Annotated in this window: 95 protein-coding genes and 20 pseudogenes (1 of these 115 running past the window's edge); 70 read left to right on the forward strand and 45 right to left on the reverse strand. The window is 69.6% G+C overall.

The features are described from left to right. Positions 1-461: the 5' portion of an alpha/beta fold hydrolase gene (locus QQY66_RS01825; RefSeq protein WP_301977248.1), read on the reverse strand. 271 nt of this gene lie to the left of the window's left edge; 461 of the gene's 732 nt are visible here — the first part of the coding sequence; it begins with the start codon at positions 459-461; the stop codon falls past the left edge of the window. Between the two features lie 287 nt (positions 462-748). Between QQY66_RS01825 and QQY66_RS01830 the strand changes: the two genes are divergently transcribed. The 7 genes and pseudogenes from QQY66_RS01830 (at position 749) to QQY66_RS01860 (ending at position 8,328) form a co-directional block, all read left to right on the forward strand. Then, on the forward strand, positions 749-1,678 hold the full coding sequence (locus QQY66_RS01830; protein WP_301977249.1) for an SDR family oxidoreductase: 930 nt from the start codon (positions 749-751) through the stop codon (positions 1,676-1,678). A gap of 53 nt (positions 1,679-1,731) precedes the next feature. After that, on the forward strand, positions 1,732-2,589 hold the full coding sequence (locus tag QQY66_RS01835; RefSeq protein ID WP_301977250.1) for a helix-turn-helix transcriptional regulator: 858 nt from the start codon (positions 1,732-1,734) through the stop codon (positions 2,587-2,589). Between the two features lie 286 nt (positions 2,590-2,875). Continuing rightward, positions 2,876-3,349 carry a carboxymuconolactone decarboxylase family protein gene (locus QQY66_RS01840; RefSeq protein ID WP_301977251.1) on the forward strand — a complete coding sequence of 158 codons (474 nt, stop codon included), beginning with the start codon at positions 2,876-2,878 and terminating at the stop codon, positions 3,347-3,349. A gap of 924 nt (positions 3,350-4,273) precedes the next feature. Then, positions 4,274-5,173, forward strand: a complete 900-nt coding sequence (locus tag QQY66_RS01845; RefSeq protein ID WP_301977252.1) for an alpha/beta fold hydrolase — start codon at positions 4,274-4,276, stop codon at positions 5,171-5,173. A gap of 28 nt (positions 5,174-5,201) precedes the next feature. Further along, entirely contained in the window at positions 5,202-6,722 is a 1,521-nt protein-coding gene (locus QQY66_RS01850) for an MFS transporter (RefSeq protein ID WP_301977253.1), read from the forward strand. Further along, positions 6,719-7,475 (forward strand): annotated as a pseudogene (locus QQY66_RS01855) (PIG-L deacetylase family protein). Before QQY66_RS01850 ends, QQY66_RS01855 begins: the two are co-directional and overlap by 4 nt. A 169-nt stretch (positions 7,476-7,644) precedes the next feature. Further along, a complete protein-coding gene (locus QQY66_RS01860; protein ID WP_301977255.1) occupies positions 7,645-8,328 on the forward strand; it encodes an HAD family hydrolase in 684 nt (227 codons plus the stop codon). Here the strand turns inward: QQY66_RS01860 and istB are convergent. The 3 genes and pseudogenes from istB to QQY66_RS01875 form a co-directional block, all read right to left on the reverse strand. Beyond that, positions 8,264-9,069: pseudogene (gene istB, locus QQY66_RS01865) on the reverse strand (IS21-like element helper ATPase IstB). The gene QQY66_RS01860 and the pseudogene istB sit on opposite strands and share 65 nt — an antisense overlap. Before the next feature lie 255 nt (positions 9,070-9,324). Further along, positions 9,325-9,687 (reverse strand): annotated as a pseudogene (locus QQY66_RS01870) (DUF5134 domain-containing protein); the annotation flags it as partial. 56 nt (positions 9,688-9,743) lie between these two features. Further along, positions 9,744-10,115 carry a cupin domain-containing protein gene (locus QQY66_RS01875; protein WP_301987111.1) on the reverse strand — a complete coding sequence of 124 codons (372 nt, stop codon included), beginning with the start codon at positions 10,113-10,115 and terminating at the stop codon, positions 9,744-9,746. A gap of 333 nt (positions 10,116-10,448) precedes the next feature. On the opposite strand from QQY66_RS01875, the gene QQY66_RS01880 reads away from it, so the two are divergent. The 3 genes and pseudogenes from QQY66_RS01880 (at position 10,449) to QQY66_RS01895 (ending at position 13,731) form a co-directional block, all read left to right on the forward strand. After that, positions 10,449-11,189, forward strand: a complete 741-nt coding sequence (locus QQY66_RS01880) for an SDR family oxidoreductase (protein WP_301977256.1) — start codon at positions 10,449-10,451, stop codon at positions 11,187-11,189. Between the two features lie 112 nt (positions 11,190-11,301). After that, a pseudogene (locus QQY66_RS01885) lies at positions 11,302-12,711 on the forward strand (pyruvate dehydrogenase (acetyl-transferring), homodimeric type); the annotation flags it as partial. 522 nt (positions 12,712-13,233) lie between these two features. Further along, positions 13,234-13,731 carry an Ohr family peroxiredoxin gene (locus QQY66_RS01895; protein WP_301977257.1) on the forward strand — a complete coding sequence of 166 codons (498 nt, stop codon included), beginning with the start codon at positions 13,234-13,236 and terminating at the stop codon, positions 13,729-13,731. 356 nt (positions 13,732-14,087) lie between these two features. Here the strand turns inward: QQY66_RS01895 and fdxA are convergent, their stop codons facing one another. Further along, positions 14,088-14,477, reverse strand: a complete 390-nt coding sequence (gene fdxA / locus QQY66_RS01900; protein ID WP_301977258.1) for a ferredoxin — start codon at positions 14,475-14,477, stop codon at positions 14,088-14,090. A gap of 144 nt (positions 14,478-14,621) precedes the next feature. Between fdxA and QQY66_RS01905 the strand changes: the two are divergent. From QQY66_RS01905 to QQY66_RS01945, 9 genes and pseudogenes are all read left to right on the forward strand, one after another. After that, positions 14,622-15,282 (forward strand): annotated as a pseudogene (locus QQY66_RS01905) (FAD-dependent oxidoreductase); the annotation flags it as partial. 215 nt (positions 15,283-15,497) lie between these two features. Continuing rightward, positions 15,498-17,198 (forward strand): L-aspartate oxidase, encoded by a 1,701-nt coding sequence (locus QQY66_RS01910; protein ID WP_301987113.1) that lies wholly within the window; start codon positions 15,498-15,500, stop codon positions 17,196-17,198. Positions 17,199-17,370: 172 nt separating this feature from the next. Further along, entirely contained in the window at positions 17,371-18,117 is a 747-nt protein-coding gene (locus tag QQY66_RS01915; protein WP_301977259.1) for an SDR family oxidoreductase, read from the forward strand. Between the two features lie 155 nt (positions 18,118-18,272). Then, positions 18,273-18,872, forward strand: a complete 600-nt coding sequence (locus QQY66_RS01920; protein ID WP_301977260.1) for a YceI family protein — start codon at positions 18,273-18,275, stop codon at positions 18,870-18,872. A 107-nt stretch (positions 18,873-18,979) separates the two neighbouring features. Further along, complete coding sequence (locus tag QQY66_RS01925) at positions 18,980-19,282, forward strand: hypothetical protein (RefSeq protein WP_301977261.1); 303 nt, start codon at positions 18,980-18,982, stop codon at positions 19,280-19,282. 139 nt (positions 19,283-19,421) lie between these two features. After that, positions 19,422-19,772 carry a hypothetical protein gene (locus tag QQY66_RS01930; protein ID WP_301977263.1) on the forward strand — a complete coding sequence of 117 codons (351 nt, stop codon included), beginning with the start codon at positions 19,422-19,424 and terminating at the stop codon, positions 19,770-19,772. 379 nt (positions 19,773-20,151) lie between these two features. Continuing rightward, positions 20,152-20,836 (forward strand): annotated as a pseudogene (locus QQY66_RS01935) (hydrolase). A 142-nt stretch (positions 20,837-20,978) separates the two neighbouring features. After that, positions 20,979-21,316 (forward strand): annotated as a pseudogene (locus QQY66_RS01940) (amidohydrolase family protein); the annotation flags it as partial. 37 nt (positions 21,317-21,353) lie between these two features. Further along, entirely contained in the window at positions 21,354-21,893 is a 540-nt protein-coding gene (locus QQY66_RS01945; protein WP_301977264.1) for an aquaporin, read from the forward strand. Between the two features lie 67 nt (positions 21,894-21,960). Here the strand turns inward: QQY66_RS01945 and QQY66_RS01950 are convergent. Beyond that, positions 21,961-22,708: pseudogene (locus tag QQY66_RS01950) on the reverse strand (helix-turn-helix domain-containing protein); the annotation flags it as partial. A gap of 231 nt (positions 22,709-22,939) precedes the next feature. On the opposite strand from QQY66_RS01950, the pseudogene QQY66_RS01955 reads away from it, so the two are divergent. Further along, positions 22,940-23,112 (forward strand): annotated as a pseudogene (locus QQY66_RS01955) (transposase family protein); the annotation flags it as partial. Between the two features lie 85 nt (positions 23,113-23,197). Here the strand turns inward: QQY66_RS01955 and QQY66_RS01960 are convergent. The 3 genes from QQY66_RS01960 to QQY66_RS01970 all read right to left on the reverse strand — a co-directional run bounded on the left by QQY66_RS01960 (position 23,198) and on the right by QQY66_RS01970 (position 25,541). Next, a complete protein-coding gene (locus tag QQY66_RS01960; protein ID WP_301977266.1) occupies positions 23,198-23,992 on the reverse strand; it encodes an alpha/beta fold hydrolase in 795 nt (264 codons plus the stop codon). A gap of 212 nt (positions 23,993-24,204) precedes the next feature. Further along, a complete protein-coding gene (locus QQY66_RS01965; protein ID WP_301977267.1) occupies positions 24,205-25,155 on the reverse strand; it encodes an alpha/beta hydrolase in 951 nt (316 codons plus the stop codon). Positions 25,156-25,274: 119 nt separating this feature from the next. Continuing rightward, the gene (locus tag QQY66_RS01970) at positions 25,275-25,541 is read right to left on the reverse strand and encodes a hypothetical protein (RefSeq protein WP_301977268.1); all 267 of its coding nucleotides are present in this window, start codon (positions 25,539-25,541) and stop codon (positions 25,275-25,277) included. Between the two features lie 406 nt (positions 25,542-25,947). On the opposite strand from QQY66_RS01970, the gene QQY66_RS01975 reads away from it, so the two are divergent. Together QQY66_RS01975 and QQY66_RS01980 are read left to right on the forward strand one after the other, a co-directional pair. Then, the gene (locus QQY66_RS01975) at positions 25,948-26,871 is read left to right on the forward strand and encodes an RNA polymerase subunit sigma (RefSeq protein WP_301977269.1); all 924 of its coding nucleotides are present in this window, start codon (positions 25,948-25,950) and stop codon (positions 26,869-26,871) included. A 564-nt stretch (positions 26,872-27,435) separates the two neighbouring features. Then, positions 27,436-28,353 carry a sigma-70 family RNA polymerase sigma factor gene (locus QQY66_RS01980; RefSeq protein WP_301977270.1) on the forward strand — a complete coding sequence of 306 codons (918 nt, stop codon included), beginning with the start codon at positions 27,436-27,438 and terminating at the stop codon, positions 28,351-28,353. 274 nt (positions 28,354-28,627) lie between these two features. Here the strand turns inward: QQY66_RS01980 and QQY66_RS01985 are convergent, their stop codons facing one another. Next, entirely contained in the window at positions 28,628-28,759 is a 132-nt protein-coding gene (locus QQY66_RS01985; RefSeq protein WP_367666957.1) for a hypothetical protein, read from the reverse strand. Positions 28,760-29,565: 806 nt separating this feature from the next. Next, positions 29,566-29,868: pseudogene (locus tag QQY66_RS01990) on the reverse strand (IS701 family transposase); the annotation flags it as partial. Positions 29,869-29,913: 45 nt separating this feature from the next. Between QQY66_RS01990 and QQY66_RS50200 the strand changes: the two are divergent. Both QQY66_RS50200 and QQY66_RS02000 read left to right on the forward strand, forming a co-directional pair. Continuing rightward, entirely contained in the window at positions 29,914-30,108 is a 195-nt protein-coding gene (locus QQY66_RS50200; RefSeq protein ID WP_367667072.1) for a hypothetical protein, read from the forward strand. Positions 30,109-30,369: 261 nt separating this feature from the next. Continuing rightward, complete coding sequence (locus QQY66_RS02000) at positions 30,370-30,951, forward strand: hypothetical protein (protein ID WP_301977271.1); 582 nt, start codon at positions 30,370-30,372, stop codon at positions 30,949-30,951. A 1,303-nt stretch (positions 30,952-32,254) separates the two neighbouring features. Here QQY66_RS02000 and QQY66_RS02005 read toward each other — a convergent pair. Beyond that, positions 32,255-33,610, reverse strand: coding sequence for an NAD(P)/FAD-dependent oxidoreductase (locus QQY66_RS02005; protein WP_301977272.1), 1,356 nt, complete (start codon positions 33,608-33,610; stop codon positions 32,255-32,257). A gap of 97 nt (positions 33,611-33,707) precedes the next feature. On the opposite strand from QQY66_RS02005, the pseudogene QQY66_RS02010 reads away from it, so the two are divergent. Next, a pseudogene (locus tag QQY66_RS02010) lies at positions 33,708-33,938 on the forward strand (helix-turn-helix transcriptional regulator); the annotation flags it as partial. A gap of 22 nt (positions 33,939-33,960) precedes the next feature. Then, positions 33,961-34,446, forward strand: coding sequence for a MarR family winged helix-turn-helix transcriptional regulator (locus QQY66_RS02015; protein ID WP_301977273.1), 486 nt, complete (start codon positions 33,961-33,963; stop codon positions 34,444-34,446). Between the two features lie 105 nt (positions 34,447-34,551). On the opposite strand, the gene QQY66_RS02020 is transcribed toward QQY66_RS02015, so the two are convergent. Beyond that, on the reverse strand, positions 34,552-35,202 hold the full coding sequence (locus QQY66_RS02020; RefSeq protein ID WP_301977274.1) for an FMN-dependent NADH-azoreductase: 651 nt from the start codon (positions 35,200-35,202) through the stop codon (positions 34,552-34,554). A gap of 149 nt (positions 35,203-35,351) precedes the next feature. Here QQY66_RS02020 and QQY66_RS02025 point away from each other — a divergent pair. Both QQY66_RS02025 and QQY66_RS02030 read left to right on the forward strand, forming a co-directional pair. Further along, positions 35,352-35,826: pseudogene (locus QQY66_RS02025) on the forward strand (nitroreductase); the annotation flags it as partial. Positions 35,827-36,588: 762 nt separating this feature from the next. Beyond that, a complete protein-coding gene (locus tag QQY66_RS02030) occupies positions 36,589-37,545 on the forward strand; it encodes a sigma-70 family RNA polymerase sigma factor (RefSeq protein ID WP_301977275.1) in 957 nt (318 codons plus the stop codon). Here the strand turns inward: QQY66_RS02030 and QQY66_RS02035 are convergent. Next, positions 37,511-38,191 carry an NAD(P)H-dependent oxidoreductase gene (locus QQY66_RS02035; protein WP_301977276.1) on the reverse strand — a complete coding sequence of 227 codons (681 nt, stop codon included), beginning with the start codon at positions 38,189-38,191 and terminating at the stop codon, positions 37,511-37,513. The genes QQY66_RS02030 and QQY66_RS02035 overlap by 35 nt on opposite strands. A gap of 34 nt (positions 38,192-38,225) precedes the next feature. Further along, a complete protein-coding gene (locus tag QQY66_RS02040) occupies positions 38,226-38,558 on the reverse strand; it encodes a helix-turn-helix transcriptional regulator (protein ID WP_301977277.1) in 333 nt (110 codons plus the stop codon). Positions 38,559-38,774: 216 nt separating this feature from the next. Between QQY66_RS02040 and QQY66_RS02045 the strand changes: the two genes are divergently transcribed. Next, positions 38,775-39,275: a molybdopterin cofactor-binding domain-containing protein gene (locus QQY66_RS02045; protein WP_301977278.1), complete on the forward strand. Its 501-nt coding sequence runs from the start codon at positions 38,775-38,777 to the stop codon at positions 39,273-39,275. 46 nt (positions 39,276-39,321) lie between these two features. Next, the gene (locus tag QQY66_RS02050) at positions 39,322-39,807 is read left to right on the forward strand and encodes a (2Fe-2S)-binding protein (RefSeq protein WP_301977279.1); all 486 of its coding nucleotides are present in this window, start codon (positions 39,322-39,324) and stop codon (positions 39,805-39,807) included. Between the two features lie 29 nt (positions 39,808-39,836). Here QQY66_RS02050 and cpt read toward each other — a convergent pair whose 3' ends face one another. The 3 genes from cpt to QQY66_RS02065 form a co-directional block, all read right to left on the reverse strand. After that, positions 39,837-40,370 (reverse strand): chloramphenicol phosphotransferase CPT, encoded by a 534-nt coding sequence (gene cpt / locus QQY66_RS02055; RefSeq protein ID WP_301977280.1) that lies wholly within the window; start codon positions 40,368-40,370, stop codon positions 39,837-39,839. Between the two features lie 62 nt (positions 40,371-40,432). Then, on the reverse strand, positions 40,433-41,437 hold the full coding sequence (locus tag QQY66_RS02060) for an MASE1 domain-containing protein (RefSeq protein WP_301987114.1): 1,005 nt from the start codon (positions 41,435-41,437) through the stop codon (positions 40,433-40,435). Positions 41,438-41,498: 61 nt separating this feature from the next. Continuing rightward, entirely contained in the window at positions 41,499-42,329 is an 831-nt protein-coding gene (locus QQY66_RS02065; protein WP_301977281.1) for a PP2C family protein-serine/threonine phosphatase, read from the reverse strand. A gap of 344 nt (positions 42,330-42,673) precedes the next feature. Between QQY66_RS02065 and QQY66_RS02070 the strand changes: the two genes are divergently transcribed. Then, positions 42,674-43,570, forward strand: coding sequence for a S1 family peptidase (locus QQY66_RS02070; protein ID WP_301977282.1), 897 nt, complete (start codon positions 42,674-42,676; stop codon positions 43,568-43,570). A 113-nt stretch (positions 43,571-43,683) separates the two neighbouring features. On the opposite strand, the gene QQY66_RS02075 is transcribed toward QQY66_RS02070, so the two are convergent. Beyond that, on the reverse strand, positions 43,684-46,149 hold the full coding sequence (locus QQY66_RS02075; RefSeq protein WP_301977283.1) for a SpoIIE family protein phosphatase: 2,466 nt from the start codon (positions 46,147-46,149) through the stop codon (positions 43,684-43,686). A gap of 180 nt (positions 46,150-46,329) precedes the next feature. On the opposite strand from QQY66_RS02075, the gene QQY66_RS02080 reads away from it, so the two are divergent. Both QQY66_RS02080 and QQY66_RS02085 read left to right on the forward strand, forming a co-directional pair. After that, positions 46,330-48,396 carry a SpoIIE family protein phosphatase gene (locus tag QQY66_RS02080; protein WP_301977284.1) on the forward strand — a complete coding sequence of 689 codons (2,067 nt, stop codon included), beginning with the start codon at positions 46,330-46,332 and terminating at the stop codon, positions 48,394-48,396. Positions 48,397-48,553: 157 nt separating this feature from the next. Then, the gene (locus QQY66_RS02085) at positions 48,554-50,737 is read left to right on the forward strand and encodes an MMPL family transporter (RefSeq protein WP_301977285.1); all 2,184 of its coding nucleotides are present in this window, start codon (positions 48,554-48,556) and stop codon (positions 50,735-50,737) included. Positions 50,738-50,861: 124 nt separating this feature from the next. Here QQY66_RS02085 and purU read toward each other — a convergent pair whose 3' ends face one another. The 6 genes from purU to glyA are packed head-to-tail and all read right to left on the reverse strand — an operon-like array spanning position 50,862 to position 57,991. After that, entirely contained in the window at positions 50,862-51,725 is an 864-nt protein-coding gene (gene purU / locus QQY66_RS02090) for a formyltetrahydrofolate deformylase (RefSeq protein ID WP_301977286.1), read from the reverse strand. Further along, entirely contained in the window at positions 51,725-52,345 is a 621-nt protein-coding gene (locus QQY66_RS02095; protein WP_301977287.1) for a sarcosine oxidase subunit gamma, read from the reverse strand. The genes purU and QQY66_RS02095 overlap by 1 nt, the downstream gene beginning before the upstream one ends. Continuing rightward, the gene (locus QQY66_RS02100; protein WP_301977288.1) at positions 52,338-55,154 is read right to left on the reverse strand and encodes a sarcosine oxidase subunit alpha family protein; all 2,817 of its coding nucleotides are present in this window, start codon (positions 55,152-55,154) and stop codon (positions 52,338-52,340) included. Before QQY66_RS02100 ends, QQY66_RS02095 begins: the two co-directional genes overlap by 8 nt. After that, positions 55,151-55,447 carry a sarcosine oxidase subunit delta gene (locus QQY66_RS02105; RefSeq protein ID WP_301977289.1) on the reverse strand — a complete coding sequence of 99 codons (297 nt, stop codon included), beginning with the start codon at positions 55,445-55,447 and terminating at the stop codon, positions 55,151-55,153. The genes QQY66_RS02100 and QQY66_RS02105 overlap by 4 nt, the downstream gene beginning before the upstream one ends. Positions 55,448-55,457: 10 nt before the next feature. Beyond that, complete coding sequence (locus QQY66_RS02110) at positions 55,458-56,678, reverse strand: sarcosine oxidase subunit beta family protein (protein WP_301977290.1); 1,221 nt, start codon at positions 56,676-56,678, stop codon at positions 55,458-55,460. Further along, on the reverse strand, positions 56,675-57,991 hold the full coding sequence (gene glyA, locus QQY66_RS02115) for a serine hydroxymethyltransferase (protein WP_301977291.1): 1,317 nt from the start codon (positions 57,989-57,991) through the stop codon (positions 56,675-56,677). Before glyA ends, QQY66_RS02110 begins: the two co-directional genes overlap by 4 nt. 95 nt (positions 57,992-58,086) lie before the next feature. Between glyA and QQY66_RS02120 the strand changes: the two genes are divergently transcribed. From QQY66_RS02120 to QQY66_RS02155, 8 genes and pseudogenes are all read left to right on the forward strand, one after another. After that, the gene (locus tag QQY66_RS02120; protein ID WP_301977292.1) at positions 58,087-58,752 is read left to right on the forward strand and encodes a GntR family transcriptional regulator; all 666 of its coding nucleotides are present in this window, start codon (positions 58,087-58,089) and stop codon (positions 58,750-58,752) included. Positions 58,753-59,011: 259 nt separating this feature from the next. After that, a complete protein-coding gene (locus tag QQY66_RS02125; protein WP_301977293.1) occupies positions 59,012-59,488 on the forward strand; it encodes a hypothetical protein in 477 nt (158 codons plus the stop codon). 613 nt (positions 59,489-60,101) lie between these two features. After that, a pseudogene (locus QQY66_RS50205) lies at positions 60,102-60,509 on the forward strand (hypothetical protein); the annotation flags it as partial. A 595-nt stretch (positions 60,510-61,104) separates the two neighbouring features. Then, positions 61,105-61,527: a roadblock/LC7 domain-containing protein gene (locus QQY66_RS02135; RefSeq protein WP_301987115.1), complete on the forward strand. Its 423-nt coding sequence runs from the start codon at positions 61,105-61,107 to the stop codon at positions 61,525-61,527. 80 nt (positions 61,528-61,607) lie between these two features. Then, positions 61,608-61,886: pseudogene (locus QQY66_RS02140) on the forward strand (DUF742 domain-containing protein); the annotation flags it as partial. After that, on the forward strand, positions 61,858-62,466 hold the full coding sequence (locus tag QQY66_RS02145) for an ATP/GTP-binding protein (RefSeq protein ID WP_301977294.1): 609 nt from the start codon (positions 61,858-61,860) through the stop codon (positions 62,464-62,466). The pseudogene QQY66_RS02140 and the gene QQY66_RS02145, both read left to right, overlap by 29 nt. Then, a complete protein-coding gene (locus tag QQY66_RS02150) occupies positions 62,463-63,701 on the forward strand; it encodes a cytochrome P450 (protein ID WP_301977295.1) in 1,239 nt (412 codons plus the stop codon). Before QQY66_RS02145 ends, QQY66_RS02150 begins: the two co-directional genes overlap by 4 nt. After that, the gene (locus QQY66_RS02155; protein ID WP_301977296.1) at positions 63,698-64,930 is read left to right on the forward strand and encodes a cytochrome P450; all 1,233 of its coding nucleotides are present in this window, start codon (positions 63,698-63,700) and stop codon (positions 64,928-64,930) included. The genes QQY66_RS02150 and QQY66_RS02155 overlap by 4 nt, the downstream gene beginning before the upstream one ends. Here the strand turns inward: QQY66_RS02155 and QQY66_RS02160 are convergent. From QQY66_RS02160 to QQY66_RS02170, 3 genes are read right to left on the reverse strand one after another with little or no spacing between them, the layout of a single operon-like run. Further along, entirely contained in the window at positions 64,884-66,056 is a 1,173-nt protein-coding gene (locus QQY66_RS02160) for a glycosyltransferase (RefSeq protein WP_301977297.1), read from the reverse strand. The two genes, QQY66_RS02155 and QQY66_RS02160, sit on opposite strands and share 47 nt — an antisense overlap. A gap of 47 nt (positions 66,057-66,103) precedes the next feature. Then, positions 66,104-67,426, reverse strand: coding sequence for a nucleotide sugar dehydrogenase (locus tag QQY66_RS02165; RefSeq protein WP_301977298.1), 1,323 nt, complete (start codon positions 67,424-67,426; stop codon positions 66,104-66,106). 17 nt (positions 67,427-67,443) lie between these two features. Next, positions 67,444-68,907: a glycosyltransferase family 4 protein gene (locus tag QQY66_RS02170; protein WP_301977299.1), complete on the reverse strand. Its 1,464-nt coding sequence runs from the start codon at positions 68,905-68,907 to the stop codon at positions 67,444-67,446. A 38-nt stretch (positions 68,908-68,945) separates the two neighbouring features. Between QQY66_RS02170 and wecB the strand changes: the two genes are divergently transcribed. The 5 genes from wecB to QQY66_RS02195 are packed head-to-tail and all read left to right on the forward strand — an operon-like array spanning position 68,946 to position 75,393. Beyond that, positions 68,946-70,034 carry a non-hydrolyzing UDP-N-acetylglucosamine 2-epimerase gene (wecB, locus tag QQY66_RS02175; protein WP_301977300.1) on the forward strand — a complete coding sequence of 363 codons (1,089 nt, stop codon included), beginning with the start codon at positions 68,946-68,948 and terminating at the stop codon, positions 70,032-70,034. After that, the gene (locus tag QQY66_RS02180) at positions 70,027-70,680 is read left to right on the forward strand and encodes a bifunctional 2-polyprenyl-6-hydroxyphenol methylase/3-demethylubiquinol 3-O-methyltransferase UbiG (RefSeq protein ID WP_301977301.1); all 654 of its coding nucleotides are present in this window, start codon (positions 70,027-70,029) and stop codon (positions 70,678-70,680) included. The genes wecB and QQY66_RS02180 overlap by 8 nt, the downstream gene beginning before the upstream one ends. Beyond that, on the forward strand, positions 70,677-72,494 hold the full coding sequence (locus tag QQY66_RS02185; protein WP_301977302.1) for a hypothetical protein: 1,818 nt from the start codon (positions 70,677-70,679) through the stop codon (positions 72,492-72,494). Before QQY66_RS02180 ends, QQY66_RS02185 begins: the two co-directional genes overlap by 4 nt. Beyond that, positions 72,491-74,680: a glycosyltransferase gene (locus QQY66_RS02190; RefSeq protein WP_301977303.1), complete on the forward strand. Its 2,190-nt coding sequence runs from the start codon at positions 72,491-72,493 to the stop codon at positions 74,678-74,680. Before QQY66_RS02185 ends, QQY66_RS02190 begins: the two co-directional genes overlap by 4 nt. Before the next feature lie 5 nt (positions 74,681-74,685). Then, a complete protein-coding gene (locus QQY66_RS02195) occupies positions 74,686-75,393 on the forward strand; it encodes a methyltransferase domain-containing protein (protein WP_301977304.1) in 708 nt (235 codons plus the stop codon). Positions 75,394-75,462: 69 nt separating this feature from the next. Here QQY66_RS02195 and QQY66_RS02200 read toward each other — a convergent pair whose 3' ends face one another. Continuing rightward, entirely contained in the window at positions 75,463-76,404 is a 942-nt protein-coding gene (locus tag QQY66_RS02200) for a LysR family transcriptional regulator (RefSeq protein ID WP_301977305.1), read from the reverse strand. A gap of 72 nt (positions 76,405-76,476) precedes the next feature. On the opposite strand from QQY66_RS02200, the gene QQY66_RS02205 reads away from it, so the two are divergent. The 4 genes from QQY66_RS02205 to QQY66_RS02220 all read left to right on the forward strand — a co-directional run bounded on the left by QQY66_RS02205 (position 76,477) and on the right by QQY66_RS02220 (position 80,330). Continuing rightward, positions 76,477-77,364 (forward strand): SDR family NAD(P)-dependent oxidoreductase, encoded by an 888-nt coding sequence (locus tag QQY66_RS02205; RefSeq protein WP_301977306.1) that lies wholly within the window; start codon positions 76,477-76,479, stop codon positions 77,362-77,364. 105 nt (positions 77,365-77,469) lie between these two features. Then, complete coding sequence (locus QQY66_RS02210; RefSeq protein ID WP_301977307.1) at positions 77,470-78,090, forward strand: L-threonylcarbamoyladenylate synthase; 621 nt, start codon at positions 77,470-77,472, stop codon at positions 78,088-78,090. Positions 78,091-78,205: 115 nt separating this feature from the next. Further along, on the forward strand, positions 78,206-78,961 hold the full coding sequence (locus tag QQY66_RS02215) for a dienelactone hydrolase family protein (RefSeq protein ID WP_301977308.1): 756 nt from the start codon (positions 78,206-78,208) through the stop codon (positions 78,959-78,961). A gap of 223 nt (positions 78,962-79,184) precedes the next feature. Next, a complete protein-coding gene (locus tag QQY66_RS02220) occupies positions 79,185-80,330 on the forward strand; it encodes a glycoside hydrolase family 64 protein (protein WP_301987118.1) in 1,146 nt (381 codons plus the stop codon). On the opposite strand, the gene QQY66_RS02225 is transcribed toward QQY66_RS02220, so the two are convergent. After that, entirely contained in the window at positions 80,308-81,165 is an 858-nt protein-coding gene (locus QQY66_RS02225) for an NAD(P)H-binding protein (RefSeq protein ID WP_301977309.1), read from the reverse strand. The two genes, QQY66_RS02220 and QQY66_RS02225, sit on opposite strands and share 23 nt — an antisense overlap. Further along, positions 81,165-81,593, reverse strand: coding sequence for a nuclear transport factor 2 family protein (locus tag QQY66_RS02230; protein ID WP_301977310.1), 429 nt, complete (start codon positions 81,591-81,593; stop codon positions 81,165-81,167). Before QQY66_RS02230 ends, QQY66_RS02225 begins: the two co-directional genes overlap by 1 nt. Before the next feature lie 87 nt (positions 81,594-81,680). Here QQY66_RS02230 and QQY66_RS02235 point away from each other — a divergent pair, with 87 nt between their 5' ends. Next, positions 81,681-82,268: a TetR/AcrR family transcriptional regulator gene (locus QQY66_RS02235; RefSeq protein WP_301977311.1), complete on the forward strand. Its 588-nt coding sequence runs from the start codon at positions 81,681-81,683 to the stop codon at positions 82,266-82,268. A 21-nt stretch (positions 82,269-82,289) separates the two neighbouring features. Here QQY66_RS02235 and QQY66_RS02240 read toward each other — a convergent pair. Next, positions 82,290-82,445 (reverse strand): annotated as a pseudogene (locus QQY66_RS02240) (transcriptional regulator); the annotation flags it as partial. A gap of 129 nt (positions 82,446-82,574) precedes the next feature. Here QQY66_RS02240 and QQY66_RS02245 point away from each other — a divergent pair. From QQY66_RS02245 to QQY66_RS02260, 4 genes and pseudogenes are all read left to right on the forward strand, one after another. Then, positions 82,575-82,878 (forward strand): annotated as a pseudogene (locus QQY66_RS02245) (VOC family protein). A 203-nt stretch (positions 82,879-83,081) separates the two neighbouring features. Continuing rightward, positions 83,082-83,966 carry an MHYT domain-containing protein gene (locus QQY66_RS02250; RefSeq protein WP_301977312.1) on the forward strand — a complete coding sequence of 295 codons (885 nt, stop codon included), beginning with the start codon at positions 83,082-83,084 and terminating at the stop codon, positions 83,964-83,966. A gap of 112 nt (positions 83,967-84,078) precedes the next feature. Next, entirely contained in the window at positions 84,079-85,581 is a 1,503-nt protein-coding gene (locus tag QQY66_RS02255; protein ID WP_301977313.1) for a metallophosphoesterase, read from the forward strand. Between the two features lie 80 nt (positions 85,582-85,661). After that, on the forward strand, positions 85,662-86,720 hold the full coding sequence (locus tag QQY66_RS02260) for an LLM class flavin-dependent oxidoreductase (protein WP_301977314.1): 1,059 nt from the start codon (positions 85,662-85,664) through the stop codon (positions 86,718-86,720). Between the two features lie 2 nt (positions 86,721-86,722). Here the strand turns inward: QQY66_RS02260 and QQY66_RS02265 are convergent, their stop codons facing one another. Beyond that, entirely contained in the window at positions 86,723-87,673 is a 951-nt protein-coding gene (locus tag QQY66_RS02265; RefSeq protein WP_301977315.1) for a TauD/TfdA family dioxygenase, read from the reverse strand. A gap of 225 nt (positions 87,674-87,898) precedes the next feature. After that, positions 87,899-88,406: pseudogene (locus QQY66_RS02270) on the reverse strand (response regulator transcription factor). A gap of 363 nt (positions 88,407-88,769) precedes the next feature. Between QQY66_RS02270 and QQY66_RS02275 the strand changes: the two are divergent. Then, complete coding sequence (locus QQY66_RS02275) at positions 88,770-89,126, forward strand: hypothetical protein (RefSeq protein WP_301977316.1); 357 nt, start codon at positions 88,770-88,772, stop codon at positions 89,124-89,126. Positions 89,127-89,161: 35 nt separating this feature from the next. Next, complete coding sequence (locus tag QQY66_RS02280) at positions 89,162-89,347, forward strand: hypothetical protein (protein ID WP_301977317.1); 186 nt, start codon at positions 89,162-89,164, stop codon at positions 89,345-89,347. On the opposite strand, the gene QQY66_RS02285 is transcribed toward QQY66_RS02280, so the two are convergent. Beyond that, on the reverse strand, positions 89,337-90,890 hold the full coding sequence (locus tag QQY66_RS02285) for a glycoside hydrolase family 32 protein (protein WP_301977318.1): 1,554 nt from the start codon (positions 90,888-90,890) through the stop codon (positions 89,337-89,339). The genes QQY66_RS02280 and QQY66_RS02285 overlap by 11 nt on opposite strands. Before the next feature lie 160 nt (positions 90,891-91,050). On the opposite strand from QQY66_RS02285, the gene QQY66_RS02290 reads away from it, so the two are divergent. Genes QQY66_RS02290 through QQY66_RS02305 form a run of 4 tightly spaced genes read left to right on the forward strand, consistent with a single transcriptional unit; the run spans position 91,051 to position 95,643 of the window. After that, positions 91,051-92,460: an extracellular solute-binding protein gene (locus QQY66_RS02290; protein WP_301977319.1), complete on the forward strand. Its 1,410-nt coding sequence runs from the start codon at positions 91,051-91,053 to the stop codon at positions 92,458-92,460. Beyond that, complete coding sequence (locus tag QQY66_RS02295) at positions 92,457-93,407, forward strand: carbohydrate ABC transporter permease (RefSeq protein WP_301977320.1); 951 nt, start codon at positions 92,457-92,459, stop codon at positions 93,405-93,407. Before QQY66_RS02290 ends, QQY66_RS02295 begins: the two co-directional genes overlap by 4 nt. A 14-nt stretch (positions 93,408-93,421) precedes the next feature. Next, positions 93,422-94,276: a carbohydrate ABC transporter permease gene (locus QQY66_RS02300; protein ID WP_301977321.1), complete on the forward strand. Its 855-nt coding sequence runs from the start codon at positions 93,422-93,424 to the stop codon at positions 94,274-94,276. Beyond that, on the forward strand, positions 94,273-95,643 hold the full coding sequence (locus tag QQY66_RS02305) for a glycoside hydrolase family 32 protein (protein ID WP_301977322.1): 1,371 nt from the start codon (positions 94,273-94,275) through the stop codon (positions 95,641-95,643). Before QQY66_RS02300 ends, QQY66_RS02305 begins: the two co-directional genes overlap by 4 nt. On the opposite strand, the gene QQY66_RS02310 is transcribed toward QQY66_RS02305, so the two are convergent. Next, positions 95,606-96,670, reverse strand: coding sequence for a LacI family DNA-binding transcriptional regulator (locus tag QQY66_RS02310; RefSeq protein WP_301987120.1), 1,065 nt, complete (start codon positions 96,668-96,670; stop codon positions 95,606-95,608). The genes QQY66_RS02305 and QQY66_RS02310 overlap by 38 nt on opposite strands. 141 nt (positions 96,671-96,811) lie before the next feature. On the opposite strand from QQY66_RS02310, the gene QQY66_RS02315 reads away from it, so the two are divergent. From QQY66_RS02315 to QQY66_RS02330, 4 genes are all read left to right on the forward strand, one after another. Continuing rightward, on the forward strand, positions 96,812-97,642 hold the full coding sequence (locus QQY66_RS02315; protein ID WP_301977323.1) for an aldo/keto reductase: 831 nt from the start codon (positions 96,812-96,814) through the stop codon (positions 97,640-97,642). 81 nt (positions 97,643-97,723) lie between these two features. Next, positions 97,724-98,338 (forward strand): DNA polymerase ligase N-terminal domain-containing protein, encoded by a 615-nt coding sequence (locus tag QQY66_RS02320; RefSeq protein WP_301977324.1) that lies wholly within the window; start codon positions 97,724-97,726, stop codon positions 98,336-98,338. 5 nt (positions 98,339-98,343) lie between these two features. Continuing rightward, entirely contained in the window at positions 98,344-99,366 is a 1,023-nt protein-coding gene (gene ligD, locus QQY66_RS02325) for a non-homologous end-joining DNA ligase (protein ID WP_301977325.1), read from the forward strand. Positions 99,367-99,477: 111 nt separating this feature from the next. Beyond that, positions 99,478-99,912, forward strand: a complete 435-nt coding sequence (locus QQY66_RS02330) for a cupin domain-containing protein (protein ID WP_301977326.1) — start codon at positions 99,478-99,480, stop codon at positions 99,910-99,912. Here the strand turns inward: QQY66_RS02330 and QQY66_RS02335 are convergent, their stop codons facing one another. Continuing rightward, entirely contained in the window at positions 99,913-102,261 is a 2,349-nt protein-coding gene (locus QQY66_RS02335) for a SpoIIE family protein phosphatase (RefSeq protein WP_301987121.1), read from the reverse strand. It abuts the gene before it with no gap. A 55-nt stretch (positions 102,262-102,316) separates the two neighbouring features. Then, on the reverse strand, positions 102,317-102,784 hold the full coding sequence (locus tag QQY66_RS02340; protein WP_301977327.1) for a peroxiredoxin: 468 nt from the start codon (positions 102,782-102,784) through the stop codon (positions 102,317-102,319). Positions 102,785-102,977: 193 nt separating this feature from the next. Between QQY66_RS02340 and QQY66_RS02345 the strand changes: the two are divergent. Continuing rightward, a pseudogene (locus tag QQY66_RS02345) lies at positions 102,978-103,321 on the forward strand (MFS transporter); the annotation flags it as partial. Between the two features lies 1 nt (position 103,322). On the opposite strand, the gene QQY66_RS02350 reads toward QQY66_RS02345, so the two are convergent. Next, positions 103,323-103,844 (reverse strand): MarR family winged helix-turn-helix transcriptional regulator, encoded by a 522-nt coding sequence (locus QQY66_RS02350; protein ID WP_301977328.1) that lies wholly within the window; start codon positions 103,842-103,844, stop codon positions 103,323-103,325. 146 nt (positions 103,845-103,990) lie between these two features. On the opposite strand from QQY66_RS02350, the gene QQY66_RS02355 reads away from it, so the two are divergent. Together QQY66_RS02355 and QQY66_RS02360 are read left to right on the forward strand one after the other, a co-directional pair. Beyond that, on the forward strand, positions 103,991-104,770 hold the full coding sequence (locus QQY66_RS02355) for an Fpg/Nei family DNA glycosylase (protein ID WP_301977329.1): 780 nt from the start codon (positions 103,991-103,993) through the stop codon (positions 104,768-104,770). Between the two features lie 243 nt (positions 104,771-105,013). Further along, on the forward strand, positions 105,014-106,042 hold the full coding sequence (locus QQY66_RS02360; RefSeq protein ID WP_301977330.1) for an SDR family oxidoreductase: 1,029 nt from the start codon (positions 105,014-105,016) through the stop codon (positions 106,040-106,042). Positions 106,043-106,071: 29 nt separating this feature from the next. On the opposite strand, the gene QQY66_RS02365 is transcribed toward QQY66_RS02360, so the two are convergent. From QQY66_RS02365 to QQY66_RS02380, 4 genes are all read right to left on the reverse strand, one after another. Further along, complete coding sequence (locus QQY66_RS02365; RefSeq protein WP_301977331.1) at positions 106,072-107,172, reverse strand: aromatic acid exporter family protein; 1,101 nt, start codon at positions 107,170-107,172, stop codon at positions 106,072-106,074. Positions 107,173-107,296: 124 nt separating this feature from the next. Then, a complete protein-coding gene (locus tag QQY66_RS02370) occupies positions 107,297-109,414 on the reverse strand; it encodes a catalase (RefSeq protein ID WP_301977332.1) in 2,118 nt (705 codons plus the stop codon). A 74-nt stretch (positions 109,415-109,488) separates the two neighbouring features. Continuing rightward, the gene (locus tag QQY66_RS02375; protein WP_301977333.1) at positions 109,489-110,352 is read right to left on the reverse strand and encodes a Rieske (2Fe-2S) protein; all 864 of its coding nucleotides are present in this window, start codon (positions 110,350-110,352) and stop codon (positions 109,489-109,491) included. A 125-nt stretch (positions 110,353-110,477) separates the two neighbouring features. Next, positions 110,478-111,617, reverse strand: a complete 1,140-nt coding sequence (locus QQY66_RS02380) for a Vms1/Ankzf1 family peptidyl-tRNA hydrolase (protein ID WP_301977334.1) — start codon at positions 111,615-111,617, stop codon at positions 110,478-110,480. Between the two features lie 324 nt (positions 111,618-111,941). Here QQY66_RS02380 and QQY66_RS02385 point away from each other — a divergent pair. Beyond that, a pseudogene (locus QQY66_RS02385) lies at positions 111,942-112,052 on the forward strand (RNA-guided endonuclease TnpB family protein); the annotation flags it as partial. A 7-nt stretch (positions 112,053-112,059) separates the two neighbouring features. Here the strand turns inward: QQY66_RS02385 and QQY66_RS02390 are convergent. After that, positions 112,060-112,356, reverse strand: a complete 297-nt coding sequence (locus tag QQY66_RS02390) for a hypothetical protein (RefSeq protein WP_301977335.1) — start codon at positions 112,354-112,356, stop codon at positions 112,060-112,062. A gap of 430 nt (positions 112,357-112,786) precedes the next feature. Here QQY66_RS02390 and QQY66_RS02395 point away from each other — a divergent pair. Beyond that, a pseudogene (locus QQY66_RS02395) lies at positions 112,787-113,326 on the forward strand (zinc-binding dehydrogenase); the annotation flags it as partial. On the opposite strand, the gene QQY66_RS02400 reads toward QQY66_RS02395, so the two are convergent. Then, entirely contained in the window at positions 113,319-113,633 is a 315-nt protein-coding gene (locus QQY66_RS02400) for a hypothetical protein (protein WP_301977336.1), read from the reverse strand. The pseudogene QQY66_RS02395 and the gene QQY66_RS02400 overlap by 8 nt on opposite strands. Positions 113,634-113,674 lie beyond the last annotated feature (41 nt).

Here is a 113,674-nt window from a genome sequence, read left to right on the forward strand (position 1 = left end):
GGCCCATCCACCCGACCGACCATCTCCCTGGCCAGCTCAGCGGGAACGTCGAAGCCCGCCACCAGGTCGGCGAAGGACTCCGGCTCCAACTCATCCATGAAACGGTCGCCCGCGGCCTGGTCCTGCCAGATCTTCGCGAGCGGATGCCACACGTACTCAGAACTGATCGGCCCGTTGCCGCCGGCCCACGTACGAACCAGGTCCGGCCGTACGGAAGCAACCCGAGCGGTGAAGATACAGCCCCAGTCGTGGCCGACCAGGTCCACCGACTCACCGATCCGCTCCAGCCGGTCGATGAGCCAACTGACGTATTCCTCCTTGGTGGAGCCGAAGCCGTCCGGGCGCGGTGCCCCGAACCCGGGCAGGTCCCAGGCCTCCACGTCGGTCCGGGTGAGATACCGGCGTACGCCGTCCCACACGTGGTGGGTGTCGGGGACACCGTGGATCAGGATTGCAGGCATGGAAGGGACCCTTCATCGATGATTGAATCTCCGACAGTCGGCCTCCGGGGTGACTCCTGTGAGCGGAACGGCCGAGTCACGCAACCATGTGCCGGGGCGGTCACATTGACCATACCGTGAGGGAACAGCACCGTGTCACACAGTGTTGATGCTCATGTCCACTCCGGACCCCTACAACAGCACCGGGTTCAGCCATGCCCTCCCGATCCATGGTTGAGCGCCACATGGATCGGCAGGCTCCGGTCACGGACTCTGGTGCAAGGGGACCACACGACTGGGAGCTTGAGATGACTGCAGTAACCGTGCCCGACCTGCGAGGAAAGCTCGCCGTCGTGACCGGAGCCAGCGACGGCGTCGGCCTGGGACTGGCCGAACGGCTCGCTCGTGCCGGCGCCGAACTCGTCCTGCCGGTGCGCAACGTGGCCAAAGGTGCCGCCGCTGTGGAACGCATCCGTGCGAGCGCGCCCGAGGCGCAGATCTCCACACGCGTCCTCGACCTGGCTTCGCTGGCGTCGGTCGAAACCCTCGCTGACACGCTGAACACGGAAGGCAGACCGATCAACCTCCTGATCAACAATGCCGGCGTGATGGCCCCGCCGGTCCGGCACACGACAGAGGACGGGTACGAGCTGCAGTTCGGAACCAACCACCTCGGCCATGTGGCACTCACCGGGCGTCTGATGCCCTTGCTGCGCGCCGGTCGGGCTCGTGTGACCACCATGACCAGCACCGCCGCACGCGGCAGCATCAACTGGGACGACCTGCAGAGCGAGAAGCGATACTCGCCGGTGCGGGCCTACGGCCAGTCCAAGCTGGCCAATCTGCTGTTCGCCCTCGAGCTGAACCGGCTGAGCACGGCAGGCGAATGGGGCATCGTCAGCAACGCCGCTCACCCCGGCACGACACTGACCAATCTCTACGCCTCCGGGCCCAACCTCGGCCGCGCCCGCCCCGCACCCCATGAGGCGATCATGAAGCGGTTCGCACGCTGGGGGATCTTCGTGCAATCCGTCGACGCCGGTCTGCTTCCCCCGCTGTACGCGGCCACGAGCCCTGACCCACGAGGCGGGCACTTGTACGGCCCTGACGGTCTCGGCCAGTTCACCGGCGGCCCCAAACAGCTGGCGATCTACAAGTCGGCCCGGAGCGAGGCCGACGCGGCCCGGCTCTGGCAGATCTCCGAGCGCCTCACAGGCATCACGTTCGCGGCCGTCTGAGTCAGCTGCCCGTTCACGGATCCGTTTCGACCGAAACCGAAGAGGACAGCGCAATGGCGGACAGAGCCGAACTGGCGGCCTTTCTCAGAGCACGGCGTGAGGCCCTCCAACCAGAGGACGTCGGACTCCCGCGCGGGCGCCGCCGGCGTACCGGAGGGCTGCGCCGGGAGGAGGTGGCGGCTCTGTGCGACATGTCGGCCGACTACTACACCCGCCTTGAACAACCGCATGGGCCGAATCCCTCGGAGCAGATGCTCGGCGCGATCGCACGCGGTCTGCATCTGTCTCTCGAGGAGCGCGATCACCTGTTTCAGATCGCTGGTTACGCCGTCCCCCGACGGGTCCGGCGCGGCGACCACATCAACCCGGGGATGATGCGCATCCTCGACCGGCTGGAGGACACTCCCGCGAAAGTGGTCAACCACCTGGGCGAGACGCTGAAACAGACCCGGCCGGCCGTCGCGCTGCTGGGCGACGAGACAGCTTTCACCGGACTGGCTCGCAGTCTCCACTATCGCTGGTTCACCGATCCCGTCTCCCGGCTGACCCATCCCAGCAGCGACCACGCCGGACACAGCCGCCTTCTGGTGGCGGATCTCCACGGCGCCTACGCGCGCGACGGCTGTGACTCACGCACCGCCGAGCTGGTCGACACACTGCGGACAGCCAGCCCCGAATTCGGAGCGCTCTGGTCCGAGCACCCGGTGATCGGACCCTACTGCGCCCCGAAGCGCTTCCAGCACCCTCAGTTGGGACTGCTGGAACTCCATTGCCAGACACTGGTCGACCCCGACCAGGCGCAGCGACTCCAGGTCTTTACCGCGGTGCCCGGTACGGAGAGCCACGCGCGCCTGCAGCTCCTCTCCGTGCTCGGCAGCGATACGGTCCAGCGACAGGTTGAGTCCCTTTAACGGCTTTCTACGCCGAGGATCGCCATCACAACGTACGGCAGTGTGGCTGCAAGAGCGGTGAAGGCGGCATCGCGCCCGGCAACCGGACGGTTGCCGACGAAACTGAGGCTTTCCGGTCACGCAGCATGGCGTTCTGTGACTGCTGCTGGGCTGGATGCGGCGCGGGCGGCCGGTGTGTCGTCGGTCGCCCGCGTGGCGGAGACACACATCACACGCGCCCTCGTGTCACATTTTGCCGGGCCGACCGGTCAATAGTGCGTATCCGCAACCCGGCTAGGAGATCGCCATGGATCCTCGTCTCAACTACTTCGGCAATTCCCTCGCGGCCAAGGTGCTGAAGCACATCAACTCCGCGAGCAAAGTGGTGTCGGACTCGGGGCTGCCGGCCGCCACTCAGGAGCTGGTGAAGATCCGTGCCAGCCAGATCAACGGCTGCGGCTTCTGCACCGACATGCACACCAAGGACGCCACCGCGGCCGGTGAGACATCGGTGCGCCTCAACCTGATCGCCGCATGGCGGGAAGCCACGGTCTTCACCGAGGCGGAGCGCGCCGCGCTGGAACTCACCGAGCAGGGCACCCGGATCGCCGACGCGGCCGGTGGGGTCACCGACGAGTCCTGGGCGAACGCCGCCAAGCACTACGACGAGGACCAGCTCGTTGCGCTGATCTCCCTCATCGCCGTCATCAACTCCTACAACCGCATCAACATCATCACCCAGCAGCCCGCCGGCAGCTACCAGCCCGGCCAGTTCGGCTGAGCAAGACATCCGGCCCGGCCGGACACATACTGTCCGTCTCCACGCCGCCCCGGCCTCAGGCGTGGAGACGGACTGCGGGCTCCAGCCAGTTCCACTGAGCCATGCAGCCGGCTGCGCCTCTCTCTTCGGGACGCGGTACTACGCCTCCTTTCTTCGCGATGCGGTCTCGAACTCGCCCCCGAAAACGAAGGCGAGTGCACTCCCGCGGGCCGGCTCGGCGATCCCGAGGACGTCGCGCGCTGGATCCTGCGCATCGCCGACCCGCAGGGAACGCACGTCGCCGGGCAGGTGCTCACGGTCGACGGAGGGCGCGAACTCGTCTGATCTGCCTGCGGTTGCGGCCCTCGCGCTACCGGCCCCGGACAGTGGGCGAAAGGGACACGGCGTTTCCGGAGACCGCCATGCTCTCTCTGCGCCGTCGACCAGACAGTAGGGCGCAACCACAACAACGTCACACGCAGGGCCGTGCGCAGGGCCACGCCCGCCCAGAGTTCGTGCACAAGGGTCCTTCATTGCATGGGCGATCTCCTTGACGGTCGGGCGGCGATGGGTCCGGGGCCGCCCGCGCCGCCCCGCACCCCGCCTGTCACGCCGGAGACTGCTGCTCGGTCTTACTTGTCACACCGTGTTCAGTCACCCGACAAGGCCACCGGCCCGCGACACCGTCTGCAGACCGCCTGCGTGCTCTCCCTGGACACAGCAGCCCGTCCGTTCTCGCGTCACGCCTTGCCGGCCCGCAACCAGCCCGTACACGCACCGGATCACGGAGGAGCTTCCAGGATGGACCGCCACGCGCTCTCCACCACAGCACCAACCACACCACCCGCCGCTTCCCGCCGGGCATACGCCTCCGGCTCCACGACGCCACAGGCAGCGGACCCCCCAGCAGTCACGCCACTCCAACGGCTCGCCCCTCTGCGGCACGTGCGAACCGATGCCCTGGACGTGGCCTACTACGAAACAGGGCCGCAGAACGGCGACACCGTGCTGCTCCTGCACGGGTTTCCCTACGACATCCACAGTTACGCGGACGTGGCTCCGCTGCTGGCTGAACAGAGCTTTCGGGTCATCGTCCCCTATCTGCGGGGGCACGGTCCCACAACGTTCCTCTCCGAAGTGACACCCCGCGCGGGCCAACAGGCCGCTTTGGGCGCCGATGTCATCGCCCTCATGGACGCCCTGGGCTTGGAGAAGGCCTATGTGGCCGGATACGACTGGGGAGGCCGGGCCGCCTGCGTCGCCGCGGCGGTGTGGCCCCGGCGCTGCCTCGGCCTCGTATCCGTCAACAGCTACCTCATCCAGGACCTCAGTACGGCGATGACGCCCATCGCTCCCGAACTGGAGGCCGGGTTCTGGTACTTCTACTACTTCCTCACCGAGCGCGGGCAGGCCGGTCTTGCCGCCAACGCCAAGGACGTCGCCCGCGTCATCTGGACCCGCAACTCCCCCAAGTGGCATTTCAGCGACGAACTCCTGGACCGAGCCGCCGAAGCCTTCAGGAACCCTGATTACGTCGACATCGTCATCCACTCCTACCGCCACCGGCTCGGTTTCGCTCCCGGTTTCACCGAGTACGAGAAACTCGAGTCCCTCCTCGCCCGGCAGCCCGAGATCACCGTGCCTGCCGTCACGCTGGACGGTCTGGCCGACGGGAACTTCCCGGCGACGGACGGTACGTCCTCCGCCCACCACTTCATCGGCCCCAGGCTGCACCGCCAAGTGAAGGACGCAGGCCACAACCTGCCGCAGGAACGCCCCCACGCGTTCGCAGCCGCAGTCCGTGATGTGAGGCTCCTGCGCCAGGAATACGCAGCTCGCTACTGAATCCGATTGCTGACGCCGGGACTTCGACATGGACATCTCTTCGCACGAGCAACCCACCGCGCGCATCGCAACCGCCCGCGGCAGATGGATCCTGCTGGCCACCGTCCTGGGCTCGAGCTTGGTGCTCCTGGGTTCGACGACCACCATCGCGCTGCCGCACATAGGTGAGGACTTCTCGGCCGACCTGGCAGCCCTGCAGTGGATTGTGAACGCCTACATGCTGACCCTCGCCGGCCTGATCCTGCTGGGCGGAGCGCTCGGTGACCGCTTCGGGCGGCGCCGGATCTTCGTCCTGGGTGTCGTGTGGTTCGCCGCTGCCTCTCTCCTGTGCGGTCTGGCCGCCGACACGGGCATGCTGATCGCCGCCCGCGCCCTGCAGGGCGTCGGCGGGGCGCTTCTCACCCCGGGCTCGCTGGCCCTCATCGAGGCGTCGTTCCATCCGGACGACCGGGCCCGCGCGGTCGGCCTGTGGTCGGGCTTCGGTGGCATCGGCGCGGCAGCCGGCCCCTTCCTCGGAGGCTGGCTGGTGGACGGGCCCGGCTGGCGCTGGACCTTCCTGCTGAACGTTCCGCTGGCTCTCGCGTGCGTCCCGATCGCCCTTCGCCACGTACCGGAGTCATTCGGCGCGCCCCCACAGACTGCCGCAGCGGACACCGCACACCGGCAGCGTGGCTTCGACGTCTTGGGGACCGTCCTCGGGGCGCTCGCACTCGGGCTGGCGACGTACACGCTGACCGAGGCCCGCGACGGAGGTGCCATGATCGCCGTCACGGCGGCCGGCGGTGTGGCGGCCGGCATCGCGTTCGTTCTCGTCGAACGGCGTCGCCCCGATCCGATGATGCCGTTGACCATTTTCGCCTCCCGCCAGTTCACCTCGATCAACCTGATCACCCTCTGCTTGTACGCGGCGTTGGGCGGGTTCTTCTTCCTGACCGCCCTCCAACTCCAGATAGTCGTCGGGTATTCGGCGCTCGAAGCCGGCGCCGCCATGCTGCCGACCACCGTCCTCATGCTGATCTTCTCGTCCCACTCGGGTGAACTCGCCCAGCGCCTCGGTCCGCGCGTTCCGCTGACCGCGGGTCCCCTCATGTGCGCGGTGGGAATGCTGATGACGCTCCGTGTCGGCACCGGCGCGTCGTATTTCGTCGACGTTCTCCCCGCCCTGCTTGTCATAGGGACGGGGATGGTCATCTTTGTCGCTCCGCTGACCGTGACACTCCTGTCGTCCGTGGACGACAGGAACGCCGGGCTCGCGAGCGGCATCAACAACGCGGCGGCCCGGGCCTCCGGACTCGTAGCCGTAGCGGCGCTGCCGCTGCTCGCCGGCATGGGACCGGACGCGTACCGCTCAGGCACAGCCTTCGACGCGTCGTTCAGCCGGGCGATGCCGCTGTGCGCAGCCAGCCTGGCGATCGGAGCCTTGCTGGCCTTCATGACGCTGGGAAAGACCTCTGCGGTCCGTCACCGGGCTCATTGGCGAGCCCACGGCTGGTTGACGGAACCGCCTCTGGCGCCGCGGCTCTCGCACCATCACGGGAACAATCGATGAACGCAGGTACTGTGTCCGATTCGCCTCTCCCGCAACTGCGGCCGATGCCGACCGACTGGCGGCGTGCCCTTGCCGTGGTGGCCCATCCCGATGACCTCGAATACGGGTGCTCGGGCCGCAATCGCCTCCTGGGTCCAGGACAGCCGTGAGATCACCCACGTCCTCGCCACGCGCGAAGAAGCGGGCATCGACACGCTGACGCCGGCCGAGGCCGGACCCCTGCGGGAGAAGGAGCAGCGTGCCAGTGCCGCCGCCGTCGGTGTCGGCGCGGTGGAGTTCCTCGACCACCGGGACGGCGTGATCGAGACGACGTCCCCCTGCGCCGCGACATCGCCGCTGCCATCCGCCGTCACCGGCCCGAGCTGGCGATCACCCTGAACCACCGTGCGGCCTGGGGCCCGGGTGCCTGGACCACCCCGGATCACGTGGCTGTGGGCCGCGCCGTCCTCGACGCCGCGGCGGACGCCGGCAACCGCTGGATCTTCCCGGAACTGACCGAACAGGGACTGCGCCCCTCGAACGGCGTGCGGTGGGTCGCCGTCGCAATTCCCCGAGCCCACCCACCCGGTGCGCGCGGACCGGGACCTTGAGCAGGCGGTGCAGTCGCTGCTGCGGCATCACGCGTACATCGAGGCATTGACCAACGAAGATCCCGAGACGTACGCGCGCCGTTTCCTCACCGCCGTCACCTGCGCGCACAGTGCGCGGTTCGGCGGGAATCAGGCCGTCGTCTTCGAACTGTTCACCCGGTGACCGGGGTACACGGGTGGGTTCGGCAGTCTTCGATGGCCCCGGAGGACAGTGTGAGTTGGCCCCACTTGGCGATCCCATGCCATGATCTGACAACGGGAATTGGCCCCACCTCGCCGAGAGGATGGGGCCGGGGTCGGGTGGGTTGTGGGAGTTGGGCCCTGTGCAGAGGTTGGCACTGTTCGACCTGGACAACACCCTGATCGACCGGCAGCTTGCTTTTTCTGTGTGGGCGGCGGAGTTCGCCGACGAGCGCGAGCTCGGAGGCGGGGCAACACGTTGGCTGATCACTGCGGACAGGCATGGAGCCCGGCCTCGTGACCAGTTCTTTCACGAGGTGCGGGAACACTTCGCACTGGCAGAACCGGCCGACGAGTTGTGGGCCTCCTTCCGCGCCCGGATGCCGGACCTGGTGCGGTGTGAGCCGCAGGTGCTCGATGGCCTGTCGCAGTTGCGGGCGTCTGGCTGGCGGGTGGGCATCGTCAGCAACGGCATGGCCGACAACCAGCTGATGAAGATCGAACGGTCCGGGCTGGGCGAGCGGGTGGACGCCTGTTGCATCTCCGGCGAGGTCGGCATCCGCAAGCCGGACGTCCGGATCTTCCAACTGGCCGCTGAACGGTGCGGTCGGGCCTTGGCCGAAGGCGGTTGGATGATCGGCGACAATCCCGAGCATGACATCGCGGGCGGCCGTGCCGCCGGGCTGCGGACGATGTGGGTCGGCGGGCAACGCGCCTGGCCCGGAGGCGAGTTGCCCGCTGACGGGACGGTAGTGGACGCGGCGGCTGCGATCAGTCTTCTGCTGGATGAGTCTTGGCACGGGCAAGACGGTAGGAGTCGGTCCCGGCCTCGATGATGTTGCCGCCGAAGGTGAGCCGGTCCATGATCGCCGCGCAGAGCCGGGGATCGGTGAAGGTCTTCGTCCATCCTCCGAACGATTCGTTGGAGGCGATGGCCACGGACGCCTTCTCCTCCCGCTCGGTCAAGACCTGGAACAGCAGTTCGGCGCCGCGGCGGTCGAGTTCCATGTAGCCGAGTTCGTCGATCGCGAGGAGATCGACGCGGCCGTAGCGGGCGATGGTCTTGGTCAGCTGGCGTTCGTCGGCGGCCTCGACAAGTTCGTTCACGAGCTTGGCGGCCAGCACGTAGCGAACCCGGAAGCCGGCCTCGCGGCCTCCGTGCCCAGCGCGATGAGCAGGTGGGACTTGCCGGTGCCGGAGTCCCCGATCAGGCAGAGTGGCTCGCCCTTCTTGATCCATTCGCAGGAGGCGAGGGTGTGGATCGCGGCCGGGTCGATTTTCGGGTTGGCGTCGAAGCCGAAGTCCCGCAGGGCCTTCTGGCAGGGGAAACCGGCTGCCTTGATCCACCGCTCGGAGCGGCGGCGGGCCCGGTCGTCACACTCGGCGATCAGCAGCTCGGCGAGAAAGCCGCGATAGGTCATCTGCTCGCGGGCAGCTGCGCTGGCGACGTCGGGGAACTGGGCCCGGATGGTGGGCAGCCGCAGCATCCGGCAGGCGCTGTCGATGGCGGCGTCGGCGGCCTGCTCGGTCAGACCCCGGTGGCGTTGAGCACTCGCGGTGGTTCTCCCTTGGGACAGGCGGTGGCGGGCCGGTGCCGCAGCAGCGCGTCGTAGGCGGCCATCGACGGCAGCGGCCGGGTGTCGGCGGGCAGCCGGGTCGGCCTGCGGGCGGTCAGCGAGGTCACTCGTACGTGCGTGGCACATCCACGGAATGTAAGGAGTTTGTTGAAGATGTCGTAGCCGGAAGACCGCGTTGGCGGTCTGCGACTGCTCCGCGACATGGCCGAGTTGCGCGGCTTGGTGCACCGCCGGAAGGCCCTCGGCCAGGGTCTCGTGCGAGGAGCCCGCCGTGGAGTGCGTCATCCAGGCCATCGCGGCCATCCCGGCCGCGTACGGCAGCCTCCGTATGGCTGCGGCCGGCCACGGCCCTTGGCGGCGGCCGATCGCGGTCAGCGCGAACCACAGTGCGGCAGCCGCGAAGAAGGCCGTCTGCGGCGCCTGCGGCAGCATGCGTCCCCAGCTCCACGGCATCACCGCCATGGCCAGGGCCATGTCGGTGTGCAGGAGATGGTCGATCCGGTCGCGCCGTCCGGAACTCCGTGACAGGACGCCATGCCGCAGCGTGTGGACGGCCCCAGCCGTGAACAGCGCTGTCAGCATGCGGTACACGACGTCAGGAGCAGTCATGCCTGTCATGCCCTCCCCGGAGCGGATGGGGTCCCTTCGTAACCGGCCTGTACGGCCTGGTGGCGTCAGTCGGTGGGCCGCGGGGCGCGCAGGTGGGCCCGCTGTGCCAGTTCCTCCTCGGAGACCAGCTCGAGCATGGGCTTGCCCGGCGCGCACATCATTGTCACGGTGAACCGGGTTGGCGCATCGGCCAGTGCGTTGCCGTCCTGGTAATGGATGACGTCACCACCCGGCTCCCAGAACGTCCCGCCGGCCTCGACCACGCGCTCGGGCTCGCCCTCGAGTTCGAAGCGGACCGCGCCCTCGATGACGTACCCGAAGGCCGGCCCCGAGTGGCGGTGCGGAGGCGTTCCCAGGTCTCCGGGCTCCCACTCGACGAAGATGGTCATCGCCGAGGCACCCTCGGGGATGACGAGCGGCCCGGCGTCCTGCAGCATCTTCGCCGCCGCCTTCCACCCCTGCGACCGTGACTGCTCGCTCGTCCTGCTCACTGAATGATTGTCCGACACTGTGCTGCACCTCCATAGGTCACCGCGCCACCGTGCCCGCACATCGTTCGACGAACGCTGTGATCGTGTGTTCTGGCCCCATGACCGGTCTCTCAGTGATGACCGAGTGCCCCGTGGATCCGTGACACGGCTGAGCAGTGTCACAACAACGGCACGAGCCCTGTCGTAGGTGTGGTGGGTTGGTGGCTGACTTCACCATCACCGTCACCGTCAAGAAGGCACCAGTGGGGTCACCGAAACCCCCGACAGGAAGAGACCCAGATGAGAGTCGTTGTTGCGGGAGCCACCGGGCGGATCGGCTCCAGGACTGTGGCCAGGCTCCGGGATCATGGTGTGGAGGTTGTGCTTGTGTCACGCGGTGGTGGCGTCGACGTCACGACCGGGGAGGGGCTCACCCGGGCCCTGCGCGGCGCCGACGTCGTGGTGGACGTCACCGACGCGCCATCCCGTGGGCAGCTGGCGAGCCTGGAGTTCTTCGGCACCGCGACCGGCAACCTGCTGGAGGCCGCCGCATCGGCGGGCGTCGAACATCACGTGGTCCTGTCCGTCGTGGGGGCCGAGCGTCTGCGGGCGGGGTACTTCCGTGCGAAGGCGCTGCAGGAGGAACAGGTGCGGCGTTCGCCGATTCCCCATTCCGTCGTGCGCGCCACGCCGTTCTTCGAGTCGGTGGAGTACATGTCGCGCCCCGCGACGTACGGAGACGTCGTGCATGTTGCGCCCGTGCTGACGCGTCCCGTGTCGGCGGACGATGTGGCCGCTGCGATCGCTCATGTCGCCGTGGGGGTACCGCTGTTCGGCACTCTCGAGGTCGCCGGCCCGGAGGAACACCGTCTCGACGACCTCACCGCGAAGCTGCTGGCCGCGCGGGGCGACATGCGTGAGGTGGTCGCCGATACACACGCCCCCTTCTTCGGTGCGGAGGTCGGGGAGCGGACGCTGCTTCCCGCGCCGGACGCCCACTTGGGGCACGAAACGTTCGCCCAGTGGCTCGCCCGGCGGTGACCCCTCCATGTGATGCGCGCCTTACGGCGCACACACTGCCGGCGGGCACCGGAAGCACGTCCGCGTCCGCAGCCGGCCCCTCCCCTCCCCACGCCCTGACAGGAAGGCTGCCATGAGTGATCCGGACCGGCCCGCAGAGCTCTCCGCGACGAGTGAGCTCGACCAGCTACCCGACCGTGACGCCGAGGAGACCGCGGAATGGCAGGCATCACTCGATGCCGTCATGAGGAATGCCGGGCCAGAACGGGCGGTGTACCTGCTGCGACGTGTGCACGAGTACGCGGCCAGGTCCGGGATGACCTTGCCCGGGCTTCTGTCCTCGGACTACATCAACACGATCCCTGCGGCCTCGCAGCCGACCTTTCCCGGTGACATCGCCATGGAGTCCCGGATCACCGCGCTGAACCGGTGGAACGCGGCGGCGATGGTGACGCGCGGCTCGCGCCTGGGCCTTGGCGGTCATATCTCCACCTACGCGTCGGCGGCGTGGCTCTACGAGATCGGGTTCAACCACTTCTTCAAGGGCAAGGAGGGGGATGGCTCAGGCGACCAGCTGTACCTGCAGGGGCATGCCTCGCCGGGTATCTACGCCCGCGTGTTCCTCGATGGGCGCCTGAACGAGGAACAGTTGGACGCCTTCCGGCGTGAGGCCGGCGGCCACGGACTGCCGTCCTACCCCCACCCCCGGCGTCTGCCGTGGCTGTGGGAGTTCCCGACCGTGTCCATGGGCCTCGGCCCGCTCACGGCCATCTACCAGGCCCGGTTCAACCGCTATCTGCACGCCCGGGGCATCAAGGACACCTCCGCATCGCGGGTCTGGGCCTTCCTCGGGGACGGGGAGATGGACGAGCCCGAGTCGATGGCCGCCCTGGCGCTCGCCGCCCGTGAGGGTCTGGACAACCTCACCTTCGTCGTCAACTGCAACCTGCAGCGCCTGGACGGCCCGGTACGGTCGAACTCCAAGATCGTTCAGGAGCTCGAGACTCGGTTCCGCGGCGCCGGCTGGAACGTGGTCAAGTCCCTGTGGGGCAAGGCCTGGGACCCGGTGCTGCAGCAGGACACCACCGGCGAGCTCGTGAAGCGCCTCGGCGAGGTGCCCGACGCGCAGATGCAGACGTACGCGGCACGGGACGCCGCCTACATACGCAAGCACTTCTTCACCGGCGACGCTCTCTCCGGCATCGCCGCCGGACTGAGCGACGCCCAACTGGTGGAGATGTTCGAGAACTCGCGCGGCGGGCACGAACCGCTCAAGGTCTACGCCGCCTACCGGGCCGCCCTCGAACACCGCGGGAAACCCACCGTCGTCCTCGCCCAGACGGTGAAGGGGCACACGCTGGGACCGGACTTCGAGTCACGCAACGCCAACCACCAGATGAAGAAGCTCACGATGGCGCAGTTCCGTCAGATGCGCGACGTTCTGGAGCTTCCCATCCCGGACAGCGCGCTGAGCGGCGACCTGGTGCCGTACTGGCACCCCGGTGAGGATTCGCCGGAGGTGCAGTACCTACGTGACCGGCGACGTCGTCAGTTACTCCGACGGCGGCGGAGTGCGCGGCGCGTCGAAGATTCCGGTCATCGGACATCCGCACGTCTCCAAGTACCTCGTGGCCTTCGCTCCCCGGTTCTGGCCCCAGATGGACATTCGGTGGGTCGAGGCCAATGGACGACCGGCTGTTCTTGTCTCTGATGAATCCGGCCAAGCTGTTGCCCTACGTGACGTCCTTGAGCGACTGAACGCCCAGCGCGTCAGTCGGGGAACCTGCGCGGCCCTGGAGTGAGGTGCCGGCTGTGTCACGAGAGAGGTGACTTGCCGGTCAACTAGCTATCCGGAACCCAAGGTCTCTCCAAGATGAAGGACACACCACATGACGAATGTCATGAGCGGCACGGTGGCCCCCGCCTGCGGATGGGGGTATTCCCCGACCCGCCAGGCAAAGACGCCTGCAGAGGCCGGCCCCTCACCTTCCACCGCGTTGCCCGCTCCGTGCGTGCCTGCCGGGTGCTGCCGGGGCGGATACCGCGGCGACGCCGGAGTCATGCTGTGAACGACCAGATCAAGTTGCCCAATCTGTCCACCGACAAGGACTTCGACGGGGATTCCTTCTCCCCCATCTACTCCACGACTGTGACCGTCAGCGGCGGTATGGCCGGCCACGGGCGAGCCTCGGGGATTGCACGGTCGGACGACGGGGCCCTGGACCTCAGCCTGCGCATGCCCGCCGAACTCGGAGGGGACGGCCAGGGAACCAACCCCGAGCAGTTGTTCGCCGCCAGTTTCGCGGCCTGCTTCCACGGGGCCCTGAGCCTGGTGGCGCGGCAGGAGGCACTCGATCCTGCCGCGATCTCCGTAGAAGCCACCGTGGCGTTCGGGCGGGATCCGGGAGACGGCGGCTATCTGCTCCGTGTCGACCTGGTGGTCAAGTGGCCAGGTGTCACTCCGGAGATCGCCGCTCCCCTCCTGGAGAAGGCCGACGCATTGTGCCCCTACGCGAAGATGGCCTCGCAGGGAACGCCGACCACCATCACGTTGGCTCCCTAGGGGCAGCTGCCGTGTGCCGCCACTCGGTGGCACACGGCGCTTCCCGGGCCGTTCACACACGCACGGTGTCGATTCGTGAGGGCGAGCGTCTTGCCCGCTCCATCGCGGTCGGGCCGCACACCATCACAGCAGACGAGCCCGAGCCCATCAGCTTGGATACGGGGCCCACACCGGGAGAGCTGCTCCTGGCCGCGCTCGGATCGTGCACACGCGCACAAATAGTCAAGAACATCAGGCCGGCCGGCGACCTGGAGCCGGCCCAGATAGAGCGCCTGCTGGAGGTGGCAGGCCGCTGCCCGGTGCATCGCCTTCTCACCGGAGACGCATCGGTGGTCACCGTACCCACCCCACGCTTCTCACGGCGAGGGGAACCACAGGTCGGCGTCGGCAGCCTCTTCCTTGCCGATGGTGAACACGGCGATGTCCCGCTTGTGTGAACTCTGCGGGGACAACTCAGCGACGAGACGGTGGTCGCCATGGGTGACCGCACGTACCTCCTGCCGCGGGGAAGGCTGCTCGAAGTACTCCGCGTTGATGGACCGGTAGTGCACCCAGTACTGCGGGAGGTCGTCCTCGTAGAAGATGGCCTCCACCGGGCAGATCGGCTCGCACGCGTGGCAGTCGACGCACTCGGAGGGGTTGATGTAGAGCATCCGCTCGCCCTCATAGATGCAGTCCACCGGGCATTCCAACACGCAGGCCCTGTCCTTGACGTCGACACAGGGCTGCGCAATGACGTACGTCATCTTCTCCTCCTTCGCCACCGGCGGAGACGTTCACAGGGGCTGACCGGTGCAGCCCATCCGGCTATCCGGTATGACCAAGGAACCTGTGACGGTGTGACAACCGGGCCGAACGGTCTGCCCGCGGGCAAGACGGCGGAGGCAGGCGACGGACGCCGTGTGCCCTACGCCAAGCTCCTGGCCACCGGCTCGTCCCCGCGTCGGCTGTCCGTTCCCGGCGCGGATCTCGGCAAGGTTCTGTACCCGCGACGCGTGAGAGACAGTGAACGGCTCAAGGACCCCTTCACCGAGGGAGCCAGGAATCGTCGTGATCGGCGGCGGATGGATCGGCCTCGAGACCGCCGAGGCCGCCCGGATGGCCGGAGCGGAAGTGACGGTGCTCGAGCACTCGGAGCTGCCGCTGACGAACGTCCTCGGGCGTAAGGATGTGCGCCCCCGTACGCAGGTCGAGCGCATCGCCGGAAGCCGCGGCCGCGTGGACGGCGTAGTGCTCGCCGATGGCAGCCACCTGGCCGCGGACGCCGTGGTCGTGGGCATCACGCCTACTGTCCAACTCGCGCAGGAAGCGGGCTTGGAGGTGCGCAGCGGCATTGTCACCGACGAGCATCTGCAGACCTCGGTGGCCGGCATCTACGCCGCGGGCGATGTCGCCAACGCCTGCCATCCGCGGCAAACCGCGTTCTTGCGGCGATGAACGTGAATGTGTGGGACGTCATCGACTCGATCCGTTCCTTGATCGAATCCGGGTCCGATGTCGACGACGCCCTCCTCGCCGATCCCGGGGCCCCTGGACAGCCTCCTCCCCTGACGCTCCGCCCGCACAGGTGGCGGGCGACGACATGGCACCACGGGCTGTCCTCGCCTCTCGCGCCCGCGCTGGGGCTCGCGTCAGTACTCGGCGGGTGTCCGGGACGGGGAGTTCGCGTCGCGCGTGTCACAACGCCCTTGGTCATCCGGTCGTAGTGGGTGACGACCACAACGATCGGAGCAATCGTGGCTGCCACAGAACAACGTCTCTCCACCATGGTGCTGGTGATCGGTACCGGCGGAGCCGGTCTGCGGGCGGCGATCGAGCTGGCCGAGGCCGGCATCGATGTCCTCGCCGTCGGCAAGCGCCCCAAGGAGGACGCCCACACATCCCTCGCCGCCGGTGGAATCAACGCGGCCCTGGCCACAATGGACCCGGAGGACAGCTGGCAGCAGCACGCCGCTGACACCCTCAAGGAGAGCTACCTGCTCGGTGATCCCCGCACCGCCGAGATCGTCACCCAGGGCGCCGCCCTGGGCATCGACGACCTGGAGCGCTACGGCATGGCCTTCGCCCGGGAGGAGGACGGCCGTATCTCCCAGCGCTTCTTCGGCGCGCACAAGTTCCGGCGTACCGCCTTCGCCGGCGACTACACCGGTCTGGAGATCCAGCGCACGCTCATCAGGCGCGCGAGCCAGCTGGACATTCCCATGCTCGACGGCGTGTACATCACCCGGCTCCTGGTGCACGACGGAGCGGTGTTCGGGGCCTACGGCTTCGACCTCGCGAACGGGAAGCGCTACCTCATCCACGCCGACGCCGTCATCCTCGCGGCGGGCGGCCACACCCGCATCTGGCGGCGCACGTCGTCGCGGCGCGACGAGAACACCGGTGACTCGTTCCGGCTGGCCGTGGACGCCGGGGCCCGTCTGCGCGACCCCGAGCTGGTCCAGTTCCACCCCTCCGGGATCATCGAGCCGGAGAACGCGGCCGGCACCCTCGTCAGCGAGGCCGCACGCGGTGAGGGCGGCATCCTGCGCAACGCGCTCGGCGAGCGGTTCATGGCCCGCTACGACCCCGAGCGCATGGAACTCTCCACCCGCGACCGGGTGGCCCTCGCCTCCTATACGGAGATCAAGGAGGGCCGTGGCACATCCAAGGGCGGCGTGTGGCTCGATGTCTCCCACCTCCCCCGGCAGACGATCATGAACCGGCTCCCCCGGGTGTATCAGACACTTCTTGACCTGCAGATGCTGGACATCACCCGTGAACCGATCGAGGTCGCGCCCACGGCGCACTACTCGATGGGCGGGGTCTGGGTCCGGCCGGAGGACCACAGCACCGACGTGCGCGGTCTGTATGCCATCGGTGAGGCGGCGAGCGGCCTGCACGGCGCCAACCGGCTCGGCGGCAACAGCCTCGTCGAGCTGCTGGTCTACGGCCGGATCACCGGGCAGGCCGCCGCCTCCTACTCGGACTCGCTGACCGCGCAGCCGCGCTCGGCGTCGGCGGTGGCCGAGGCTCGCGCCGAGGTCGACGAGCTGCTCGTGGCGGACGGGCCGGAGAACGTCCGCGCGCTGCAACGCGCCATCCGCAACACCATGACCGAGTACGCGGGCGTCGTGCGTGACGAGGAGGGGCTGCGGGCCGGGCTGGGAGAACTCGATGTGATCGAGAAGCGGATGGAGAACGTCGGCGTGCATCCCGACATCGCCGGCTACCAGGATCTCGCGCACGCCTTCGACCTCAAGTCCGCGGCCCTGGCGGCCCGGGCCACGCTCGAAGCGGCACTCGAGCGCCGTGAGACCCGAGGCTGCCACAACCGCAGCGACTACCCGGACCTGGACCCGGCGCTCCAGGTCAACCTCGTGTGGTCGCCGACGACCGGGATCACCCGCGAGAGCATTCCTCCCATCCCTGAGGAGATCTCCTTCCTGATGGAAGAAGTCTCAACCGACGGCAAGCTCGCCGAGTGACCTGCCGGTTCCTGTCCCAGAAAAAGAAATAGCGAAATCCACCCGGTGCCCTGTCACAAATACAGTCACCATCCTGTCTTTCCTAGTACAGACAACAGTGACCGGTGCAGGCGAGCGACTCACCTCAGAAATGCCCGCTGCACATTAAGAAACCTCCGAGAGGATCCCCATCATGAAGGTCGTAGTCATCGGCGGTACCGGCCTTATCGGCTCGCAGCTGGTCGAAAAGCTCAACGAGCACGGCCACGAAGCAGTGCCGGCCGCCCCCAACACCGGCGTCAACACGCTGACGGGTGAGGGCCTGGCCGAGGTTCTGCAGGGCGCTTCGGTCGTGGTCGACGTGTCGAACTCCCCCTCGTTCGAGGACGAGCCCGTCATGGAGTTCTTCCGCACTTCCACGACCAACCTCCTGAAGGCGGAGGCCGAGGCCGGCGTGACGCACCACGTGGCGCTGTCCGTGGTCGGCACCGAGCGCCTCCAGGAGAGCGGGTACTTCCGCGCCAAGCAGGTCCAGGAAGAGCTGATCAAGGCGTCCGGCATCCCCTATTCCATCGTCCACGCCACCCAGTTCTTCGAGTTCATGAAGGGGATCGCGGCCATGTCGACCGAGGGCGACACCGTGCGTCTGGCCCCCGTCAAGATCCAGCCCATCTACTCCGGCGACGTGGCCGCCGCCGTGGGCCGCACGGCCGTCGGCACGCCCCTCAACGGCCTGGTGGAGGTTGCCGGCCCCGACACGTTCCAGCTGGACGAGCTCATCCGCAAGGCGCTCGCCGCCAAGCAGGACCCCCGCACGGTCGTGACGGACCCGCACGCCCCGTACTCCGGTGCCGAGGTGAAGGAGACCACCCTCCTTCCCGGCCCGGACGCGCGCATCGCTGAGACCCGTTTCGCCGACTGGCTCGCGCAGCAGAAGTGAGTGGTCGGGGTGGCCCCTGGCCTCAGGGGCCACCCCGCACCCCCGGCGGCCGGTCGTTCCCTTCGCCGCACGAACATGCCGCGGTGCGCCCTATTACGAGCCGTGCCGGAATTCCACCCCATCCGTAATCCACACCACGAAGGAAAGAGTTCGCCATGCTCACAAACCGCAACCAGAGCACTGTTCCCAGCACCGACCCGTATGAAGCACTCACCGGTTCGTACACCATTGACCCGGTCCACAGCATGATCGGTTTCTCCGTCCGGCACGCCATGATCTCCAATGTGCGTGGGAAGTTCGACTCCTTCGAAGGCCTTCTCAAGCTCGACGGGTCCCAGCCCTCCCGGTCCGAGGCCTATGTGAGCGTCCAGACCGAAAGCCTGGACACGGGCATTCGGGAGCGGGACACGCACCTTACGGGCCCTGACTTCTTCAACTCTTCGATGTTCCCCCTGATGACGTTCCGCTCCACCGGAATCGTCGATGCGGGTAGTGACGAGTTCCGGCTGAGCGGAAACCTCAAGATCAAGGATGTCGAACTGCCCATCACCATCGATCTCGAATTCGGCGGAGCCAGCCGCGACGCCTACGGGCACCACCGGGTCGGTTTCGAGGGCACAGCCACCCTGCAGCGCTCCGACTGGGGACTCACCTGGAACACGGCGCTGGAAACGGGGGGCGTCCTGGTCAGCGACAAGGTGAAGCTGATCCTCGACATCTCGGCGGTACAGACGGACCAGACGGCTACTGCCTGAAATCGGGACGGATACCGGCCCATCGGGCATCGGGCATCGGGCATCGATCACCTGTGTCCGCCACGCCGGCCCGATTTCTTCAGGTCTCTACCGAAGTAGGACACGTGATGATCCCAGCATCTGAGAACCGTCGCGCGGTCACCGCCACCGTTGTGTCGCTGACCGCCGAGGCCACCGAGCTCGAGACCCGTGCCACCGAACTGCGCCGAGCGCTCGCAGAGCTCGATGACCACATGCGGGCCGTGTCCAACGCACTGCAGCAGATACCCCGTTCCGCGGGCCTCTCCGATGCCGACCACGGTGAAGAACACCGAGACGAGGCCTCGACAGAGCAACTCGGTCCGGGCCGGGGGAAGACGGCGGTGGATGCCGCTGCGGACCCACTCGCCAGATCCTCGGCTTCGCGGTGAGCGATGCCGCCCCCGCCTCGCCGGCGCCCGCCGGGGAGGCGTTCGGGCCGGTGGCCGACCGAGCCCAACGCAGTTGCCACCGTGCTCATTTACAGTCGGGCTCGACCTCCAGCGGCCCGGGCGCCGAGCCGCTGGCCTGGTGCGGCACGCCGCCCTCGATCAGCGCGCCGACGTAGACACCCTTGTCGGCGAGAACGGTGTTGAGGTTGGGGTGAATACCGGGCTGGCACGCGATGAACAGGATCGCGCCGTCACCGCGCTCGCCATGCCCGGGAGCACGGCCCGCACCAGGGTGACGCCCGACAGCCAGAAGCGGTCGAGGACCAGCTGGAGGTTTTCCGGGTCCACATCCAGCACGGGCTCGATGCCGTCGCCCATATTGCCGCCGACCGGACTGAACTCCACGGCGTCGATGCGGCCGTACTTCTCGGTGATGGCCGCGACGGCGTGCGATACGGAAGCCTTTACGCTCGAAGTGGCGTGCGAGTGACAGCCCTATGGCAGGTCCGGCGCCGAAGGTGGCAAGAGTCCGACTTGGGTCCTCAGGCAGATAGTGAGTGAAGCGCGCATCCCAGAGATCCTCGTCCGGTCCCAGGTACGGGAGGTCGCCTCGCCCAGCGGCTCCGTGGCCCGGCGGTGGCGCCAGACACAGACGGTCTGCTCCCTGATCCAGAGAAGCTTCGCCACCTCGGCGCCGGTTGGGCTCCTTGTCGTTGATCCACTGGTGTCCCAGCTGCATGCAGAGCCGACTCGAGCCGGACCACTGTCAAAGCGTGTCACACCATCCTGCTCCGTCCGGTCAACCTTGCACGAACAAGTGACGCGCTGAGTGTGCGTCATCCGCCAACATCAAGAATCGAGACATTCGCATGGATCTGAATCGCGAGCTTCCCGACGCCGAGATCGTGGCCACGCCCACCCCGAGCCCGAACCTGCTGACCCCGTACAACTCGGTGTTCGTGTTCGTCGACCACCAGCCGCAGATGTTCTTCGGTGTCGGCAGCGGCGACCGGACGGCGATCGTCAACGCCACCGTCGGACTGGCCAAGACCGCCAAGGCATTCAACGTCCCGGTCATCCTGAGCACCGTTGCGGCAGAAACCTTCTCCGGTCCCCTTCTTCCTCAGCTCGCCGAGGTCTTCCCCAAGCAGCCGGTCATCGACCGCACCACGATGAATCCCTGGGAGGACAGCGCCTTCATCGAGGCGATCAAGGCCACCGGCCGCAAGAAGATCGTACTGTCCGGCCTGTGGACCGAGGTGTGCGTCGCATTGCCCGCTCTCTCCGCGCTTGCCCAGGGCTACGAGGTGTACGTCGATCGCCGACGCCTGCGGGGGTCTGACCCCCGAGGCCCACGCGCACGCCATCCAGCGCATGGCCACGGCCGGCGCCCACACCGTCGACTGGCTCCCGGTCCTGCTGGAGCTGCAGCGTGACTGGGCCCGCGGCGAGACCTACGACGCCGTCCTGGACATCGCCAAGGCACACGACGGCGGCTACGGCCTCGGTGTCGTCTACGCAAAGAAGTTCATCGGCGACAACGCCGCCGGCTGATCCACCCGAACTCGACAGGCGGGGGTCGGACACCCTCCGGCCACCCGCCTGCCGGCCTTCCGGGCGGAAGCGCCGACGAGGCCGATGAGCCCACACCAGTCGGCCCACCGCGGCCTCATGTCCCGGGCAGCGGACACAGCGCACCGTTGGAACCGCGAAGCTGACCGGCGAGGACGACATCAAGGGCGTCCTACGCCCGGGCTACTACGGCGACCTGGCCGTCCTCTCTCAGACTTCCTCTCCGTGCCGGAGCAGGACATCCCACGCATCGAGTCGCTGCTGACGCCCGCAAAATGGAGCCCAGCCGCCCACTTCGGCGGCTACCAGGCCACCGTCAAGCCCAGCATCTCCGGCGCCCGCCAGGCCGAACTCCTCGGTCAGGCCGTCGCCGAATCCGAGCAGCACCGCCAGTGGCGCGCCCAGCGCGGATACGCCCCCGAAGAACCCACCGAGATCTTCGGCACCTGCTTCGTCCTCTGATCCAGGGAATCCGCGCACGGCAGATCAGGAGCACCTCATGATCGACCCCACCGCGCCCTCCTCGGTCTTCCGGCACAGTGCCCAGGAGTTCCTACTGACCTTCGTCCTGCTGTTCGGCGTGCTCGCGGCGCGGGGCATGTGGGGCAGTGGGGCAGTGTCACGCGCGCTCCTCCGGTGGCCTACGCCGCCCTGCAGCCGCCCCGACTGGTCGGCCACGGGGGCTCTTCCTGGCGGAGACGGCGTCGATGGGCTTCCCCGTGCTCCTCGTGGGGCTGTTCTGTCGGTGCACTGGCTGACACGCTTCATCCCCTGTCTGGTGGGCTTCCTCATCTGCCTGTCCATCGCCCTGCTGGGCACGAGCACCGGCGGCAGCCTCAACCCGGCCCACCACTTCGGCCCAGCTCTGGGCGCCGGACAGTCCGGCTTCCTGTGGGTCTGTCTTCTGGCCCTCATGCTCGGGGCCGTCCTGGCACCGGTCGTACGGGATCTGCTTCTCGGACACCGCCGGGTGCTCACCCACCGGCTGCACGGCGCCCACGCCGACCGGTCGCCGGTGCACGACCACCCGACCCCGTAACCGCGGGGCCCATCGTGGTAGCGCGGGCCCTTCGCACCGTTTCCAGCGCTCTGCCGGTGCCAGGCGGGTCGTTGTCGCAGATCACCACGACCGCCGGGGCATTGGGGAAGGCTGCCACCAGTTGGCGCAGCAGGGTGAGGAAGTCGGCGGCACGGTGTCGGCCGAGCCGGTGGCGGAAAGTGCCGGTGGTGGTCTCCGGCGCTCCCAGCACGGTGATCTGGCGGTTCTTGCCCGGAGTGGGGATTTGCGGCCGCCGGCCGGGCGGCGTCGAGCTGGAGCGGACGTGTGGCAGCAGGTGCAGATGCGTCTCGTCGTCGGCCCACACCACCGCTCCGGTCGGCAGCAGCCGCACCCGTCCGGAGATCGCGGCCACCACCGCGGGCCGGGCCGAATCACCGCGGGCCATCAGCTTGGGCCGCCGCCAGACGGCCACCTGTCGTACCCGGCGGTACAGCGTGCACCGGCTCAGGTGCGACCAGCCCAGGTACCGATACAGCCTGGGTACGGTCCACGGCTCGGGCTGTTTGAGCAGCGCGGTGCTCCGCGCGCGCAGTCGGTTGCCGCCCATCCTCGGCCGCCCACAGCGGGGGTGATCGGCAAGGCCGGCCACTCCGCAGGTGTGGAAGCGGCCGATCCAGTGCCGCACGGTGACCGGGACACGCTCCAGCAGCATGGCGATCTGCGCGGGCGGCAGACCGTGCAGGGACAGCAGCACCATCACCGCGCGCACAACCCTCGCCCCGGCCGCGCAGCAGGCCGCGTAGTCGCCGACACTCGGAGGCCGACGCGTGGGCGAAAATGGTGGGCGGGCGCATACTGACCACAACCTCGCCGGGCGGGACAGACGTTGTTGACAGCCTCGATCCAACCCCCGGCGAAGACCGTGTCAACGCCTCGCGCTGCCAGCGGCGCCATCTCCCGTTAGAACTCCTGGATACGCGCTCAGCCGTTCCGGCGCCTGTGCAGCGCCGCACGCAGCTGCGGATCCTGCCCGTAAGCTTCGCCGCCGGTCGTCCATGAGGCGGTGATCATCTCTGGCCGGCCTGGGCTACGAGAACGCCGGTGACGACCTCCGCCACCCGGTCAAGAAGTCCAAGGGCGGCGAACTCGCAGGGCAGGAAAGGACGTTCAACACGGTGATTGCGGCGTCCACGGTTTCGCCGAACGTGCCAACGCCCTGCTGAAAGTGACCTTCAAGGCCCTGCGCAGGGTCAGCCTGCCTACTCTCCGGCGCATGCCTGCAGGCGGCCAAGCGCGAGGGCGGGGTGGCCACACAGCCACCCCGCCCTCAGAGAGCCGACGGATCAGTGGACCGACCGCGCGGCCTCCTGAATGATCCGGGTGACGTCATCGGGGCGGGACACGCTCACGGCGTGCGATGCACGGACTTCCACCGTGTGGGCCTTGGCGCGCTCGGCCATGAACGTCTGAGCCTTCGGGGGGATGTTGAGGTCCTCGGTGGCCACCAGGACCCAGGACGGGATGGTCTTCCAGGCGGGCTCCGAGGCGCCTTCCTCCAGAGCGACGCTGGTCACGGGCCGCTGGGTGACCGCCATGATGTCGGTGGTGTTCTCGGAGACGTCCGCGGCGAACTGGTCGTGGAACTTGGCCTGGTCGATGTAGAGATCCGCGCCCTGGGAGCCGTCGGGCAGGGTGATCGGGACGGGGCGCAGGGCTTCGCCCAGCGTGCTGCCGGGGAACTTGCCCGACAGCTCAACAGCGCTCTCCCCCTTCTCGGGGAGGAAAGCGGCGATGTAGACCAGTGCCCTGACGTTCTCGGCACCATGGGCGGCATTGCTGATGACCGATCCACCGTAGGAGTGGCCGGCCAGTACGACGTGCCCGTCGATGCCGGCCAGGAGGTCCTTGAGGTAGGCGGCGTCGCTGGTCAGCCCGCGCAGCGGATTGGCTGCGGCCACCACCGGGTAGCCCTTCTGCTTCAGTTTCTTCACGACACCGTTCCAGCTGGTGGAGTCGGCGAATGCACCATGGACGAGGATCACGGTCGGCTTGCGGCTGTGCGAGGAGGAACCCTTGCCGGCGCTCGCCGGGGCGATCGAGGTGGCGAGGAGAGCGGCGGCGACGGTTGCCGTGGCCATGAGGGAAAGCGGGGTGCGGGCACGTCGGTAGAGAGAACGATGGTTCATGACGAGGCCTTTCGAAGAAGGTTCGGGTCCAGCCGTGTCCGGATGGAACGCATACCGAGTCAGGTGAAGACGGGCCGTGGGCGCAGAGCGGGACACAGCGTGGCCGCAGGCTGAGATGCGCAACGCTGCCCGGTGAGGTCAGTCCGGCTGCCGCCGGCTGTGTGTCAGTTGGTGCCGAGTGCGGTGCGCAGAGTGTGAATGGCCTGCTGCATCGCGGCAGTGGCGGCCTGCGTGGAGCGGACGGCGTTCAGCATCAGGAAGTCGTGCAGGACGCCGTTGTAGCGAATGCTGGTGGTGGGAACGCCGGCCTGTGTCAGCTTGCGGGCGTACGCCTCACCCTCGTCCCGGAGCACGTCGTTCTCGTCGACGATGACGAGCGCGGGCGGCAGCCCTTCCAGGTCCCCGAGGCCGGCCCGCAGCGGCGAAGCGGTGATCTCGGCCCGCTGTGCGGGGTCGGTGGTGTAGCAGTCCCAGAACCAGGCCATGCCCTTCGCGGTCAGGTGGGGGCCGTCCGCGAACTCCCGGTAGCTGTCGGTGTCCTGGGCGGCATCCGTGACCGGGTAGTACAGCGACTGGTGCACGAAGGACACATCGCCACGCTGCTTGGCCATGATGGTCAGCGCCGCGGTCATGTTGCCGCCGACGGAGTCACCGGCCACAGCCATGCGAGAGGCGTCCAGGCCTTCCTGGGCACCGTTCGCCGTGAGCCACCGCGCCGTCGCGTACGCCTGCTCGATGGCAACCGGGTACTTGGCCTCAGGGGAATGGTCGTACTCGACGAACACCACGGCAGCGTCCGCGCCGACGGCCAGCTCTCGCACCAGGCGATCATGAGTACCGGCGTTGCCGAGGACCCAGCCTCCGCCGTGCACATAGAGGACGACCGGCAGGGGGCCCTGAGCATCGACGGGCTTGACGATGCGGACCCGGACATCGCCGACCTCGGCGGGCACCGTGATCCACTTGTCCTGCACGTCGGGCTTCTCGATGGGCGCCGCCTGCAGCTCGTCGAGAACCTTCCGAGCACCCTCGGGACCAAGCTCGTACAAGAAAGGCGGGTTGGCCGTCGCCTCCGCGATCTTCTGCCCGGCAGGCTCAAGAACGGGGCTATTCACGATTGCTCTCCTATGCTGGCAGGGGCTGTGTTGTGCTTTCACCCTTGTGACAGGCCATCAGCCGAATATGCGACATAAGCTGATGAAGAGTTTTTTGTTCACCCGCCGATGTGCCACCGTCAGTGCAGGCTGCTGATCTCCTTGTACTCCTGCTCGGTGGGTTTGGGGATCTGGGTTCCTTCCCCGTGGAAGCCGCGGCTGAGCCTGGCTCTCAGCCGCTGTGCTCTGGTGGGCCCGCCCTCCAGGCTCTGCTCGCTTCCCGCCGGGACGGCGGTGAGAGGCGTGGACTGCTCGTGCGCGGTGAGGATGTGCAGTCGTTCCTGGCTGGCCACGACGTAGACGACGACCGGCACAACGAAGAGGCCGATGCGGACGCAATTGTTCACGGCTGTACTCCAAGGACAGGGTTCATGAGCTGCTGTCCTCCTTATGGCCAGCCGGCCCATGAAGAAAAGACTGTTCGGATTCCCTTTCCGGTACAGGCCATTCATTTCACCGGCAATCAGTCTCGTGCCGTATGGGACGCATCACGGTCCTCGCAAGTGAGACCGAGTGGCCGGCGTATGTGTGACACAGAGCCGGTGGTTGCTGCCGGTCCCGGTCGGCTGGTGTCACAAGATCTACGCCTGTCCGGTCTCCATAGTCGAGCGGACGGAGAGAGAACGCCGTACGCGAAGACTTCACCGCGGCCGGTTGCATCGCCATCCTCGAGCACCAGGACGTGGAGACAAGCGTCCTGATGACGAGGCGCCGGGTCGTGTTGTGGGTGCTGTGTGAGAGGGAGGACGCCATATGGACCATGCCGATGACGCGGTGCCGATCGCGGAGCTACTCGATGAGCGGCGGCATCTGCTGGATGTCGCCTACTGGATGCTGGGCAGCAGCAGTGCGGCAGAGAGCGTCATTGACGAGACCTACCGGCGGTGGTACGAGCTGTCCGATCCGGCGCGGAAGGAGATCACGGCGCCGCGTTCCTGGCTGGCGAAAGTCGCCGGCAGTATCTGCCTGGCCCGCCTCGCGCTGCCCGAGCGGGACAAGGACCGTGCGGGCCAGGGGCTGAACGGTCAGGCCGGGTCGGAGCGGGACGGTCTGCTGCAGGAGGAGATCAGCTCGGTACTGCTGGAGGCACTGGATTCGCTGTCTCCGGCCGAGCGGGCGGCGTTCGTCCTCAACGACGTCTTCGGGATGGCGCCGGGTGCGGTCGCCGACATCGTCCGGCAGACCGAGCCGGAATGCGCCGAGCTGGCCGACCGTGCCCGCCGCAGTCTCAGGGACCGGCGTGCGCGGCCCACGCCGCCCCAGCAGCACGACGGGGTGGCCCACGCGGTATGCCAGGCCTGCGCGATGGAGGACGAGACACTCCTGGCGTCCCTGCTCGCACCCGACGTCACGGCCTTCTTCGACGGCGGCGGCAAGGTCAGGGCCCTGGTCAAACCGGTGCACGGCAACACCCAGGTCGCCCACAGCCTGCTGACCCTGCTGACCCGGCAGCCGCGCACCGCCCTGCACACCCACTCCGTCAACGGACGGACGGGCCTGGTGGTGCGCTACGACCACCAGGTCGCCGCCGTCATCAGCCTCGACATCGCCGGCCCCCACGTCGTACAGGTCTGGATCATCCTCAACCCCGACAAACTCCGCACCTGGAACCAACCCGGCGATCCTCTCGACCCGCCGACGACACCCAACAACTCGGGCAGAGTGCCCGGGGAATGACACCCATCGGCGGTCCGTATCTCATGGACATGAGGCCCACGACGACGCGTGTACCGCGGTCGGTGACACCCTGTGGGATCGGGTCAAGTGGTGTGCCCCCGTGGCCGGTTACAGCGGGTCCGGGGAGCAGCAGGCAGTGCGCGCCATGCCGGCCGGCTCTTCGCCACGATCAAGAAGGACGCCCTCGAAAACCGACAGACCCCGACTACATCCTCTTTCTGCGATGAGCCCGGAGACCTTCCCTGTCGTTACCCCCATGAAAAGGGCGAAGAGCATGGGATGACACCCGGCGAGGACTGCGTTCCGAACGCTGCCGGCAATTGGCACGGCAAACCTGTCACAGAGCGGGGACCCATCCGGTCAATGAAGCGGACGCGATTGGAGCAGCCGTGACGTTCAGTGACCTCAGCCCTTGCGGCAGCCCGGCATCACACCGTGGAGCACAAGCCCGGCCGGAACGCTCTTGCTCAAGAGCCGAGCGGCAGAGCCGGCCTTCGCGCTGCCGCCACATGATCGCACTTCGTCAACAGCAGCAGCACTCGGACGAACGGAGACAGCAGGATCATGCATCCCGAAACGCCCCCCACGGAGAGCACCTTGGACGAGGCCGTTGCTGTTTTCGTGGAGCTCCGTCCACGCCTCTTCGGCATCGCATACCGCATGCTGGGAAGCGCGGTCGAGGCGGAAGACGTGGTTCAGGAAGTCTGGTTGCGCTGGCAGAAGACCGACCGCTCGGTAGTGATCAGCCCCGTGGCATTTCTGTCCAGCACCACTACCCGGCTGGCCATCAACGTGGCGCAGTCCGCGCGTGTGCGCCGCGAGACCTACATCGGCCCTTGGTTGCCCGAGCCCGTTGACACGAGCAACGATCCCGAGGTGGGTGCCCAGCGGGCGGAAGCCCTGGAATTTGCTTTGCTTCTCGTACTGGAGAAGCTGAATCCCATGGAGCGGGCCGCATATGTGTTGAGGGAGGCGTTCGACTACGGCTACCCCGAAATTGCGGAAATTCTTCAGCTCAGCATCGTCAACGTACGCAAGGTCGTGAGCCGGGCTCGCAAACATCTCGCGGCCGACCAGCGGGAGACCGTGGACACGGTGGAGCACCGACGGCTCCTCGATGCCTTCGTCTCGGCAGCGCAGAGGGGAGATGTCGCCTCGCTGGAGGCTCTTCTCACCCCCGATACCGTCAGTCTGTCCGACGGCAACGGTATGCGGGGCTGCTCTCGTATACCCGTGACTGGCCGTGCACGTGTGGCCAAGATGGCGACCTATCAGAAGCTCTGGCGGGATGCGGAGCCCAGGTTGGTCGACGCCAACGGCTGTGCGAGCGTGATGCTCTACCAAGATGGCCAACCCATCGCCTTCATGACGATGACCGCCTCGAAGGAAGGTATCCACAAGTTGATGTGGGTCTTCAACCCGAGCAAGATCGCCGCGTTCATCGACTCAGGCTCTCGCCACACCACGGCACCCGGCGCCTGAGGAACGCACCGCAACCGCGACGCAGATGAGCATGACCCTCGTAAGGAAGATCCAGCAAAAGCCTCACCTTGGGTGCTGCGCCGGGAACCGTGTCGCACGCCGTCTTCGAGCCCCACCCACCGGTGGGCGCCTGCCGGCCGCAGGCCCGCCGGGTCCCACCGCTTCGACCTTCTGCCGACTCGCATGCGACCGTTCGGCCGCCGGCAGGAAGACCACCGCAATGTCACGGCCCGAGCCGCAGCGTCCGCGGACGCTGCGGCTCGGGCGGGATGGATCAGGGATGTGTGAGGCCGGGTTGGTTCCAGGTGCGGAGTTTGTCGGGGTTGAGGGTGATCCAGACCTGTACGACGTGAGGGCCGGCGATGTCGAGGCTGATGACGGCGACCTGGTGGTCGTAGCGCACCACTCGGCCGGGCCGTGAAGCGGGTACGGGTCAAGTCCTTCGGGGACATGCTCTGCGGCGGTGAGTGGCCGTGGCCAGGTTCCGGAGCCGGCCCGCACAACTGCCTTGCGGCACACGGCTGGACGATGTGACGCAGCCACACAGGCCGACAGGTGGCAGTACGCGAAGAGGACAGGCTCGGGGCAAGCCTTGGCTCACCGGCCGAAGCCTGACGTCCAGCTGCCCGGCGTGGTGCCGCCTCTCGAAGCGCTCTGCCGGGCAGAGGCGCCCGACAACACAGGAACTCCCGCACGGTGACCTCATTTTCTGTCGACGCGTCAGCTAGACCGGACAGGCGCAGACGTTGCGACATCCCTCTGCGGGCAGGCACCCGCACCGGGCTGCGTGAGACCGCTGACCAGCCGTGGGTGCCGCCCGCAGCAGAGGAAAAGACAGGAAGCACCGGACAAGAGGGCGTCTGACCATGTGTTATGCCACTCGCGCGGGCGGGTCGTCCGTCCGCGCGGCTCAGCATGTCCGGTTTGCCCGGCACATTCGTGACCGGGCCAAACCGAGCCGCGCTCGTTGTTGACCGGCATGGATGACTGTCTCACACTTTGCTGTGTTGACCTGACGAACGGTGCAACCATGTGTGCGGTCGTGGCCCAATATTGCAACGGTGTTTGTTCTGAGTGCTGGGCAGCTTTCAGGGGCTGTGTCCGCGTCGCTTGTAGTGGCTGATGCGTGTTTGATGTTGTCGTCTTCGGCGCCGGGTTGACCAGTGCAGGATGTGGTGGCCGGGGTGGGGTGACGGTCGGTGAGAGGGGTGATCAGGCGTCTGATCTCGGTGAGGCTGAGGTGGATGAGCTGGGAGGATCCGTTTCTGCTTTCCCGGCATCGAGTTCCCGGGCGCGCAGGACGCTCAGGCATGCGTGGGCGGCCATGGCCAGGGTCATGTGGCGGTGCCGGCCGGGATAGCGGCGCACTTGGTAGTCGTCCAGGCCGCACTCCTGCTTCGCACTGTGGAAGCACTCCTCGATGGCCCCTCGGCTGCCGGCGATGCGGATCAACTCGTCGAGGGTGGTCTCGGCGGGGCAGTAGGCGATGTAGTACGAGATCTCCTCGGCCGGCTGACCGATTCTCTGGTGGCCCGCATCAACTACTCGTCCGGCAACCTGATGCTCACCGCGACCGACTTCCAGGTCGCCGGCGTCGGCCAGCAGCTCCAGCTCAACCGCACGTACAACAACGTGACCACCGCCGTGGACGCCACAGGGGTCGGCAGCCCCCGGGCAACGTCACCGCGTATGGCTGGGATGCCCGATCCAACCCGACCAGCGCGAAACTGCCGACCGGCGCCACCTCGACGCTGACCGCGTACCGGACCATCGCGGGCGCGGATGTGCCGGGCAAGCTGACCACTGCGGACGGAGCCTCGGTCAGCTACACCCACGACGATGCCGGTAACACCACGAAGGAAACGGTCGCCGGCGCCGAGGGAGGCACCCGCATCGTGTCTTGGGAACCAGTGTGGCCCATCTGGTACACCAACATTCCGGATGGGACACTGCATATGATGTCAAGGAACACCGGTTCCCGCGTCCAGATCGGGCGGCACCGGATGAGAGGAACACATGGTCTCTGTAACCCACACGGCGCGCAACATTGAGATCACCGCCGAGAGCCTTCAAGCCGACCTGGCTCGCCTGCAGGTCCAGAAGCAGGCGCTGGAAAGGGAACTGGCTGCGGTCGTGGCACATCTCGGCTCGGTACAGCGGGCCCTCAGTGCCCTTGAGACGCTGATGCTCAACCCAGCCGATGCGGCCTCGCCGGGCACTGCCGCGGCCCCGGACCAGGCCCAGGCTGCGACGCCCGTCGAGCCGCGAACAGACATTGCCTCTTCCGAGCCTGCGAGCGGCACAACGAAGTCCGCCCGGACTCGGAAGTCGGCGAGCGGCAAGGGTGCAGAGCGCGCCGCTGCCGCCGGCACCGAAACGGACGGACCGAAGAAATACGGCAAGCTCACCGAGCAGATCATGGCGTACTTTGCCGAAGTCGGCGACGTCGACGTGCGGGCCCGTGACGTTGCCGCGGCTCTCGGTCGTGACACCGACAGCGGAAGCATCAACGCAGTCCGCAGCACACTCGATCGTCTCGTCGGTACGTCCCGTGTCCAGCGCATCGGCCGAGGCCTCTACCGCGCCAAGCGTTCCTAGACGTACCCCGGCCGGCGAGGGGCATATGCGGTCGCCGTCCGCCAACCGGCCTGTGTGAGCCGCCGCCCGGCGGGGCAATGTCCCGGGCGCCACTCGTCGGGGGATCGCGTGGCGCCCAAGCACTCCGCCTGCGGCTCTTGTCGCAGGCATCGCATTCCGAGCACCATTCACGAGGTTGGTGTCGCACGGCGTCCGGAACGCTGTGATCAGCATACCAAAGCTTTGCCGTCCCGCGACTACGGGAACACTGTGACGAAGACAGTGTTCAGTGGCGGCGACAGAGGCTGGGCGCCTACGCATTCACCTATATGCCGGACGAATTACCGCGCATCTCGGGCGTAGCTGGCAGACGGAGTCACGCGCGGGTGAGGTGTCGCCCGAATTCCCCAACAGTGGTATGACGAGATCCACAACATTATAAGTGATCGCTGTTGTCGGCGCAGCATCTAGAAGGATGAACACCTCGCCCGAACGCACGTCTCTTCAGTCCCCTATTTGGCCATCGTGCGCTTGGGCCGAACCAGGCGAACATCCGTCGGGAGCACGGACAACGTCGCCCAAGCACTGGCAGCCGACTTGTCCGACGTGGGCACGAGGTTGCTCTCGGGTCGCGCCGACCACAGGATCGAAGGCTCTTGAAACGTGCCCAGAACCACCGCAACGCACAGTCCCATGGCCAGGATGATCAGAACCATCGCGGTCAGCGTTCCTCGGAGCCATCGCCCTGGCCTGGGTGGTGCCGTTCTTCGTGCTCATCACGCTGCCCCTTCGCCTGTGCTCAGTCCGACGTCGATGACGCCGAAGATCCGGTCGTAGGTGTCCAGCGACCGTTCCTCGACCTCCGTGACGTCCACCGGCGCTGGTTTCGTGCCGGCGGTCGCCTTGCGGGCGGCAGCTGCCGCGTGATCGGGGTCGGTGATGGTCTGGTGGCGGGCCCAGCTGCGGGCATGGCGGACGACCTCGACGCCGTCGCAGGTGTCCAGGACGATTCAGCCGTCGCCGACACTGCAGGCCCAGGTGCTGATGAAGCCGTCGCTCAGCATGAGTCTCGATCTTGCGGTGGAGCCGGTCGAGCGTGTTCCACCGTTTGATCGACGGCACGTCCTCGCTCACCCGAGTCTCCGTGGACCTGTACGTTTCCGCTCCCGTAGCCACGGCATTCCCGCCGACCAGAAGACCCGGTCAGCTCCCTGCCGGGCTGGGAGCCGATGGCGCCGATAGAACCCGGTCGTCCGGTTGGCGGCTCCGAGCGCCGGTCCATGCCCCATCGCTGCCCGTCAGCGGCTGGCGCCTTCCGTCATGCTCATGCCGCCGTGTGGTCGCTCGCCCGACTCTCGCCGGCGCGCTGCGGATCACCGCTTGTGACAAACGCGTCCCGGGGGTGCTGCACAGAGGCCAGGGAGACGAGATCCCTCCCGAACAGGGCCGCGGTGAGCCAGACGGCAAGGACGCGGACTTTCCGTTCCCAGGTGGGCACGGCCAGCACGTGATAGCCCCGGTGCATCAGCCAGGCGGGAAGCCCCTTGATGACAAGCCTCTTGTACTGGAAGATGCCCCGCCCCAGTCCCAGCGTCGCCACCACTCCCAGGCTGCTGTGACGGTAGCTTCGGATGCTCCCGTCGTGCAGGCTGGCTGCGATGTTCTTTGCAAGGTGCTTGCCTTGCCGCACGGCGTGCTGAGCGTTCGGCACCGTGTGCGCCCCCGGCACGGACGAGGCCAGATCGGGAACAGCCGCATCGTCGCCGGCCGCCCACACATCCGGCACAGGCTCGCTGTCGGTGCCCACGCGAAGATCGGGGCGGACCACGACCAGACCACGCTCGTCGACGGGCAGATCCGTGTGATTGTGCACCACGGGGTTCGAGGCGTTGCCTGCGGTCCAGACGATCAGCGACGAATCGAACTCCTCTCCACTGGAGAGCACGACGTGCCCGTCTTCGACGGAGACGAGCTGCGTGTTCAGGTGGACATGAGCACCTCGGCGTTCCAGTGAGCGCACAACCCAGGCACCGGGCTCGTCTCCCACCTCGGGCAGGATTCGGCCTCGGACCTCAATCAGGTGGAAGGACAAGTCGTCGATGCTCAGTTCCGGATAGAACTTGAGCATCGCAGTCGCCAGCGACAGCAGTTCACCGAAGCCCTCGACGCCGGAGAAGCCACCGCCCACGAAGGTGACGGTGAGTAGCTTCTGGCGCTCGGGACCAGGCGGTAGTGACGCTGCCTGATCGAACGCGGTCATCAGCCGGTCGCGGATGGCTACCGCCTCCTCCACGTGCTTCAGGCCAATTGCCTGCTGCACGAGCCCGGGTATGGGGAAGGTACGGGTCACGGCGCCGGCAGTGACCACCAGGATGTCGTAACGGAGTTCGTAGTCGGCTCCGCTGACGGGCCGGACGGTGACCGTCCGGTCCGCGTTACGGATCTCGGTCACGTTCCCCGCGATCAGCCGGGTGCTGTGCAGGTGCCGTCGCAACGACACGGCAGCGTGACGTGCCTCGATCGATCCAGCCGTTACCTCCGGCAGGAAGGGTTGGTAGGTCATGTACGGACGTGGGTCGACAACCGTGACCCTTGCCTCGCCCGTGCGCAGCTTCTTTTCAAGGCCCCATGCCGTGTAGAAGCCCGCGTATCCGCCGCCGACGATCAGAATCTCACGCATGATTCCCTCTGTTGGTTGTCCGACACCAGATAGACAAGGCCGGGCCGGACGGTGTGACAGGGTCGTGGCACCGGAGGCCCGCACCGGCTAGCTCCACATCGCTCGTCTCGCCGGCGACGACCTCACGAACCCCGAGATCGGCGCCCAGTTGTTCATCAGCCCTCACACGGTCGAATGGCACCTCCGCAAGGTGTTCTCGAAGCTCGGCATCTCCTCCCGCAAGGAGATCCGCACGACGCGTCTCGCAGACCAGGCGCCGACCCAGCACTCCAACTCCGTCGGGATCTGCCATAGCCGAATTGGTTTCAATCGCAACCGTAACGAATGAATGGCGACGGTACTGTGGCCCCATGAACGCCGACGTTCCTCCCAAACCCACCGCCCCACGCGCGACCGACCGGCCCGGGGACGAATCGCCTTTCGCTCTCGGTCTGCTGCTGCGCCGGGCGCACTGGCATGCGGCGACGGTGATGACGGAGGCGCTCCGGCCCCTCGGAATCGAGCTGCGGCATTTCGCCGTACTGCTCGTACTGGTCGACCGCGGGCCCACGGTGCAGCGGGACTTGGTAACGGCGACGGGGTCGGACAAGGCGGGAATCATGCGGGTCGTGGACGACCTGGAGCGCAAGGGGCTGGCCGTACGCAAGGCCGTTCCTGGGGACCGCCGGGTTCGCGCAGTGGACATCACACCGCAGGGCATCGAACTTTTCGACGCGGCTCATGTGGCGGCGGCGCCGCTGGCCGAGCGTCTGGTTGCCGGACTTGGGCCCGGCGAACCGGAGCGACTGACGGAATTGCTGACCCGGTTCGCCCACCCCGAGGGCGATGAAGCGTAGGAGCGACCGCGCACCGGTCGCCTGCGGCGTAGTCCAGGCCGTCGGCAGCGAGAACGCCGTGTGACTCCTGAGTCACGGAGTCACACGGTGTGACCAGTCCAGGGATCATGCGGCGAAGCGCTCCGCGAACTCCTTGGCCTTGTTTGCCGCGTCCTCGAAGGCACGCTCGCGGGAGGCCTCGTAGAGGGGGACCAGCTCGGACATGGCCGGGTTGCGGGGCGCCATGGTGAGTTCCGGGACGATGAAGTGGAGGTCCATGCGGAGGGTGCCCTTGAGTACGGCCTCCAGGTAGTTCTGGACGAACTCGAAGCCCTCGCGCGGGGTGCCCGGTGCGTAGGAGCCGCCGCGGCTCGCGACCACGATGACCGGAGTGCCCTGGGCGGAGGGGGCCTCACCCGCGGTACGGCCGAGCAGCAGCACACTGTCCAGCCACGCCTTGAGGGTCGACGGGATCGAAAAGTTGTACATGGGGGCGCCGATCAGGACGGCGTCCGCCTGCTCCAGTTCCTCGATGAGCTCCACGCGCGCAGCGAACGCGGCGGCCTGCTCCGGGGTGCGCTCGGACGGGGCGGCGTAACCGGCGGACCAGGCGTCGGCGGTGATGTGCGGTACGGGGTCGGCAGCGAGGTCGCGGTAGATCACCGTGCCCTCCGGGTGCTGCTCCTCCCAGGCCGTGCGGAAGGCGGCCGTGACCGAACGGGACGAGGACGCCTCGCGAGGGAACACGGACGAGTCGATGTGCAGCAGCGTGGCCATGGACGTTCTCCAAAGGGCTGCGCCCGGGGCGGGGCGCCGAGGGCGGTGGATTGATGTTCAACGTTGGTTATACGCGCGACCGTATTGAATGATACCATCGCGAATACAACGGAGGGGGGAACGTTGAGTACATGGGGAGGTAGGCGATCTTGGACGTCTATGAGGCGGTCACGAGTCGCCGCGCGGTACGTGGATTCACCGACCGGCCCGCACCGAGGGAGGTATTGGAGCGCGTGGATGCGGGCGACTCCTGGGACGAGCCGGAGTACCAGCAGTACCCGCCCGCGCTGAAGTCCCCGTACTCCGACCGCCGTTCCGCCTTCGGTGAGCAGCGCTACGGTGCACTCGGAATTCCGCGCGAAGACCTGGAGGCGCGCCAGAGGGCCGCCGCCGAGAACTGGAACCGCTTCGGCGCACCCGCCGCCCTGTTCTGCTACATCGACCGCGACATGGGCCCGCCCAGTGGTCCGACGTCGGCATGTTTCTGCAGACCGTCATGCTGCGCTCCGTGCCGAAGCGCTGCACAGCTGCACGCAGATGGCGTGGGCGAAGTATCACAAGGACGTCACGGTGGACTACACGCGTACGGGCCGGGCGCCACTCGACGAGACGGTCACGTTCGTCGGCTGCCGGCACCGAGCGGCTACGCGGTCGGCCGCGGGAAAGGTCTCACAAGATCCGCGTGTGTCCGGTCTCGCGGATGGAGACGAGAGGGCTCAGCCGACGGAGGGAGCACGCCGTATGGACCACACGGATGCGGTGTCGATCGCGGTGTTGCTCGACGAGCGTCGGTTTCCGCTGGATGTCGTCTACTGGTTGCTGGGCAGTCCGGGTGAGGCGGAGAGTGTGGTCGATGAGACCTACCGCAGGTCGTACCGGCTGTCCGACGGTGCGCGACAGGAGATCACGGTGCCCCGGTCGTGGCCTGCCAGGACCACGGGCGGGATCTGCCTGGTCCGGGGACGCAGGTGGAGTCGGAGGCCGAGGTCAGCCGGGTTCTGCTGCATGTGCTGGATTCCTTGTCGCCGGCCGAGCGGGCGGTGTTCGTACTCAATGACGTCTTCGGGATGGCTCCGGGTACGGTCGCCGACATCGTCGGACGCACCGAGCCGGAGTGCGCCGAACTCGCCGAGCAGGCACGTCAGTGCCTTCGCCGGCAGCGTTCACGCCCCACGACACCGCGACGGCACGGGCCGGTCCATGGCAGCCGGCAGGTCGCCCACAGTCTGCTCACCCTCCTGACCCGCCGCCCACGCACCACCGTGAACGCCCAGTCCGTCAACGGCCGCGCCGGCCTCGTCGCCCGCGACGATCACCAAGTCGCCGCCGTCATCAGCCTCGACATCGCCGACCTGTGTCCCTGCCTGAGGCCTGAACCGGAGGATCATGGATCTCGACCCGCCTCCCACGTCGAGTGGCATCGAAGAGGCTCTGGCTGTCTTTGTGCAGCACCGAACGCGCCTGTTCGGCATCGCCTACCGCGTACTCGGCAGCGCGGTCGAGGCTGAAGACGTGGTCCAAGAGGTATGGCTGCGCTGGCAGAAGACCGACCGCTCCGTGGTGGTCAGCCCGGTGGCCTTCCTCTCCAGTACGACGACCCGCTTGGCCATCAATGTCGGGCAATCCGCGCGAGTGCGTCGGGAAACCTACATCGGACCGTGGTTGCCGGAGCCCATCGACACGAGCTCCGACCTGGAGGCCGGCGCGCAGCGCGCGGAGGCTCTTGAACTGGCGCTGCTGTTGGTCATGGAGAAGCTGAGCCCCGCTGAGCGCGCCGCGTACGTACTGCGCGAGGCATTCGACTACCCCTATCCCGAGATCGCCGAGATCCTTCAACTCAGCCTCGTCAACGTGCGGCAGATCGTGAGCCGCGCTCGCAAGCATCTGTCGGCCGAGCAGCGGGAGCGCGTGGACACCGCGGAGCACCGGCGACTTCTCAACGCGTTCGTCTCAGCAGCTCAAACGGGAGATGTGGCTTCACTTGAGGCCCTGCTCACCCCCGATGCCGTCAGTCTGTCCGACGGCAACGGCATGCGGGGCTGCGCTCGCCTGCCTGTGCTGGGCCGCGCACGTGTGGCCAAGCTGTCGACGCATCGGCAGTTGTGGCGGGAAGCGGAGCCCGAGTTGGTGGACGCCAACGGCTGTACGGGCGTGATGGTCCGACGAGACGGCCAACCGATCGCGTTCATGACCGTCGCCGCCTCGCCCGAAGGCATCTACAAGGTGCTGTGGCTCTTCAGCCCGGCCAAGATCGCCGCATTCCTTGACTCGCGTTCCCGCTTCGCAACTGTTCCCGGCCAGAACCGCATCAACGAACGGTCAGCTTTGAATCCGCCGCCATGAGCGTGACAGCTTTCCCGACGCGCTCCAGCGCCGCTGACCTCTCCTGGTCGGTCATGCGGGCCGGTCCGTAGGTGATGACGGGGTCGAGGACCTCGTAGCCGACGAACTCCAGCATGCCGCGGTGGATATGGAACAGGAAGTCGTCCATCGCGCCGAAGGCGCCACCGGGGCGGAACGACTCACTCGAACTGCCCGTCGTGAACAGCAGCATCGCTCGTTTCCCGGCGAGCGCCGCGTCACCGAAGAGTCCGTGGTCGCCACCGAAGACCGCGCCCATCACGAAGACCCGGTCCACCCACCCCTTGAGGATGGCCGGCAGCGAGAACCACCACAGCGGGAACGACAGCACGAGCAGGTCGGCGGCGAGCAGCCGATCGAGATGGGCCTTGACGGCCGCGTCGAGCGTCCCCTCCTTGACCGCGCGCTGTTGCTCGGCCTGCGGCTTGAAGTGGCCGTCCACCGGCCCGAACTCCTCGCGTGCGAGGGCCGGGGCCCATGCCTCGGCATAGAGATCGAGGACGTCGACTCGGTATCCGGCATCGCGCAGGGCGTGGGCCGCGGTCGCCATCTGGGCGGTGCTGAACGAGTGGGGCTCGGGGTGGGCGTGAACGATCAGGGCTGTCGGGGCAGCATCGAAGGTCGACATGATGAGATCATATCGACGTATCGCGATGCGTCAATCAGAGGGTGGTGCCGATCGCTCGCGCGACCTGCGCCAGCCGCTCTTCATCGCGCCGGTAGTGGGTCCACTTGCCCACCCGGGTGGGATGCACGAGCCCCGCCCGTTCGAGCGTGCTCATATAGCTGGAGACGGTCGACTGCGCGAGTCCCGACTTCGCCTGGATGTGCGTGACGCACACGCCCACCGACTGGCGGTCCGCGATCGGCTCGTACTCGCTGAAGTGCTTGTCGGGGTCCTTCAGCCACTGCATGATCTGCAAACGGGCAGGGTTGCCAAGGGCCTTGAACACCTCGATCAGATCACTTGACCCCGATCCCACCGCCGTGGCCATGCGTCACCTCTTTCGCCTTTCACTCCGACACACCACGATATCTCGATATCTCATCGGGTCGGACTCGCTGTCACCGCTGAGAGCCCCGCCGAGCATCAGGCCGCCTGCGGGTGACCGGTCGCACGACCGCGACCGTTCCTTCACGGTTCCGGCGTTGCCCGGATCTGCGTGCTCACAACAAACTGTCTGCCACGCGCGGACATGGGAGATCACGCGATGGCGGAGACCACGGGCGGTGCCGACAAGCCGCCTCCGAAGGCCGCTCTGGGTCGGCGTACGCTCCTGACTTACCTGGTCGCCGCCCCCACCCTGACCGTGGCCACCGGCCTCGCTCCCGCCACAGCCGCGGCTGCCGCTCCCAGAGCGGTGATCGCGGTGGACGTCGGGCGGCCGATCAACCCGCGCGGCATCGAGGCACAGATGGTCGGCGGGCTGACGGACGCGATCTCGACGACGCTGACCGCAGGACTGCATATCGACAAAGGGCTGCCCCTGGAGGGCAGTTACTCGCAGTTCCACTATGCGCGGCAGCGGAATTCGCCGACCGATGTGCAGGTCATCGTCATGCCCGCGCACGGCGAACCGGGCGGGGCGGGTGAGCTGGGCGTCCCCGCCGCGGTCGGCGCCATCGCGAACGCGTACGCCCGGGCCACCGGCACCCGTCCTCGCAGTTTCCCCGTCGACTTCCCCGTCGACTTCGAACCCTTCCCGCGCTGAGGCCCCCCACCACAGGCCCGGCCCCACACCGCGCAGGAGCGCCCGCATGCCCCAGCACACCTTCACCGTGAACGGCACCTCCGTGACCGTCGACGCCCCCGCCGACCTGCCTCTGCTGTGGGTCCTGCGTGACCTTCTCGGCATCCGCGGGCCCAAGTACGGCTGCGGCATCGACGTCTGCAAGGCCTGCACCAGCCATCTGGACGGCGAGGCCGTCAACCCGTGCGTGGTCCCCGTCTCCGAGGCCGCCGGACGACAGGTCACCACCATCGAGGGCCTCGCCGACGGCGAGCGTCTCCATCCTGTCCAGGAGGCCTGGCTGGAGCAGGACGTCCCCCAGTGCGGTTACTGCCAGCCCGGCCAGATCATGGCCGCCGTCGCCCTGTTGAAGAGGACCAGCAACCCCACCGACGCCGATATCGACGCGATCGACAACGTCTGCCGCTGCGGGACGTACTTCCGCGTCCGTGAGGCCATCAAGCTGGCGGCGGCGAAGATGGCGGCGGCCGAGACCTCCCAGCAGACCGTCTGAAGCCCCCATGACCGGGGTCGATGCGGTGGTCAGCTGACGTGCGCGGCGATGGTTCGCGCACACAGCAGGGACTCGGTGTGCGTCGTGTCCACCTCCACGTCGTAGGACACCCCTTCGTGAACCACGTCGGCCTGCAACGCGGCCATCCCACGGACGCGGTCGCCGCGTGCGATCTCACGGCCTGCGGCGACCGCACTCTCACACCTGACGCCGACCCACAGCACGGCCAGTCCGTCCACGGTCTTCTGCCACCCCTGCTGGGACCCCGCTCCGCCGAGGAACACGTCATCGATGATGACCCTGGCGCCCGCTCGGGCCATCGCCGCGACGCCGTCCATCCAGGCCGTCTGCAGCGCCATGAACTCCGCCCCGACACTCACCCCGCCGTCCGCGGCGAACACGATGCCCTCGTCCGACGCCTGCATCCTCGCGGGCAGCGCGTCGACGAACGAGTCGCACCCGAACGCCAGCCACGGGTCGGGCAGTTCGGCTTGGAGACACCGTACGATCCCGGACTTTCCCGAGCTCGAACCACCGTTGAGAATGATCATCTGAGTCGTCACCACGCCACGGTAGAGCGCTCCCCGATCCGCCCGAAACGAATTTCGGCGTGGCTCGGAGTGGATCACCTCTCGCGCCGCTGCGGGCGGGGGCCGTCGATGTCCGGCGGTGGCCGGGTGCGCGGAGCGTCGCCGGCCGTGAGGTGTTCCAGCACCTCGACGAGGTCCTGGCAGGCCCGCTCCACCGAGCGTCTGGTGTGGTGCTGCTCGGTGATGACGGCGGACAGAAGCAGGGCCGTGAGGGCCATGGAGCCGTTGAAGGCCTGGAGTTTGATCATCACCTCGATATGGGTGAGGTGCTCGAAGGGGCCCGTCTGGTCCGTCGCCGCGATGGTGGTCGTGGTGGAGGCGAGGAGGGCACACAGGATGCTGCCCGCCAGCTGGAAGCGCAGGGCGGCCCAGATCAGGAGTGGATAGACGAGGAAGAGCATGCTGATGGTGCTGTACGCGGCCAGTGGTACGAGACCGCAGGCGATGAGGGCCAGCCCGGTCGCCTCCTTCCAGCGGGCGGGACTAGGCGGCCGGCGCACCGTGTGGAGCAGCAGCAGAACGGGGGTGACGAGCAGGACTCCCATCGCGTCGCCCACCCACCATGCGAGCCACACCGGCCAGAAACCGGGCGCATCGAGTTTGTCCGTGAGAACGAGCAGACCGACGCCGGCGCTCGCGCTGATCAGCATGCTGGCCAGGGCTCCCAGGAACACCAGCGCGACGCCGTCCCGCAAGCGGCTGAGGTCCGTCCGGAACCCCACCCTGCGCAGCAGGAGGTATGCGCAGAGGGGGGCCGCTGTGTTGCCGGCCAGTGTCCCGATCACCGCGGGCTGGAGGGAGGTGATCGACATGACCACGAAGAGGACCCCCAGGGTGATGCCCGGCAGGGCACGGATCCCGAAGATCAGCAGGCAGGCCAGCGCGACGCCCGTGGGCGGCCAAATGGGTGTCACCACGGCGCCCTGGACGACGAGCTGCCGCATGAGGCCCAGCCGCCCCGCGGCGAAGTAGCAGGCGGTGACTGCCAGCGTCTCGAGGGCGTAGAGGGCTGGTCGCCGTAGATCATGGATACCCACCACAGCAGCCATCAGACAATGACACCGCCCTCTCGGCGAGCCGAGGAGGCAGCGGGGCTCTCCCCTACCGGCGTACGTCTGCCGCGTCGTGGCCTACGACCAGTACGGCCGCGTCGTCCTCGTGTCCGACCCGCTCGGCTCCCTTGATCACGGCGGCGGCGAGCGAGCCGGCGTCCATGCCCGCGACGGCGGCGACTCCCGCGAGCCTCACCACCTGGTCGAGTCCGTCGTCCAGGCTCAGTGAGGGCCCCTCCACCACGCCGTCCGTCATCAGGACGAACACTCCTCCCGTGCTGAGCCGGTACCGGGTCACCGGGTAGTCCTGCCCCGCTTCGATGCCCAGAGGTGGTCCCCCTTCGTCCTCGGCGATGCCGGACTTCCCGTCCGCGGTGGCCCACACACACGGGATGTGCCCGGCCCTGGCGCTCTCCAGCACCCCGGTGGACGGGTCGAGCCGCATGAAGGTGCAGGTCGCGAAGAGGTCGGCGCCGAGCGTCAGGAGCAGGTCGTTCGTCCTGGAGAGAAGCTCACCCGGCTCGCTGGTGACCGAGGCGAGCGCGCGCAGCCCCACCCGGACCTGTCCCATGAAGGCGGCGGCCTCGATGTTGTGGCCCTGTACGTCGCCGATGGACAGGCCGATGCGTCCATCGGGCATCCGGAAGGCGTCGTACCAGTCGCCTCCCACGTTCAGGCCGTGGAAGGCAGGTGAGTACTGGACGGCCAGGTCGAACCCGGGCGCGACCGGCATGTCCGCGGGAAGCATCCCGCGCTGCAGGGCGACGGCCAGCTCCACCAGGGAACGCTGGAGCTCGGCTCGCTCCCGTGCCTGAGCGGTCAGCGTCCTGAGCCTGGCCAGCAGTTCGTCGGCGTCGTCGGTTGAGTGATTGCGGGACATCGACCGCTCCGGAAAGTTGGCGTCCCTTCGGGCATTAAAACCTATATGCCCCATTTGTGTGATGTCGGCCCGGCGGGTGGTCGCGCCCCCGGGTGGCTGACCGTCGCGGCGGGCGCCCGCACGGTGAGAGGGGGGATCACGGACCGATTCCACTGGGGCGGGCGCCATGGCCCGAAGACGGCCTATCCCCGCCGGGCCGCGCCCGGCACAATGGGCGCTGCCCCGCCTCCGGTACGCGCAGCGCGGCGGCCCCATCGCACCAGCACCACGGGCACAGCACAGCCCACCTGGCGACCGGTGGGGCATGCCCGAGCCTGACCGACCGTCTTCGGGGAGATGTGGGTATGAGAGCACGGCGTACGACCATCAGGCGCTCACGGCTGCTCACTTCAGTGCTGAGCCTGCTCGGCATGGCAGTCCTCGCGGTGTCCGGCACCAGCGCGACGGCCGCGCCCACGGCCGGCGCCGGAGCGTCGACCGCGTCGGTGTCCGGCGCGGCTTCGGCCGTCGAGGCCCTCGGAATCGACGGGACGGCCTGGACCATCGACGAGCGCACCGGGAAGCTGCGGGTCGTCGCCGACTCCATGGTCACGGACACCGACCTCGCCCAACTTCGCCAAGCCGCCGGGCGTTTCGTCGGTGCCATGACCCTCGAACGGCTCGACGGCCGGCTGCGCACCCTCCTGTCGGGCGGCGACGCCATCTACGCCGGCGGCGGACGCTGCTCGGCGGGTGTCAACGTACGGAGCGGGTCCACGTACTACTTCGTCACGGCCGGTCACTGCACCGACGGCACGACCACCTGGTACACCGGCCCCGCCATGGACACCGTCGTCGGCCCCACCACCGGAACCAGCTTCCCCGGCAACGACTTCGGCGTCGTCCAGTACTCCAACCCGGCCGTACCGCGCCCCGGCACCATCGGAACCGTCGACGTGACCGGGACAGCGACCGCCTACGTCGGCCAGCGCGTCTGCACCCGGGGCGCCACCACGGGTGTCCGATGCGGCGTCGTCACCGGGCTGAACGCGACCGTCAACTACGGTGGCGGCACCATCGTGTACGGGCTGATCCAGACCAGCATCTGTGCCGAGCCCGGCGACAGCGGAGGCCCGCTCTACGCCGGCGACAAGGTCATCGGCATCCTCTCCGGCGGCTCCGGGAACTGCGCGACCGGCGGCACCACGTACTACCAGCCGATCCAGGAAGTACTGAGCGCCTACGGCCTGTCCGTCTACTGACGGAGCATGGGGCGTCGCGGCGGAGCTGTCATTCGTGCCGCGAACAGAATTCGTTCGACTGAGCGGCGTACGACCGCCACGTCCCGGTCGGGACGTGGCGGTCACCGTGCTGTTCACGGGATCTCCTGCTCCGCCCAGATGATCTTTCCGTCGGCCGTGTACCGGGCGCCCCAGCGATGGGTGAGCTGGGCCACCAGGAAGAGACCGCGGCCGCCTTCGTCCATACTCCGGGCGTGTCTCAGCCGCGGGGCGGTGCTGCTGGCGTCGGCGACCTCGCAGGTGAGGCGGGCGTCGCGGAGCAGTCGTAGCCGTATGGGCGGCGCGGCGTGGCGGATCGCGTTGGTGACCAGTTCGCTCACGATGAGCTCGGTCGTCATGGCCAGGTCGTCCAGCCCCCACTCCGCCACCCGGCGGGTCGCCCGCGCTCGGATGTCGGCGACGGCGGCCGGGTCCGCGGGCACGTCCCACGAGGCGACGTGGTCGGCGCCCAGACCGTGGGTGCGTGCCAGGAGAAGGGCGATGTCGTCGGGTTGGGGCACGGGCACGAGTTGCCGCACCGCGGAAGCGCAGAGCGTGGTGAGATCGGAGGCCGAACGGGCCAGCGCGTCGCCGAGTCGGAACATGCCCCGCTCCATGTCACGGTCGGCACCCTCGACGAGCCCGTCCGTGTAGAGGCCGAGCAGGCTGTTCTCGGCGAGTTCGATCTCGGTGGCCTCGAAGGCCAGTCCGCCCAGCCCGAGCGGAGGCCCGGCGGGCAGCTCGGGGAAGGAGACCTGGCCGTCGGGCGTGATCACCACTGGTGGCGGATGGCCGGCCCGGGCCATCGTGCAGCGCCTGCGCACCGGGTCGTAGACGGCGTACAGGCAGGTTGCCCCGACGAACGCGGTCGCGCTCTGTACGGCCGCCTCGTCGTCGGTCTTCGCCTCGCTCAGCCGGAGCACCAGGTCGTCGAGGTGCGCCAGCAGTTCGTCGGGAGGCATCTCCATGTCGGCGAGGGTCTGCACCGCGGTGCGCAGCCGGCCCATGGTCGCCGCCGCGGTGGTGCCGTGCCCGACCACATCGCCGACGACAAGGGCCACGCGGGCGCCGGACAGCGGGATCACGTCGAACCAGTCGCCACCCACTCCGCCCGTCGGGTCGGCCGGCTGATAGAAGGAGGCCACCTCCAGCGCGGTTCCGCCCGTCAGGGCCTGGGGCAGCAGACTGCGCTGCAGCGTGACCGCCGCCGTGTGCTCGCGGGTGTAGCGGCGGGCGTTGTCGACGCAGAGCGCGGCCCGTGCCACCAGCTCCCTGGCCAGCAGGACGTCGTCGGGCTGGAACGAGACGGGATTGAGCGACCGTATGAACGTGGTCAGGCCCAGGGCGGTGTTCCGCGCGTGCATCGGCACGGAGATGAGGGAATGCAGCCCGAACTCGCGGATGCTCGCCGCTCTCGCGGGCTGCTCGGCCATCCAGAGGTCGTCGGACGGGTCGAGGACGGGGATGAGGATCGGCTCGCCGTCGATGAAGAGACGGGCGTCGTGCGACGGGGGAAGGAAGTCCACCCTCTCCCCGACCCGCGCCACGGCCTCGGGGCAGCCCTCTCGCACCGAGCTCAGTCCGGCGCGTTGCATCGTCGGCGTGGCGGGTGCCGGGCCCGCGTCGGTCAGCCAGGCCCCGTGCCCCTCGGTGCTGAGGACGGGCTCCAGAAGGTCTACGACGACGAAGTCCGCGAAGCGGGGAACGGCGAAGTCGGCCAGTTCCTGTGCCGTCCGCAGCACGTCGAGAGTGGTGCCGATGCGCGTTCCGGCCTCGTTGACCATCGACAGGAGCTGGCGGGCGTTCCAGCGCTCGGTGACGTCCAGGACCATGTAGCAGACTCCGGTGACGGAGTTCTCGGCGTCCACCAGGGGGAAGAAGGACGTGGAGTAGGCGTGCTGGCGGTGTGGATCGGCCCAGCTCCATCCCACGTACTCGTAGTCGGTCACCGGGACGCCGGTCGTCAGCACCTTGCGCATCAGCCCCTCGATGGTCTCCGCCTGCAGGCCGGGCAACAGCTCGCTCAGACGGCGCCCCAGCCGCTGTTCCCGGGGCACGCCGCCGAAGCGTTCCAGCGTGTCGTTGAGCCAGACGTAGCGCAGCTGGGTGTCCATGACCGCCATGCCGACCGGCGAGCGGGTCAGGAATCCGTCGAGGACGGACTGGCCGACCGTCCATTGCGGCCGCTGCTCCCGCGCCGAGAGCAGGAAGCAATCGCCCTCGCCGATGCGGAAGCACGCGGAGACCCGCAGGTCGACGTCGAGGGACCGGCCGTCACGGTGCCGTACGGGGATGAGGCCGCTCCACCCCATTCCGGCGCGGCAGCGGTCCGCGACGCCGGCGACACGTGCCGGGTCCCCGGGCATCGCCAGCAGCCGCGCGGCGGAGCCGCCGACCACCTCTTGTGCCGGGTAGCCAAGGAGTTCTTCGGCGCCCCGGGTCCAGCCGATCACGACGCCGTCGGCCGCTACGACCGCCGCCGCGTCGGTGGACGCGTCGAGCAGGTCGCGCGGCCCCGCCGGTGTCGGCTGCTCATCGGAACCTTTTCGCGCAGAATCCATGGGGCTCACCCTCTACACGACCATGTTCCTGCTCGCCCGCCCGATGCGCACGGTCCCGGCCCAAGCCACTGTTCGCCAACGCGGAGGGCCGGGGGCAGCATGGAAGTGCCGGTCGCCGGTACCCGGGAGTGGCCGACACAGGTCGGTACGTCCTGCCGGCCGCTGGAGGAGGGCCGAGGGATGACAGCCGAATCCTTCCCGTCCGACGGTGACGAGTACCGCCCCGAGCCGCCCCGGCCGACCGGCCTGCTGGATGTCCTGAGCGTGGCGGCGGTGGTCGTCGACGCCGACGGGCGCATCGTGTTCTGGACCCCACAGGCGGAGGATTTGTTCGGGTACACCTCCGAAGAGGTTCTCGGCAAGTACGCGGCGCGGCTGTTCATCCACCCCGAGCATCTGCAGGTCGTGGCGAAGCTGTTCGCGGACGTACTGGAGACCGGCCGGAGCTGGGCGGGCACCTTCCCCATCCGGCTCAAGGACGGCAGCACCCGTCTGACGGAGTTCCGCAACATGCGGCTGCTGGACGATCTCGGAGACGTCTACGCGCTGGGCATCGCGGCCGACCACAGCCTGCTCCAGCGCGTCGAGACCGATCTGGCCCTGTGCGAGCGGCTGATAAACCAGTCCCCCATCGGGCTGGCGCTCATGGACCCGGACCTGCGGTATCTCCTGGTCAACCCGGCGCTGGAGCGCATCGACGGCATTCCCGCCGAGGCCCACATCGGCCGTACGCTGCGGGAGACCCTGCCCCTGCCCGACATCGACACGATCGAGTCCGCGCTGCGTCAGGTGCTCACCACGGGCACTCCGCTGCTCGACCAGTACCACGTGGGCCGTCCCCCGGCCGATCCGGAGCACGAGCACGCCTGGTCCCTGTCGTTCTACCGGCTGGAGGACCCCGGCGGTCGGGTCCTGGGGGCAGCCACCTCGGTCGTCGACGTCACCGAACGGCACCGCGCGGCCGCCGAGGCCGACCGGGCCCGGCGGCGCCTGGCGCTCATCGCCGACGCCTCGACGCGCGTCGGCACCAGTCTGGAGGTGGAGCAGACCGCCCGGGAACTGGCGGAGGTCGCCACCGGAGCGCTCGCGGACGTGGTCGCCGTGGACGTCCTCGACTCGGCCCTGGCCTGCCGGCGTATCCGCAGAACCGACAACAGCCCGGAGTACTTCCGCGCCCTCGCCCTCAAAGCGGCCCACCCGACGGTGGCCCTGCGCGCCGCCGGCCCTCCCGGTGACCTGGCCGCCTACGACGGTGACCGGCTGGTCACCCTGTGCGTCCACACCGGGCGGCCGATCCTCGTCCCCCATGTCGACGACCACGATCTGCCGCGCATCGCCCGCGATGCCGAAGCCGCCACGCTCCTGGCGCAGGCCGGTGTCCACTCCTATCTCGCGGTGCCGTTGATCGCCCATGGCGAGGTGCTCGGCGCGCTCGACCTCAAGCGCACCGGCAATCCGCTGCCCTTCGACGCCGACGATGTCGTCCTCGCCTGTGAGCTGGCCGGCCGTGCCGCCGTGGCGATCGACAACGCCCGCTGGTTCCAGAGCGTGCGCAACACCGCCCTCACCCTCCAGCGCAGCCTGCTGCCCGACCATCCGCCGCACCACACCGGTCTGGAACTCGCCTCCCGCTACCAGCCCGCTCAGGCCACCAGCGAGGTCGGCGGGGACTGGTACGACGTCATCCCCCTGAGCGACGACAAGACCGCCCTGGTCGTGGGCGACGTCATGGGCAACGGCATCGACGCCGCCGCCACCATGGGACGGCTGCGCACCGCCACCTGCGCCTACGCGGACCTCGACCTCGCTCCCGGCGCCGTGCTCCAGCACCTGGACAAGATCACCTGCGACCTGGAGCACTACATCGTCACCTGCCTCTACGCCGTCTACGACCCGCGGACCAGGCAGTGCCTCGTCGCCAACGCGGGCCACATGCCACCGGCGCTGGCCGGCCCCGGACACGCCCCCGCACTCCTCGATCTGCCCTCGGGGGCCCCGCTCGGAGTCGGCGGCATCCCCTTCGAGACCACCACGGTCGATCTGGTCCCCGGCGATCTGCTGGTCCTCTACACCGACGGCCTCGTCGAGACCCGCCACCACCCGATCGACGAACGCCTGAACGTCCTCCTCAGCTTCCTCGACGAATCACACCGCCCGCTCGAGGAGACGTGCGACCTCCTGCTGTACGGCCTGCGCACCTCCGACGACCATGACGACGTCGCCCTTCTGGTGGCTCGGGCCCTGTGATCGGACCCCCTTGACGTACTGATCCCCTTCGGTCACTACGATTGAGAGCCTCAGACAACCATTCGACCGGCTCGGTCGGTGAGGGCCGGTCGAGGTCGCCGATGCCAGGGTCCGCTCCCCGGGCTGCGGTGATCTTCCTTCCAGGAGGACCCCCCGCATGTTCCGACGTATTGGCAGCGCTGTCGTCCGACATCCCGTCTGGACGATCGCGGCATGGCTGATCGCGGCGGTTGCCATCGTGGCCACCGCCCCGAGCCTGCCCTCCACCAGTGACGAGAGCAGTTTCCTGCCCAAGAGTTACGAGTCCATCAAAGCCGCCGACCTCCAGGAGAAGGCGTTCCCCAGCGCCTTCACCCCCTCCGCGATCGCGCTCTACCAGCGCACCGACGGCGGCGAGTTGACCGCCGCCGACCAGCAGGACGTCGCCCGGATCACCACCGAGCTGGGCAGGAAGAACATCGACCAGGTGCAGAAGGTCGTCCCCGGCCAGCCGTCCGAGGACGGCAGGTACGCCCTGACCCTGGTTCAGATGGACAGCAACAACGCCGGCACGCCCAAACAGGCCGACGCGGCCGAGGTGTTGCGCGAGGACGTCAAGGAACTCGCCCAGGGCACCGATCTGGACGTCAAGCTCGGCGGCTCCGCAGCACAGGCCCTGGACCAGCAGGACTCGTCCCAACGCGGCGAGGCACTGATCGGCATCGGCACCTTCGTCATCATCCTGGTGACCCTGCTGATCATCTTCCGGGCGCCGATCCTGGCCGTGCTCCCCCTGGTCCTGATCGGCGTGGTGGCCGCGATCGCCAACGGGCTGATCGCTTACGCCACCAAGCTGTTCGACCTGCAGGCCAACAGTTCGATCTCGTCGATCCTGATCGTCGTGCTCTTCGGCGTGGGCACCGACTACTTCCTCTTCCTGATCTTCCGTTACCGCGAACGCCTGCGCGCCGGCGACGAACCCAAGCAGGCCATGGTCAACGCGGTGGCCCGGGTCGGCGAGGCCATCGCCTCGGCCGCCGGGGCGGTCATCATCGCGTTCCTGGCGCTGGTGCTGTCCACGCTGGGCTTCCTCAAGCAGATGGGGCCCGCGCTGGCCATCGCGGTGGCCGCCACCCTGGTCGCGGGCCTGACCCTGATCCCGGCCGTGGTCTCACTCATCGGGCCGAAGGTCTTCTGGCCCTCCAAGTCCTGGCAACGGGAGCCGGAGAACGCCCGCTTCGCCGCCCTCGGCCGGAGCGTGCAGCGCCGCCCCGCGCTGACCGCCGTGGTGTCCGGTCTCGTCCTGCTCGTGTTGTCGCTGGGTACCTTCGGCTACAAGGCGACGTTCGACCTGGCCTCGGGCTCCATGCCCAAGACCAAGGAGTCCATGGTCGTCCAGGACGAGATGGAGAAGGCGTACTCGGCCGGCGCCGCCGCGCCGACCGACGTCTACCTGTCCAGCACCGACGGCGAGCCACTCGACAAGGCCGCCTTCGACACGTACGCAAAGAAGCTCGGTGCCGTGGACGGCGTCGCGAGTGCCCGTATGACGCAGGTGAACAAGGAAGGCACCACCGCGGACTTCACCGTCACGCTCCGGTACGAGGCGTCGACGGACAAGGCGATCGACGCGGTGAGCCGGGTACGGGACGTCGCGCACTCCGACGCGCCCGAGGGCACCGAGGCTCTGGTCGGCGGTATGTCCTCGATCTACAAGGACATCGACACCGCGGTCAACCACGACTACCGGACGGTCTTCCCCGTCGCCGCCGTGCTGATCATGGTCATCCTGGGGCTGCTGCTGCGCAGCGTGGTCGCCCCCTGGTATCTGATCGCGTCGGTGGGGCTCGGATTCGGCGCCACCCTGGGTGCGACGGTGTGGATCTTCCAGGACGGGGCGGGGCATTCGGGCCTGATGTTCATGCTGCCGGTGATCATGTACCTCTTCGTGGTCGCCATCGGCACCGACTACAACATCCTCATGATCGCCCGGCTCCGCGAGGAGGCACGCGAGGGCCGCGAACCGCGCGAGGCGGCCAGCATGGCAATCAAACACGCCGGTCCGACCGTGGCCGCCGCGGGTGTCATCCTCGCGGCGACCTTCGCCACGATGATGCTGGCGGGCAACTCCCTGCTCACGGAGATGGGTTTCGCCGTCTCCTTCGGCATCGCGATCGCCGCGTTCGTCATGGCGATGTTCTTCACCCCGAGCCTCACCGCGCTGATCGGTCACGCGGCGTGGTGGCCGGGTCACGGGGACCGGGCGGAACCGGCAGCCGACGCGGGCACCGGCACCGCGTCCATCACCACCGGGGCGGAACGGGAGGCGACGGCGAACGATCCGGCGGGACGTCGCGGCTAGCTCCGCTGGAAGTGCGGTGATGGTCCGTCGGTCGTCTGCGGCGTCGTCGTGGCTGGTCGCGCCCGCGCGGCGGAGCCGCACATCGATACAGCCCCGCGCCCCTTCGGGGCGCGGGGAGCCGTCGTCAGCGAAGCACCACCGTGCGTCTGCCCTGGACGAACACCCGGCCTTCGCAGTGCCATCGGACCGCTCGGGCCAGGGCCGCCGATTCCGCGTCGCGGCCGATGGCGGCGAGGTCGTCGGGGGTGTGGCGGTGGTCGACGTCGATGACCTGCTGGGCGATGATCGGGCCTTCGTCGAGGTCGGCGGTGACGTAGTGGGCGGTGGCGCCGACGAGTTTGACGCCGCGGTCGTGTGCCTGGTGGTAGGGCTTGGCGCCCTTGAAGCTCGGCAGGAACGAGTGGTGGATGTTGATCATCCGGCCGGCCAGGCGCGTGCACAGGCCGTCGGTGAGCACCTGCATGTAGCGCGCCAGGACGACCAGGTCGACGTCGAACGAGTCGACGATCTCCAGGAGCCGGGCTTCTGCCTCGGGCTTGGTCGCGGCGGTGACCGGCACGTGGAAGAACGGGATGTCGTGCCAGGTGACGAGCGCCTCGTGGTCGCGGTGGTTGGAGACCACCGCGACCACGTCGATGGGCAGGTCGCCGCTGCGGGCGCGGAAGAGGAGGTCGTTGAGGCAGTGGCCGTAGCGGGACACCATGATCAGCACGCGGCGCCTGGCGGTGATCGGTTCGAGGTGCCAGCGCATGGCGAACGGGGCGGCCACGGTGGCGAAGTCGCGGTGCAGGGTCTCCGTGGTGTTCTCGCTGCCGAGGGTGGCAGCGAAATGCACCCGCATGAAGAAGTGGCCGTCACGGCGCTCGCCGAACTGCTGGTTGTCGATGATGTCGCAGCCGTGATCGAGCAGGAACCGCGAGACGGCGTGGACGATGCCGGGCCCTTCTGGGCAGTCCAGGGTGAGTACGTGCTCGACCGGCGCCCCCATCACGGCACCTCCGGGCCGTCGTGCTCGCTCATCGCGTCGATGAGCCAGCGCGCCAGGTAGTCGGCGAACGAGGACCGCGGGAACAGGCGGTACGTCGGCGCGTCGTCGACCTGCCAGAGCAGCACCGCGACCGGTCCCACCGTGGTCGACACCGCCCGGCCGGGTCCGAAGACCCGGGGATGCAGGTCCAGCGGGCAGCCCTTCTCCAGCACCTGCCGGGCGGCCGGGCCGGTCAGCTCCAGTGTGGTGCGGTTCGCCGAGACGTCCACCACCGAGCCCGGGTCCCCGCCGAGCGCCTCCGTCAACTCGGCGGCCAGGGCGGTCGCGTCGGCCTGGGACAGCACGAGCCACTCGTCCGGGCCGAGCCATACGACCGCGTGGGGGCCGGATGCGGTGGTGTCGCCGCACTGCCGCGGGAGCGGCGCCCCCAGGGCCTTTTCGATGCGGTCGGCCGCTTCGGAAGCGGGGTCGACGCGCAGGTTCGCCATGGCGAGGAACGGCCGCTCGGTCAGCGCGACAGCGCGGGCGCCGGTGACCGTGGCGGCGCGCATCCGGTCTTCCAGGTGTTCCAGGGGGCTGCGGCGCGGGCGCACCGGGCCGGACTCGGTCAGCTCAGCCATCTCGCTTGGTCCCTTCGGGGTCGTAGAGGACGAAGTCGGCCACCTCGACGGGCACCAGGTCCTCGCCCACCGGGGCGAGCAGGGTCTCGCCGATCCTCGACCGCCCGTCGGCGACGAGGGCGAGAGCGAAGGGGCGGCCGAGGGCCGGGCTGTGGTAGCTGGAGGTGACGTGGCCCAGCATCGGCACGGGCACCGTCTCCAAGGGGACGTCCGGCGCGACGAGTTGGGTACCTTCCGGCAGCCGGGTCGTGCGGTCGCTCGGCAGCAGTCCGACCAGCTGCTTGCGGTCGGTGCGGGAGGTGTCGGCACGGGAGTAGGACCGCTTGCCGATGAAGTCCTTCTGCTTCGAGACCACCCAGGACATGCCCGCGTCCTGCGGGGTGACGGTGCCGTCGGTGTCCTGGCCGACGATGATGTAGCCCTTCTCGGCCCGCAGGACGTGCATGGTCTCGGTGCCGTACGGGGTGATGCCGTACGGCCGGCCGATCGCGTACACCTCCTCCCAGACCTCCAGGCCGTACCACGCGGAGACGTTGATCTCGTAGGCGAGTTCGCCGGAGAAGGAGATCCGGCAGATGCGGGCCGGGATGCCGGAGGCCAGGGTGGTCTCGCGGAAGGCCATGAAGGGGAAGGCCTCGGCGGACAGGTCGACGTCGGGCGCGAGACCCGCGACGACCTCGCGCGACTGCGGGCCGACGACGGCGATCGTCGACCACTGCTCGGTCACCGAGGTGCAGTGGACGTCGAGTTCGGGCCACTCGGTCTGCAGCCACTCCTCCAGCCAGTCCAGGACCCCGGCGGCGCCGCCGGTCGTGGTGGTCATGAAGTAGCGGTTGTCGTCGAGGCGCAGGGTCACGCCGTCGTCGAAGATCATGCCGTCGGGCTTGCACATCACGCCGTAGCGGGCCATGCCGGGCTTCAGCTTCTTGAAGGCGTTGGTGTAGACGCGGTTGAGGAACTCGCCCGCGTCCGCGCCCCAGATCTCGATCTTGCCGAGGGTGGACGCGTCCATGAAGGCCACGCCCTCACGGGCCGCACGGCATTCGCGGGCCACGGCCGTGTCCATGTCCTCGCCCGGCTGGGGGTAGTACCAGGGGCGCTTCCACTGGCCGACGTCCTCGAACATCGCGCCTTGAGCGACGTGCCACCTGTGGATGGAGGTGGTCCGCTCCGGATCGAACAGCTCACCGCGCTCACGCCCCGCCAGGGCGGCGAAGGCAACCGGCGCGTACGGCGCCCGGTAGGCCGTGGTGCCGATCTCTCCCAGGGAACCGCCCAGCACCTCGGCGATCACCCCGATCGCGTTGACCCCGGACGTCTTGCCCTGGTCGTTCGCCGTGCCGAGCGAGGTGTAGCGCTTGACGTGCTCGACGCCGCGCATGCCGGCGCCGGTGGAGCGCCAGACATCGGCGACGGTGACATCGCGCTGGAGATCGACGAAGTGGGTGTCCCAGCTGTCGTCAGTGCCCGGCACGAGCCACAGGGCGCGCACCTCAGGACGCACCTCCTCGTACGACGCCGTCGGCACCGGCACCGGGAATCCGGCCTCCGTCGCCGCCAGCGCACCGGCTCGCGCCCCCTCGGCCACGCATCCGTCGAGCGAGTACGTCCCGCGCGCCGCACCGACGACTTGCTGGTCCCGCACGTTCCCGTCGGGCACGAAGGCGACCAACTCGGAGTCCCAGCGCAGCCGCCCCTGCCGCTGGCTGTGCAGGTGCACCACCGGGCTCCAGCCGCCCGAGACGGCGAGCAGGTCGCACTCGAAGGACTCGGCCACACCGGTGAGTCGGCCGTCCGCATCAAGGCCCTGGACCGCGACCGAGGAGATCCGTCCCTCGCCCGCCGTGTCGACGACCGCGCTTTCCGTCAGGACCCGTACGCCGGTAGCCGCGGCGACCTCGGTGGCCCGCTCGGACAGCTCGGGGCGTGCGTCCACCACAACGGTCACCGCGACACCCGCGGCGTGCAGGTCGGCGACCGTGTCGTAGGCGCTGTCGTTGGTCGTGCTCACCACGACCCGGGAACCCACCACCACGCCATACCGGTTGAGGTAGGTACGGACGGCACCGGCGAGCATCACCCCGGGCCGGTCGTTGCCCGCGAAGACCAGCGGACGCTCATGCGCGCCGGTCGCCAGAACCACCTGACGGGCGCGGATGTGCCACAGCCGCTGCCGCGAGACGCCGGCGGGGGCGTCGGCTCCGAGATGGTCGGTGCGCCGTTGCAGCGCCAGCACGTAGTTGTCGTCGTACGACCCGAACGCCGTGGTCCGATGCAGTACGACGGCCTCGGGCGCCGCGTCGAGCGCCGCCCGCATCTCGGTGGCACCCTCCCAGTCACCGGTCTCCGGCTGCTCGTCGATGAGGATCACGCGGGCACCGGACTCGGCGGCAGCGGCGGCGGCAGCGAGCCCGGCCGGTCCGGCGCCGACGACCAGGACGTCGGTGTGGACGTACTTCTTGTCGTAGACGGCGGGGTCAGGGGTCGGGTCCAGTCGGCCCATGCCGGACAGCGTGGTGGCGGACAGGCCGTCGTACAGCTCCACGGTCGTCGCCGGCAGCATGCCCTCGGAGCACGAACCGTCGATCTGCAACAGCGCGTTGGGCTCCTCCACACCCGCGGCGACGATGCCGCGCGGGCGGCTGCGGTAGAGCGAGGGGGCGACCTCGACGAGGCCGTTCGCCAGCATCGCGGAGGCGACGGTGTCACCGGGGTGCCCGGTCAACTCCCGTCCGTCGACGGTGAACCGCAGCACGGTGCCGCGGTCGATGCGGCCCCCTTGCCGGAGCCGGAAGTGCTGGTCGGTCATCGGTTCCCTCCGGCCTGGGGCAGTTCGGGGCGGGGCTCGTCGACCCGGTAGGAGGCGAGCACCTGGTAACTGACGGTGTCGCGCAGGACGTTGAACCAGCGGCGGCAGCCGGTGCTGTGCATCCAGCGCTCGGCGAAGGGGCCCTTGGGGTTGTCGCGGTAGAAGACGTACTCGGCCCACTGCTCGTCGGTGAGGTCGGCGGGGGTCTCGGGGTAGGGGACGTGGGCCTGTCCCCCGTAGTGGTACTCGGTCTCGTCACGCGGACCGCACCATGGGCAGCGGATGAGCAGCACAGTGTCCTCCTCAGTGGGCCACGGCCGCGGCGCCGTGCTCGTCGATCAACGCGCCCGTCGTGAAGCGTTCGAGGGCGAAGGGGGCGTTCAGCGGATGCGGTTCGCCGGTGGCGAGGGTGTGTGCGAAGGTCCAGCCGGCGGCCGGGGTGGCCTTGAATCCGCCGGTGCCCCAGCCGCAGTTGACGTAGAGGTTCTCCACGGGGGTGCGGCCGATGATCGGGGAGGCGTCCGGTGTGACGTCGACGATGCCGCCCCAGGTGCGCAGCACGTGCGCGCGGGCGAAGACGGGGAACAGTTCGACGGCGGCGGCCATCTGCTGCTCGATCACGTGGAAGGAGCCGCGCTGCCCGTAGCCGTTGTACGAGTCGACGCCCGCGCCCATCACCAACTCGCCCTTGTGCGCCTGGGAGACGTAGACGTGCACGTGGTTCGACATGACGACGGTGGGGTGCACCGGTTCGTGCAGTTCGGAGACCAGGGCTTGCAGCGGGTGCGACTGCACCGGCAGTCGTACGCCCGCCCGCTCGGCCAGCACGCTGCTGTGCCCGGCCGCCGCGAGACCGACCCGCCCGGCGAGGATGCGGCCCCGGTTCGTCTCGACCCCCACGACCCGGTCGCCGTCCTTGAGGAAGCCGGTGACCTCGCAGCCCTGGATCAGGTCCACACCCAGCTCGTCGGCGCGGCGGGCCAGCGCCCAGGCGACGTGGTCGTGCTTGGCGATGCCGGCCCGCGGCTGGAAGGTGCCGCCGAGGACCGGATAGCGGGTGCGGGACGAGACGTTGAGGATGGGGCAGACCTTGGCGACCTCGTCCGGCTCCAGCCACTGGGCGTCGACTCCGTTGAGGCGGTTGGCGCCCACGCGGCGCATGCCCTCGCGGACGTCCTGGAGGGTGTGCGCGAGGTTGAGCACGCCGCGCTGGCTGAACAGGAAGTCGTAGTCCAGCTCCTCGGGGAGCTGCTCCCACAGCTTGAGCGCGTGTTCGTAGATCGCCGCGCTCTCGTCCCACAGGTAGTTGGAGCGGATGATCGTGGTGTTGCGGGCCATGTTGCCGCCGGCCAGCCAGCCCTTCTCCAGGACGGCGACGTTGGTGATGCCGTGGTTCTTGGCGAGGTAGTAGGCGGTGGCCAGTCCGTGGCCGCCCCCGCCGACGATGACGACGTCGTAGGAGGAGCGCGGCTCGGGGTTGCGCCAGAGGAAGTCCGGGTGCTCCGGCAGCGGCTCGGCGCTCATGCCGCGGCTCCGTTCAGGTGGGGGTAGAGGGGGAAGGCGGCGGCGAGCTTCTCGACGCGGTCGCGCAGCAGGCCCGCACGCTCGTCGCCGAGCCGTTCGTCCTTCAGGGCCTGGGCGATGATGTCGGCAACCTCCCGGAACTCCGTGTCGCCGAAGCCTCGGGTGGCGAGGGCCGGGGTGCCGATCCGCAGGCCCGAGGAGACCATCGGCGGGCGGGGGTCGAACGGCACCGCGTTGCGGTTGACGGTGATGCCGATGCGGTGCAGGCGGTCCTCGGCCTGCTGCCCGTCCAGCTCGGAGTTACGCAGGTCGACGAGGACCAGGTGGACCTCGGTACCGCCGGTCAGCACGGTGATCCCGGCCTCGGCCACGTCGTCGGCCAGCAGCCGGCCGGCGAGGATCCTGGCGCCGTACAGCGTGCGCTGCTGGCGCTCCTTGAACTCCTCCCCCGCCGCCACCTTGAAGGCCACCGCCTTCGCCGCGATGACGTGCTCCAGCGGACCGCCCTGCTGTCCCGGGAAGACCGCGGAGTTGATCTTCTTGGCGAGGCCGGCACGGCTGAGGATCACCCCGCCGCGCGGGCCGCCGAGGGTCTTGTGCGTGGTGGTCGTGACGACGTCGGCGTACGGTACCGGGCTCGGGTGCAGGCCCGCGGCCACAAGACCGGCGAAATGCGCCATGTCCACCAGCAGATACGCGCCCACCGCGTCGGCGATCCGCCGGAACTCGGCGAAGTCCAGCCGGCGGGGGTAGGCCGACCAGCCGGCGACGATCATCTTGGGCCGGTGTGCGAGAGCGAGCTGCTCGACCTCGTCCATGTCGATGCGCATGTCCGACGTGCGCACGTGGTACGGCACGACGTTGTAGAGCTTGCCGGAGTAGTTGATGCGCATGCCGTGGGTCAGGTGCCCCCCGTGCGCGAGGTCGAGGCCGAGGATGGTGTCGCCGGGGTTCAGCAGCGCGAACATGGCCGCCGCGTTGGCCTGGGCACCCGAGTGCGGCTGTACGTTCGCGGCCTCGGCGCCGAAGAGTTCCTTGACGCGGGTGATGGCCAACTGCTCGATGACGTCGACGTGTTCACAGCCGCCGTAGTAACGGCGGCCCGGGTAGCCCTCGGCGTACTTGTTGGTCAGGACCGAGCCCTGCGCCTCCATGACGGCGGCCGGGGCGAAGTTCTCCGAGGCGATCATCTCGAGGGTCGACTGCTGGCGGTGCAGCTCGGCGTCCACCGCGGCGGCGACGTCCGGGTCGAGTTCGCTGAGCGGGAGGGAGAGGGGGGAGGTGACCGTGGTGATCGACGGGTTCGTTGCCATCTGCGCACCGTCCTGAGAGTCAACTAAAGAGCAACTGATATATCAGCCTGTGCGGTAAGGTATGGGAGTTCGCCGGACAGGTCAAGGGGGCATTCATGCAGCAGCTGGCGACCGAGCCCACGGGTGAGGAGCTGTCCCTCGCCGAACGCGCCTACCGCGCCATCCGCGACCGGCTCGTGATGCTGGAGATCCGCCCGGGCGCGCCGATCAACGAGGACCAGCTGGGCCAGTCCCTCGGCGTCGGACGGACGCCGGTGCGCGAGGCGCTCAAGCGGCTCCAGTACGAGCGCCTGATCACGACCTACCCCCGGCGCGGCACCTTCGCCACCGACGTCAACATCACCGACCTGGCGCATATCTCCGAGGTGCGCCAGGAGCTGGAGCCCCTGGCCGCCGCCCAGGCCGCGCGGCGGGCCACGGCCGCGGACCGGGCGACCCTGGCGGCCGTACTGCGGGAGCTGGAGAGCGTGGATTCCCGCCGGCAGGACGCCGCCGAGCTGATGCGCCTGGACCTTCAGGTCCACCGCGCCATCTATGCCGCCACGCACAACCCGTATCTGGAGGACACCCTCGTCCGCCACGACAACCTGGCCACCCGCATCTGGTGCCTGTTCATCGACCGTCTGCCCGACATGGCCGGTCACGTCGAGGAGCACGGACCACTGATCGAGTCGATCGTCGCCGGTGACCCCGACAAGGCGGCAGAGATGGCCCGCAGCCACGTAGTGGGCTTCGAACGAGCCATTCGCGACGCCATCTGAGACGACCTCGTGGCGTTCGCCCCCCGGGTCCTCGCGGAGCGCGGCCACGAAGTGCACCTCTTGCGGCAACCAGGCTTCGACTCACTGGGGGCGAGCACTCGGCGAGCCGCCTTCGGGAAGGACATGTCGCGCCACCCCTTCCGCCGCGTAGAAATATCTACGAGCATGCATATGCCCAGCTGGTGTGCCGCCGAAGGCTGCCGGCCGGTACGGCCCTCCGCACAGCGCGGGGCCGAGCGGACAGCACCCGGAGCACGACATGAACGACACGATGTGGACGCATGGTGTGGAGTGGCTCGCCGCCGCCTCCCCCGACCCCCAGGCCTGCAAGCGAGCATGGGACCGGGGTGAAGGGATCGCGCTCCTCGAAGCGGGCCGTTTCTGGGACCTGCTCAGCGTGCCCGACCGGCTGGGCCTGCTCACCCTGGACCTGCTGTGGCAGCCGTCGCTGCCCACGCCGGGCCCGACGCTCGTGGACACCGCGGCCCACCGGATCGGTTTCCTCGTCCCGCCGGACCCGGGCAGCCGGTGGATCGGCGAGGGACTGCGCTGTGCGAGCAGGGGCTCCTGGGTGGCCACGCCGCCGCCGTACCGCGCCGCCCGGTTCCTCGAGTGGCTCATCCCACCCGATGGAACCGGCGCGCTGCACCGACCCGTGACGCTCGAAGTGGCACTGCGCCAGGCCAACGGGACGCTCGCCATGCTCGAGCCCTTGCGCGGCGACAGGACGACGTAGGGAGGACGCCAGGGCCGCGGGACGGTCGCCCCGACGGGCGAGTACGACATCGAGGCCTACAGCGGCCACCACCTCGTCGACGGCGCCTGCACAGCCGTATGAGATACGAACAGAAAACGGTCCCTTTCGGATCGATGTTTCCATCGACCGTGCGAGACCGGTCAATGACGGTGTGTACTGGGCGACGAGTGCCTTGTCCATGGGCCTCGGACCCTCCCCTGCCCGACTTCGTATGGATACCGATTCGATGATCGAACTACCGGACCTGGTGGTCGGCGGTCTCGCCGTCGGCACACTGTCCGCGCTCGCCCTCCTCGGCGGGCTGCTGCGATCCCGGCGTCAACAAGCCTCGCAGCGTGAGGAGGTAGCCCGATTACGTGCCCAACTCGACGGCGCGCCAATGGCGTTCATCACCGAGGTCGAGCATCTCGCGGCACGCCGCGTGCCCGCCGCCGCACGGCAACTGGCGCATCCGCACGTCGTGGTGCCGGGGCCGCTGAATCCGCAGAACGCCGGTACGCCGCTCGGTGTCGCGATGGAGCACGTGCTCAAGGGGCTGCGCACGGAGCTGGCGGCGCAGCGCACCCGGATCGACGCGGCGGCGCAGGCCGGGATGCGCGGCGCCACCCGGGAGATCCAGGCGGGCCTGTACCGGCTCCAGGACGCCCTGCGCGGGCTGCAACAGCGGTACGACGAACCGGAGTTGGCGCAGACGCTGTTCCAACTGGACCACGAGAACGAGCAGTCGCTGCGGCGGGCGCAGGTCGCCGGGGTCGTGTGCGGGGCGTGGGTCGGACTGGCCCGCGAGGAGTCGCACCTGGTGGAGGCGGTGACGGGCGGTCAGGCCCGGCTGGCGGGCTATCACCGGGTCCGGGTCCACAACCACCTGGAGACGGGCACCGCCCTGGTGTCCCACGCGGTCGAGCCGGTCGCCATCATCGTCGCCGAACTCCTCGACAACGCCCTGCGCCACTCCGCACCCGACACCGACGTCACGGTCAGCCTGGAGCACGTCCACCACGGCGTCTGCGTCACCATCGACGACGCGGGTCTCGGCATGACGCAGGACGAACGGGCCCGCGCCCAGCGGATGGTGGCCGGTACCGAGCCGATCCTGCTCACCGACCTCGGTGACCCGCCGCGCATGGGACTCGCCGCGATCGGCCGGCTGACCCGGCAGTTCGACCTGAGCGTGGACCTCTCCTCGCCCTCCCCGTACGGCGGCGTACGCGCGGTGCTGCTCGTCGACAGCCATCTGCTCACCCGTATCGACCCCGCCGAACAGCCGCCGGCGGCCAGCGCCCCGCGCTCGACGCGCAAGAACGTGCCCGCCGCCGTCCACAGTTACGGGAACGAGCAGGACGAGGAAGCCGCCGGGTCCGGGCACCACAGCCCGCCGGACGCCGGAGGCCTGCCGCAGCGCCGACGCCGTACCCGGGCCGCCGCCGCACCGGCCGAACCCGAGCCGCGGCCTCCCGCGCGCCGCCCCGAGGACGCCGCCGCGGCACTCGGCGCGCTGCAGTCCGGCACCGCCGCCGCACGCGCGCGGGAGAACGACGCCGTACCCGCCACGACACACGAGACCGAACAGACCGACCACGAGGGGGAGCGGCCAGATGACCAGCCGCGATACGGGCGAGACGGCGTGGGTGCTGGAACCGATCCTCCAGGTACCGCATGTCGTGGCCGCCGTCCTGCTGACGCGGGACGGCCTGGTGAAGGGGTACACGGACGCGCTCGCGCAGCCGTCGGCCGAGCGGGTGGCCGCCATCACCAGCACCGTGCAGGGGGCGTGCCGGACGGCAGCGGCAGCCTTCGCCGACCGGGACCAGGCGGAGGTACGGCAGGTCGTCATCGAGTCCGACCACGGCTATGTCCTCATCGTCCCGACGGATCACGGCACGTGCGTGGCCGCGTACGGGGACGGCGAGGTACGCCTCGACCTGCTCGCGCACCGTGTCCACTCGCAGGTGGCGCGGCTGGGCGAGAAGGCGATGACGGCCACGCCCCGAGGAACCGACGGCGACACGCCCGTATGACCGGCCGGCGTGGCGGCCGTCCCCTCGTACCCGCGTATCTGTCGACCGGCGGCGTGGCCCGGCCGAGCCGCCCCCAGTTGGAGCGGCTGACGGTGCTCACCGGCAGCGGAGCACCCGCGCCCGCGGACCTGCCCGCCGCTCAACTGGCCCTGCTGGACGCCCTGGACGGCGGATCGCTGACCGTGGTGGAGGCCGCGGCTCTGCTGGAGCTGCCGGTGTCCGCGGTGCGCGTGCTGGCCGCCGATCTCGTCGACCGGGGCCTGGCGCTGGCCCGCCCGCCGATCCCGCCCGCCGAACGGTTCGCCCCCGACCTGCTGAAGAGAGTGGCCGATGGCCTCCGCGCCCTCAAGCTCGACTAGCCGCACCCATTTGCCCCAGACCGCCCGCGACTTGGTGAAGATCCTCGTCGCCGGGCCCTTCGGGGTGGGCAAGACGACCCTGATCGACTCCGTCTCCGAGATCCGGCCGCTGCACACCGAGGAGCCGCTCAGCGAGGCCTCCGCGCAGACGGACGATCTCGTCGGCGTGCAGGACAAGTCGACGACGACCGTCGCCATCGACTTCGGGCGGATCAGCCTGCCGGACGGCATCGTGCTCTATCTCTTCGGCACGCCGGGGCAAAAGCGGTTCCGTTCGCTGTGGGACGACATCGCGTACGGGGCGCTCGGCGCGCTCGTCCTGGTGGACAGCCGTCGGATCGACGCGTCGTTCGACGTGCTCGGCCTGGTCGAGGAGACCGGGCTGCCGTACGCGGTCGCCTTCAACGCCTTCCCCGACGCGCCCCGGCACTACACCGACGAACAGCTGCGCGCCGCCCTCGACCTGGAGCCGACGACCCCGATGGTCGTGTGCGACGCGCGGGACGCGAACTCCTCGATCGACGCGCTGCTCGCGCTGGTCCAGCACCTGATCGACCGCCACCCCCCGGAGCACAGGTGACCACCTATCCCCCCGCCCAGCAGGCCTTCTCCCTCTCCGCGCCGGTACGGCTGTGGGAGGACGGTTTCGCGCTGGATCCCTACGGCTACTACGACGCCCTGCGCGCCCAGGGCCCGGTCGGCTGGGCGGAACTCGCCCCGGGCGTACCGGCGTACGTCGTCACCGAACGGCGGGCCGCGCTGGAGCTGCTGCACGACACGGACACGTTCTCGCACGATCCGCGGCCGTGGGAGGCCACCGTCGCCGACGACTCGCCGGTGCTCGGCATGATGCGCTGGCGGCCCAACTCCCTGTTCGCGGACGGGGCGGCCCATCTCCGCTACCGCACCACGCTGATCGACACCTTCGACGGGATCGAACCGCACGACCTGCGCGCCCGTGTCCACCGGGCGGTGCATGTGCTGGTGAGCCGGTTCGGGCCGCAGGGCGAGGCGGACCTGGTCGGCGAGTTCGCGCGGCCGTTGATGGCGCTGGTGTTCAACAGCCTGTTCGGGCTGCCGGACAGCCAGAGCGACCGGCTCGACGCGGCGCTCGGCCGGATGATGGAGGGCGGCGCGGAAGCGGCGCAGGGCGAGGCGGAGTTCGGCGGCTACGTCATGGAGCTGATCGCCGCCAAGACCGAGCAGCGCGGCGACGACCTGCCGAGCCGGCTCCTCGACCATCCGGCCGGGCTCACTCCGGAGGAGGTCACCTGGCAGGTGTTCCTCACCCTCGGCGCCGGACACGAACCGACGGCGAACCTGGTGTCCAACGCGCTGTCCCGGATCCTCGGCAACCCGCTCTACTACTCGACGCTGACCAGCGGTTCCCGCCCCGTGATGGACGCCGTGGTGGAGGTGCTGCACCACGAGACGCCCCTGGCCAACTACGGCATCCACTACGCCCGCAGGGCCGTGACCTTCCACGGGGCGTGGATCAGGGCCGCGGTGCCGGTCGTGATCTCGTACGGGGCACTCGCACACTTCGCCGAGCAGGAGCTCACCGACGGCCGCCACCGCCAGGACGCCTCCCATCTGTCCTGGTCGGCGGGCCCGCACGCCTGCCCGGTCAAGCAGCACACGCTGCTCATCGCCACCGAGGCGATCGAACGGCTCACCCAGTGGCTGCCCGATCTGCGGCCGGTCCTGCCGCGCGAACGACTGAGCTGGCGGCCGGGACCCTTCCACCGCTCGCTGACCTCACTGCCCGTCCGGTTCAACCCCCGCTCCCCCGACCAGCCAGGAGATCCGTCGTGACCGTCACCGACCGCATCGCTCTCGACCCGTTCGGCGCCGACATCCTCGCCGAAAGCGCCCGGTTGCGCGCCCTCGGCCCGATCGTGCCGGTGGAGCTGCCCGGCGGCATCCCGGCCTGGGCGCCCACCGGCTACGACACGCTCAAGGAACTGATCCTCGATCCGCAGGTCAGCAGGGATCCCCGGCTGCACTGGAAGTTGTGGCCGGAGATCGGCGAACACCCCTCCTGGGGCTGGGTCCTGGGCTGGGTGGGCGTGGTCAACATGCTCTCGACATACGGTGCCGACCACGCGCGCCTGCGCAAGCTGGTCTCGCCGAGCTTCACGCACCGGCGCACCGAGGCGATGCGCCCGCGGGTGGAGGCGATCACGGCGGAGCTGCTCGACGGCCTTGCGCAGACGGGCGCGGACGGTTCCGTGGTCGATCTGAAGGCGGGGCTGGCGCACCCGCTGCCCATGCGGATGATCTGCGAACTGTTCGGTGTCCCCGACGAGTTGCAGGACGCGACCGGCACAATGATCGCGGCCATCATGGACACCTCCGACCCGAGCCCGGAACACGCCGCGTCCGTTCAGCAGCAGATCGGCACCGTCCTGCCCGCGCTGATCGCCCACCGCACCGCACACCCCGGGGACGACCTCACCACCGAACTGATCCGGGTGCGGGACGAGGACGGCGACCGGCTCAGCGACGAAGAGCTGCTCTACACGCTGCTGCTGGTCATCGGCGCCGGCTTCGAGACGACCGTCAACCTCATCGGCAACGCGGTCGTCGCCCTGCTGACGCACCCCGAGCAGCTGGCCGCCGTACGGTCCGGGAAGCTCGGCTGGGAGGCGGTCGTCGAGGAGACGCTGCGGGTCCACCCGTCCATCGCCTCGCTGCCGTTGCGGTTCGCCGTCACGGACCTGACCGTCGGCGACGTCACCATCCCCGCCGGCGACGCCATCATCACGACGTACGCCGCCGCTGGGCTCGATCCCGCGCACTACGGTCCCGACGCCGACACCTTCGACGCCGGGCGCGGAGCCGACGACCATCTGGCTTTCGGGATCGGTGTGCACCGGTGCATCGGTGCGCCCCTCGCCCGTATGGAGGCTCTCACCGCCCTGCCCGCGGTCTTCGCCCGCTTCCCCGGGGTGGAACTGGCCGTGGACGAGGGCGCGTTGCGGCAGGTGCCGTCCTTCATCGCGTTCGGCTGGCAGGAGATTCCGGTACGGCTGGGCGGGTGAGCCGGCCGCTCCGGGACCCCGCCGACTCCGCCACCCACTTCTCCAGCCACTCTACGAACTCGTCTGCGCGCGCGGGCCAGTTGAGGTCGGTGAGGGCCGCGTCGCGCCCCCGCAGCGCGGCGCGCAGCCGCAGTTCGGTGTCGCTGTTCAGGCGCCGTATCGCGGCCGCGGCCGCGGCCGGGTCCTCGTAGGGGACGACGAGGCCGCAGCCGTGGCCCCGGACGAGTTCGGCGGCGAGAGGGGTCGGCGTGGTGACGACGGGGACGCCGTGAGCCATGTACTCGACGACCTTGGTGGGGCGTGAGTGGCGGTAGTTGGGCTGGTCGTGCAGGAGAGAGAGGCCGGCCGTGGCGCCGGACAGCAGGGCGAGGGCGCGGTCGTTGGGCAGGAAGTCGTGCCAGCGCAGGACACCGTCGCGGTCGGCCTCGGCGAGTGCGTCGCGTACGTCGGGATCCGCCGCGCCGATCACTTCGATCCGGAACGACGGGCCGAGCAGTCGGGCCGTCTCGATCAGGTCCAGCGCGCCGCGGGCCCGTGACAGATGCCCCACGTAGACGACCCGGTCGTCGCCGGGCGGAGCCGGCACGGCCGTGGGAACGACGGCGAGGTTCGGCACGACCGGGTGGGATCGGCGAAAGCGCGCCTGGTAGGCGTCCTCGGCGAGCAGCAGACGCAGCCGGCGCTCCGCCAGGCGTTCCGCCGCGCGCACCGCGAGGCGCAGGGGCGGGCGCAACGGAACCGGCACCCAGCCCTTCATGGCAAGTGCCGCCGCCGTGTCCTCGTGCACGTCCCACACCGTCACCGGAGACCGGCCGGTGCGCTGCCACCGACGCAGGGTGCCGGGGAGGGCCAGCAGCAGTTCGGGGTCGTGCAGCAGCACCAGATCCACTTCGGGTCCGCGTTCGGCGAGCAGGGCGCGGGCCGCACGCAGTGCCGCGCGGCGGCTGCGGCCCGCGGCCCGCGGCAGGTCCACACCCTCGACGTACGGCCGCGGCGCCACTGAGCGGGCAGTGAAGGGGGCCGCGTAGACGATCTCGTGGCCGCGATCCCTCAGGGCCGTTATCTCCCTGTGCAGGATGCGGGCGTCCTCGGGGTGGTGCACGACGGTGATGACGAGTATCCGCATAGGGGCGCCTTTCAACTCCGTGGGACGCAGCCGTGAGGAGGAGCTGCCTAGAGCTCCTCGATCCCCGGCCGGAAGATCCGCCCCCGGGTGTCGAACAGCAGTCGGGCCTCGTCGGCGAGGGCCGGCAGGTCGTAGGCCGAGTGGTCCTGCAGCAGGATCGTCAGGTCGTGGTCCCGCGCGGCCGCGATGGCGTCGCCGACACGTGGGACGGCCACGCCGTCGACGGACCACTCGGGCACGTGGGGGTCGTGGAAGGAGATCTGAGCCTCCCGTTCCCGCAGCAGCCGGGCCACCGGCACCGCGGGCGACTCGCGTTGGTCGGCCACGTCAGGTTTGTAGGTGACACCCATGAGCAGCACCCGAGAGCCGTGCAGCGGTTTGCCGACGCTGTTGAGGAGGTCCTGGGCGCGGCGCACGACGTACTCCGGCATCCGGCGGTTGATCTCCTGGGCGAGCTCGACGAAGCGGAACTCGTAGCCGAGCGAGGAACGCACCTTGTACGACAGGTAGTTGGGGTCGATGGGAATGCAGTGGCCGCCCACGCCGGCGCCGGGTCTGAATGCCTGGAAGCCGAACGGCTTGGTGGCGGCGCAGCGGATGGCGTCCCAGACGTCGACGTGCAACTCGTGGCTGATGATGGTCAGTTCGTTGACCAGGGCGATGTTGACGTGCCGGTAGGTGTTCTCGATGAGCTTGGCCAGTTCGGCCTCGCGGGTGCCCTTCGCCTGGACGACGGTGTCGACGAGCTTGCCGTAGAAGGCGACGGCGCGTGCCGCGCAGGACGGGGTGCAGCCGCCGACGACCTTCGGGGTGTCGCGCAGTTGGTGCGCGGAGTTGCCGGGATCGATGCGCTCCGGTGAGAAGGCCAGGGCGAAGTCCTCACCGACGCGCAGCCCGGACTCCTCCAGCAGCGGGCGGACGATCTCCTCGGTGGTGCCGGGGTAGGTGGTCGACTCCAGGACGACGAGCTGCCCGCGCCGCAGCCGGCCGGCGATCGTCCGGGTGGCGTCGGTCACCGCGCTCAGATCGGGGCCCCCGTCCTGGCCCAGCGGGGTCGGCACGCAGATGACCACGTTCTGTGCGCGGGCGAGACAGCGGTCGTCCGTGTACGCCGTGAATCCTGCCGCCCGCATGCGGCGGACGTCCTCGTCGGACACGTCGTCGACGTGCGAGCGCCCGGCGTTGAGCGCGGTGACGACGTCTGCGTTCCGGTCGAGCCCCACGACTCTCAGGCCGACCGAGGCGGCTTCCCGAGCGAGGGGCAGCCCGACGTAGCCGAGCCCGAGTACCGCGAGTTCGACGTCGTCGGTCTCTTCGTCCCCGAGCGGTTGGCTCACAGCTGCGAGCGGTTCGGTCTCGTCGACCTGCATACGGGTTCACCCGGCTTTCAGGGCGGGAGTCGGCATCCAAGCGCGCGATAGGCATCGCGGGTCATGGCGGCGACCCGGCTCCAGGTACGGGCCCGCGCGACGATCGAGCGGGCGTTCATTCCCATGTCACTTCGCCGTGTTTGAGAATAAAACAGCCCTTCGATAACTTCCGCCCAAGCTTGTGGGGATTCAGAAGGAATGAGCTCACCGCTTGCGCCGGGCTCCACCAGCTCCCTCATCGCGGCGAGATCGCTGGCCACCACCGGCAGACCGCTCGCCATCGCCTCGACCGGCTTGAGTGGCGTCACCAGACGGCAGACGCGCTCGTCGGTGCGCGGCACCGCGAACACGTCCAACACCGCGTGATACGACCGCACTTGGTCGTGCGGCACCCGTCCGGTGAACAGGGCCCCTCCGTCTCCGAGACCGAGCCGGACGGCCAGTGCCCGCAGCGCCGCCCGCTCCGGACCGTCGCCCACGATCAGCAGCCGCACGGGGACGCCGCGGCGGCGCAGCTCGGCACCCGCATGGAGCAATGTGCCGATTCCCTCGTATGGAGTAAGACTGCTGACGGTGCCGACGACGAGGTCGTCCGGCGGGATGCCGAGGCGGGCCCGCAGCGGCGCCCCGTCCGGCAGCGGGGCCAGGAAGTCGTCGTCCACCGCGTTCGGCGCGATCAGGACCCGCTCCTCGGGCACTCCACGGGCCACGATCTCGGCGCGCATCGCCGCACCCAGCGTCAGGACCAGATCGGCCTCGCGCATGCAGTACGTCTCGAGCGCGCGCCGCGTGCGGTAGGTCGGGTCGTCCGGGCTGCGCCCCGGTGCCTGCGTCAGCCAGGTCTCCTCCAGAAAGCCCCGCACCTCGTAGACCACGGGCAGCCCATAGGCCTCGCGCAGCGCGAGGGCGACCCGTCCGTTGCCGTGGTCGGTGGCCGCATGCAGGACGGCGGGCCGCAACCGCTCCACCAGCCGCCCGGCCAGCTCGGCGTTGCGGGCCAGCACGGCATCCTGGCCGTACGGCAGCCGCGACGGGAGCAGTCGGTGCTGCGGTACGCCGCCCACGATCTGCAGCGGGCGCGCGTCCAGCACGCCCTGCGCCACCGGGAAACCGACGCGCGTGACCACGTGCGGATCGAGTCCGTCCGCCCGCTGGGCCTCGGCGAGTTTCTGGGTGCGCACGGTGTAGCCGGCGTGCTTGAACGGCAGCCCGTTGGTGACCAGATGCAGTACCCGGCCCGGCACCGGACTGACGGTCCGCCCGGTGGGGGCGGGCACCCGCGCCGCACCGGACGGAGTGGCGGTGGGCCCGGCCGTGCGGGCGCGGGCGGCGAGCCGCCGTTCGACGCCCCCCAAGCGGCCCCCGACGGGGGTCGGCAGCAGCCGCAGACCGAGCAGTGCCGCCCGGACGGGGTCCTGGCGCAACTCGCCCCATGCCACGGAGGCAGCCAGACTGAGAGCACGGGGGACATGACGTGACATACCGGAACATTAGGTCGACAGAGCGGAGAACCGACACCATGACCGGCCGCGTACTCCATGTCGTCGGCGCCCGGCCCAATTTCGTCAAGGCGGCGCCGGTGGTCGCCGCCCTGCGCTCGGCCGGATGCGAGCAGGTGCTCGTCCACACCGGGCAGCACTACGACGAACGCCTGTCGGACGTCTTCTTCCGGCAGCTCGGCCTGCCCGCACCGGACACCGACCTGGGCGTCGGCTCCGGCAGCCACGCCCGGCAGACCGCCGAGCTCCTGATGGCGCTGGAGACCGAACTGATCGCCCGCGCACCCGCCCTCGTCCTGGTCTACGGCGACGTGAACTCCACCCTGGCCGGTGCCCTCGCCGCCGCCAAACTGGGCATACCGGTCGCCCATGTGGAGGCGGGCCTGCGCAGCTTCGACATGACGATGCCGGAGGAGGTCAACCGCCGCCTGGTGGACCAGCTGGCCGAGCTGCTGTTCGTCACCAGCCCGGAGGCCATCGGCCATCTCACCCGCGAGGGAATGGACGTGGGCCGTGTCCACCTCGTCGGCAATCCGATGATCGACACCCTGCTCACCCATCTGGACCTGTTCGACCCGGCCGCCGCGCGCACCGCTCACGACCTCCCCGAGCGCTACGGCGTGGTCACGCTGCACCGCCCCTCGAACGTCGACGACCCGGAAGCGGCCCGGGCCGCCGCCCTCGTCCTGACCGAGGCGGCCCGCCACCTCGACCTCGCCGTGCCACTGCATCCGCGTGGCCGGCGGGCACTGGAGGCAGCGGGCCTCTGCGGCGCTCCTGGCGTGAACGTGCTCGAACCGCTGGGATACGTCGAGTTCATGAGCCTGGTCCGGGGAGCCGCCGCGGTGATCACCGACTCCGGCGGTGTTCAGGAGGAGACCACCATCCTGGGCGTGCCCTGCCTGACCCTGCGCACCACCACCGAGCGCCCGGTCACCGTCACCGACGGCACCAACCGCCTCGTCCAGCACGCCGAGTTGATTCCCGCGCTGCGCAAGGCGCTGGACGGCGAGCAGACGGCGCGCGGAGAGGGCCCACCGCTGTGGGACGGCAAGGCAGGCGCCCGGATCGCCCGCATCGTCACCAGGTGGCTGGATCACCATGACTGACCGCGCAGCCACCCGGACGGCGGAACGCAGCCGCGTGTACTGGGACTCCCGCCACCGCGAGCACGACGACCTCACCTCCGGCGGTCACATCGGCCTCGATCACGCCGGCAACGAGATCTTCTACGCACAGCGGCTCGGCACCCTCCTCACGTTGATCGGCGACCTGTCCAGCCCGCAGGCACCGCTGTTCGTTCTCGACGCGGGGTGCGGCAAAGGGCACTTCGCCCGCGCACTGGCCCGCTGCGGCCACCGCGTCGACGCCTTCGACGTGAGCGGGGAAGCCGTGACCCACGCCCGCGCCGACGGCGGCGGCCCGCGATACGCGGTGGCTTCGCTCGCCGACTGGCGCAGTCCCTGGCCGTACGATGCCGTGCTCTGCGTCGACGTGCTCTTCCACGTCCTCGACGACACGGAGTGGTCCGCCGGACTGCGCAACCTCGCCTCCCTGGTCCGCCTCACCGGCCGGCTGATCGTCACCGACGAGGACATCGGGGAGCGCAGACCGCGCGGTGACTACATCGTGCACCGCCCGACGGCCGCGTACCGCGCGGAGCTCGAACCCCTCGGCCTGCGGCACACGCTGTTCGAGCCGTACGACTTCCGCGAGAACGAGGTCGGCTTCCACGTCTTCACAAGGACCCGATGATGCGCCTGACCGATCTGCTCCACCCACACCTGGACGGCGTCACGACCGTCATCGACGCGACCACCGACGGTGGACTGAACCTGACGCCCTATCTGCACCTCCCGGACGGCGTCGCGCTGCGCGCGGCTGACGAAAGCCCCGTGGAAGCAGGCGAGTTGGTGCTGCTCTCGTACGGCCCGGACCCCGCTCTGCACGGCACCGAGGCCGACTGTCTCGCCGTACTGGAGCGGATGCGGCCCGGTGGGCGCGGCCTCATCGTGTTCGGGCACCCGGGGCGCCAACTCCCCTACCACCGCCTCCTGGACGCCCTGGTCACCCGGCGCTGTCAGGTGCTGCGCGCCGTCCCGCTCGACTATGTCCACCTGAATGCGGGCGCCGTGTTCGCCCGCACGGACGAACTCCTGCCGCCGCACGACTGGTTCGGGCGACCGGTCCCGTCCGAGGGCCTGCCCACGGCGCTGCGGACGGCGAGCGAGTACGTCCTCGCCGACCTGGTCTCCCGGTCCCTGCGGGCCCGCGTCCTGGACCTGGAGAAGGAGGCCGGGGAAGCGGAACACGGCGGTGCCGGAACCCGGCAGGACGGGCTCGCCGACCGGCTGGCCGTCGCCGTGCGGGAGCGGGAGCAGCTGACGTCCGCGCTGCGCGGGGCCCGCGAGCGGGTCGATGCGCTGCAGGCACGGGTGGCCATGCTGGAGGGCTCGACCTCGCTCAGGGTCGGGCGGGCGTTGGTGGCGGCGGCCCGTTCGCCGGGGCGGGGGACGGCGCGGCTGCCCCGGGAGCTGTACGGGATGTGGCGGGGGCGGGCGAAGTCCCGGCCGCGTCCGGCCGGGCGGAGTGCGCCGGGGACCGCATCGCCTCAGGTGCTCGACGGCCGGTTCCACCTCGCCCACCGTGCCCTGTCCTCGGCTCCACGTGACCGCCTGGTCGTCGCCGGCGTGCTCACGGACCGCACAGCCGAGGACTTCGCGGCGGACGCCGTGGTGAACCGTCTGCTGCCGCACGACGGGCGTCTGCTCGTGCAGCGCACCGATCCGGACGCCGTCGTCGTGCAGCTGAGCGCCTGCACGGGCGACGGCCCCTGGTCGCCGGCGGGCACCGGCCTGGCCCCGGACCTGGACCGGCAGCTGGCCGAACTCCTCACTGAGGCACGGGCGTTGGGCCGGGCGGCCGTCCTGTGGCGGGACGCTCCCACGGCCGGTGCCCCCGGCCTGACGCAGCTCGCCTGGGACGCCGTGCTGGATGCGGACACCGGCGTACGGCTCTCCCGCCTCGACCCGCAGATGTGCGGGCGGGACGGGCTCCGGGAGGCCTTCCTGCGGGACAGCACCCGGGTGCGGCTGGCGGAGCTGGCGCGGCGGGTCGGCGGCCCGGACCCGCTGGCCGCGCGGCGCGTCGCCGTGCTGGCCGCGCCCCGCGACCGGGACGAGGTGGCACGGCTGGTCGGCCAGGTGCTGGGGCAGCTCCATCGGCCCGCCGAGGTCGTCGTTCCCCGTCCGGCGGGCGGCGTCCTCGACGAGCTGACCGGCGCCGGTGTGACCGTCCGGGAAGGACGGCCCACGGCGCCCTGGGTCGCGGACTGGACCGAGCTGTCCGTGGACCGTCCGGACACGCTGCTGCTGGACCTGATGTGCGCCCAGGAATACTCCGGCGCCGACGCGGTCGGGCACACCGGCGCCGACGACGACTACATCTTCGTACCGGCCCTCACCCCGCTCCTCGTCCGCCGGTCGCTGCATCTCGCCGGTACACCGCCCGAGGACTGGCTGGGCCTGGGGTACCGCCTGTTCGCCGTGCACGGGAAGGAGTCGTCATGAGCCGCACGCCACGTGCCCTCGTCTACGGCGATGTGGACCTCAACCTCATCGACGGCTCCGCGGTGTGGGCCCAGTCGACGGTGGAGGCGCTGTCGGCAGCGGGCTGCGCGACCCGACTGGTCCTCAAGGCCCCTGTGCGCACGGGCCGGTTGATCGACCCGATCGCCGGGCTGCCCGGGGTCGCGGTTCTCCGCCCGCACGAGGACCGGCTGCTGCCCTCCGTGAACGACCGCCCCCTGTCGCCGGTGCAGGCTTCGCAGGTGCTCGCCCTGCTCGACCAGGACGACCCCTGCGATCTGCTGGTACTGCGCGGCCGTCGGCTGGTCACGCGCGTGGTCGCCAACGGGCACTTCGACGGGCGGATCTGGGCCTACCTCACCGACATCCCGCAGTCGCCCGCCGAGATGACGGAGCAGGCCCGGGAAGACCTCACCCGTATCGCCGAAGCGTCCGCGCGACTCCTGTGCCAGACCGAGGAGTTGCGCTGCTTCCTGGAGACCTGGGTGCCCGAGGCCTGCGGTCGCTCTCTGCTCAGCCCGCCGGCCGTGCCCGACCCCGGCTTCACCGTGCCGGAACACGACCGCCCGCACGACCCCTTCCGCCTCGTCTACACGGGCAAGTTCGCGCCCCGCTGGAACACCCTTCCCATGACCCGGCTGCCGGCGCTGCTCGCGGAGCGGGACATCCGAGTCGAACTGCACACCGTCGGCGACAAGATCCACCACGACCCCGCCCATCCGGACTTCCGGGCGGCCATGGCACGAACCCTGGACGGCGCCGCCCCGGGCGTCACGCACCATGGCGGGCAGCCGCGTGAGGAGGCCATGCGCATCGCCGCCGACTGCGACCTGGGCCTGGGCTGGCGCGACCCCGTCCTCGACGCCAGCCTCGAACTGTCCACCAAGGTCCTGGAGTTCGGCGCACTGGCGCTGCCCGTCGTCCTCAACCGCACGCCCGCCCACGAGGCACTGCTCGGCGACGACTACCCGCTCTTCGTACCCGGACGCGCCGAACTCCCGGACGCGGTCGAAGCCGTCGCCCGTGCCGTGCGCGAGCCCGAGTCCCGGTTGCTGGCGGCCGACCGCTGCCGTCAGGCCGCCCGCCGGTACACGCTGCAGGGCGCGGCGGAGCGCTGGCGTGCCCACCTCGACCGGGCCTTCCCGTCCACGCCGGCCGCCGTCGCCCGCCGGTCGGGACCGCTGCGGGTCGGGGTCGCGGGCCACGACCTGAAATTCCTCACCCGGCTCCTCGACCACTTCCGCGCCCTGCCCGGCCTGGAGGTACGGCTGGACAGCTGGCCCGCACTGGCCCGCCACGACCCGGCGGCCAGCCGGGAACTCGCCGACTGGGCCGACGTGATGGTCGTCGAATGGTGCGGTCCGGCCGCCGTCTGGTTCAGCCGCCACAAACGGCGCGGCAGCCGGCTCATCGTCCGGCTGCACCGGTTCGAGCTGGACGCCGACTGGCCGCGGCAGGTCGACATCGACGCGGTCGACCGGGTGGTATGCGTCAGCCCGTACTACGCCCGCCGCACCCGGGAGGTCACCGGCTGGCCCGAGTCCAAGATCACCGTCATTCCGAACTGGGTCGACACCGACCAGCTCGACCGGCCCAAGACGCCCGGCGCGCACTTCCGGCTCGGCATGATCGGCATCGCGCCCAGCCGCAAACGCCTCGATCTCGGCATCGACGTCCTGGAGAAGCTGCGGTCCCATGACCGGCGCTGGCATCTGTCGGTCAAGTCCAAGCCGCCGTGGGAGTACTGGTGGATCTGGAACAAGCCCGAGGAACGCGAGCACTACGACGCCGTACTGCGCCGGATCCAGACCGCGCCGCTGCTCGAAGGGGCCGTCGTCTTCGACACGTTCGGGCCGGACGTGGCGAACTGGCTCCGGCGCGTCGGGCATGTGCTGTCCACCAGCGACGACGAGAGCTTCCACCTCTCCCCTGCCGAGGGCATGGCCTCCGGCGCCGTACCCGCGCTGCTGCCGTGGCCGGGGGCGGACGAGATCTACGACCGGCGCTGGATCCACGACAGCCCGGAGGCGATGGCGGAGGCGATCGCCGAACTCGGGGAACCGGAGCCCTGGCGGTCCGCCGGGGAACTGGCCCGCACCCAGGTACGGCAGGCGTTCTCGCTGGAGCAGGTGGCGCGGTCCTGGACCGACCTGCTGGTGAGCGGGTGACGCGCATGGCCACCCTGTGGCAGCTGATGCGGGACTGCATTCCCGGCGACCATGCCCGCCAGGTGACCTCGCGCCACTACCTCGACGAGGCCATGCGCTCTGCCGGCGCCCCCGACCGGGTCATCGATCTCGGGTGCGGGCGCGGCAGCTCGGCCCGGCTGTTCCGCCGTCACGATCCGAAGGTGCGGTGGGTGGGGGTCGACATCCGCGACTCGCCCGAAGCGGCCCAACGGTCGCCCGGCGACGACCCGGTGGTGTATTACGACGGCGTCCGCCTGCCCTTCCGTACGGACGGCGTTCCGTTGATCTACTCGCACCAGGTCTTCGAGCACGTCGCCCGCCCGCGCGAGTTGCTCGCCGAGATCGGCCGGGTACTGCGGCCGGGCGGACTGTTCATCGGCAGCACCTCGCAGCTGGAGCCGTACCACTCCTACAGCCTGTGGAACTACACACCGTACGGATTCCGGGTCCTGGTCGAGGAGGCCGGGCTGACGCTGGAGGAGGTGCGGCCCTCGCTCGACGGGGTGGCGCTGATCATGCGGACCTACCACGGCCGGCCATCGGAGTACGGGCGGTACTGGGAGGAGGAGTCCCCGCTCAATGCGGAGATCGACACCTGGGCACGCCAAAGCCGCCGCCGGACGGCCCTGGTGAACCTTCGCAAGCTCACTTTCTGCGGCCAGTTCGCGTTCCGCGCCCGCAAGCCCCGGTGAGCGGCAGCCGACGGCCGCCGATCGGTTCGGCGTGTGCAGAGTCGCACGTACGTCGCCGATCCTCCGTCGTCACGAGGAGGGCAACCGCCAAGCGGGTGTGTCGGTGTCGAGGGCCGCGGTACGAAGGGCGGTTGCCACGCGGGTGACCGGCTCGGTCGGTGGGTGGGGAAGGCGGGCCAGCAGCAGGCGCCGCTGTTCCTGGGGCCCACCGCGGACAGGGAGGATGCGCACACCGGGTGGCGCCGCGGGCGCGAGCGAGGCAGGCACGGTGGTCAGCCCACAGCCTGCCGCCACAAGGTGGAGCTTGGCCAGCCAGTCGCGGGCGGTATGGGCGATCTCGGGCCGCTCGTCCAGGCCCGGCCACACGCCCAGCATCCGGTCCCCTGCCGAGGAGGAGCCCGCGATCCAGCGCTGCCCTCGCAGGTCGGCCACGTCGACGAAGTCGCCGCGGGCCAGCGGGTGGGTGGCGGGCACCGCCAGACACAGCGCACGTTCGGTGAGCGCCGCCAGTACCAGCGGGGGCGACTCCGCGTCCGGCGGGCGGAACGGAGGCGCCGACGCGAGCAGGGCCAGGTCTAGGCTGCCGGCCCGCAGAGCACGCACCAGCGCCGGGGTGCTGCCCTCCCGGCTGACCACACACAGGGCGGGATCCGTTCGGCGCAGCGCGGCCAGGGCGTTGGGCACCAGAACGGCTCCGGCGCTGGGGAACCACCCCAGACGGACCGTCCCGGCCTGCTCAGGCAGACCGGACAGTTCGCGCGCGGTGGCGTCGATCTCGTCGAGCACGACCGTGGCGTGGCGCATCACGACACGACCGGCCGGGGTCAGCCGTACTCCGTCGCGCCGCCGCTCCAGCAGTTCGGCGCCTGCCACCCGTTCGATCGCGGCGATCTGCCGGGACACCGCCGACTGGGTGTAGCCCAGCCATGCCGCGGCTGCGGTGAAGGTTCCCTGCTCGGCCACCGTGCGGAAGACCCGCAACGCGGTCAGCGACACATCCGTGAAATCCATGACGATTACGCATGCTAGCCGTGCGCAACTCTCGTTGGACTCATGGGGCCTTGCGTTCCTAGCGTGGCTTGCATGAACGCTTCACGCATTGCCCTCGTCACGGGCGCCAACCAAGGACTCGGCCGCGCCCTCGTCGACGGACTGGCGGCCCGCATGGCCCCGGACGACCTGGTCCTGCTCACCGGCCGTAGCCATCAGCGCGTCATGGACGCCGCGCACGAGGTCACTCAGCTGCCCGACAGGCGGGCCCGCGTCGAGGGGCGAGTGCTGGACGTCACCGACACCGACGCCATCACCCGCCTCGCCGACGAACTCGGGGCACAGCACGGCGGCGTGGACATCGTGATCTCCAACGCGATCGCCCGGCTCCTGCCGGAGGAGTCACAGGCCGAGCGGGCCGACGAGTTCATCGACGTCTCCAACACCGCCACCCACACGATCCTGCGCTCCTTCGGCCCGATCCTGCGCCCGGGCGGCCGTCTGATCGTGGTGGCCAGCACCCTGGGCGCCCTCGGCCACCTCAACCCCCGCCTGCACCATCTGTTCGACAACGTGAGCCTCGACCAGGTCGAGTACGCCGTCGAGGCCTGGCGCAGCGCCATCCACAGCGGGACCGCCGCGGAAGCGGGCTGGCCGCGCTGGCTGAACGTGCCCTCGAAGGTGGCGCAGGTCGCCGCCGTCCGCGCGGTCGCCGCCGAGCGCCGCGAACACGACCTCGCCACCGACACCCTGATCGCCTCCGTCTGCCCGGGCATGGTCGACACCGCCACCTCTCGCCCCTGGTTCAGCGACTACAGCCACGCCCAGACGCCGGCCCGTGCCGCCGGCCCCGTGCTCGACCTGGTCTTCGCCGACCGCATCAATCCCGCTCTCTACGGCGAGTTGGTCCGCTTCGGCAGGGCCCTGCGCCGGCACGAGGGCACACCCCCGGTGGAGCAGGACCGCATACTCACGCCCTGAACGCAGTGAGACGCCAGTGCGTGGCTGCGCGTCCCAGTGAGGGCGGCACACCGCCGAGTTCCGAGCCTGCGCGGGCACCGCGACGTGACCGCATAAGCTCGGCGGATGGCGAAGTACTTCGACGTGCACCCCGACAACCCCCAGCCGCGCACCATCGCTCAGGTCGCCGACAGCGTCCGCTCGGGTGCGCTGATCGCTTATCCGACGGATTCCTGCTACGCGCTCGGCTGCCGGCTGGGCAACCGCGACGGTATCGAGCGGATCCGTACGATCCGCCACCTGGACGACCGGCACCACTTCACCCTCGTGTGCCAGGACTTCGCGCAGCTCGGCCAGTTCGTGCACGTCGACAACGACGTGTTCCGCGTGATCAAGGCGTCGACGCCCGGCAGCTACACCTTCATCCTGCCCGCGACGAAGGAGGTGCCGCGCATGCTCCAGCACCCGAAGAAGAAGACGGTCGGCGTGCGGATCCCCGATCACGTGGCCACCCAGGCCCTGCTCGCCGAGCTGAGTGAGCCGCTGCTGTCCAGCACGCTGCTGCTGCCCGACGAGGACGAGCCGATGACGCAGGGCTGGGAGATCAAGGACCGGCTCGACCACATGGTGGACGCGGTCGTGGACTCCGGGGACTGCGGGACCGAGCCGACGACGGTCATCGACTTCTCGGGCGGTGAGGCCGAGATCGTACGGCGAGGGGCGGGGGACCTGGCGCGGTTCGAGTAAGAAGGCGGTGAGGATCTTCTACAGGTCGCCTTAACCGTGCGTGCAACCATGGCCCGGGCCGGACCCTCGCACCGACCGGCCCGCCGACTCCCCCACGCAGAGAGGCAGCCCCACCATGACCGCCGTACAGGGAACCACCGTCGACATCCCCACCGAGGACGGCACCGCTGACGCCTATCTCAGCCACCCCGGCGACGGGAGCCCCCGTCCGGCGGTCCTGCTGTACATGGACGCCCTCGGCCTGCGTCCGCGGCTGAACGCCATGGCCGACCGGCTGGCGGAGGCCGGCTACACGGTGCTCGTGCCGAACGTGTTCTACCGTCATGGGCGCGCGCCGGTCTTCGAGCTGCCGGAGTTCATCGACGACGCGTCGCGTCCGGCGCTCTTTGAGCACATCCTCCCGATCATGCAGTCTCTGACGCCCGACGCGGCGATGCGGGACGCCGATGCCTATCTGCGCTGGCTCGCCGACTGCCCGGCGGCGGCCGACGGACCGGTCGCGCTCACCGGGTACTGCATGGGCGCCGGTCTGGCCCTGCGCACCGCCGGCACATATCCGGAGCGGGTCGCGGCGGCTGCCGGTTTCCACGGCGGACGGCTGGCGAGCGACAGCCCGGACAGTCCGCACCTGGTGGCCGAACACATCACCGCCGAGCTGTACTTCGGCCACGCCGACGAGGACCCGTCGCTGTCTCCCGAGCAGATCCAGCGCCTCGAGGACGCGCTGACCGCGGCCGGCGTCCGCCACCAGTGCGAGGTCTACCCCGGTGCGCACCACGGGTTCACGCAGTCCGACACCTCCGCGTACGACCGTGAAGGGGACGAGCGGCACTGGGCGGCGCTGCTCGACCTGCTCAAGCGCACCTTCTGAGGGCCTCGCCCCGAGTCACCTTTCCAAGAGACGGCGGCACGCGCGCGTGCCGCCGTTTTCTGTACCAGTTGTTGACATGCTCGCGTCGCGGCGCAACGCTGAGAGCGCTCTCAGATCAGGTACGGACCAGACCGGCAGTCCCCTCGAGTGACCCCACACACGGAGGTGGAGAGTGCTACGACGTCCAGCCCACCGATTCCCGGCCCTGGCCGCGACGGCCGCCCTGCTCGGCGCGCTGTTCGTGTTCGGCGCACCGTCGCCCGCACGGGCGGTGCCCGACACGATCCCCTTGAACATCACCAACAACTCCGGCCGCGGCGAGCCGGTCTACGTCTACAACCTCGGCACCTTGCTGACGACGGGTCAGCAGGGCTGGGCGGACGCGAACGGCACGTTCCATCCATGGCCCGCCGGCGGCAACCCGCCCACGCCCGCGCCGGACGCGTCCATCGCCGGACCGGCCGCGGGGCAGTCGAAGACGATCCGGATCCCCAAGTTCTCGGGGCGGATCTACTTCTCGTACGGACAGAAACTCGTGTTCAAGCTGACGACCGGCGGCTTGGTGCAGCCGGCCGTGCAGAACCCGGGCGACCCGAACCGCGACATCCTCTTCAACTGGTCCGAGTACACACTCAACGACTCCGGGCTGTGGCTCAACAGCACCCAGGTGGACATGTTCTCCGCGCCGTACGCGGTGGGCGTCCAGCGGGCCGACGGCAGCACGAGCACGACCGGCCATCTCAAGTCGGGCGGCTACAACGCGGTGTTCAACGGACTGCGCGGACAGTCGGGCGGCTGGGCAGGTCTGGTGCAGACGCGTTCCGACGGCATCGTGCTGCGGGCGCTCTCTCCCGGTCACGGGGTCGGGTCCGGGGCCCTTCCGGCGACCGTGATGGACGACTACATCAATCGCGTCTGGCAGCGGTACGCCACGTCGACCCTCACCGTGACGCCGTTCGCCGACCAGCCGAACACCAAGTACTTCGGCCGGGTCTCGGGCGGGGTCATGAACTTCACCAACGGCTCGGGGGCCGTCGTCACCAGCTTCCAGAAGCCGGACGCGGACAGCGTCTTCGGCTGCCACAAGCTGCTCGACGCCCCCAACGACCAGGTACGCGGGCCGATTTCGCGCACCCTGTGTGCAGGCTTCAACCGTTCCACACTGCTCGTCAACCCGAACCAGCCGGACACCTCGTCGGCGAACTTCTACCAGGACGGGGTGACCAACCACTACGCCCGACTCATCCATGGCCAGATGGCCGACGGGAAGGCGTACGCGTTCGCCTTCGACGATGTCGGCCACCACGAGTCACTCGTCCACGACGGCAATCCGCGGCAGGCGTATCTCACGCTGGATCCATTGAGCTGAGCGTTGCCGGCTCGACGTGGGCACGGAAGGTGCGGGGCGCGCGCCCGGTGATGCGCTGAACGGTGTCGGTGGTGCGGTCCTCGGCCCCGTCGGCGATGGCTCTGTCGAGGCCGGCCAGGAACGTCGCGTACTCGGCGGGCATGGTCGTCGCCAGTCGGTCACGCAACTGCTCGTAGGTGAGGTGCCGGTGGGTGACCGGGCGCCCGGTGACCGCCGTGAGCGTGGCCGCGATGTCGCTGCAGCTCAGCGTCTCGGGGCCGGTGATCAGGAGGTCGGTGTTGGGCGCGGGGTCGTCGGTCAGCGCGTGGGCGGCGACCGCGGCGATGTCGTCGGCGTCGACGAAGGCGACGCGTCCCTCGCCGGTCGCCGTCCACAGCGTGCCGTCCGCGCGGATGCTGTGCGCGTGCAGGTGGCCGCCGGTGAAGTTCTGCATGAACCAGGAGGGCCGCAGGACCGCCCACTCGTCGAAGAGGCCGGGCAGGGCCTGGTGTATCTCTCCGGTGGCCGGGCCGCCCGCGGGAACCGCCGATGAGCTGAGCAGCACGGCGCGGCGCACTCCGGCGGTGCGCGCCTGTTCCAGGAAAGGCAGCACGGTGGCGGCGGGTGCCGCCGAGCCCGGCGGCGGGACGAGATAGACGCGATCGACCCCGCTGAGGGCGTCGCCGAAGGTCGTGGGGTCGTACCAGTCGAAGTGGACGGCCCGGGCGCCGTCGACTGCGGTGGCGCGGCGGCTCGCCGCCACAACTCGGTGGTTGCGGGCGGCGAGTCGGGAGACCAGGCGGCTGCCGGTGGTGCCGGTGGCTCCGATGACCAGTACGTGGGCGGGGACGGTCATCAGGCGGCACTCCGGGCGAAGTCGGCCGCGCCGTCCTGCGGCAGGGCGAGCGGGTTCCAGTAGTCGCGGTAGTGGGTGATGAGGCCGTCCTCGACGGTCACGACGGCGATGTAGGTCATGTCGAAGGGGGCTCCGCTCTTCACCAGCCGCCCGGTGCCGCGCATCTCGACGACGACGGTCGTGGGCTCGGTGGTCTGGTGGATCTTCAGCGAGGGGAAGTCGTGGAGGTCGATGTGCTCGGGGTAGCCGCGCATGTAGTCGGCGACGGCGGCCTTGCCTTCCAGCCGCCGCGGCCGGCCCTCGGGAGCGAAGGGGAACTCCATGACACCGTCGTCGGCCCACAGGTCGACCCAGTCGGGGATGTTCTTGTCGAGCAGCAGGGCGAGGCCGTGGCGGAAGAGGTCCGCCGGGTGCGCAGGGGTGGGCATGAGGACTCCGTCCAGTAGAATACGGACCCCGGGTCCGCTTCTCCAACGATACGGACCCAGGGTCCGTTTTTGCAAGAGAGGACTCCCGTGCCCGAGCGCAAACCCCGGGTGGACGCCGCCCGCAACCGCGAGGCCGTACTGGCGGCGGCCGACGCGCTGTTCGCCGAGTGCGCCAGCCCGGACGCCGTGACCATGGCCGACATCGCTGCCGCGGCCGGGGTCGGCAAGGCGACCCTCTTCCGCGGGTACGGCGATCGCACCGGCCTGATCCACGCGCTGTACGCGGCCCGCCTCGAACCGCTCCGGCAGGCCGTGACCGACGGCCCCCCTCCCCTCGGCCCCGACACCCCGCCGGCGGAACGGATCCCCGCCCTGCTGGACGCCCTGCTCTGCTTCAAGCTCGACCACCGGCACCTCTCGCTGGCCCTGGAGGGAACGGGTTCCGACAGCCCCTACCAGGCCGCGCACTACGAGTGGTGGCACGGCATCTTCCGGGACGTCCTGGACCGGCTCCCCGGCTTCACCGGCGGCGACTTTGCCGCGCATGCACTGCTGGCGGCGGTACGCGCGGACCTGGTCGCCCATCTGGCCGACCGGCGGAACATGACGCGTGAAGTCTTGCGGGCGGAGCTGGCCGCCTACACCACGAAAGTCCTTACGGGCCGGGCACGTTGAGAGTCCTCGCCGTGGGTCCGGTCAACATGTCGCAGCGCCCGCGGCATTGGCGTACCGGCGGGCCAACCGGCCGAAGGGGTCCTTGAGTTCGGCCGGGCCGACGACCTCGGCGTCGGCGCCGAATCTGCCGATGGTGACGGCGAGGGCAGGCCATGACCACGAGCCCAGAACGAGCCGGTCTTCTGCATGCTCCCCATAGCGCCCCGAGAAGCGGCCACACCCTGTCCGCTTCTGCTGCGACGGTGATCACCGAGCGGGGCCGAGCGAGCCGATGCTCACCACCGATCGAGAGGCAAGGAGCCAGTCATGTCCGTCAACGCTGTGACCCACCTGAACTTCCGGGGCGACGCCCGCGCGGCGCTCAGGTTCTACCAGTCCGTACGACGTTCCCTCCCACCTGCCGTGGAACCAGGGCGAGAACGCGTTCTTCGTCTCGCTGCGCGGCGAGACGGCCGAGGAGATCACGTCGTACTGGGAGAAACTCTGCGACGGCGCGCACATCGTGCAGCCGCTGGAGCCCGCGCAGTGGGCGCCCCTCTACGGGATGCTGACGGACCGGTTCGGCGTCACCTGGGTCGTGGACGTCGCCACCGAATACAGCGCGTCCTGACCGCGTGAGTCCGGGCGGCGGATTTCCGCCGCCCGGACAGACGGAAAGCGGGGCCCGTGGCCGGTTTTCGACCCCGCGTCACATGAATCGACTGGACTGTTTCAGAGTTAACCCGCGAACCATCGGTAAGGGCTTGCTGTTGCATGCCTTTCACACGTAGACATTCCTTCACAACAAGCGTGGCTCTGGGGGGAGTTCGGAACGTGGAAGGCACGGTAGACGGTTTCCGCTACGGAGCGGTGACCCCGGTGGCGGCCTATGTCATGGCCTGCCTGGGAGGAGCGCTGGGGCTGCGCTGCATCGTCCGGTCCCTGCTCAACGAGGATTCGTGGAAGCCCGGTTGGCTGGCGCTGGGCGCCGCGTCGATCGGCTGCGGCATCTGGACGATGCATTTCATCGCCATGATCGGCTTTCAGGTCGAGGAGACCCGGATCGGCTACGACGTGGGCCTGACCGTCCTCAGTCTCGCCGTCGCCATTGTCGTGGTCGGCATCGGTGTGTTCATCGTGGGCTACCGCGGCGCCAGCAAGGTCACGCTGTCCGTCGCGGGCGTCATCACCGGTCTCGGCGTCGCCGCGATGCACTACCTGGGCATGGCGGCGATGCGGCTCAGCGGCAGAATCCACTACGACGACTTCACCGTCGTCCTCTCGGTACTGATCGCGATCTTCGCCGCGACCGCGGCACTGTGGGCGGCGGTCACCATCCGGGGCTTCCTGGCGAGCCTCGGCGCGAGCCTCGTGATGGGCGTGGCCGTGTCCGGGATGCACTACACGGGCATGGCCGCCGTGGGTGTCCATCTGCACGGCAACTCCGGCGGCTCCTGGGACGGCGACTCGCCCACCTCCCTGCTGCTTCCCATGCTCGTGGGGCCGTTCATCTTCCTCGTACTGGCCGGCGTGGTGGTGATGTTCGACCCGCTGCTGGTGCTGGGCGACGGCGACTGGAACCATGTGCCGCGCAAGAAGGCCGCCGACACGCCGAAGCCCGCGGCAGCGCGCCCGGACCCCCACCCCGAGGGCCAGGACGGCCCCGTATGGCGTCGCCCGGAACACGAGGCGACACCACCCGGCCGCCACCAGTGGTGAACGGTCCCCGGAGGGGGGCGAGTTCGGGGCGGGAGCGGCGGCGGTCAGCTCTGGATCACTGGGCCCGCATACCCCGAACGGACCTCTCCTAGATCATTGCTACGGTTCACCGGTGTCTGACTCTTCACGCGATACCGCAGAAGGCGCCGGCTGGGGCAGCGCCGAACCCGGCCTGTACCGGCGGCTGATGCCGTCCAAGGTCGAGAAGATCTCGTGGCTCGACCCGAGAATGCTGTGGGCCGCCCGCAACGGTGTGCTGGCCTCCTGGTTCGGTGACCCGACGGGCGGGACCCGCAGCCGGTGGGTGGAGCAGCGGGCGGCGGCCGGAGTGCCCGCCGACAAGGTGATCCGGCGCGACGATCCGGACCGGTTCTCGTTCCTGGTGATCGGCGACACGGGCGAGGGCGACGACCCCCAATATGCTGTCGTGCCGGGCCTGTTGAAGGTGGGGCAGGACACGCGTTTCGCCGTCGTCGCCAGCGACGTGATCTATCCGGTGGGCAGCGCCGACGACTACGGCACCAAGTTCTTCCGCCCGTACCAGGACTACCAGGCACCGATATACGCGATACCCGGCAACCACGACTGGTACGAGGACCTCGCCGCCTTCATGCGCGTCTTCTGCGACGACGCCCCACCCCTCACGCCCGAGCCGCAGCCCCGCCTGTTCAGCCGGGCCCGGCTGCGGTCGCTGCTGTGGCACCGACCGCGCCCGAAGGACGGTGGGCGCCTCGCCGAGGCCAGGAAGTTGCGCTCCTCCCCCGCCCAACAAGCCGTCCAGCCGGGCCCGTACTGGGCGATCGACGCCGGCCCGGTGCGGATCATAGGCATCGACACGGGCCTGCTCGGAACCGTCGACGCCGAACAGGGCGCCTGGCTGCGGGAAGTGTCCCAGGGCCCCCGCCCGAAGATCCTCATCACCGGCTCGCCCCTGTACGTGGACGGCAAGCACGACCCCTGCGCGATCGACGGCGGCGGCACGGTCGACGACATGGTCCGCGATCCGGCCCATCACTACGTCGCGGCGATCGGCGGCGACATCCACAACTACCAGCGCTACCCGGTGCCGGTGGACGACCGCACCATCCAGTACATCGTCGCGGGCGGCGGCGGTGCCTTCATGCATGCGACGCACACCATTCCGCGCGTCGACATCGCGAAGGTCACCGAGAAGGAATTCCGCTGCTACCCGCTGCGTGGCGACTCCCTGGCCTTCTACAGCAAGCTGTACGGGCGCCGACTGCGCCTGCCCCGCTTCTTCACCCTCACCGAGGCCGAGGCGACGGCCGTCGTCGCCGAGCGGCTGGAGTTCCGGCCGGGGCGCTCACCGGCGCCCAACGCCCGTATCACCTGGCGCACCCGCCTGGTCGCCGGACTGCTGGGCACCGGGCGTCGACCCGACCGAACCAAGCGGCTGCGCCTCCCCGTGCGGAAGATCTACACGCAGTTGTTCTCGCCGAGCTCGGCGACGTACAGCCCGCCGTTCTTCAAGTGCTTCCTGCGCCTGGACGTCACCCCGGAATCGGTACGGCTGCGCTGCTACGCCGCGACCGGCAACCGGGCCCAGGAGACCGACCCGCCGGTCGAGGACGAGGTCACGATTGAGCTGGTCTGAGGCCCGGAGGCGGGAACACCGCCGGGCGCGATCCGGTTGTCATCGCGGTACGAGCTGATCGACGAACGCTGGAGGAGCCCGTGCCGCCGACCTCACGTCCCCTGCGCAAGCTCGGGTTCCTGACCATCGGGCTGTTCGACGAGGCCGACCCGCGCCGGGGCCACGAGTCGACCCTGGAGATCATCGAGCTGGGCGAGCGGCTCGGCTTCGACAGCGCGTGGGTGCGCCACCGCCATCTCCAGTACGGCATCTCCTCCCCCGTCGCCGTCCTGGCCGCCGCCTCCCAGCGCACCCGCCGCATCGAACTGGGCACCGCGGTCATCCCGCTCGGCTGGGAGAACCCGCTGCGGCTGGCCGAGGACCTGGCCACGGTCGACCTGCTGTCCGGCGGCCGTCTCAACCCGGGTGTCAGCGTGGGCCCACCGATGCACTACGCCCAGGTCAAGGAAGCCCTGTATCCGGACACGGCCGACACGGAGGACTTCAGCTACGAACGGGTGCGGCGGCTACTGGACTTCGTACGCGGCAAACCGGCCACCGACTTCAGCGGGGTCGAGGGCTTCGAAGCCACGCGGCGGCAGCCGCACATCGAATACAGCTCGGATCGCGTACAGCCGCACTCGCCCGGCCTGGGCCGCCGCCTGTGGTACGGCGGCGGCAGCCTCGGCTCTGCGCGGTGGGCGGGCGAACACGGCATGAACTTCCTCACCAGCAGCGTCGTCAAGGCAGAAGGACCCGATGAGTCGGCGGACTTCGCCGAGATCCAGCTCTCTCACGTGCGCACGTTCCGCGCCCACCACCCCGACGGCGACGACGCCCGTGTCTCCCAGGGCCTCGTCGTCATCCCCACCGACTCGGCCACGCCCGAACAGCGCGCCAGGTACGAGGAGTACGCCGCCCAGCGCACCCCTCGTACGGCATCACCGCAGGGCCCGGCCCGTCTGATGTTCGCGCCCGACCTCGTCGGCAGCAGCGCGGAGATCGCCGAACGGCTGCACGCACACGCAGCGTTCCGCGAGGTCGACGAGGTCGCGTTCGCGCTGCCGTTCACCTTCGAGCACGCGGACTACGTGCAGATCCTCACGGACATGGCGACGAGGCTGGGCCCGGCGCTGGGATGGCAGCCGAAGACCGGCTGACCTCACCAACGCCCGGGCTGCGTCCCGACGATGGGCTCGGACGGCTTGCCGTCCACGCCGACCGGCACATCACCGGCCAGCATCACCCGGTGCATGATCCGCGGGAAACCGACGACGTTGTCGCTGGGCGCCAGGTGGATGGTGGCCCGGTTGTCCCAGAAGGCGACGCTGCCCGGCTCCCAGCGGAAGCGGACCGTGTACTCGGGCCGGACCGCCTGCTCCAGCAGCATGTCCAGGATGGCCCGGCTCTCGGCGCGGGAGACGTCCGTGATCTGCTCCAGGTAGTAGCCGTTCACGAACAGCACCCGCTCCCCCGTCTCCGGGTGGACACGCACCAGCGGGTGCACCGAGGCGACCTGATGGTCCAGCAGATGCCGGACATACGCGTCGTCGCCCGGCCGGGGCTGATATCCGACGCCCAGCCGGTGCTCGGCCCTGAGCCCGTCCACGAACTCCCGGACCGGGGCGGACAGTCCGGCGTACGCGGCCGCCAGGTTGGACCACGTCGTGTCGCCCCCGTACGGCGGGACGGTCTCGGCGCGCAGGATCGTCGCGGCGGGCGGGTCGACTCGGGCGCCGTGGTCGCAGTGCCAGCCGCGCAGCAGGGTGTGCCGCCGGCGCCGCAGCCACTCATCGTGCTCCATGCCGAAACGTCCGCCCAGCTCCAGGCGGTCGGCGGTCGTCTCGATCTCCGGGACATCGGGCGGCGAGGCCTTCCCCCGCCGCCCGAGCACCACGAGCTCACCGAATCGCCGCGCGAACGCCACATGCCCGGAGTGATCCAGTTCCTGTCCGCGGAAGAACACCACCTTCCAGCGCAGTACGGCCGCCTTGATCGCGGCTACTTGGGCGTCGTCCAAGTCCCCGGCCAGGTCGACACCTGTGATCTCGGCTCCGATGTGACCCGCGACGGGGTTCACCTCGATACCCGCCGTGGTCCTGTCCGTCGTCATACGCGCTCCGGTGATCGCCGACATCAACTACGCATCAGAGGGTGACAGCCGATCCCCAAAGTGGCCACCACAGCGCCTGAGGCCGGGGGGCGGCAGGAAACTCCTCGGGGGCTGCTTGCTCACGACGGTGCTGGTGACGACCCGTGGCACCTACAGCGGCGCCTTCCGGGGCGAGCGGTGGCAGTGCGCGCTGACCCAGCTGACGTCGGTCGGGTGACTCGCCCGTCACGCGAGGTCGTCGCCCTCCAGGCGGTAGCCCTGTCCACGCACTGTCGCGATCCTCGACGCGCCCAGCTTGCGGCGGAGGTGGCGGACGTACACGTCGACGACATTGGAGCCCTCCGACGCCTCATACCCCCAGACGACGGAGAGCAGGTCCTCGCGGCCCAGCACGGTGCCGGCGTTGCGCACGAGGTGTTCCAGCAAGGCCGCCTCCCGCGCGCTGAGCTGGGTGATGCGGCCGTCGACGTAGGCCTGGCGGGTGCGGGTCTCCAGGGCGATACCGGCGCGGCGCAGGACGGAGCTGTCGGTCTCTGAAGGGCTTGGTCATGTAGTCGGCCGCCGCACGGAGGCGGGTGACCACGGTGAAGCCGTCCTCGCCAGGGACTCCGATGTCCAGAACCATCAGGTCGTACCTGCCCGACATGGCCGCGCGCCAGGCCGCCTCCCCGTCGGTGACGACGGTGGTGCCAAAGCCGTGGGCGGTGAAGCGTTCCGAGAGGTAGGAGGCGATGTGGGCCTCGTCCTCCGCTATGAGGAGGTGGAGGTCCCGCCCGTCAGGGCCAGGTCTTCGAACTCGACCCGGCCACCGACGGGTTCCGCGTGCTCTTCGCCTCACCCGGCGCCGAGGTCCTCAGACAACGTCGACCTGCGCGGCGGCACCGCGGGCAAGAACGTCCCCGCGGCCGATCATCGGGGTCGCGATCACCGGCTTTTGGACCCAGGGCGCCCTCTGAGCCGATTTGGGTAAGTGCCGGAATAGGTACCCCTAATCGGGATATCGCGGCCCGCGTGTAACACAGCCGCACCGGCATGGCGCAGACATACGGGGAGAGCGTTTCTCCTGTCGAACGCAATGCGCCAGATTGGAATTCCTGTGAGCAGCACTGACCCGGTACCCGGATACCAGACGTATGACCAGCACCAAAGCGGCTCGCCCCGCCCCGTCCGCAGCCAAGCAGCCGCCCGGCGAGGAGCCCTGGCTGTCTGCACGATCGTCGACCTCGCCGCCGGTTTCCTGGTCCTTTGGGTTCTGCTGTATCTGCTCGACGCCAACCAGGCCAATGTCTTCGTCGAATTCGTGCGCGGAACGGCCGACTGGCTGGCCTGGTGGTCACAGGATATTTTCACCATGGACACAGAAGGTCTGCGAATTGTCCTCAACTATGGCCTGCCGGCCGTGATGTATTTGCTGATCGGTCACGGAATCGCCGCTCGGCTGAACCGCATATGAGCCAGTCCGACCCAGCCACGGAAAGGACCGGCACTGTGACACGTGACCGACGGCAAGACGATCAGCTCCCCATCTACGAGGGCCTGGTGCGCGAATGCGGCGACGTGCTGGCGGAGGCCCGCCAGGCGTCGCAGCAGGTGCTGCATCAGGCGGCGGCGCTGCTCGGGTCGGGAGCGGCCCGGCCCGAGCAGCAGAGAGAGCGGCAGGACTTCAGCGCCTGACCGCGAACTCCCGTATCACCGTGTTCCGGAACACCGCGCTGCCGTCGATCGTGAACAGCGCCAGCCCGGTGTCGACCAGGTACGGGAAGGCCTCGCTGGAGTGCACGTACCGGCCGTCGTCGACGAACATCTCCACGGATGTGCGGTCGACGAGGACGCGCAGCCGGACCGTGCGCGCCGACGGGTCGAAGGGGCTCTTGCTCTCCTGCCAGTTGCCGGAGGCGTCGGGGTTCACCGTGTTCCGGCGGTTGACGAAGGCGTAGTCGCCGTAGATCCCGGCGTCGATGTGGCGTCCGCCGTCCGACGAGCGGCGCAACTGGAGCCCTGCGCCGGTGAGTTGGTCCCAGGTGATCTCGGTGGTCAGCTCGTACGCCGTGCCGGTGTGGTCGAGCAGGCGAGTGCCGGCGACTTCGAGGTCACCGAGGTGCACCGTGCGCGCGACGTGGTCGTCCAGGGCGGCGACCGGCCGGGAGGCGAGGTAGTACGTGCCGGAGGCGTCACGCTTCAGCGTCACCTCGCGGACGATCGAGTCCGTGCCGTTGAAGCCGTCGCAGTCGATCGTGGGCGTGGTGCCCGCGTAGTCCCAGTGGTTCAGCCAGCCGATGGCGTACCGGGCGGCCGGGTCGAGGCTGCCGTTCGCGTTCCGCTTCTCGAAGGTGACGGCGCCGTACCAGTCCCAGCCGTGGTCGAGCCACTGCGGTTCGGCGGCGTCGGGGGTGAACACGCTCCCGTCGAAGGCGCCCGTCCAATAGGCGTACGTGCTCGGCAGCCCGGCGCCCTTGCCGTTGGCGCTCACGCCCAGCACCCACTTCCAGGTGCCGTCCGCCGCCCGGATGCGGAACAGGTCGGGGCACTCCAGGACCCCGATGCCGTCCTTGATGAACCCGCTGACGTACGTCCACGACTTCAGGTCGACGGAGTGGTAGAAGCCCACCTTGTTGCCCTCGGCGAGCGTCATCACCCACCGCCCGCGCTCCTCGTCGCGGATCACCTTGGGGTCACGGAAGTCCCGTACGCCGGGGTTGGGCAGGACGGGGTCGGTGCCGTGGCTGGTGAACGTACGGCCGCCGTCCGTCGAGTAGTGCAGGTACTGCGCCTGAGTGACCTCGTCGGGCGCCATGGTGGCGAGGACGATCACCGCCCCCGCGCCGAAGCCCGCCGTGTTGTCCGAGTCCACCACCGCCGAGCCCGACCAGACGTCACCGTTGGGCGTGGCGTCCTTCGGCACGGCGATCCCGCGGTCGGTGAAGGCGACCAGGTCGCCGCTGGTGGCCAGGCGCCAGGCGGTGCCCGCCGTGGTGCCGCCCGTGAGGTAGTCCGAGTTGTACAGGTAGTAGTAGTGGTACTCCCCGTCGATCCAGATCGGCCGCTGCGGATCGTTCTTCCACTGGTCGGGGACCGTGAAGTGGTACTCGGCGCGGTAACTGGCGCAGGTGGACGCGGATTTGGGCTTCGCGGCGGCCGTGGGCGCGGCGGGTAGCAGCGCGGCCGAGGCGCCCGCGGCCGAGCCCGCGAGCAACGCTCTCCTGGACATCATGCGCATCACACATCGTTCCCTTCGTCGGGACGGCGGCTCATGTGATGCAGGACTGTGCGACCTAACTCGTTAAAGGTCAAGTGGTTCACGAGTATTGACAGGCTCATGGCCCGCTTCGCATCATCTGGGGCATCAACCCTGATCTAACACGAGTTAGGCCCGTTGGATGACCGACTCGCACGTCACTCGCCGCACACTGTTGCGGTACGGCGCCTATGGCGCGGGGGCCGCCGCGCTGGCCGGCACCGCCGCGAGCTGGGACCGGCTCACCGGAGCCGACATTCCCGGCCGGGACGACGGCTCCCTCGTCGTCGCCACCCTCGGCCCCGCCTACGGACCGGAGGCCATACGCACGCTCACCGAGGGCTTCAAGAAGGTCCACCCCGACATCAAGCTGCGCATCAACGCGGTGCAGGCCGTCGACTGGTCGGACTTCTTCGCGAAGATCCTCACCCAGATCGCCGCGGGCACCGCCCCGGACCTCGTCTACGTCGCCACCGAGGGCGTCCAGCTGTTCGCGCAGCGCCTCGGGGTCGCACTGGACCGCTGGGTGAAACGGGACGCGGCCGAGCTGCGCGAGTACTTCGCCGACGTCCACCCCTCGCTGGTGGAGTCGATGATGTACGAGGGGAGCCTCTACCAGCTGCCGGTCGAGTTCAACGCGGCCGACATGTACTTCAACACGCAGGTGCTCAAGCGGGCGGGCGCGGAGCTGCCACCCGCCGACTGGACCCGCGACGACTTCACCACGCTGCTGCGGGACATGAAGAAGTCGAGCGGCTCCCAGTTCACGCCGTACTTCTGGACCAACCGGCTGTGGGGCGGTGTCGTGCCCTGGCTGTTCGCGAACGACACGAACCTGCTCGCCGAGTCCAAGGCACCCGGCGGCGCCTGGCTGTGGGACTCCTTCTACCCGGCCGCCCAGCGGCAGGGTCGCGGGGGCGGTTTCCGCTGGACGACGCCGCAGGCCACCCACGACCGGGTGGAGGAGGCGTACGACTATCTCGCCTCCCTCATCCAGGAAGACCTGTGCACCCGCCCCGAGGGCGGCAACGGCCAGAACCTCATCGGCGTGTTCTCCACCGGCCGGGTCGGCGTCACCCCCGCGGGCGGCTTCTGGGCGGGCGGCCTGCATCTGGCGGGCATGCGGCGCGACGGCTTCGACGTGCAGTACTTCCCGCGCTGGCGCACCCAGCGCATGCAGTACGGCGCCGCCGGCTACGCGCTGCTGCGCACCTCGAAGAAGCAGGACGAGGCATGGGAGTTCATCAAGTTCGCCGCGCGCAGGGACACTCTGATGCGGCTGTTCGAGACGAACCAGACGACCCCGGCCCGCCGTTCGATGCTGACTGCCGACCGCTACCGGGAGTCCGGCCCGAGCCACTGGCAGGTCTTCTACGACACCCTCGACCAGTTCCCCGACACCGGGCCGATCCCCGCGCCGCCGCAGGTCGCCGAGGTCGAGCAGGTGCTGCTCAAGCACACCGGAACCGCCCTGGCCTCGCCGCGCTCGGTGCGCGGCGCGCTGCGCCGGATGCAGGGCGACCTGGAGAAGGCCATGGAGCGTGACGTATGACGAACACCCAGGTCCCGCCCGTACGTACGCGTCCCGCGGCCCCGCCGCCTGACGTACCGCGTCCCTCCGCCCGCGAGCGCGGCACCCGGCTGCTCGCGACGCTGTTCCTGGCGCCCACCATCGTCGGCATCGTGGTCTTCACGGTCGTACCGATCGTCGGCTCGGTCGTGCTGAGCCTCTTCCACTGGAACGTGATCGACTCACCCAGCTTCGCCGGAGCGGCCAACTACCGTGAGGTGTTCGGCGATTCGACCGTACTGGTGTCCTTCCGCAACACGCTCGTGTTCATGGTGTTCGCGGTCGCGTTGCAGCTGCTGATCGCCCTGGTCCTGGCGCTCGCGGTGAACGGGCGGATGCCGGTGTGGCTGCGGTCGGTGTTCCGCTCGGCGTTCTTCTTCCCGCTGGTGCTGTCCGCCGCGTCGATCTCGGTGGTGATGAAGTACCTGTTCAACCAGGACTTCGGCCTCGTCAACTGGCTGCTCGGCGAAGTCGGGATCGCCCCGGTGCCCTGGCTGACGTCGGAGAACGCAGCGATGGCGACCGTCGTCCTCGTCTACGTCTGGCAGCAGTTCGGCTTCTCCTTCCTGCTGTTCGTCGGCGGTCTCAACAACATCCCCAAGGAGATCCACGAGGCCGCCGCCCTCGACGGCGCGACCGGCCTGCGCAAGCACCTGCACGTCACGCTGCCGCTGCTGTCACCCACGCTGCTGGTCGCGTCGGTGGTCGGCATCATCAACGCGCTCCAGGTCTTCGAGCAGCCGTACGTCCTCACCAACGGCGGGCCCGGCGACTCCACCCGCACCGTCGTGATGGTGATCTACGAGAGCGCCTTCGAGCAGCTCCGCTTCGGCGAGGCGTCCGCGGTGGGCGTGCTGCTGTTCGTGCTGATCATGGCGGTGACCGCCGTCCAGTTCCGGCTCAGCCGGCGTTTCGTCCACTACCAGTGAGCCGGGTGAGTCCCTTGAGCCAAGCAACCCTGTCCCTGAGCCGTGCGCGGTACTCACTCGCGCCCTGGGCACGGATCGCCGGCCTGACGGTGTGCGCCCTGCTGACCCTCGGCCCGGTCATCTGGACCCTCTCCACCTCGCTGCGCACCCCGGCCGAGTCCTTCGACCTCCCACCGCAGATCATCCCGACCAGCCCCACCACCGAGGCCTACAGCGGAGTCTTCGACCAGATCGACGTCTGGCTGCTCGCCCTCAACTCGACGCTGGTCACCGCGCTGATCGCCGTCGGCCAGATGATCACGGCGGGGCTGGCCGGCTACGCCTTCGCACGCCTCGAATTCCGGTTCAAGAAGCCGCTGTTCGGTCTGGTCCTGGCCACCATGATGGTGCCGTTGCAGGTCACCATCGTGCCGGTGTTCCTGGTGCTCAAGCAGCTGAGCCTCACCGACACCCTGCTCGCCCTGATCATCCCGGCCTTCCCGACCGCCTTCGGCACCTTCCTGATGCGCCAGTACTTCCTCGGCATGCCGAAGGATCTCGGCGAGGCGGCGATGCTGGACGGCGCCGGGCCCTGGCGGATCTTCCGGTCCGTCTACGCCCCGCTGGCCGCCCCCGGGCTCGCGATCGTCGGTGTGCTCGCCTTCAACTACCACTGGAACGAATTCTTCCGACCGCTGATCCTCGAAACGTCCGGCCAGAACTACACGCTTCCGCTGGGCCTGGTCTCCCTCCAGGGCAATCTCGGCACCGGATCCATCTCGGTCGTACTCGCCGGAGTCGTCCTCTCCATGCTCCCCGCCGTCGCCGTGTTCATCGTCGGCCAGCGCCCTCTGCGTGAGGGCATCACGTCCGCAGGAGTCAACCGTTGAGCCTCGCCGCTCCGCCCCAGGACCCCAACGCCCCCCGCTTCCGGGTCCGCCCGCCCGCCAACTGGATCAACGACCCCAACGGCCCCTTCAGTTGGCGCGGCCGGTACCACCTCTTCTACCAGCACAACCCCGAGGCTCCGATCCACACCAACGTCCACTGGGGCCATGCCTCCAGCCCCGACCTGGCGCACTGGGAGCACCACCCCCTGGCGCTCACCCCGACGCCCGGCGGCCCGGACGAGGCGGGCTGCTGGTCCGGGTGCGTGGTCGACGACGACGGCGTGCCCACGGCCGTGTACACGGGCGTCGACCGCCATCACACCGGCCTCGGCACGATCTGCCTGGCGCGGGCGCTGGTCCCTCAGGACGAGACCCTCACCGACTGGAAACCGCTGCCCACACCCGTCGTGACCGGCCCGCCCGCCGGTCTGGACGTGGTGATGTTCCGCGACCCGTTCGTCTTCCGGCACGGAGGCCGCCGCTGGGCGCTGGTCGGCGCGGGTCACGGGGACGGCACCCCGTCGGTACTGCTGTACGACTGCGACGACCTGGCCGACTGGCGGTTCGCCGGAGTGCTCCTGGACGGCAACGACCCGGTGGCCGTCGAAGCGTTCGGAGACCGGGCGACAGGCTGGGAGTGCCCGCAACTGTTCACGACCGAGGCCGGGGAGTGGGTGCTGGTGGTGTCGCTGTGGGACGGGAACCCGTGCACCACGGGCTACCTGACGGGGCGTCTGGAATCTGGCGGAGAACGGGGATTGCGCTTCCGGCCGTACACCGGAGGCCCCCTCGACCACGGTCACGCCTTCTACGCTCCCGCCGTACTCCAGGAATCGGACCGGGCGTTGATGTGGGGCTGGTCCTGGGAGGCCCGTGAGCAGGTCGAGGTGGACCGCGCCGGCTGGGCCGGTGTCCTGACCGCGCCCCGCGTCGTCGACGTGCACCCCGACGGATCGCTGCGCGTCGTCCCGGCCCCGGAACTCGAACTGCTGCGTGCGGCGGAGCCGTTCGTCACCGCGCCGGGCCGGGTACCGCTTCCACAGTCGTACGACGTGACGATCACCGCCGTGGCCCGGACGACCGTGAACCTGCTGCGCTCGACGGTGCGGCTGGACCCGGACACGGGAACCGTGGTGTTCGACTCCGGGGAGGAGGGTTCCGCGCCGATCGGGGTGCGGGTGCCGGGCGGGGAGCGGCTGGAGGTGCGCATCCTCGTCGACGGCTCGCTGTTCGAGCTGTTCGTCGGCGACCGGGCGACGGTCACCGAGCGGGTCTACCGGCGCCCGGACGACGTGCCCGAGCTCGTCGTCACGGGTGCCGCGGCGGCCGTCACCGGGTGGGAGCTGGTCCCACCGACGCCCGGCTGATCACCGGGCAGGCGAGGCGCCGTGTGGTGGCGGGCGGGGTGCGGCCGGTTTCGATGGCGTCGAGCAGCAGCCGGGTGGCGGCCTCGCCCATCGCCCGGTGCGGCAGCGCGACCGAGGTGAGGGGCGGGGTCAGGAAGGCGGCCATGTGCTCCTGGTCGTCGTAGCCCACGATCGACAGCTCGTCGGGGACGATGATCCCGAGCCGGGTCGCGGCGTGCAGGACGCCCGCCGCGACCCGGTCGTTGTAGCAGAAGATCCCGGTGGGCCGCCGGGCGGCGGGGGCGTCGGCGAGCAGCTGCTCGGCGCCGCGGTAGCCGCCGGAGATCTCGCCTCCGGTCCGTACGACCCACTCCTTGGGGACGGTGATCCCCTCGGCCCGCAGCGCGTCCCGGAAGCCGCGCAGCCGCTCCACCGACGCGATGTCGTCCTGCCCTCCCACCAGGCCGATCCTGCGGTGGCCCTGCTCCAGCAGCAGCCTCGCCGCCGTACGGCCACCGGCGCGCTCGGCGGGGATGACGGAGGGCAGCGAGTCGTCCTCGGGCAGGCAGTTGGCGAGCACCGAGTGGGTGCGGTGCAGGCCTTCGGGGACACGGACACGACGCAGGGACATGGCCGCGTAGATGATGCCGTCCACCCTGCGGTCGAGGAGTTCGGCGACGGCCGCGTCCTCCTTGGCCGGGTCGCCGCCGGAGTCGACGGTCAGCACCAGGTGCTCACTGCTCCAGGCCGTCTCCATCGCGCCCCGCAGCAGCCGGCCCGCGAACGGCGACGAGGCGATCTCGTCGGTGACCAGCCCGATCACGGCCGTACGACTGCGGCGCAGACCGCGTGCGAGAGGGTCGGGCCGGTAGCCGAGCTGGGCGGCGGCCTGCCGGATGCGTTCCTGGGTGGCGGGCGAGAGGTTGCCCTGGGCGCGGCCGTTGAACACGAAGGAGACAGCGGTGTGCGACACGCCGGCCAGCCGGGCCACGTCCCGTGACGTGGGACGCGCGGTGCCGTTCGTCTTCCTGTCCTCGGCGCTGCCCATGCCGTCCGCCGCCCTCATCCCCCACCCGTCCGGTTGATCACTCCTCAGCCTATCCGGCACCCGGAGGCATCGGCCCTGCCCGCCCGGGCGCGAAATCGCATACTGGCTGGACGACGACACAGTCAACGGGAAGGTCCGACCGTGCTCAGCATCCCGGCACACACGCTCAACGACGGTACGCAGATCCCCGCCATCGGCCTGGGCACCTGGCCGATGAACGACACACAGGCCGAGCAGGCGGTCGGCGCCGCGCTGGAGATGGGCTACCGGCTCGTCGACACGGCGACGAACTACCGCAACGAGACCGGAGTCGGCCGGGGCGTCGCGACCAGCGGCGTGCCTCGTGAGGAGGTCGTGGTGACCACGAAGCTTCCGGGACGGCACCACGGTTACGAGGAGACCCTCGCCTCCTTCGAGGAGTCCCGCGGCCGGCTCGGCCTGGACTACGTCGACCTGTATCTCATCCACTGGCCGCTCCCCCGCGTCGACAAGTACGTCGACTCCTGGAAGGCCATGATCAAACTCCGCGAGGACGGCCTCGTGCGGTCGATCGGGGTCTCCAACTTCACGGCCGAGCACATCGAACGGCTGGAGAAGGAGACCGGGGTCCTGCCGTCCTTGAACCAGATCGAGCTGCACCCGCTGTTCCCGCAGGAGGACCTGCGGGCCTTCCACGCCGGCAAGGGCATCGTCACCGAGAGCTGGAGCCCGCTGGGCCGTGGCTCCCAGCTGCTGGACGATCCCGTCGTCACCGGCATCGCCGAGGCGCACGGGGTGAAGCCGGGCCAGGTCGTGCTGCGCTGGCACACACAGCTGGGCGCGCTGCCCATCCCGAAGTCGGCCAGCCCCGAGCGGCAGCGCGAGAACCTCGACGTCTTCGGCTTCGAACTCGATGACGCGCAGCTGGAGGCGCTCGCCGACCGCACTCACCGGCGCCTGGGCGGGGACCCCGAGGTGCACGAGGAGTTCTGAGTCGGCTCCTCGATCAGGGGTACCCGGGGCCGTGCACCGGCGCGGGCCCCGCGTCACGGGGTGTCCGGGAAGGAGTCGCAGGTGGGAGAGCACGAACGGCTGCGGGACTACCGCGGCAAGCGCCGTTTCGACCGGACCCGTGAGCCCGAGGGCCACCAGGCACCCTCCGGTGAGGAGCCCCGGTTCGTCGTACAGATCCATGATGCGAGCACCCTGCACTTCGACTTCCGGTTGCAGGTCGACGACGTACTGAAGTCATGGGCGGTGCCGAAGGGGCCGTCGGCCGATCCCCAGGACAAGCGGCTGGCCATGCCCACGGAGGACCATCCGCTGGAGTACGAGGAGTTCGAGGGCGTCATCCAGCAGGGCGAGTACGGCGGCGGGACCGTGATCGTGTGGGACCACGGCACGTACGAGCCCCTCAGCCACGACCGCAAGGGGCGGCCCGTGGACTTCGAGGAGTCGCTGGCGCACGGCCACGCCACGTTCCGGCTCAACGGCTCGAAGCTGCACGGCGAGTATGCGCTCACCCGGTTCCGCGGTGGGAAGGACGACGGCGGGGGCGAAGCCTGGCTTCTGGTGAAGGCGTCCGGCGGGCGGGCCCGCGGGCACGGCACCCCGGATCCCCGGCGGGCCCGCTCCGCGCGCACCGGCCGTACCCTCGCCCAGGCCGCCGCGGACGACCGTGAGGAGTGAACGGAGTGTCCGGCCTGCCGGCCACGCTGCCCGCCGAGCAGCGTCGGCTGCTGCGGAAGGCGCGCCCCGGGGCGGAGCTGGCCGCGCAACCGATGCTCGCCACGCTCAGTGACCGGCGGGACTTCTCCGGCGAGTGGATCTTCGAGCGGAAGCTGGACGGCGTCCGCGTGCTGGCCGTCCGGGAGCAGAGCCGGATTCTGCTCCTGTCCCGTGCGGGGCACCGCCTCAACGACACGTATCCGGAGATCGTCGACGCGCTCGCGGCCCAGGACTGCCAGGACTTCACCATCGACGGGGAGATCGTGGCGTTCTCGCACAGCCGCACCGACTTCGCCCGGCTCCAGCAGCGCATGGGGCTGACCCGGCCGCGGGACATCGCGGCGAGCGGTGTCGCCGTGACGTACTACGTCTTCGACCTGCTCAGGCTGGACGGGTCGGACACCACCCGGCTGCCGCTGCGGACGCGTAAGTCCCTGCTGCGCCGGGCGTTGGCCTATCGCGCCCCGCTGCGGGTGACGTCCCACCGCAACGAGGGCGGTGCCGAACTGCTCGCCGACGCCTGCGCCCGCGGCTGGGAAGGGCTGATCGCCAAGCGCGCCGACGGCCCCTACCGTCCGCGCCGGTCCACGGACTGGCTGAAGCTCAAGTGCTCCCAGGGACAGGAGTTCGTCGTCGGCGGCTTCACCGAGCCGGCCGGCTCCCGCGTGGGTCTTGGCGCCCTGCTGCTCGGCTATCACGAGGAGGGCAGGTTCCGGTACGCGGGCAAGGTCGGCACGGGCTTCGACCGCCGCACGCTGCTCGCACTTCGCGAACGCCTCGACGACCTGCGCACCTCGTCATCGCCCTTCGACGACCCGGTGCGCGAGTCGGGAGCCCGCTGGGTGGAGCCGACGCTGGTCGCGCAGATCGCCTTCACCGAATGGACCCGTGACGGGATGCTGCGTCATCCGAGGTATCTCGGGTTGCGCGACGACAAGCGTCCGCAGGATGTCGTACGGGAGCGTGTGCCGGACCGCGTGGCCGGTTGACCCGCCTTCCCTCCAGGCCCGTCACCGGATTCGGTTCCCAACTGGCCTGCCGTGCCCCTATGTTCACAGGGCACGTCGTTGATCGTCCGTTCCCGCCGGGAGGCCGTTCCCATGCGCATGTTCCTCCGTACCGCCATAACCGGGGCGGTCGCCGCCGTCACCTTCGCGACCTGTGGCACCGCCCAGGCGACCCCGCCCGGTCCGGGAGTCACCGGAAAAGTGATCGCCCAGACCACGGTCGGCGGCACCGACTACATCCTGCGGGAGATCACCGTCCCGCCCGGGCAGGGGACCGGCTGGCACTACCACGACGGTCCGCTGTACGCCGTCGTGCAGCAGGGCACGCTCAGCCACTTCGACTCCACCTGCGCGTCCGACGGCGTGTACCCGAAGGGCAGCACCATTCAGGAACCGGCCGGGGCGGGCCATGTCCACATCGGCCGCAATCTGGGCGACACGCCGGTCGTCCTCGATGTGCTGTACGTCCTGCCGCACGGGGCGCCGTTGTCGCAGGACGCGGCGAATCCGGGCTGCCCGTTCGAGTGATCAGGGCGGTGGCAGCGGCTGTTCGGCCCAGATGGTCTTGCCCCGGACCGTCTGCCGGCTGCCCCACCGCTGGGTGAGCTGGGCGACCAGGAGGAGGCCACGGCCGCCCTCGTCGTAGGCGTGTGCCCGGCGCAGATGCGGTGAGGTGGAACTGCCGTCGGAGACCTCGCAGATGAGGGTGCGGTCGCGGATCAGCCGCAGCTGGATGGGCGGTTCGCCGTAGCGGATGGCGTTGGTGACGAGTTCGCTGACGACGAGTTCGGTGACGAAGGCGGCCTCGTCCAGCCCCCACGCGGCCAGTTGCTCGATGGCCTCCTGCCGGGTGACGGCCACGTGCGCGGGGTCCGGGATCACGTCCCAGGTGGCGACCCGGTCGGCACCCAGCGCCCGGGTGCGGGCGAGCAGGAGGGCCACGTCGTCGCTGGGCTCTTCCGGCAGTACGGCCTTCAGCACCGTGTCGCACAGGGCGTCCAGGGTGTCGGTGCGGGCGGCCAGGGCCCGGCACAGCTCGGACGTGGCGTGGTCGACGTCGCGGTCCCGGTCCTCGATGAGGCCGTCGGTGTACAGGGCTACGACGGCTCCCTCGGGGAGTTCCAGCTCCACCGACTCGAAGGGCAGTCCGCCGACGCCGAGCGGGGGCCCGGCGTTGATCTCGACCAGCCGCGTAGTGCCGTCGGGGAGGACCACGACGGGCGGGGGGTGTCCGGCGGCGGCCATGGTGAGGTGGCGGGTGACGGGGTCGTAGACGGCGTACAGGCAGGTGGCGCCGAGTTCGGCGGCCTCTTCGTCGCGGTCGTCGGACGCCAGGTGGGTGACCAGGTCGTCGAGGTGGGTGAGGAGTTCGTCCGGCGGCAGGTCCACGTCGGCGAGGGTGCGGACGGCCGTGCACAGGCGGCCCATGGTCGCCGACGACGGGATGCCGTGCCCGACGACGTCGCCGACGACCAGGGCGACCCGGCTGCCGGACAGCGGGATCACGTCGAACCAGTCGCCGCCGATGCCGGCGAGGGAGCCGGAGGGCAGATAGCGGTGGGCCACCTCGACCACCGCCTGTCCGGGCAGTCCGCGCGGCAGCAGGCTGTGCTGGAGGGCCAGCGCGGTGGTGCGTTCGCGGGCGAAGCGGCGGGCGTTGTCGACGCAGACGGCGGCCCGGCTGGCGAGTTCCTCGGCGAGGACGGCGTCGTCCGCGCCGTAGTCGTCGGGGTTGGCGATGCGGACGGCCACCGCGACGCCGAGCGTGATGCCGCGGGCCCGCAGCGGTACCGCGAGCATCGAGTGGACGCCCTTGCGGTGGGGGCGGCCGGCCGGGGCCCGCGCGTTGCGTTCGGCGACCCAGCGCACGAAGTCCGGCTCGCCCGCCTGGCCGAGGACGGCTCGCCCCTCCCGCAGGGCCCGGGCGGGCGGCGAGTACCCGGGGTAGATCTCCGAGTCGCCCAGGCGCACGGCGGCCTCCGGAGTGCCTTCGGTACGGGAGCCGTGGGCGACGCGGCGCAGGACGATCTCTTTGTCCAGTGCCGTAGGGGCTTCGTCCGCCCCGAGGACCCAGTCGAGCAGGTCCACGCTGGCGAAGTCGGCGTACCGCGGGACCAGGAGTTCCACGAGTTCTTCGGCGGTGCGCACCACGTCCAGGGTGGTGCCGATGGCGGCCGCCGCCTCGTTGAGCAGGGCCAGCCGCTGCCGGGCCCAGTACTGCTCGGTGCTGTCGAGGGCGGCCAGGGCCACGCCGGTCACTTCACCCGAGTCGTCCCGCACCGGCCACATCTCGATGCTCCAGGCGTGTTCCCGGTTGAGGGCGGGCGCGCCGGTGAAGCTCTCGGAGTGGACCGGCCAGCCCGTCTCGGCGACGCGGCGCAGATTGCTGTGGAAGTCCCGGCTGTGCTCGGCGTCCTCCACGGTCTCCAGGAAGGGCCTGCCCAGCAGCACCTCCTCGGGCACGCCCATGACCCGGCAGGCCGTGTCGTTGACGCGCAGATAGCGCTGTCGCGTGTCGAAGACCGACATGGACATCGATGCCTGCTGGAAGGCCTGCCCCGCCAGGGTCGGCTCGGGGCCGCCGGGCCTGGCGGTGATCACATGTCCGCCAGGTGCGCCGTCCGGGCCCAGCACGGCGGTCGCCTGCACGGGGAGCGCCACGGTGGAGCCGTCGCGATGCCGCAGGACGACGGGGCCGGACAGCGCGGCCCAGGCCTCCGCAGACGGGTCCTCGGCGAGCAGATCGCGTGCCGCCCGTCCCACGACCTCCTCGGCCGGGTATCCGGTCAGCTGCCGGGCACCCTCGCTCCACCCCGTTACGACACCCGAGGAATCGATGATCACCGTGGCGGAGGCGTGCTCCATATCGTCCAGAATGGCCCTCTTGCGGGGCCGTATCAACCGGCGCCGGCGCCTCCGTGCGGGTCCGAGGTCACTTCCGGTGGGCGCGCAGCGCCGCGAGGGCTCGGTCGGCGTGGGTGTTCATGCGCAGTTCGCTGTGCACGGCCTCGAGGACGGTGCGGTCCTCGGCGATGACGTAGGTGACGCGCTTGGTGGGCGCCATGGAGAAGCCTCGCTTGACCCCGAACTGTTCCCGGACCGTCCCGTCGACGTCGGACAGCAGCGGCATGCCCAGGGTGTGGCGCTCGGCGAACTCCTGCTGGCGCTCGACGGGGTCCCCGCTGATCCCGACCGGGCGGGCACCGACGGCGCCGAACTCGGCAGCCAGGTCCCGGAAGTGGCAGGCCTCGGCGGTGCAGCCGGGCGTGAGGGCGGCGGGGTAGAAGAAAAGCACCACCGGTCCCTCGGTGAGCAGTTCGGACAGGCGACGGCGGGTGCCGGTCTCGTCCGCCAGCTCGAAGTCCTCGGTCTTGTCCCCGATCCCTATGCGTCCGCTCACTGTGTGCCCCTCATGTGATTCCTGCGCGCGATCACTGGAGCGTAACGCGGTCGTCTGCCCGTTCCCGAAGGGGGCAGGCCTCGAACGGGGCTTGTGGGAACGGCGATTGTGCGTTCCGGGCGTGTAGCCGAACGAGCGGCGGAAGACGTCGACGAACGCGCTGGTGGAGGACCAGCCGCAGCGGTGGGCGACCGTGAGGTGGTCGTACGCGCTGACCGTCCTCGCCGTCGCCGGGATCGTCGTCGTGCCCGGCCCCGCGGTCCACCTGTTCATCGCGCCGACGTCAGCGGGCCTGTACGTGCCGTTCTCGCTGCACATCACGCTCTGCCAGGGCTGTCTCCCCGGCGAGTGGGGACCGCGAGCGGGGTCACGCTGGGTCTGACGGTGAGCGTCGGCGGGCTCGCCGCCCCTGTCCTCGGCGCGGTCGCCGACGCCACGTCCCTGCGGACCGCGCTGCTCCCGCTCATCGCCCTGCCCGCACTGGGGCACCTGCTGCTGCGGGGCCTGCACGAGCCCGGCCGCCCCGCTCATGCCTAGCTCAGGCCTTGCCCGCCGGTGCCACCGCCTCGGGTTCCGACTCGTCGTCGATGGCGTACGACAGGAAGTCGTCGACCATGCGGTGGAAGAGGGTGGCGAGCTGGCGCAGCTCCTCCGCAGACCAGTCGCCCAGGGCCAGTTGCATGCCGCGTGCGCCCGCGTCGCGGATGCTGTCGATGGCCTGGCGCCCCGCGTCGGTGAGCTGGATGCGCTGGGCGCGGCGGTCGTCGGGGTCCGGGACGCGGGTGACGTAACCGGCCTTCTGCAGTTGCTGCACCGTGCGGGTGACGTGCGAGGCCTCCACCCCCAGCCGGGTGGCCAGCTCCCCGGGGCGCAACGGCTCCGAGTCGGCGACCTGGCGCAGCAGCGCCACGGCGGCCCGGTCCAGCGGCACGCCGGCCAGGGCCATCAGCCGGTCGTGCTGCCGGGCGCGCGTGCTCAGGTAGGTGATGCGGGTGAGCGCCCGCTCGATCTCGATCACTTCCGGGGACGCGGGGGCATCAGGCAGCTGTGGTGTGGGCATACGAGCCACTTTACCATCTTGTTGCGTAACTCAATTAATCTATGGCCCTTGTCCGGCTGTGCCGTGCCGGAGACGGCCCGTGCGAGGGCGCGTATCCATCGCGGGCGGTAGCGTCGTCAGTACGCCACGGATAGCGGAGAAGAATCGTGCCCGAACTCCCGGATGTCGAGGGATTCCGCCAGGTCCTGCTCGATTGCGGGAGTCGCCGGTCCGTCACGGACATCGAGGTGCGGGACGCCGGAGTTCTACGGGGTGTCACCGAGAAACGACTCCGGAAAGAACTGAAGGGGAAGCGTCTCGGGAAGGCGTGGCGGCACGGAAAATGGCTCTTCGTACCGACGGACGGTGGCCCGACCCTTGTCTTTCATTTCGGAATGACAGGGTCACTGCGGTGCTGTGACCAGGAAGAACCGATCGAGGCACATGACCGCATCGTGCTGACACTCGACGGTACGCGGAATCTCTGCTATCGCGATCAACGCAAGCTGCAGGGCGTGCAGTTGGCCGACGACGCCGCGGCGGACCGAATTCTGGACGGTCTGGGCCCGGACGCCCAGGCCGTGAGCCGAGAAGAGTTTCTGGAACTGCTGTCGGGACGACGGGGTGCCGTCAAGAGTGCGCTGATGGACCAGTCCGTCATCGCGGGCCTCGGAAACCTCCTGTGCGACGAGATCCTCTGGCGCGCTCGTGTCGCCCCCCGAAATCCGGCGCGGAACCTGGACGAGAAGACACTCCGGCGCATCCACGCGGCGATGGGTCGTGTCCTGACGACATCCGTGCGCGACGGGCGGGTGCCGCCACGACGCTCCTGGCTCACCGGGCGCCGGGACGACAGTGAGCCGAAATGTCCCCGCTGCGGCGATTCCCTGCGTTCGAGTCGCAGCGCGGGACGCCGCACGGTCTGGTGCCCGCACTGTCAGGCCTGAACGGCGCCATGACGCCGTAGGGAAAGGTGAGGCCGCGGGCGCGGGTCCCACCGCGTCCACGGCCTCGTTCCCACGGCCGCTCAGCCACGGCACGAGTGCCCCAGGGCCACGCGAGCAAACACACTCCCCGCCGGGCTGAACCGTGTGGCGACCTTTCCATCGCGTGCATCCCCGGGCACCGGGTACTCGGGGCGGAGCACGCTCATGACGCGTGGATCAACCCTCCCCCGAAAGGAGCCGGTCGTGAGGAGCGAATCCGGCGGCAAGGTCGTCGTCACGGGTGCCACCGGCAATGTGGGCACCAGCCTGGTGCGCCTGCTCGTGGAGGATTCGGAGGTCGGATCCGTGCGGGGTCTCGCCCGTCGGATTCCGGACTGGTCGCCCGGCAAGACCCAGTGGTCCGCGGTGGACCTGGCCTCCGAGGACGCCGACCTGGTCAAGGAGTTCGAAGGCGCCGACGCTGTGGTCCATCTGGCCTGGGCCTTCCAGCCCACGCACGATCCGGCCGCTACCTGGCGCACCAACGTGCTCGGCGGCATCCGGGTGTTCGAGGCAGTGGCTGCGGCGAAGGTGCCGGCGCTGATCCATGCCTCCTCCGTGGGGGCGTACTCGCCGGGGCCCAAGGACCGCGCGGTGGACGAGTCGTGGCCGACTCATGGGTGGCCGGATGCTGCTTACTGCCGTGAGAAGGCTTACCTGGAGCGGGCTCTGGACTCCTTCGAGCAGCAGCGCCCGGGGATCCGGGTGGTACGGATGCGGCCCGCCTTCCTCTTCAAGCGGGAGTCGGCGAGCGAGCAGCGCCGCATCTTCGGCGGCCGTTTCCTGCCAGGACCGCTGGCGCGTCCCGAGTTGCTGCCCTTCCTCCCCGACATCCCGGGCCTGCGGGTGCAGGCCCTGCACACCGACGACGCGGCGCAGGCCTACCGGCTGGCGGTGCACAGCCACCTGGGCGGCGCGTTCAACCTGGCGGGCGAGCCGCCCGTCGACGCGCAGATGCTGGGCGAGATGCTCGGAGCCCGCCCGGTACGGCTGCCACGCCCGGCCGCCCGCTCCGCCATCGCGGCCGCATGGGGCCTGCATCTGCTGCCCGCCTCACCCCACCTCTTCGACGCCGTGCTCCGGCTCCCCCTCATGGACTGCTCACGGGCCCACACCGAACTCCACTGGCAGCCGGAGCGGACGGCCGGAGAGGTGCTGGAGGAGTTCCTGCACGGGCTGCAACGGGGAGCCGGCGCGGAGACAGAGCCCCTCCAGGGCCGCAAAGTGGGCTGAGCCGTCCCCCGCACTCGCGCCACCGTCGTTCACGCCGGGCGCCGGGGCTGCGGCACGTTCTGCGCGTCGGCGACCGTGGTGAGGTCGTCCAGGAGTCGTTGCGTGTCCAGGGCCAGACCGCCGAGGGCGGGGGTGATCTCGTAGCGGCCGTCGGCGAGTACGGCGGTCAGACGCTGGTGTGCGGCGGTCGCCTCGTTCAGCGCGCCGTCGCGCTCGTCGGCGCTGTCGGGGTCGAGCACGTCGCCGGCCGACCGCAAGAGGGGCGAGAGGATGCCCGGTACGCAGTCCGGAAGCGTGGTGGCATCATTCAGCGTACGGATCGTCGCTCTGATGTGTTCGGTGATCCGGTCCCAGGTGAGGTCCCAGTCGGCCGACGGTGGTGGGACAACGGTCCGGCGCAGCTTGTGCCCCGGGTTGAAGCGGAAGCTCTCGTCCGACCAGCGTCGCGCGTCCCGCAGCTCCGCGACCACGTCGGTCAGTCGCGCGGCCCTGTCGTACCAGCCCCGCACCCGGCCGTCGTCGTACGCGCCCTCGATGCCGACGGCGACCTCGTGCAGCAACTTGGCGCAGTCCCGCGGGAGTTGGTCCCGCAGGTGGCGGACTCGGTCGGTGTGCACCGGCGGCAGTACCAAGGCGTTCACGCAGACGCCGATGGCCGCTCCGAGCAGGGTCTCCAGGAGGCGGTGCAGGATGTCGAAGCCGGCGTACGACTCGTACACGAGGACGAACAGTGCGGCGGTGGGCGCGTACAGGCCCTGAGAACCGAACCGGGTGTAGTTGCCGAGCAGGACCGTCAGGGGCAGGGCCACCGCCATCGCGGCCATAGTGTTGGGGGCGAGCACGCCGGCGCCGGCGGCGAGAAGCGTTCCCGAGACGACCACCACGAATTGCTGCAGTGCGGACAGCAGGGAGCGGTAGACGGTGCTCTGCACCAGGAACAGCGCGGTCCATGGCGCCAGGAGGGCCATCGGCGCGTTCCACCACCAGCCGGCCAGCGCCCAGGCCAGTAGCGCGGCGCCCGCCGTCTTGAGGGACTGGACCGTGGCGTAGCGCTCGGGGCCGGCAGCGGTGACGCACCTGCGGACCGAGCGGCACAGGGATGTGGCTTCCCAGGTGAGTGAGTGCCACACGATGACGCTCGACTCCTTCCTCAGGTTCCTCGGGTTCCTCGGGGCAGGGGCGTGCGGCCGGTGGCGTTGAAGATCGCGGCGGTTTCGGGGAACGAGCAGGGCCGGTGGGCACCGGCGCCGACGCTCAGCGGCGTACCGGCGGCCGGTCCCAGTGGCGGTGGGCGGCGATCGCGGCCGTCAGCTGCGACAGGAACCTCTCGCTGGCCGGCCCGGTCGACGTCTCGGTGACCACGCCGCGGTCGGCCACGGTGCCGTCGCCGTCTCCGGCGAGCCGCAGGCCGTCCGGTTCCAGCATGGCGACCAGATCGACGCCGCTGCCCAGGGCGCCGACCGGCTTGCCGTGCCGGTAGGCGTCCCGTACGAACCGCTGGACCGTCGCGTCGCCGGCGAGCTCGCGCGCGCCGCCCGGGACGACCACCGCGTCGTAGAGCACGGACGCGACCGTGGGCAGCGCCCGGTCGACCTGGTGCCGGCCGTCGTCGCTGTCGCGCACCGTGCCGTCGTGGAAGGCCAGTTCCTCGACGATCGCGCCACCGTCCTCCATGACCTCCCGCACGGTGCCGACCTGGGCCGCGTCCACACCATCGCCGACCAGGACCGCGACCTGCCGGGTACGGATACTGCCGTCGCCGCGGAGTTTGTCGCTCGTCATGCTCAGCGCCGGGGAGGGTTCCGGCTGCGGGGTGTCCTCCTTGTCGGGCGGCTCGACACCGATGCCCTCGGCCACGGCGGCGGCCAATCCGTGGTGCACATGGCCCAGTTGCTCGACGGTCCGCTGCCGTACCTGCATGGACCCGACCTTGCCGAGCTCGAAACGGAAAGCGTCGATGATGTGCTGCCTCTCCCAGTCGGACATGCTCAGGAAGAACAGCGCCGCCTGGGTGTAGTGGTCCTTGAAGCTCTCGCTGCGCTTGCGGATCTTGTTCCCGTCCACCCGCTCCTGGAGATGGCTGTACGCGCTCGGATCGGCAGCCCCGGCGAGCACCGGGCAGCCGCCGCTCAGGGAGTTGGGGCTGTAGCTGGTGCCGCTGTGTATCTGTCCCTGGTGGAAGCCGTCCCGCTGGTTCGTGCGGACGTCCACGACCGGCCGGTTCACCGGAATCTGGGCGAAGTTGGGGCCGCCCAGGCGGATCAACTGAGTGTCCAGATAGGAGAAGTTGCGGGCCTGGAGCAGCGGGTCGTTGGTGAAGTCGATGCCCGGCACCACGTTGGCCGTGTGGAAGGCGACCTGTTCGGTCTCGGCGAAGAAGTTCTCCGGGTTGCGGTCGAGGACCATGCGGCCGATGGGCCGGACGGGGATCTCCTCCTCCGGGATGATCTTCGTGGCGTCCAGGAGGTCGAAGTCGAAGGAGTGCTCGTCCTCTTCCGGCACCAACTGCACACCCAGTTCGTATTCCGGGTAGTTGCCGGCCGCGATGTTGTCCCACAGGTCACGGCGGTTGAAGTCCGGGTCACGGCCCTGGGTCTCCTGCGCTTCGTCCCACACCAGCGAGTGAACGCCCAGCACGGGCGTCCAGTGGAACTTCACGAACGTGCCGTTGCCCTCGGCGTCGACGAACCGGAAGGTGTGCACGCCGAAGCCCTGCATCGTCCGGTAGCTGCGCGGAATGGCGCGGTCGGACATCAGCCACATCATCATGTGCAAGGTCTCGGGCTGGAGGGAGACGAAGTCCCAGAGGGTGTCGTGCGCGGACGCGCCCGTGGGGATCTCGTTGTGCGGTTCCGGCTTCACGGCGTGCACGAAGTCGGGAAATTTGATGCCGTCCTGGATGAAGAAGACCGGCATGTTGTTCCCGACAAGATCGTAATTGCCCTCCGACGTATAGAACTTCGTCGCGAAGCCGCGGACGTCGCGCACCGTGTCCGCCGAGCCGCGCGGGCCCTGCACGGTGGAGAAGCGCACGAACACCGGCGTCCGCACGGACGGATCCTGGAGGAAGGCGGCCTTGGTGAACTCCGCACAGGACTGGTACGGCTGGAAGTAGCCGTACGCGCCGGCCCCTCGGGCATGCACCACGCGCTCCGGGATCCGCTCGTGGTCGAAGCGGGTGAGCTTCTCCCGGAAGTGGAAGTCCTCCATCAGCGTGGGGCCGCGCTCCCCCGCCTGGAGAGAGTCGTCGGTGTGATCGACCACCACTCCCTGATCCGTGGTGAGCGGGCCACCGGCGGGGTCGGGGGCGCGGTGGGCGTCGCGCTGCCGCTGCTTCGCGTCGTCGGCGGGACGGCGTTCGTGCGTGGTCATGACGTTTTCTCCCTCGGCTCATCGACTGGGTCGGCCGGTTGGCTGGTCGGTCGTCGCGCGGTCCCCCGCACCGATCAATGCGCGTGTCCCTCCCGTAGCCGGATCTCGACCAGGCCGTCGCTGAGGCGTACGTCGAAGGAGGGCTGCGGTGCCGTGGACGGGCCGGCCACGCAGGCGCCGTCCGCGAGCCGGAACGTGCTGCCGTGCCAGGGACAGGTCACGCATCCGTCACTGATCTCGCCCTCCGACAGAGGGCCCGACAGATGGGCGCACCGCTCCGCCAGCGCGTGTACTTCTCCGGGACTGTCGGAGTCCCGTACGAGCAGCACGGGCACCTCCCCGACCATCCGCCGGACGACACTGCCCCGCGGGAACTCCTCCGGGTCACCGACCGCATGCCAGCCCGCGTCGATCAGATGCGGCACGGCCTCGCTGTGGTTCACCCCCGCGGCCTGCCGGTACGCCATGTGGCCGCCGAGAAACCCGCCGACCGTGGCGGCCGTGAGTCCGGCGAAGCCGAGCAGCCGACCGCTCCGGCCCCTGCTGCGGGCCGCGAGCGAGGCGGCGTAGCAGGCGATGGCCACGGTGTTCGCCGCCGCGTGCACCACGCCCACGCGCTCCTGCTCGGGTAGCTGGTCCGCGAAGTCGACGGCCCCCGCCAGCGCGGCCGGGGCGGCGCCGGCGAGCCCGACGGCGACCAGCAGCCGGGCCGCGCGCTCATTGCCGCGGGTCAGATCGAGCACCGCGGCGGACGTCCAGGCGCCGATGGGGGTCTGCACCAGCACCGGGTGCAGGGGGTGGCCCTGCCAACGGCCGCGCAGCACGTCCCGCAGGGGCCCGAGGGGCAGAGCGTGGACACCCGTCCGTACGGGGGCCGCGACACGGTCGAGCAGGTCGGCGTCCTCCAGGACTTCGATCTTCGACAGGGGATTGCGCATGTGCGCCGGGTTACCCGATCACTCCGGCGAAAACCTGGCAGCAGGCGTTCCTTCCAGCTCATCGGCATGGTGTTCAACCGGGCTGAGTGCAGGTGGTCGCCGGTTCGCGCCGCGGGTGTCGGTGCTCAGCCCGCCGAGGCGTACGTCCACCGCAGCAGGGCGCCGAGGCCACCCGCCGGGACGTCCCTGCCCTCGCCGTCCGAAGGGGGAATGATCAGCACGTCGGCGGCGGTCACCGCTGCCGTCCGCAGCAGTGCGTCGTCGGCCCGCACCGGGAACGGATCGCCCTCACCCAGGATCCGCGCATCGGTGCGACGCACCGCCACTTGGTCGGGATCGTCACCCGCCCATGTCTCACGGGCCAGATCCGCCCCATCGGGACGAATCAGCAGCGTATCGATGCGGTGCTCCCTGACGGCTTCCACCAGGGCCGGGACGCCCTCCACCGCGTCCGTCGGCCCGTCGGTGCCGCTCCGTCCGGCACGGAACCGGTCGAGCGCCTCCTCGATGCGACGCCGGGTGTACTCCCGGCGGGCCTGCTCGACGGCCTCTTCCAGCGCGGGAGAGAAGGAGCCGGCGGCATGACCACCATGCTCCGTTTCCACCGTGACCTCCCGAACGGCCTCGGGCAGCTCGTCCCGCACGGCAGGCCGCTCGCGCGGGTCGCCGACCAGGACGACCAGGTCGGCGCCGGACTCCGCGTACGCCGAACTCAGCGCTTCGGCGATCTCACGGGCGTTGTGGTCCCAGGTGTTCTCGACCCTCAGCTGGAAATGCCGCTCCGACCAGTCCGCCGAGGCCGTACGGTGCACCGGCCAGTGCCGGCCCTCGACCTGCCCGGCGTCCTGCGGACCGGTCGCCCCGCGCAGTTCGAAGTCGGCGCCGGTCCGGTCGATGTAGGCCACCAGGCAGACCGGATCCTGAGCGGAGAGCTCCAGCAGCGGTGTGAGCCGGGGCAGGGCGGTCCAGCGGGCGATCTGCCGCTGCGGCGGCCGGGAGAGATTGAGGCTGAGCACCACCTCTCCTCCGGCGGCGAAGATCGCTCGGCCGGCCGGGGCGTCCGCGGGCCGGATGTTCGTCAGGGCCTCGCGCACCGCTTGCACGGTCGCCGCGTCGGCGCCTTCCTCCTCCAGGTTCCGACAGGCTTCCCGTACGGACAGCTCACGCCGCTTGGCCCCCGACTCGTCATTCTGAGCGGGGTCGAAGTACACGGTGGCCCATGGGCCACGACGGTCGAACAGTGGTCCCAGAAATGACAGCTGCACGATTCCTCCTCGTTCATCCCTGTTCCCGGGCCGAGTTCCCGGAGGACGAGGAGGGACACACACGGCAGCCGCACACCAGCCGCCAGCCGGAGTCAGGCGGTCACCTTTCCTGTCGTCGCGTCCGATACCGGTGAGGGCGTCGATCAGTTGGTCACGGCTCATCTTCGACCGACCGGGAATGTCCTGTTCCCCGGCCCGGGGATGCAGCTCGGCCTTGCTCAGCTGCTGCAGCTCGCTCTTCTTGTCCTTGTCCGCGGTGTTTGTGGAGGACGACTTCCTCCGCCGCGACCTCGTGCGGCGCCTCGGGAGGGGGCCCGTCGAGGCTTGCTGACCTACAAGACCGACCGCGACGGCGGCACCCTGCATAAGGTCCCCGCCCCGAAGACCTCCCTGCGTTGCTCCGCATGCGGCTTCATCGCCCCCGGCAGCCGGGAGGATCCAGTCACGTGAGCACTTCAAGAGGACGTACTCCCCTGGTCACCTCGGTCACCTCGAAGCCCTTGACGATGCCTCGCTCGGGACTTCCTTGCCGGTGCGCTCGTTGACGCACCGGTTCCTCGGTCACGCTGTACAGCCCGACGGGCGCGCTGACCAGCCCGAACGTGACCAGCCCGGCCCAGATCGCCCGCGCCATGACGCCCTCACCCATGCAAGACCACGTGGTCATCGACCAGTAGACCATCGCCTCGGCACTGGTGGTGCGGCGCTCGAAGTCACGCACCAGGCGACGGATACGCATCAGGTGGGCTAAGAGGCGCTCGTGTCTGGAGGCCCTGGAAGAGATAGGCGAGCAGGCGCCGGGAGGCAGCGAGGGCCGTTTCTCTCGGTAGTCCGGCGAGGCCGCTGTTGGCCAGGAGCAGGGGGGGTGATGTCGGCGGGGTCGAAGTCGTCGCACGGCTGTCCGATCTCGCGGGCACGCTGGACCAGCCGCGCCAGACCCTCTTCGGCGCAGTCGCGTTCGTGATCGTGATCGTGATTAAGGGCATCGGGGAACTGATCCAGGAATACGGAGGCGAAGCCTCGGTCGGTCACCTGTGTGGTGCACACCTTCTCCAGGAGTGCGTACAGGCCGTGCCCGGGATCAGGGTCGGCGAGAGCCTCATCGAAGGCTGCCACGCACAGGGCGAGTTGCTCGGCAAGGGTAGCGGTGGCAAGCGCGGTGCGGGTGGGAGAAGGCCGCCATCAAACCCGGTGAGCGACTCCTGGTGCGTGGTGGCAGCGGAGGCGTGGGCAGCGTCGCGGTGCAGATCGGCAAGCTCTTCGGTGCCCGCGTCGTCGCTCTCGCGGGTGCGAAGAACCTCGACTTCGTCCGCCGCCTGGGCGCCGACGAAGCACTCGATTACCGCACGACTCGCCTCTCTGACCTGGGCCGCTTCGACGTCATCGTCGACACCGCCGGCACGCAGCAGTCCCACTTCCGCCGCCTGCTGGCACCCGGCGGGCGCATGGTCGCCGTCACCGTCGACTTCAACGGGCCTCTCGTCAGCCTCGCCGCCATCCTCGCCTCGACCATCCACGGGAGCAGACGCATCCGCGTCTTCAGCGGCAACCCCGACACCGAGCTGCTGACCGAGATCACCCGCTACGCGGAGCACGGCGACATCGTCCCCGTCGTGGACACCGTCCACCCTCTCGACCGGATCGCCGATGCCCACCGGGCCCTGGAAGTCGGTGGCGCCCGCGGCAAGCACATCATCCAGATCACGTGAGGGGGCGAACACCGCCGCGGCCCCCGACTCTTCTACGTCGTCGGCGGCGCGCCGCGGCCGACCGGGCGGGCCCCGCAGCCGCACGGCCTGACTCCGGCTCAGCCCTCCTTCGGTGGCTGTCTGTCAACCGTTCTGCCTGGGCACGAAGTTGGTGCACTCCCTCGCCGGACTGGGAGAGCTGGCGGACGACGTCGTAGCGCATCGACTCGATGGCGTCGACCCGTCCCGCCAGGTTCTGGATGTTCTCCTCGATGGCCTGCTCGCCCTTGCCGTCGTTGTGCCAGACGGTGGCCGCTTCAGCACACATGGCCCGGGCGGCCTCCCAGTCGGCCTACTCCAGCGCACGGA

The organism is Streptomyces sp. DG2A-72, from assembly GCF_030499575.1.
GTDB lineage: Bacteria > Actinomycetota > Actinomycetes > Streptomycetales > Streptomycetaceae > Streptomyces.

What these genes read in the sequence shown, in the direction of transcription:
- QQY66_RS01830 (WP_301977249.1), top strand. Translation starts at nt 749, where the DNA reads ATGACTGCAGTAACCGTGCCCGACCTGCGAGGAAAGCTCGCCGTCGTG.
- QQY66_RS01835 (WP_301977250.1), top strand. Translation starts at nt 1,732, where the DNA reads ATGGCGGACAGAGCCGAACTGGCGGCCTTTCTCAGAGCACGGCGTGAG.
- QQY66_RS01840 (WP_301977251.1), top strand. Translation starts at nt 2,876, where the DNA reads ATGGATCCTCGTCTCAACTACTTCGGCAATTCCCTCGCGGCCAAGGTG.
- QQY66_RS01850 (WP_301977253.1), top strand. Translation starts at nt 5,202, where the DNA reads ATGGACATCTCTTCGCACGAGCAACCCACCGCGCGCATCGCAACCGCC.
- QQY66_RS01875 (WP_301987111.1), bottom strand. Translation starts at nt 10,115, where the DNA reads ATGCTGCAGGACGCCGGGCCGCTCGTCATCCCCGAGGGTGCCTCGGCG.
- QQY66_RS01880 (WP_301977256.1), top strand. Translation starts at nt 10,449, where the DNA reads ATGAGAGTCGTTGTTGCGGGAGCCACCGGGCGGATCGGCTCCAGGACT.
- fdxA (WP_301977258.1), bottom strand. Translation starts at nt 14,477, where the DNA reads ATGACGTACGTCATTGCGCAGCCCTGTGTCGACGTCAAGGACAGGGCC.
- QQY66_RS01910 (WP_301987113.1), top strand. Translation starts at nt 15,498, where the DNA reads ATGGTGCTGGTGATCGGTACCGGCGGAGCCGGTCTGCGGGCGGCGATC.
- QQY66_RS01915 (WP_301977259.1), top strand. Translation starts at nt 17,371, where the DNA reads ATGAAGGTCGTAGTCATCGGCGGTACCGGCCTTATCGGCTCGCAGCTG.
- QQY66_RS01920 (WP_301977260.1), top strand. Translation starts at nt 18,273, where the DNA reads ATGCTCACAAACCGCAACCAGAGCACTGTTCCCAGCACCGACCCGTAT.
- QQY66_RS01925 (WP_301977261.1), top strand. Translation starts at nt 18,980, where the DNA reads ATGATCCCAGCATCTGAGAACCGTCGCGCGGTCACCGCCACCGTTGTG.
- QQY66_RS01945 (WP_301977264.1), top strand. Translation starts at nt 21,354, where the DNA reads ATGATCGACCCCACCGCGCCCTCCTCGGTCTTCCGGCACAGTGCCCAG.
- QQY66_RS01960 (WP_301977266.1), bottom strand. Translation starts at nt 23,992, where the DNA reads ATGGCCACGGCAACCGTCGCCGCCGCTCTCCTCGCCACCTCGATCGCC.
- QQY66_RS01975 (WP_301977269.1), top strand. Translation starts at nt 25,948, where the DNA reads ATGGACCATGCCGATGACGCGGTGCCGATCGCGGAGCTACTCGATGAG.
- QQY66_RS01980 (WP_301977270.1), top strand. Translation starts at nt 27,436, where the DNA reads ATGCATCCCGAAACGCCCCCCACGGAGAGCACCTTGGACGAGGCCGTT.
- QQY66_RS50200 (WP_367667072.1), top strand. Translation starts at nt 29,914, where the DNA reads ATGCTCACCGCGACCGACTTCCAGGTCGCCGGCGTCGGCCAGCAGCTC.
- QQY66_RS02000 (WP_301977271.1), top strand. Translation starts at nt 30,370, where the DNA reads ATGGTCTCTGTAACCCACACGGCGCGCAACATTGAGATCACCGCCGAG.
- QQY66_RS02005 (WP_301977272.1), bottom strand. Translation starts at nt 33,610, where the DNA reads ATGCGTGAGATTCTGATCGTCGGCGGCGGATACGCGGGCTTCTACACG.
- QQY66_RS02015 (WP_301977273.1), top strand. Translation starts at nt 33,961, where the DNA reads ATGAACGCCGACGTTCCTCCCAAACCCACCGCCCCACGCGCGACCGAC.
- QQY66_RS02020 (WP_301977274.1), bottom strand. Translation starts at nt 35,202, where the DNA reads ATGGCCACGCTGCTGCACATCGACTCGTCCGTGTTCCCTCGCGAGGCG.
- QQY66_RS02030 (WP_301977275.1), top strand. Translation starts at nt 36,589, where the DNA reads ATGGATCTCGACCCGCCTCCCACGTCGAGTGGCATCGAAGAGGCTCTG.
- QQY66_RS02035 (WP_301977276.1), bottom strand. Translation starts at nt 38,191, where the DNA reads ATGTCGACCTTCGATGCTGCCCCGACAGCCCTGATCGTTCACGCCCAC.
- QQY66_RS02040 (WP_301977277.1), bottom strand. Translation starts at nt 38,558, where the DNA reads ATGGCCACGGCGGTGGGATCGGGGTCAAGTGATCTGATCGAGGTGTTC.
- QQY66_RS02045 (WP_301977278.1), top strand. Translation starts at nt 38,775, where the DNA reads ATGGCGGAGACCACGGGCGGTGCCGACAAGCCGCCTCCGAAGGCCGCT.
- QQY66_RS02050 (WP_301977279.1), top strand. Translation starts at nt 39,322, where the DNA reads ATGCCCCAGCACACCTTCACCGTGAACGGCACCTCCGTGACCGTCGAC.
- QQY66_RS02065 (WP_301977281.1), bottom strand. Translation starts at nt 42,329, where the DNA reads ATGTCCCGCAATCACTCAACCGACGACGCCGACGAACTGCTGGCCAGG.
- QQY66_RS02070 (WP_301977282.1), top strand. Translation starts at nt 42,674, where the DNA reads ATGAGAGCACGGCGTACGACCATCAGGCGCTCACGGCTGCTCACTTCA.
- QQY66_RS02075 (WP_301977283.1), bottom strand. Translation starts at nt 46,149, where the DNA reads ATGGATTCTGCGCGAAAAGGTTCCGATGAGCAGCCGACACCGGCGGGG.
- QQY66_RS02080 (WP_301977284.1), top strand. Translation starts at nt 46,330, where the DNA reads ATGACAGCCGAATCCTTCCCGTCCGACGGTGACGAGTACCGCCCCGAG.
- QQY66_RS02085 (WP_301977285.1), top strand. Translation starts at nt 48,554, where the DNA reads ATGTTCCGACGTATTGGCAGCGCTGTCGTCCGACATCCCGTCTGGACG.
- purU (WP_301977286.1), bottom strand. Translation starts at nt 51,725, where the DNA reads ATGGGGGCGCCGGTCGAGCACGTACTCACCCTGGACTGCCCAGAAGGG.
- QQY66_RS02095 (WP_301977287.1), bottom strand. Translation starts at nt 52,345, where the DNA reads ATGGCTGAGCTGACCGAGTCCGGCCCGGTGCGCCCGCGCCGCAGCCCC.
- QQY66_RS02100 (WP_301977288.1), bottom strand. Translation starts at nt 55,154, where the DNA reads ATGACCGACCAGCACTTCCGGCTCCGGCAAGGGGGCCGCATCGACCGC.
- QQY66_RS02110 (WP_301977290.1), bottom strand. Translation starts at nt 56,678, where the DNA reads ATGAGCGCCGAGCCGCTGCCGGAGCACCCGGACTTCCTCTGGCGCAAC.
- glyA (WP_301977291.1), bottom strand. Translation starts at nt 57,991, where the DNA reads ATGGCAACGAACCCGTCGATCACCACGGTCACCTCCCCCCTCTCCCTC.
- QQY66_RS02120 (WP_301977292.1), top strand. Translation starts at nt 58,087, where the DNA reads ATGCAGCAGCTGGCGACCGAGCCCACGGGTGAGGAGCTGTCCCTCGCC.
- QQY66_RS02125 (WP_301977293.1), top strand. Translation starts at nt 59,012, where the DNA reads ATGAACGACACGATGTGGACGCATGGTGTGGAGTGGCTCGCCGCCGCC.
- QQY66_RS02135 (WP_301987115.1), top strand. Translation starts at nt 61,105, where the DNA reads ATGACCAGCCGCGATACGGGCGAGACGGCGTGGGTGCTGGAACCGATC.
- QQY66_RS02145 (WP_301977294.1), top strand. Translation starts at nt 61,858, where the DNA reads ATGGCCTCCGCGCCCTCAAGCTCGACTAGCCGCACCCATTTGCCCCAG.
- QQY66_RS02160 (WP_301977297.1), bottom strand. Translation starts at nt 66,056, where the DNA reads ATGCGGATACTCGTCATCACCGTCGTGCACCACCCCGAGGACGCCCGC.
- QQY66_RS02165 (WP_301977298.1), bottom strand. Translation starts at nt 67,426, where the DNA reads ATGCAGGTCGACGAGACCGAACCGCTCGCAGCTGTGAGCCAACCGCTC.
- QQY66_RS02170 (WP_301977299.1), bottom strand. Translation starts at nt 68,907, where the DNA reads ATGTCACGTCATGTCCCCCGTGCTCTCAGTCTGGCTGCCTCCGTGGCA.
- wecB (WP_301977300.1), top strand. Translation starts at nt 68,946, where the DNA reads ATGACCGGCCGCGTACTCCATGTCGTCGGCGCCCGGCCCAATTTCGTC.
- QQY66_RS02180 (WP_301977301.1), top strand. Translation starts at nt 70,027, where the DNA reads ATGACTGACCGCGCAGCCACCCGGACGGCGGAACGCAGCCGCGTGTAC.
- QQY66_RS02185 (WP_301977302.1), top strand. Translation starts at nt 70,677, where the DNA reads ATGATGCGCCTGACCGATCTGCTCCACCCACACCTGGACGGCGTCACG.
- QQY66_RS02190 (WP_301977303.1), top strand. Translation starts at nt 72,491, where the DNA reads ATGAGCCGCACGCCACGTGCCCTCGTCTACGGCGATGTGGACCTCAAC.
- QQY66_RS02195 (WP_301977304.1), top strand. Translation starts at nt 74,686, where the DNA reads ATGGCCACCCTGTGGCAGCTGATGCGGGACTGCATTCCCGGCGACCAT.
- QQY66_RS02200 (WP_301977305.1), bottom strand. Translation starts at nt 76,404, where the DNA reads ATGGATTTCACGGATGTGTCGCTGACCGCGTTGCGGGTCTTCCGCACG.
- QQY66_RS02205 (WP_301977306.1), top strand. Translation starts at nt 76,477, where the DNA reads ATGAACGCTTCACGCATTGCCCTCGTCACGGGCGCCAACCAAGGACTC.
- QQY66_RS02210 (WP_301977307.1), top strand. Translation starts at nt 77,470, where the DNA reads ATGGCGAAGTACTTCGACGTGCACCCCGACAACCCCCAGCCGCGCACC.
- QQY66_RS02215 (WP_301977308.1), top strand. Translation starts at nt 78,206, where the DNA reads ATGACCGCCGTACAGGGAACCACCGTCGACATCCCCACCGAGGACGGC.
- QQY66_RS02225 (WP_301977309.1), bottom strand. Translation starts at nt 81,165, where the DNA reads ATGACCGTCCCCGCCCACGTACTGGTCATCGGAGCCACCGGCACCACC.
- QQY66_RS02230 (WP_301977310.1), bottom strand. Translation starts at nt 81,593, where the DNA reads ATGCCCACCCCTGCGCACCCGGCGGACCTCTTCCGCCACGGCCTCGCC.
- QQY66_RS02265 (WP_301977315.1), bottom strand. Translation starts at nt 87,673, where the DNA reads ATGACGACGGACAGGACCACGGCGGGTATCGAGGTGAACCCCGTCGCG.
- QQY66_RS02285 (WP_301977318.1), bottom strand. Translation starts at nt 90,890, where the DNA reads ATGCGCATGATGTCCAGGAGAGCGTTGCTCGCGGGCTCGGCCGCGGGC.
- QQY66_RS02290 (WP_301977319.1), top strand. Translation starts at nt 91,051, where the DNA reads ATGACCGACTCGCACGTCACTCGCCGCACACTGTTGCGGTACGGCGCC.
- QQY66_RS02295 (WP_301977320.1), top strand. Translation starts at nt 92,457, where the DNA reads ATGACGAACACCCAGGTCCCGCCCGTACGTACGCGTCCCGCGGCCCCG.
- QQY66_RS02310 (WP_301987120.1), bottom strand. Translation starts at nt 96,670, where the DNA reads ATGGGCAGCGCCGAGGACAGGAAGACGAACGGCACCGCGCGTCCCACG.
- QQY66_RS02330 (WP_301977326.1), top strand. Translation starts at nt 99,478, where the DNA reads ATGCGCATGTTCCTCCGTACCGCCATAACCGGGGCGGTCGCCGCCGTC.
- QQY66_RS02350 (WP_301977328.1), bottom strand. Translation starts at nt 103,844, where the DNA reads ATGCCCACACCACAGCTGCCTGATGCCCCCGCGTCCCCGGAAGTGATC.
- QQY66_RS02370 (WP_301977332.1), bottom strand. Translation starts at nt 109,414, where the DNA reads ATGACCACGCACGAACGCCGTCCCGCCGACGACGCGAAGCAGCGGCAG.
- QQY66_RS02375 (WP_301977333.1), bottom strand. Translation starts at nt 110,352, where the DNA reads ATGCGCAATCCCCTGTCGAAGATCGAAGTCCTGGAGGACGCCGACCTG.
- QQY66_RS02390 (WP_301977335.1), bottom strand. Translation starts at nt 112,356, where the DNA reads ATGCGTATCCGTCGCCTGGTGCGTGACTTCGAGCGCCGCACCACCAGT.
- QQY66_RS02400 (WP_301977336.1), bottom strand. Translation starts at nt 113,633, where the DNA reads ATGTGTGCTGAAGCGGCCACCGTCTGGCACAACGACGGCAAGGGCGAG.